The sequence below is a fragment of the Pseudomonas putida NBRC 14164 genome (genome assembly GCF_000412675.1).
GTDB classification, from domain to species: domain Bacteria; phylum Pseudomonadota; class Gammaproteobacteria; order Pseudomonadales; family Pseudomonadaceae; genus Aquipseudomonas; species Aquipseudomonas putida.
The window spans coordinates 1-112,658 of the sequence record NC_021505.1 but is presented as its reverse complement, the minus strand read 5'-3'; the positions used below and the strand labels follow the sequence as shown (position 1 = coordinate 112,658).

Below are 112,658 nucleotides of genomic sequence, written 5' to 3'. Positions count from 1 at the left end.
GACGGCAAAGCCCCGCACATCGCGCACCGTGTCGCCAGAACCGCGTGGGCCCTGCACCGTGGAAAAGCGCACGAAAACCGGGGTGATCTTTTCCGGGTCCTGCAGGAAGCCGGCCTTGGTCAGCTCCGCGTGGTTGCCATAGCTCTGGAAGAACCCGTGGGCCCCGGTACCGCGGGCGTGCACGATGCGCTCGGGGATCCGCTCATGGTCAAAGTGGGTGATCTTCTCGCGCATGATGAAGTCTTCAAGCAGCGAAGGCCCGCGATCACCTGCCTTCAAGGTGTTCTGGTTGTCAGCGATGCGTACGCCTTGATTTGTGCGCAGCGCATGCCCGGTCGCATCGCTGCGGTCGGCCTCCAGGCTCTGCAGCTTGGCATTGGTATTGGCCCGGTCAGGGGTCTGGGTGCCGGCGGCTTCACCCTGCTTGGGCGCGTCCGTTTTCTTGCTGGGCATGATCGGCTCTCCTCATCAGTCTTAAGGCTTGCCCGTTCAGGGCTTGTCCAAGTAGTGACTGGAGGGCGTTGCCGAGCGTTCAATCAGGATTACCGGTTGTCGCGATATGCCCGAAGGATTGGTGCATTACGAAATAAATGCTAAGAACAGCTATGGGAAAAGGCTAAAATGCGCGACCCCAGCTAACCGCTGACCCAAATTTCAATGCGCCCCACAAGGTTCGCTACGTGATCGAGTTCCAACAGGTACATAAGACCTACCGCGTTGCCGGTAGGGAAATCCCCGCACTGAATCCGACCAGCCTGACCATCGAAGATGGCCAGGTGTTCGGCCTGATCGGCCATTCCGGCGCCGGCAAAAGCACCATGCTGCGCCTGATCAACCGCCTGGAAGAACCCTCCGGCGGCAAGATCATCGTCGACGGCGAAGACGTCACCGCGTTCAACGCCAGCCAGCTCCGCGGCTTCCGTCAGCAGGTCGGGATGATTTTCCAGCACTTCAACCTGCTGGCCTCCAAGACCGTCGCCGACAACGTGGCCCTGCCACTGACCCTGGCCGGCGAGCTGTCGCGCAGCGAAATCGACAAGCGCGTCACCGAGCTACTGGCCCGTGTCGGCCTGCAAGACCACGCCAAAAAGTACCCGGCGCAGTTGTCCGGCGGCCAAAAGCAGCGCGTCGGCATCGCCCGCGCCCTGTCCACCAACCCGAAGATCCTGCTGTGCGACGAGGCCACCAGTGCCCTCGACCCGCAAACCACGGCCTCGGTCCTGCAACTGCTGGCCGAAATCAACCGTGAGCTGAAGCTGACCATCGTGCTGATCACCCATGAAATGGACGTGATCCGCCGTGTCTGCGACTGTGTGGCGGTGATGGACGCCGGCCAGATCGTCGAACAAGGCTCGGTGGCCGATGTGTTCCTGCACCCACAGCACCCCACCACCAAGCGCTTTGTCCAGGAAGACGAGCAGGTCGACGAAGGCGAGCAGCGCGACGACTTTGCCCACGTACCTGGCCGCATCGTGCGCCTGACCTTCCAGGGCGACGCCACGTACGCGCCGCTGCTGGGCACCGTGGCCCGCGAAACCGGTGTGGACTACAGCATCCTCGCCGGGCGTATCGACCGCATCAAGGATGTCCCCTATGGCCAGCTCACCCTCGCCCTGATCGGCGGTGACATGGAAGCGGCCTTCGCCCGCTTCAAGGCAGCTGACGTACATATGGAGGTACTGCGTTGATGGACGCCCTGAATTTCTTTGCCAACGTCGACTGGGCCGAAATCTGGCTGGCCACCATCGACACCATGATCATGCTGTTCGGCTCGCTGTTCTTCACCGTGCTGCTGGGCCTGCCACTGGGTGTGCTGCTGTTCCTCTGCGGGCCAAAGCAGATGTTCGAGCAGAAGGGCGTGTACGCGTTGCTGTCGCTGGTGGTCAACATCCTGCGTTCGCTGCCGTTCATCATCCTGCTGATCGTGATGATCCCGTTCACCGTACTGATCACCGGCACCTCGCTGGGCGTTGCCGGCGCCATCCCGCCGCTGGTGGTGGGTGCCACGCCGTTCTTCGCCCGCCTGGTGGAAACCGCCCTGCGTGAAGTGGACCGCGGCATCATCGAGGCTACCCAGTCGATGGGCGCCACCACCCGCCAGATCATCACCAGTGCGCTGCTGCCAGAGGCCCGTCCGGGTATCTTCGCGGCCATTACCGTAACCGCCATCACCCTGGTTTCGTACACCGCCATGGCCGGTGTGGTGGGCGCCGGTGGTCTGGGCGACCTGGCTATCCGCTTCGGTTACCAGCGCTTCCAGACCGATGTGATGGTAGTGACCGTGGTACTGCTGCTGGTACTGGTTCAAGTACTGCAGAGCGTGGGCGACAAACTGGTCGTGCATTTTTCCCGTAAGTAACCCCAATGGGGTCGGCCTGGCCGACCCGTTCGGGGGCCGTCGCGGCCCTCACAAGGAGTGATCAATGAAGAAGCTGCTTGCTGTCGCTGCCGCTGTTGCGGCCTTCTCGGCCCACGCCGATACCCTGACCGTTGCCGCCACCCCGGTGCCGCACGCCGAAATCCTCAACTTCGTCAAACCGCAGTTGGCCAAAGAAGGCGTGGAGCTGAAGGTCAAGGAATTCACCGACTATATCCAGCCGAACGTACAGGTTGCCGAAAAGCGCCTGGACGCCAACTTCTTCCAGCACCAGCCGTACCTGGATGAGTTCAACAAGGCCAAGGGCACCAACTTGGTCAGCGTGGCCGGCGTGCACATCGAGCCGCTGGGCGTGTATTCCACCAAGATCAAGAAGCTGGACGAGCTGTCCTCCGGCGCCACCGTGGTCATCCCCAACGACGCCACCAACGGCGGCCGCGCCCTGCTGCTGCTGGACAAGGCAGGCGTGATCAAGCTCAAGGACAACAAGAACATCCTGTCCACCGTGAAGGATGTTGCCGAGAACCCGAAAAACGTGAAGTTCCGTGAGCTGGAAGCCGCCACCATCCCGCGCGTGCTGACCCAGGTCGATGCTGCCCTGATCAACACCAACTACGCGCTGGAAGCCAAGCTGAACCCGGAAAAAGACGCGCTGGCCATCGAAGGCAGCGACTCGCCTTACGTGAACATCCTGGTTGCCCGCCCGGACAACAAGGATTCGGAAGACATGAAGAAACTGGCGGCTGCACTGCACTCGCCAGAGGTGAAGCAGTTCATCATCGAGAAGTACAAAGGCGCTGTGGTTCCGGCATTTTAAGCTGAAACCCCTGGGGCCGCTTTGCGGCCCTTTCGCGGCACAAGGCCGCTCCTACAGGGGATCGCGTACCCCTGTAGGAGCGGCCTTGTGCCGCGAAAGGCCTGCAAAGCAGGCCCGAAATCTCAATCCCGCTTCACAAGCCCGGGCAACTGCGCCACCAGCTTCTGGTTGTTGAACGGCGCACGAATGAACCCGCGCTGACGCCCATCAGGCCCGACTACCGCCAGGTTGCCGCTGTGATCCACGGTATACCCCGGTTTGCTCGTATCCGCCGGAATGAACGGAATGCTCAAGGTATTGGCCAGCTTCTGGGTATCTTCGATCGACCCCGCCACCCCGACAAAGTCCTTGTCGAAATAGCCCAGGTACTGCTTCAGCTGGTTCGGCGTATCGCGGTTCGGGTCCACACTCACCAACACCACCTGCAGCCGGTCGACGGCTTCCTTGGGCAGCTCGCTCTTCACCTGGCGCAACTGGGCCAGGGTGGTCGGGCAGATGTCCGGGCAGTAGGTGTAGCCGAAGAACAACAGCGACCATTTGCCTTTCAGGTCATCCAGCTGTACCGGCTGCCCGTCCTGGTTGGTCATGGTCACGTCAGCCACGGTGCGGCTCTGCGGCAGCAGGATAATGCCGGCGTCGATCAGCTCGGCGGGGTTGGGCTGGTCGCGGCCATTGAGCACCTTGTTGACGGTAAGGCCCAGGATCAACGCGACCAGGGCGACGAGGATGAAGACGGTTTTCTGGGTTCGGGTCATAGGTTCAGCAACAGGTAGTGGTCGAGGAGCAACGCGATGAACAGCGCGAACAGGTAGCCGATAGAGTACTTGAAGGTGCCGATCGCCGCGTGCGGCCGGCTGCCACGGTACAACACCCAGGCCCATTGCAGGAAGCGCAGCCCCAAGGCCAGGGCACAAGCCAGGTACAGTGGGCCGCTCATGTGGATGGCATAGGGCAGCAGGCTCACCGCCAGCAGAATCAGGGTGTACAGCAAAATATGCAGCTTGGTGTAGCGCTCGCCATGGGTCACCGGCAGCATCGGGATATCGGCCTTGGCGTACTCTTCCTTGCGGTGGATGGCCAGCGCCCAGAAGTGCGGCGGGGTCCAGGCGAAAATGATCAGCACCAGCAGCAAAGGTTCGGCGCTGACATGGCCGCTTACCGCCACCCAGCCGAGCAACGGCGGGGCGGCGCCGGCCAGGCCGCCGATGACGATGTTCTGTGGCGTGGCACGCTTGAGAAAGCCGGTGTAGAGCACCGCATAACCCAGCAGCGAAGCCAGGGTCAGCCAGGCGGTGAGGGCGTTGGTGAACGCCAGCAGCAGGGCCATGCCCAGCAGCGCCAACGCCAGTGCAAACAGCAAGGCCGGTAGCGGCTCGACCCGGCCTTGGGCCAGCGGCCGCTTGTGGGTGCGGGCCATCAGCGCATCGATGCGCCGGTCCACCACATGGTTCACCACCGCCGCAGCGCCAGCGCACAGGCCGATGCCCAGGTTGCCGAACAGCAGCACGCTCCAGCCGACCCCCGCCCGTGTGGCCAGGAACATGCCGGCCAGCGAAGTGATCAGCATCAGTACCACCACCTTGGGCTTGGTCAGCTCCAGGTAATCGCGCCAGTTGGCCCGTCGTGCGCTCAGAAGCGTCGCCACGAGTCGTTCCTCATGTGATGGGAAATGCCCACGCCGGCCACCGGACGCAGGCGCCAACCTTGGCCGACACCCACGCGAACCTTGTCGACCACTCGAATGCGGTAGTTCACCAGCACCATGCTCAACAGCAACAGCGCCCCGCCGGCATTGTGCGCAACCGCTACCGCCAGCGGCAGGTGGAATACCACGTTGCTGATGCCCAGGCCCACTTGCAGGGCCAGCGCCAGCAGCACCAGCCGCGCCAGACCGGGGAGGCCACAGCGGTACAGCTTCCAACTGAGCATCAGCAGCACGCAGGTGACCAGTAGCGCGCCCAGGCGGTGGCTGATGTGGATGGCCGTGCGGGCATCACTGTCCAGTTGCCCGCCCAGGTAATTGGGGCCGACGTGCTGGGTCAGGTGGAAGCCATTGCTGAAGTCCGCCGCTGGCCACCACTGGCCGTGACAGGTCGGCAGGTCAATGCAGGCGACCGCTGCATAGTTGGCACTGACCCAGCCGCCCAGGGCGATCTGGCCGACCACCACCAACAGCGCCAGCGCAGCGATCCGCCGCAGGCTCAGTGGCAGTTTCGGCAAGGGCGCAAAGGCCCGGGATAGACGCAGTGACAACAGGAATAGCAAGCTCAGGGTGGTGAAGCCGCCCAGCAAATGCGCCGTGACCACCTGCGGCCACAGCTTCAGGGTGACCGTCCACATGCCGAAAGCCGCCTGGGCCAGCACCACACCCAGCAACAGCACCGGCAGGCGGTAAGGCTGGCCATCGCGGGCATGCCGACGCAGCGCCTGGAAGGCGAGCAGGGCAATCACCATGGCCAAGGTACCGGCGAAATAGCGATGGACCATTTCCGCCCAGCCCTTGGCCTCTTCCACCGGGTGATCGGGGAAGTGCAGCTCGGCATGGGCAAGCTGGGCCTCGCTCTTGGGCACGCTGATGAAGCCATAGCAACCCGGCCAGTCGGGGCAGCCGAGGCCGGCGTGGGTCAGGCGGGTGTAGGCACCCAGCAGGACGACCAGCAGTGCCAACAGGGTGGCGAACACAGCAATGCGGAATCCAGGTCTGGCCATGGCAGGCTCCTAGCCGATGTTGGACAGCTTGAGCAGGTGGCGCAGGTCATCCAGCACATGCTTGCCGTTGGCCTTGCCGTCGTAACGCAGCACCAGGTTGCCGTGGGGGTCGACGATCCACAGTTGCGGGCCAGGCTCGCCCACCTTCTGCAAGTAGCGCGGGGCATCCAGCGGGTAGCGTTGCAGCTGCGGATACTCGCGGCCCAGCAGCGCCTGGTAGTCGGCGCTCAGCGGCTGGGCGGTGGCCAGTGCATGGCTGGCACGGCTGGTGTCGCGGCCCAGGCCCACCTGGATCTGCCGGGCGAGGTACACCAGGCGCTGGCAGTCCTCGGCACAGGCTTCGGGGGCGCTGACCAGCAATTGCCAACGCTCGTCCTCGCCTGACACGCCGATATCAGTGCGGCTCTCACCGTTGCCGATCATATCGCCGTGGTAGCTGCGGCCCTCCGGCACCCAGAACTTCAGCTTGTACATGCTGGTGGCCAAAATCATCGGTCCGAGCACTACCAGCAGGATCAGCAAAAGCTGCAAACGCCCGCGGGCTCTGGGTTTGCTACGTTCAGGCACGTCCAGTGGAGTGGCGGTGGCCATGGCGTTTCTCCTTGTTGTGGTGCCAGCCGAAATAGAGGTAAAGCAGAACCAGTGCACCCGCCAGGGCAAACCACTGCACGGCGTAGCCCAGGTGTTTTTCCGGGCCCATGGCGACAACCGGCCAGTCCAGGCGATAGGCCGCCGGGCCGGGCTCCAGGCGCAACTCATGGGCAAAGCCTTCACGGCCCAGCGCCGGCCATAGCTGCGCGGCATCAACGGCAGTGAGCAGGTGCGGCCATTGGCCGCCTTCAGGGTCGGGATGCAGCTGGAACGTGCTGCCCGGCGATACATACACCGAAGCGTCCAGTGCCAAGGCGTGTGCAGGGGTATCGAAATGCACCGGCACACGGCGGTCTGGCCATGGCAGCCAGCCGCGGTTGATCAGCAGCCACTGGCCACTGGCTTGGTCATGGAAGGGTTGCAGGAGTTCGACACCGGCCTGGCCATCGCGCATGCGGTTGTCCAGCAATACGCTGTGCTCGGCGTCGAAGCGGCCGTACAGGTGCACGCGGCGAAACGCATTGTCGTCGCGTGATGCGAGCTGGGCGGTGGTGATCGGCGCCTCGATGCGCCGCTCGGCATAGGTGGCCAACAGCGCGCGCTTCTCCTCGGCGCGGCCGAGTTGCCAGCAGCCGAGCGCAACCAGCCCCGGCAGCAGTGCAAGCACCACCAAGGTCGGTACCCAGCCTGGGCGAAACGGCCTCACGGGCGCCTCGCTATACTTATCCACATCACCGCATCCCCCGGGAGTAGCGCCATGCTCAAGGCCGCGATTGTCCTGATGCTGTTGGCCACGATTGCCAGCCTGTTCAGTGGCCTGGTGTTTCTGGTCAAGGACGACGAAAACTCGACGCGTCTGCTGAAGGCTCTGACCGTGCGGGTGACCCTGGCGGCCCTGACCATTGCCCTGGTCGCCTGGGGTTTGCTCAGCGGTCAGCTGGTTTCACACGCGCCCTTCTGAAACTGCACTCGTTTTGCTGGCCTCATCGCCGGCAAGCCAGCTCCCACAGTAATCGGCATAGGCCACAGGCCCTGTGTAACCCTGTGGGAGCTGGCTTGCCGGCGATTGGCCCTACAGCACATACACAAAGATGAACAACCCCACCCACACCACGTCGACGAAGTGCCAATACCAGCTGGCTGCCTCGAAGCCGAAGTGTTTCTCGGGGTTGAAATGCCCGCGCAAGATGCGCACGAACATCACGATCAGGATGATCGTGCCCAAGGTCACGTGGGCACCGTGGAACCCGGTGAGCATGAAGAACGTCGCGCCATAGATCCCCGACCCCAACGTCAGCCCGAGCTTGGTATAGGCTTCGTGATACTCGAAGGCTTGCAATGCAATGAAGCTGAGCCCCAGCAGGATGGTCAGGGCCATCCAGAATTTCAGCGGCCCGCGGTGATCACGGCGCAGGGCGTGGTGGGCAATGGTGATGGTCACACTGGAACTGACCAGCAAGATGGTGTTGATCAGCGGCAGGTGCCACGGGTCGATCACTTCCTTGGGCGGCGGGAACAGCTTCGGGTCGGGCGTGTGCAGCAGCGGCCAGGTGAATTCGAACGTGGGCCACAGCATGTGTGCAACACCCTTGGCCCCGTCGCCACCCAGCCACGGCCCTGCCAGGACGCGCACGTAGAACAGCGCACCGAAGAAGGCCAGGAAGAACATGACTTCAGAAAAGATGAACCAGCTCATGCCCCAGCGGAACGAGCGGTCCAGTTGCGGGCTGTACAACCCGGCCCGGCTCTCCTTGACCACTGCGCCAAACCAGCCGAACAGCATGTAGGCCAGAAACAACGCACCCACGAAGAAGATCAGCGGCCCGTGCGATTCCGGGTGGCCAGCCTTCATGTCGTTGAACCAGGTGCCCAGGCCGAACACCGTGATGAACATGCCGATGGTGGCAATGATCGGCCACTTGCTCTGCGCCGGTACGTAGTAGTGCTGATGACTTGCCATTGCTGTTCTCCTTCCCTTAACGGGCGCCCTGGACGTCCTGGGCCGCAACATGCGCGACCGGCGGGTGGCGAGCGGTGATGTCGAACAAGGTGTAGGCCAGTGTCAGGTGCTTCACGCTGGCCGGCAGGTCGCGGTCGACGATGAAGCGCACGGGCATCTCGATGCGTTCGCCGGGCTGCAGCACCTGCTGGGTAAAGCAGAAGCACTCGGTCTTGTGGAAGTACGCTGCGGCCTCGGCCGGGGTGATGCTGGGTATCGCCTGCGCGCTCATGGGTCGGTCGGTCGGGTTGTGCGCGACGAAGATCATCTGGTTCACCGCCCCCGGGTTGACCTCCAGTTGGTCAGCCGTGGAGTAGAAGTCCCAGACCATGTCGCTGGCATTGGTCGACATGAACTGCACCCGCACCGAACGCGACGGGTCACTGACCTGGCTGCCCTCGTATTGCCCTCCGGTCTTGCCGTTGATGCCGAAGGCCTTGCACATCACGTCGTAGATCGGCACCAGAGCGAAGCCGAAGGCGAACATCACCACCGTCAGCATCAGCAGGCGCGTTACCAGGCGTTTCAGCGACAGGCCGTTCATGGCGGGGTTCCTATTTCACTTCCGGGGGTGTCTGGAAGGTGTGGTAGGGCGCAGGTGAGGGGATCGACCACTCCAGGCCTTCGGCGCCATCCCAGGGCTTGGCCGGTGCCGGCGCCCCGCCGCGGATGCACTTGATGACGATGAACAGGAAGAAGATCTGCGTGGCGCCGAACATGAACGCGCCGATGGACGACACCATGTTGAAGTCGGCGAACTGCAGGTTGTAGTCCGGGATGCGCCGCGGCATGCCGGCCAGCCCTACGAAGTGCATGGGGAAGAAGGCCATGTTCATGCCGATGAACGACAGCCAGAAGTGCAGCTTGCCAAGGGTTTCGTCGTACATGTGGCCGGTCCATTTCGGCAGCCAGTAGTACGCCGAGGCGAAGATGCCGAAGATTGCCCCGGGCACCAGCACGTAGTGGAAGTGCGCCACCACGAAGTAGGTGTCGTGGTACTGGAAGTCCGCCGGGGCGATGGCCAGCATCAGCCCGGAGAAGCCGCCGATGGTAAACAGGATGACGAAGGCGATGGCGAACAACATCGGCGTTTCGAAGGTGAGCGAGCCTTCCCACATGGTGCTGACCCAATTGAACACCTTCACCCCGGTGGGCACGGCAATCAGCATGGTGGCGTACATGAAGAACAGCTCACCGACTACCGGGATGCCGACCACGAACATGTGGTGGGCCCAGACGATGAACGACAGAAAGGCAATTGCGCCGGTGGCGTACACCATCGAGGTGTAGCCGAACAGCGGCTTGCGCGAGAACGCCGGGATGATCGAGCTGACCGCACCAAAGGCCGGCAGGATCATGATGTACACCTCGGGGTGGCCGAAGAACCAGAACACGTGCTGGAACAGCACCGGGTCACCGCCCCCGGCCGCGCTGAAGAAACTGGTGCCGAAGTGAATGTCCATCAGCATCATGGTCACCACACCGGCCAGCACCGGCATCACCGCAATCAGCAGAAAGGCCGTGATCAGCCAGGTCCAGACAAACAGCGGCATCTTCATCAGGGTCATGCCAGGCGCACGCAGGTTGAGGATGGTGGCAATCACGTTGATCGCGCCCATGATCGAGCTGATACCCATCAGGTGGATGGCGAAGATGAAGAAGGTGACGCTGGCGGGGGCGTAGGTGGTGGACAGCGGGGCGTAGAAGGTCCAGCCGAAGTTCGGCCCGCCACCCGGGCTGAACAGGGTCGAGACCAACAGCAGGAAGGCTGCCGGCAGCAGCCAGAAGCTGAAGTTGTTCATGCGCGGCAGGGCCATGTCAGGCGCGCCGATCATCAACGGGATCATCCAGTTGGCCAGGCCGACGAAGGCCGGCATCACCGCGCCAAACACCATGATCAGGCCGTGCATGGTGGTCATCTGGTTGAAGAAGGCTGGCTCCACGATCTGCAGGCCAGGCTGGAACAGCTCGGCGCGGATCACCATGGCGAACGAGCCGCCAAGCAGGAACATGATGAAGCTGAACCACAGGTACATCGTGCCGATGTCTTTATGGTTGGTGGTCAGTACCCAGCGCATCAGGCCCTTGGCCGGGCCGTGGGCGTGCTCATGGCCGTGGGCGTGGTCGTCGATCACTGTGCTCATGTCCTGTCTCCTGCAACCCATTGATTGCCGCGAGTAACCCGGTTCACTTGGCTTCTGCCTGCTTCAGCGCCAGCACGTCCTTCGGCGTGACCATGTCGCCCTTGTTGTTGCCCCAGGCGTTGCGTTCGTAGGTGACAACGGCGGCAATGTCGACTTCCGAGAGCTGCTTGCCGAACGCCGCCATGGCGGTACCGGGCTTGCCGTGGAAGACAATGCTCAGGTGGCCTTCCTTCGGCCCGGTGGCGATCTTCGAGCCCTTGAGCGCCGGGAACATCGGCGGCAGGCCCTGGCCTTCGGCCTGGTGACAGGCCACGCAGGTGGTGTGGTAGACCTTGTCGCCACGTTCCACCAGCTCTTCCAGGGTCCACTCCTTGCTGGTCAGTTCCTTGAGCTTGGCGGCTTCAGCCTTGCGCTCGCCCAGCCAGGTGTCGTAGTCGGCCTTGGACTTGACCTCCACCACTACCGGCATGAAGCCGTGGTCCTTGCCGCACAGCTCGGTGCATTGGCCGCGGTAGATGCCGGGCTTTTCGATACGGGTCCAGGCTTCGTTGACAAAGCCGGGGATGGCGTCGCGCTTGACCGCGAAGGCCGGCACCCACCAGGAGTGGATGACGTCGGCAGCAGTCACCAGGAAGCGCACCTTGGCGCCCACCGGCAGCACCAGCGGCTGGTCGACTTCGAGCAGGTAATGCTCGTCCTTGGGGGCCTTGTTGTGAATCTGATCGGTGGGGGTGGCCAGGTTGCTGAAGAACTCCACATCCTGGCCCAGGTATTTGTAGTGCCACTTCCACTGGTAGCCGGTGACCTGGATGTCGATGTCCGACTCGCTGGCGTCGTAGATGTCGATCAGGGTCTTGGTGGCCGGGATGGCCATCACCACCAGAATCAGGAAGGGCACTACGGTCCACATGATTTCCACCCAGGTATGCTCGTGGAAATGCGCGGCCTGCTGGCCAGTGGAGCGGCGGTGGACGACCATGGACCAGAACATCGCGCCGAATACAACTACGCCGATGATCACGCAGATCCAGAAGATGGTCATGTGCAGGTCGAAGACGGCGTTGGAAACCTCCGTCGCCCCCGGGTGCATGTTCACGGTCCAGGCGGCGTTGGCCTGACCAAAAACCGACCACAACAGGAGGCCCATCCAGACATGTGGATGTCGCATCATTGCGGGTTCCCCTTCTAATTCTTGTTGTCCCGGAGGCGTGGCCTGCGGCAAGAGGGAACGGCGGTCAAGACTGCCTGGCTTCGACGACCGAGCCCCTGCAAAAGCAGTCGGGCCTCATCAACGAATCACGTTCAACGGGAGTATAGACAGCGACCAATGGCACGCAATGAAGCCTGTGAAATGAACTTCACGAAATGACTGAATGGTCTGAAAACCGCGCGCTTGATAGGGTGTGGCGCAATAATGGCACTCCCATATACCTGATAGCGCACACGTTTGCGCCGCTTATAACAAATGCGTCTTAGGTATTCTGTATACCGAGCTAATTTAGTGTCTTCCGTTTGAAACGTAATGTCCCTGGAGTTGTCATGAACATCGCTGCTGTACGCGAGCAGGTAAGCCAAGCCCATCAACATGAAGGCCAGACCGGCCAATTGAAACAGCGTCTCGAGCTGCAACTGCCCCATCTGCACCCCTCGATCCAACTGCCTGAGCAGGACGCCCAGGGTACTTTGGCGCGCTTCGTCAGCGCCTACATCGATCAGGTTCCGGAACTGCTGGAGGCCGCCCACGCGGTCGCCCGCGAAGCCGGGATCGAATCGCAGATCAAACCTGTACTGAAAATTGCCGAGGCCTACTTCCTGCAGCCGCCCAGCGTGATGCAAGGGCATGTAGGCCTGGACTGCCTACTGGATGAGGCCTACCTGGCGCACCGCCTGGTGGAAGAGGTGAATGACCTGTACATCCGCCACTTCCAGCAGCCGCTGATCCCGGTCGACACCACGGTCGCCAACCTGATTGCCCACCAGCTGATTGGCGAGAGCTTTGCCAACCAGCTAGATGAAGTGGTGCACCACTCGGTTGACGAAATGCTCAATGACGAAAGCTTTGCGGTGGAATCGGTGGAGGCTTATCGCGAAAAGCTGAGCAGCCCGGCAACCGGCGAGGCGTGGAAGCGCTGGCCTTGCCTGTCGCGACAGCTGGGTGTGGAGCTGGGTCAGCCAGCCTGATATTCCTGTACCGGCCTCTTCGCGGGCTAGCCCGCTCCCACAGGTACTGCACAGCATTGAGTGTCTGTGCGGTCCCTGTGGGAGCGGGTTCACCCGCGAAGAGGCCAGTTCAGGCGATGGAAGTTTTCACGCCCCAACCCCCGCCGTAGTCCGCAACCGCCCCTCGATCCGCCGCTTCAGGCGCCGCTGCTCGATCAACAACCGCGACCCATTGGCCGCATTACTGCGGTTCCAGTCCTCCAGCAGCTCAAGGCACGAGTGGTCGATGTAGCTCAGGTTGCCCAACGGCACATGCAACGTGGTGCCCGCGGGTACGGTATCCAGCACCTGGGTCAGCGCCGGCACCTTCAGGAACGTGGCCGCGCCACTGAGGCGCAGTTCCATGTGACCATCCTTGGCGAGGCTCACCAGGTTGATCTTCAGCCGCGCTGCCTTGAACGCCAGCTTCAGCAGGGTCAGGGCAAAGCCCAGCAGCACACCGGTCAGCAGGTCGGTGAAGATGATGGCCAGCGCCGTCGCCGCATAGGTGAACATCGGCATGCGACCATAACGGCCCAGGCCACGAAATGCCTTGAAGTCGACCAGCTTGACCCCGGTAAACACCAGCACACCCGCCAGGCTCGCCACCGGAATCTGCTGCAGCACGCTGCTCAACACCACCACGAAGGCCAACAGCCACAAGCCGTGGAAGATTGCCGATGCCCGTGTCTGCGCCCCCGCCTGCACATTGGCCGAGCTGCGCACGATCACACCCGTCATCGGCAGCGCGCCCAGCACGCCACAGAGCATGTTGCCGATACCTTGGGCCGACAGTTCACGGTCAAAGTCCGAACGCTGGCCGCTGTGCATGCGGTCTACCGCCGCGGCCGAGAGCAAGGTTTCGGCGCTGGCGATGAAGGCCAGGGCAAAGGCGGCGACCAGCAGGGTAGGGTCGGCCAGTTGCATCAGGTCAGCCGGGCGGAGCCAGTCGATGGCCTCGGACAGGTCTGCCGGCACCTGCACGCGGTTTACCGGCAAGGCCAGCCACATACTGATGGCAGTCATGGCGGCAACACCCAGCAGCGCGCCAGGGACGAAGCGCAGCCGCTGCGGCCGCAGGCGTTCCCAGCCCCACATGATGGCGATGGTGCCCAGGCCCAGCGCACCGGCCATCCAGCCGGAGCCTGCGTTTTCCTGTGGCAGGGCTGCGGCAACGGTGGACGGGAATTCCAGCAGGTTCTGCAACCCGGAAGGCTGCGGCGCCGTGTCGAACATCACATGCACCTGCGACAACACGATCAGCACGCCAATCCCCGCCAACATGCCGTACACCACCGCTGGCGCAGTGACACGAAACCAGCAACCCAGGCGCAGGCGCCCGGCCAGCAACTGCAGCAGCCCGGCCAGCAACAGGATCGGCCCAAGCATGGCCATGCCATGCTGGCGCACCAGCTCGAACACCAGTACCGCCAGGCCGGCGGCTGGGCCGCTGACCTGCAACGGCGAACCGGCGAGGAAACCCACCACAATGCCGCCGATAATGCCGGTAATCAGGCCCTTGGCCGGCGGCATGCCCGAGGCAATCGCGATACCCATGCACAACGGCAGGGCCACCAGAAAGACCACCACCGACGCCAGCAACTCACGCGGCAGGGCCGCTTTCAACTGTGTAATGTTCACCGTGTTTCTCCTTTCTCTGTCGCACGGCCATTCCTCTGGCCGTGGGCACGTTTGCCCCTGACGAGCGCGCAAGCGCGGGCCGCCAGCGGGCTTGCCGGCAAGGCAGTCAGGGAATTCAAGGCAGCCGAAGGCCGCGCCACACCCCATAGGGTGCAGCCGGCTATCAAGGTTCTAGCGGTGGATGGGTCGCTTAGTAGCGGCCTCTCGGAGTAGCGCAGGGGACCGGCTCGCCAGCAGCCAGGGGCAGGAAGCTGTCGCTGATGGCGTCATAAGCTTCGATCTTGCTGGTTTCGATGTCGTAAACCCAGCCATGAATGAACAGCTCACCGGCTGCAAGGCGCGAGGCAACCGAAGGGTGGGTGCGCAGGTGATGCAACTGGGCGATCACGTTTTCCTTGGTCAGCACCTGCATGGTTTCGTGTTCGGTACCGCACGAGCAGTTGTTCTCGACCACGGTACGCGCCACTTCGGCATGGCGCAGCCAGGCGGAAACAGTCGGCATCTTGGTCAGCGATTGCGGGTTGAGTACTGCACGCATGGCGCCACAGTCGGAATGCCCACAGACGATGATGTGGTGCACTTTCAGCGCAAGCACGGCGTATTCGATGGCGCTGGAAACGCCGCCGTTCATCTGACCGTAGGGCGGTACCACGTTACCCACGTTACGGGTTACGAACAGGTCGCCAGGCGAGCTCTGGGTGATCAGCTCGGGGACGATGCGCGAGTCGGCGCAGGTGATGAACATGGCACGCGGCGTTTGCGCAGTGGCGAGCTTCTTGAACAGCTCTTGCTGTTCGGGGAAGACGTCATGGTGAAAGCGCAGGAAGCCGTCGACGATGTGCTTCAGGGCGGCATCGGCGCCCTCAGCGGGTACCTCCGGAACGACCTTGGATGGGTCCTTGACGGGCATGATTCATCCTCTTGACGGTGTGTTGGTAAATCCATTTTACCGGTGAAAGATTCTGGCTATGCAGGGTTTTAGATGACACGCACGGGCCATAGATCACAGTCGGTGTGGACTGATTTCCTACGCTAGCGGGGAAAACTTAACTGAAACTTAATTCGAAGGCTCTAGAACGGGCGTTCCAGATATAAAAGGCGGGTTCTGGATAATAGCAAAAAAACATCAACTGCCAATATGTATTAGCGCAATTATTAACTCGGATTAGTTGTATTGAGGGCTGGCAATGGGCCCCATTTGGGGACCTGAGACCTGCAAGCTGCCTGTGGGAGCGGGCGTGCCCGCGATAAGGGCAACTCGGTATATGGCACCGGCTGCGCCGGTGTTCGCGGGCACGCCCGCTCCCAAAAAAGCCGTGATCTTTTCAAAATCAAAACAGGGCCATCTGCCCATTGGGCGGGCAGAAGGCAGAGCAGTCCAGCGTCTGCGCCTCCCGCCCTTCAAAATCCAGCCGCTTCATGGCTTTGGCAAACCGTTGTGCCAACAGCTCGGCAAATACCCCTTCACCGCGCATGCGCGCACCAAACCGGCTGTCATACAGCTCGCCGCCCCGGCTCTGGCGGATCAGGCTCAACACATGGGCCGCCCGTTGCGGGTAATGGTCCTGCAGCCACTGCTCGAACAGCGGCGCCACCTCCAGTGGCAGGCGCAGCATCATGTAGGCCGCGCTCTGTGCGCCCGCTTCCCTGGCAGCCTCCAGCAAACGCTCCAGCTCACTGTCGTTGATCATCGGAATCATCGGCGAACACAACACACCCACCGGCACACCCGCCTCGCGCAACACGCGGATGGCCCTCAACCGGGCACTGGGTGACGCCGCCCGCGGTTCCAGAACCCGCTTGAGGTCGTCGTCCAGCGTGGTCAGGCTGATCATTACCCGCGCCAGACGTTGCCGGGCCATTTCGGCCAGCAGGTCGAGGTCGCGCAACACCAGCGAACCTTTGGTCACGATGGTCACCGGGTGGCGAAAACGCAGCAACACTTCCAGCAGCCGCCGGGTCAGCAACTGCTCCCGCTCGATCGGCTGGTACGGGTCGGTATTGGAGCCCAGGTTGATCGGCGCGCACACGTAACCCGGCTTGCTCAGCTGTTGCGCAAGCACTTCGGCGGCATTGGTCTTGGCGATCAGCTTGGTTTCAAAATCCAGGCCGGGGGAGAGGTCCCAATAGGCATGGGAAGGGCGGGCATAGCAGTAGATGCAGCCATGCTCGCAGCCACGATAGGGGTTGATGGAGCGGTCGAAGGGCAGGTCGGGCGAGGTATTGCGGGAGATGACCGACTTCGCCGTCTCGCTGCGCACTTCTGTGCCCTGGGTCTGCGGCACTTCCTGATACCAGCCGTCGTCCTCGACCACCGAATGGTTGGGGGCAAAACGGTTGTGCGGATTGTGCGCCGTGCCACGGCCCTTTAGTGGTGCTGGAGGATTCATGGCTAACCCCTATACTGTATTTACATACAGTATCGCAGCTACCATGAATCCACCAGCGCCTCTGATCCGACAGCCAGTGCTTACTCTGTCGGTTTCTTCAGCTTCGGATTAGGGAAGAACTGCACCGTCTGGACCTTGGCCGGCGCCGCCTTGGGCGCCAGGTGGTTGACCCGGGTGCCGAGCTCCTTGGGCACCGACAAGCCCTGCTCGTTGAGGGTGTCGGTGAACCCGCAGGCGACGCACTCGCGGTGCGGTACGTCGTCTTCGCTCCACATCATCAGCTTGTCGGGCTCGCTGCACGCGGGGCATACCGCCCCGGCAATGAAGCGTTTCTTGGTCTTGTTCACAACTACCTCGCTCACGCCGCAGCGCCTTCGGTAAGACCACTATGGCGCAGCAGCGCATCGATGGAAGGCTCACGGCCACGGAAGTCGACAAACAGCACCATCGGCTCGCGCGAACCGCCACGGGCCAGGATAGCCTCGCGGAAGGCACGCCCGGTCTCGGCATTCAGCACACCTTCTTCCTCGAAGCGCGAGAACGCGTCAGCCGACAGCACTTCAGCCCACTTGTAGCTGTAGTAGCCCGCCGCGTAACCGCCCGCAAAAATATGCGCAAAGCTGTTGGGGAAGCGGTTGTACGCCGGTGGGCGCATGACCGACACCTCGTCACGCACGCCTTCGAGCACCTGCAGTACGCTGCGACCGTCGCCATGGCTGGCGTGCAGCTCGAAGTCGAACAGCGAGAACTCCAACTGGCGCACCATCATCATGCCCGACTGGAAGTTCTTCGCCGCCAGCATCTTGTCCAGCAGGTCCTGGGGCAGGGCCGCGCCGGTTTCGTAGTGGCCGGAGATCAGCGCCAGGCCTTCCGGCTCCCAGCACCAGTTTTCCATGAACTGGCTTGGCAACTCGACCGCGTCCCAGGCCACGCCGTTGATACCGGAAACACCGGCATGCTCGATGCGGGTCAGCAGGTGGTGCAGGCCGTGGCCGAATTCGTGGAACAGGGTGGTGACTTCATCGTGGGTCAGCAATGCAGGCTTGCCGGGTGCGGCCGGGGTGAAGTTGCACACCAGGTTGGCCACCGGGCTCTGCAGCTCGCCACCGGCAGTGCGACGACGGTCGCGGGCGCCGTCCATCCACGCACCGCCGCGCTTGTTGGCGCGGGCGTAAAGGTCGAAGAAGAAGCGGCCGACATGCTGGCCGTTTTCCTTGATCTCGAACAGCCGCACGTCCGGGTGCCAGCTGTCGAAGACCTTGAGCTCGGCGATTTCGATGCCGTACAGGCGCTGCACGATGCTGAACAGGCCGCCCAGCACCTTGTCGATCGGGAAGTAGGCGCGCAGGGCTTCCTGCGACACGCTGTAGCGCTGCTCGCGCAGCTTCTCGCCAAAGTAGCCGGCGTCCCAGCTGGCCAGTTCAGGGCAGCCCTGCTCGGCGGCATAGGCCTTCAGCTGCTCCAGGTCCTGGGCGGCAAACGGCTTGGAACGCTTGGCCAGGTCCCGCAGGAAGCTCAACACCTGGTCGCTGGACTCGGCCATCTTGGTGGCCAGGCTCAGCTCGGCGTAGTTCTTGTAACCCAGCAACGCAGCCAGTTCCTGGCGCAGGTCGAGAATTTCCTGCATGACCGGGCCGTTGTCGAACTGGCCGGCATTCGGGCCCTGGTCCGAGGCGCGGGTGCAGTAGGCGGCGTACACCTCTTCGCGCAGGGCGCGGTCGCTGGCGTAGGTCATCACGGCGTAGTAGCTGGGGAATTCCAGGGTGATCAGCCAGCCGTCGAGGCCCTTGGCCTGGGCAGCGGCAGCCATCTGCGCCTTGGCCGAATCGGTCAGGCCGGCCAGTGCGGCTTCGTCGGTAACGTGCTTGGTCCAGGCCTGGGTGGCGTCGAGCAGCTGGTTGGAGAAGCGGCTGCCCAGCTCGCTGAGCTTGCTTTGCACTTCGGCGTAGCGCTGCTGCTTGTCCGCCGGCAGGTCGATACCCGACAGGCGGAAGTCACGCAGGGCGTGTTCGAGAATAGTCTTTTGCGCCACGTCGAAGCCGGCGGCTTCGGGGCTATTGATCAGCGCCTGGTAGGCTTCGAAAAGCGCGCGGTTCTGACCCAGTTCGGTCGAGTAGGCGCTCAATGCAGGCAGGCACGACTCGTAGGCTTCACGCAGCTCGGCGCTGTTGCACACCGCATTAAGGTGGCTGACCGGGCTCCAGGCAGCGCCCAGGCGGTCGTTCAGTTCGTCCATGGCCAGCACCAGGCCAGCCCAGGTAGGGGCCTTGCCCTGCTTTTCGAGGATCTCGGCAATGGCTTTACGGTTGTCGGCCAGGATAGCTTCGATCGCCGGCAACACGTGTTCGGCACGGATTTGCGAGAAGGGCGGCAGATCGTGGGATTGCAGAAGCGGGTTGTTCGCAGTCACGGTTTGGATACCTTGGCAGAAGAAACACTGCCCCATCTTAATTACAATCGACGCCGACCGCAGCAGGCAGCCTGCCTATCGGCACAGATGAGAGACGCTATCATGGCCATCCGAAGCTTCCAGCAACACACTCCGAAAGTTGGGCTACGTGCCTTCGTCGACCGCTCGGCAGTAGTGCTGGGCGACGTGGAGATCGGTGAAGACAGCTCGATCTGGCCGATGACCGTGGTACGCGGCGACATGCACCGCATTCGCATCGGTGCACGTACCAGCGTGCAGGACGCCAGCGTGCTGCACATCACCCACGCCGGCCCGTTCAACCCGGACGGTTTCCCGCTGATCATCGGTGACGAGGTGACCATCGGCCACAAGGTGATGCTGCATGGCTGCACCCTGGGCAACCGGATCCTGGTCGGCATGGGCAGCACCATCATGGATGGCGCCATCGTCGAGGACGAAGTAATCATCGGTGCCGGCAGCCTGGTACCGCCGGGCAAACGCCTAGTCAGTGGTTACCTGTACATGGGCAGCCCGGTGAAACAGGCCAGGTTGCTGAACGACAAAGAGCGCGCGTTCTTCTCATATAGCGCCGGCAATTACGTGAAGCTCAAGGACCAGCACCTGGCCGAAGGCTACGACCAACCGGAATGACCGCATTCGCGGGCTTGCCCGCTCCCACAGGTTTAGTGGAGCCTTCAGGGCCAGCGCCATACCTGTGGGAGCGGGCAAGCCCGCGAAGAAGGCAACGCAGCACTCAAGTGGAACCTTATACATGCAACAGCAAAACATCCTCTTCGACCTCGACGGCACCCTGACCGACCCCCGCCTGGGCATCACCCGCTCGATCCAGTATGCCCTGGCCAAGTTGGGCATCGACGAGCCGGACCTGGCCCGCCTCGAACATTTCATCGGCCCGCCTTTGCTACAGGCCTTCATGCAGTTCTACAGCTTCGACGAAGCCAAGGCCTGGGAGGCGGTGAACTTCTACCGGGAGCGTTTCCGCGTCACCGGCCTGTACGAAAACCTGGTGTTCCAGGGCGTGCCGGAGTTGCTCGAAGCCCTGAACGGGCAGGGCCGCACGCTGTACATCGCCACTTCCAAACCGTGGGAATTCGCCCGCGAAATCGCCCGGCACTTCGCCTTCGACCAACACTTCAAGGTGATCTACGGCAGCGAACTGGACGGCACCCGCACCAACAAGGTCGAGCTGATTCGCCATCTGCTGGATGAAGAAGGGCTGGACCCGGCGCAAACCCTGATGATCGGGGACCGCAAGCATGACCTGATCGGCGCGCGCAGCAATGGCTTGCAGGCAGTGGCGGTGGGGTATGGGTTTGGTAGCCAGGAAGAACTGATGGCAGAAGAGCCGGCCTACCACTTTGCGACCTTGGCCGAGATGCATCAGGCATTCATCAAGGCTTGAGTGCCCTAGGGGCTGCTTTGCAGCCCATCGCCGGCAAGCCAGCGCCTACAGGTCCTGCATCAAATTCAAACCTTGCGCGGTCCCTGTGGGAGTTGGCTTGCCGACGATGGGTCGCGCAGCGGCCCCAAGATGTCACAGGCTAACCACCAGACGCTGCAGCGCCGCTTTCCTTTCTTCAATCGGCAACCGCCCCAGCTGCTCGACCCGCTGATAAAACCGAAGCCAATCCCCACCCACCTCACGAAACACCGCCGCAAACGCCGGCACCCACTGGTCATACAGCCCGAACGGCAACAACTTGGCATTACTCATCGGCCCATACATCCAGGCGTCATAACGCTTGTCACCGCCCCACTGGCCATCACGCACCTGCCGGTACTCACGCCTCAAACGCTCAAACTCGGCCTGCTTGGCCCGCCGCTTGTGCGCATCGTCCAGCGGCCCGCCATAAATCGCCTGCAACCGCTCACGGCTGGCCAGCACCAGCCTGATGAACTGGTCACGCTGCTGCCCCTGCTCCTCGCCAACAGCGGCAAGCCCACGCGCTGCACGCCATTGCCGGGTGCCTTCCTGCTCGACAAAGGAGGCAAACGATTCGTTGAACTCGGTATCGTCCTGCACATAGAAGCGCTGGTGAGCCAGTTCATGGAAGATGAGCGTGGCCAGGCGCTCGTCGCCCCAACCGACCATTGACGACAGGATCGGGTCGTCGAACCAGCCAAGGGTCGAATACGCCTCCACGCCCCCCAGATACACATCCAGGCCGTCCTGGCGCATCAATGCCGCCGCCCCGCGTGCCGCACCTTGCTGGTAGTAGCCGCGATAGGCCACGCACCCCGCAATCGGGAAACAGTGCGTCACCGGCTGCAACGACAGTTCGGGCGTGGCAAACACATTCCACACCACATAAGGCCGGCCAATGTCGGCATAAACCCGGTAGCTGCGGTTATCCGGCAGTTTCAACTGCTGGCTGGCGAACACCCGCGCCTGTTCAGCGTGCGCCAGGCGCGAGCGTAACTGCGGTGACGTGGTGGGGTCGGCAAGCACCTGCGCGACTGGCTGTCGCGCACGCAGCAGCTGCAATTGGCCCTCGGCCAGCTGCCCATAGTAGGCCACGCTGCTGCAACCGTTCAGCAGGAGCGCCCCCAGCAGGGGAACCAAACGGGTGAAAACGCGGTCGAGTGCCCCAGGGCCTGAGCGCTGCATAAAAAAAAGTCGAAGCATCCGGGCTGTATGACTCGCTCAAGGCCAAATTCGCTCCAAGACTATCTCGCCAAGGGGGAGTTTCGCCATGCGTGCATTGTTGGTCGCCGGTTCACTGTTGCTGATATCCGCCTGTTCCACGTTGCCGGCCCCGGACCCGAATCAGGCCTGGATCGACCTTACCCCCTACGACAACACCTCGCTGGACGCCGTGCAGGTCGATGAACGTGACTGGGCCGACAGCCGCTATTTCGAAGTACAGCCCGGCAGCCACGAGCTGACCGTGCGCTACCAGTTCCCGGTCACACCCAGCAATATCGGCCCGGTCGACGAGCCCTTGTGGCGCGACTGCCAGGTCAAACTGAGCTTCAAGGACTTTGCCGCCGGGCAGCGCTATCAGCTGCACGCTGGCAGTATCGGCTTCCGCCCCTGGATCAAGCTCTACGACGACCAGCAGAAAATGGTCGGCCAAGGCTTGCCTGCAGGCTGCCAACGCACCTGAACCGCACAAACGGCGCTATGCTTGTTACTTGTAAATCGCAAGTGGGAGTTTTGCCATGCGCCAGCCCATGATGCTGATCGCCCTCAGTGCACTGGGGGCTTGCGCCAGCCCCTTGCCCCCCGTCGACCCCAAGCAGGCCTGGGTTGATCTGTACACCATGACCCCCGGCCGCGTGATCATGGCCGACCGCCTCGATGGCAAGCGCCTGGAGGACGGCCGTTACTTTCAGGTAACGCCCGGCAAGCACGAACTGGTGGTGCGCTTCGATTATGAAATCTACTCGGGCGGCATCATGTCCGAACCCAGGGACCGAACCTGCTACCTGACCGTGCGCTTTGACGACTTCAAGGCCGGCGAGCGTTATCGCCTGGAAGCGCGCGCGCCGGTGATGGAGCCGCAGGTGCTGCTGTACGACGCCAGCCGCAAGGTGCTGGTGAACGAGCCTAGTAACGTGTTCTGCATTCCGTGAGCTGGGGCTGCTTTGCAGCCCATTCGCAGCACAAGGCTGCTCCTACAGGGATCGCGTACGTTTGCAGGAGCAGCCTAGTGCTGCGATGGGCCGCAAAGCGGCCCCGAATCTACCGATCATTCTTCTGGTAAATGATCTTCTTCGTCCCGCCATCGCAAGTGCCGACGACCATGTTCTGGTCCTTGACCTCACTGTTGGGCACGATCTCCAGGGTGTAGGACGGCACACCCTGAGCCTGGATCTTGGCCTCGATCTCGGCTTTCAGTTCCTCGCACGGCTTGACCGCCGCCAACGTGGATGTGGCGACCAGGGAAGCCAACACGGCGATTGCTACGCGAATCATGGAACGGCTCCTGAAAAGGCAGCGTGCTGCCGACGCTGTTTAGACTACAGCAAACCGCCTCCGTTGCGCCGCTTCAGCCCACCAGCGCTGCATCCAGGCTGATTTTTGCGTTCAGCACCTTGGACACCGGGCACCCTTCCTTGGCCTTGTTGGCAATCTCCAGGAACTGCGCCTCTCTCGCGCCCGGTACCTTGGCCCGGAGCACAAGATGCACGGCCGTAATGGCAAAACCATCCGGCAGCTTGTCGAGCGTCACCTCGGCAGCGGTGTCGATCCGGTCCGCAGTCAGCCCTGCTTCACCGAGCATCATCGACAACGCCATCGAGAAACAGCCGGCATGCGCGGCGCCAATCAGCTCCTCCGGGTTGGTTCCAGGCGTGCCCTCAAAACGGGTGTTGAAGCCATACGGGTTCTGCTTGAGCGCGCCGCTTTCGGTAGAAAGCAGGCCCTTGCCATCCTTCAAGCCACCTTGCCAGATCGCCGATGCTGTCTTTTTCATACTGCCTCCTGGTCATTCGGTTACGTGGTTATGGATTCAGAGGCCCGCCACTTACGGCAAGTTCAGACCAATCGCACAGCAAACATTGAATCCCCCGAATATGCCCATACAGAGTTACAAAGGCCTCTGGCCAACCACCTTTGCGGAGGCTCCCATGACGCAGCTGCGTGATCTGAAAATATCCACCCTCGACCTGGTGCCCGTGCGCGCCGATGCAGGCCCGGCGCAATCGCTGCGCAACTCGCTGGACCTGGCGCAACACGTCGAGCGTTTTGGCTACAACCGCTTCTGGGTGGCGGAGCACCACAACATGGACGGCATCGCCAGTTCGGCGACGTCGGTGCTGATCGGCTACCTGGCCGGTGGCACCTCGACCATTCGCGTAGGCTCTGGCGGGGTGATGCTGCCCAACCACGCGCCGCTGGTGATCGCCGAGCAGTTCGGCACCCTGGCCAGCCTCTACCCGGGGCGTATCGACCTGGGCCTGGGCCGTGCGCCGGGCTCGGACCAGATGACCGCCTACGCCCTGCGCCGTGACCGTGCCGGCGGCCCGGACGACTTCCCGGACGATGTCGAGGAACTGTCGCGCTACCTCGGCCCGCGTACCGATGATCAAAAAGTGATCGCCGTGCCGGGGCACGACACTGACGTGCCGATGTGGCTGCTCGGTTCCAGCCTGTTCAGCGCCCAGCTGGCGGGCATGCGCGGCATGCCCTATGCCTTTGCCTCACACTTTGCGCCGCGCTTCATGCACGAGGCAATCCGCGTTTACCGCAATCATTTCAAGCCCTCGACCACGCTGGACAAGCCGTATGTGATGCTGGGCATCCCCATGGTGGTGGCAGAAACCGACGAAAAGGCCGAATACCTGGCAACCTCGGTGTACCAGCGCATCCTGGCGCTGATTCGCGGCCAGAGCCTGATGCAGAGGCCGCCCGTAGAAAGCATGGATGGGCTGTGGTTGCCCCATGAGCGGGATACGGTAGGCAGTTTCCTCGGCCTGGCGATGATCGGCAGCCCGCAGAAGGTAAAGGCCAAGGTGGAGGTGCTGCTGGAGCAGACCGGGGCGGACGAGCTGATCTTTACCTGTGACCTGTATGAGCATGCGGACCGGATCCGGTCCTATGAGCTGTTGGCGCAGGCCCTCAAGACCGCCTGACCTTTTTCGCGGGCTCGCCCGCTCCCACAGGACTGCACGGGTGCCTGACCCAGTGTGTTACCTGTGGGAGCGGGCGAGCCCGCGAAAAAGCAAACGCATCAACCGCGGCGGTACACAATCTCTTTGGTACCCGCCTCGCAGCTACCAATCACCTTGCCGGCCGGCTCGCCCTTGTTGACGACCTCCAGCTTGTAGCCAGTAACCCCTTTGGCATCCAGCTTGGCGGCAATTTCTGCCTTCAGCTCTTCGCACGGCTTGCCCGCCGCCAGCGCACCACCGGCCAGTGTCATCAGGCCCAGCGCCAGAATCAGTTTTTTCATCGATCGCTTTCCTTGTGCAGATGAAATCAGAAAGGGCGCCCGCCAATGCGCCCCTCTCCTGAATACCCCATTAGGCCGGGATCATCCAGCCCGGCAGTGTTTCAGCTATTGGCGATACGAAAGCCCACCTTCAGCGTGACCTGAAAATGCGCGGCCTTGTTGCCTTCAATATGCCCACGGGTATCGACCACTTCAAACCATTCCAGGTGCTTGATGCTCTTGCCGGCTTCTGCCAGGGCATTGTTGATCGCGTCTTCGATGCTGGTTGGCGAGGATCCCACCAGTTCGATCTTCTTGTACGTGTGATGGTCAGTCATGTTCACGCTCCTTGGATAACGGTGAAATTCAGCCTAGCAGGGTAGGCCTGGTTTACCTGCGAGCCGTCCGCCAAGGTGAAAGTTCGATCGCACTTTCGCGCGGGCCAAGGGTCGCAACCTTACAGCCCATACTGCAAAGGAGAGTCAACATGCACCGCAACTCGCTGCGTAAAACATCCCTGGAGAGCATGGAAGCGGAGATCGAAAGCCTTCTGAAAAGCCTGGAAAACCTCAAGCATGACGCCTCGGAAGAGTCCCAGAAGTCGGTGAAGGCAATCCGCAGCAACGCCGAAAGCGCGCTGAAACACTCGCGCAGCCTGCTCAGCGATGCTTATGAGGAAGTGAAGACCCGCACCCGCCAGACCGGTATTGCTACCCGTGATTACGCACAGGAGCACCCGGTTACGACAGCGGGCGTGGCGCTTGGCGCCCTCGGCCTGCTGGCGGCCTATCTGCTGACCCGTCGCAACTAACCCGCCTGGCGTTCCAATTCGCGGCGCAGCCACTGCGCCAACTGCTCGGCGCGCCCATCTGCGGCGCGCCGCGGCACCCACAAGGCCAGCGCTGCCCGGGTAGGGGAAAAGCCCCACGGCGCGCTGAGGCGCCCGGCCCTCAAGTCATCTGCCACCAGCGGCTGTGGCGCGATGGCCACCCCAAGGCCTGCAACCGCAGCCTCCAGCAAATAGTACAAATGCTCGAACGCCTGGCCGTACTGCAACCCGGCCGGGTCCAATCCCTGTTGCCCAGCCCATGTCGGCCATGCTTGTGGCCGCGAGGTGGTATGCAACAGGGCCTCCTCCAGCAGGGCTTTGGCGGGCGCATCTCGCAAGCGATCGAAGCCGGCAAAATGCGGGCTAAGCACCGGCCCGATACGCTCCTCAGCCAGCACATGCACCTGCATGTCCGCCGGCCATGGGGGTTCAGCGTATACCAGCAATGCATCGAGCCCTGGACGACGGGGGTCGAGGTCACCTTCACCTGCGGACAAGTGCAGGCGCAACTCAGGCAAATCCGCCTTCAGGCGACCAAGCCTGGGGATAAACCAACGCGCTAGCAGGCTCCCCGAGCAGCCCAGCACAAACGGCGCCTCGCTGACATCGCGGCTGAGTTCTGTACACACGCTGCGCAACCGGTCGAAGGCCTCACCGCTGGCATCGCGCAGACGCACACCGGCATCTGTGAGTTTGATGCCACGCCCGTCCTTGACGAAAAGCGCCACCCCCAGGTGCTCCTCAAGCACCTTGATCTGCCGGCTGACAGCGCCATGGGTAACATGCAGCGCTTCAGCCGCCTGGCTAACGCTGTTGAGCCTGGCGGTAGCCTCGAAGGCGCGCAGGGCATTCAGGGGAGGGAGATCGTGGGCCATTTTACCTGTGAGTTTTTCTGACAAGTTTGCGCAATCTTATCGGTTTTCAGCCGGGCTTGCCGTGGTTAGAGTAAAGCCCATCACTCATTCATTACGCCCTGGAGCGCCCCATGACCCAGTCCCAATACCGCCCCGGCCCCGACGCCAATGGCCTGTTCGGCTCGTTCGGCGGCCGCTACGTGGCCGAAACCCTCATGCCACTGGTGCTGGACCTGGCCCGCGAATACGAAGCGGCCAAGGCAGACCCCAAGTTCCTCGAAGAGCTGGCCTACTTCCAGCGCGACTACATCGGCCGCCCCAACCCGCTGTACTTCGCCGAGCGCCTGACCGAGCACTGTGGCGGTGCGAAGATCTTCTTCAAGCGTGAAGAGCTCAACCACACCGGCGCGCACAAGGTGAACAACTGCATCGGCCAGGTGCTGCTGGCCAAGCGCATGGGCAAAAAGCGCCTGATCGCCGAAACCGGCGCCGGCATGCACGGCGTGGCCACCGCCACCGTCGCTGCCCGCTTCGGCCTGCCGTGCGTGATCTACATGGGCGCCACCGACATCGAGCGCCAGCAGGCGAACGTGTTCCGCATGAAGCTGCTGGGCGCCGAAATCGTCCCGGTTACCGCCGGTACCGGCACCCTGAAAGACGCCATGAACGAAGCCCTGCGCGACTGGGTCACCAACGTCGAAGACACCTTCTACCTGATCGGCACTGTCGCTGGCCCACACCCGTACCCGGCCATGGTCCGCGACTTCCAGTCGATCATCGGCAAGGAAACCCGCGCTCAGCTGCAAGAGAAGGAAGGCCGCCTGCCAGACAGCCTGGTTGCCTGCGTCGGTGGTGGTTCCAACGCCATGGGCCTGTTCCATGAGTTTCTCGAAGAGCCAAGCGTACAGATCATCGGCGTCGAAGCCGGTGGCCACGGCGTGCACACCGACAAGCACGCTGCCAGCCTGAACGGCGGGGTACCGGGCGTACTGCACGGCAACCGCACCTACCTGCTGCAAGATGCAGACGGCCAGATCACCGACGCCCACTCGATTTCCGCAGGCCTTGACTACCCGGGCATCGGCCCGGAGCACGCCTACCTGCACGAAGTGAAGCGCGTCGAGTACGTCAGCATTACCGATGACGAAGCGCTGGATGCGTTCCACGCCAGCTGCCGTCTGGAAGGCATCATCCCGGCGCTGGAAAGCTCCCACGCCCTGGCCGAAGCGATCAAGCGCGCACCGAAGCTGCCCAAGGACCACCTGATGGTCGTGTGCCTGTCGGGCCGCGGCGACAAAGACATGCAAACCGTCATGAACCACATGGCCGCCCAGGAGAAACAGGCATGAGCCGTCTTGAACAACGCTTCGCCGAACTGAAGGCCGAAGGCCGTTCGGCACTGGTCACCTTCGTCACCGCAGGCGACCCGGGCTACGACGCCTCGCTGCAGATCCTCAAGGGGCTGCCGGCAGCCGGTGCCGACGTGATCGAACTGGGCATGCCGTTCACCGACCCGATGGCCGATGGCGTGGCCATTCAGTTGGCCACCCTGCGCGCCCTGGAAGCTGGCCAGACCTTGGCCAGGACCCTGCAGATGGTTCGCGAATTCCGAGTGGATAACCACACTACGCCAATCGTGCTGATGGGCTACTACAACCCGATCCACCGCTTTGGCGTGGACGCGTTCGTGGCTGAAGCCAAGGAAGCAGGTGTCGATGGCCTGATCATCGTCGACCTGCCGCCAGAGCATGACGCCGAACTGGCCAGCCCGGCGCAGGCTGCAGGCATCGACTTCATCCGCCTGACCACCCCGACCACCGACGATGCGCGCCTGCCGCGCGTGCTGGAGCGCAGCTCCGGGTTTGTGTACTACGTGTCGGTGGCCGGTGTGACCGGTGCCGGCTCGGCGACCACCGAGCACGTGACCGAAGCCATTGCCCGCCTGCGCCGGCATACCGACCTGCCTATCAGCGTCGGTTTTGGCATTCGTACCCCGGAGCAGGCTGCGAACATTGCCCGCCTGGCGGATGGTGTGGTGGTGGGCTCGGCGCTGGTCGACAAGATCGCCCAGGCTAAAAGTGCCGACCAGGCGGTGAGTGATGTATTGAGCCTGTGCTCGGCACTGGCTGAAGGCGTGCGCGGCGCCCGCCGCTAAACCGCGTCGCCTGCTTCGCGGGCTTGCCCGCTCCCACAGGGATTACACAGATGCTGAAAACTGTGGAGAACCTGTGGGAGCGGGCAAGCCCGCGAAGAGGCCATCACAGGCAATAGAATTACCCACCAAAAATCGACAGTTTCAATGGCCGCACGGCCCCCATCCAGATCGCATGATCCCGGTGGTCCGCCAGTTCATCCCCGGTTTCCGGGTGCATGAATACCACCAGGCCCTTGCGGTACAGCGCCAACCAAGGCAAAACCACCCCTACCACTTCAGGCCCGAACGCCAGCTGGCAACTCCAGTCCGGGTGTGGCCCAACCGGCTTCTGATGCATGCGCCCCATCGTCACGGGAAACAGCCGCGCCGCCTCCTCGCACAGTTCACGGGCCTGCTCCATGGTCGCTGCGTCGTAATAAACGTGGGCGTGGTAACCCTTGATCCTCTGCACGATAACTCCTGATTGCGGTCCAACCATCACCACCTGCAAAGGGAGTGATGCAGTGAAAAACGCCGAAACTCCAGTGTTCAAACTGGTCTTGTTCGGGCCTGAAAGCAGCCTGGGCAATGCCCTGATGGCCGAGCTGCTGTCGCGCCAGCACGAAGTCACCGCCGTGGTCGATGACCTGAACCGCCACACCGCCCGCCCGGGCCTGCACTTCAAGATAGGCGGGCTGGACGATGCCGACCAGGCAGAGCAGGGCGCGGCAGGCGGCTCGGCGGTAATCGCCCTGTTGTCGGCGCTGGCGCCAGGTGACTTGCCGGGGCAAGCACGGCTGAGCGAGGCGCTGGTGGCGGGGCTTGAGCGTACGACTATACGCCGGCTGTTGCTGGTGGGCGATTTCGCTGTGCTGGATGAGCCGGCCAAGTACAGCGAGGTGGAGCGGGAATGTGTGGACCATGTGGTTGATGGGTTGCAGCGCAGTGCTTTGCACTGGACCTTGATCAATACGCCGCAGGCTTTGCCCGATGAGGGGTGGGCACGTGTGGCGGCGGGGATGGCGGATATGCTGGAACTGGACCTGCACCGGGGCGAGCATCTGAACTTCGTGGTCTAGATCGCCGGGGCTGCTGTGCAGCCCATCGCCGGCAAGCCAGCTCCCACTCCGACCGCGCCGATGCCGGGCCCTGTGCGGTACCTGTGGGAGCTGGCTTGCCGGCGATGGGCCGCAAAGCGGCCCCAACATCTCAAAGGCTGCGCCCATGCCTGGCCCCGTGCAGTACCTGTGGGAGCTGGCTTGCCGGCGATGGGCCGCGGCCCCAACATCTCAAAGGCTGCGCCGATGCCTGGCCCTGTGCAGTACCTGTGGGAGCTGGCTTGCCGGCGATGGGCCGCAGGCCCCAACATCTCAAAGGCTGCGCCGATGCCTGGCCTGTGCAGTACTTGTGGGAGCTGGCTTGCCGGCGATGGGCCGCAGGCCCCAACATCTCAAAGGCTGCGCCATGCCTGGCCCCGTGCAGTACCTGTGGGAGCTGGCTTGCCGGCGATGGGCCGCCGCCCCAACATCTCAAAGGCTGCGCCGATGCCTGGCCCCGTGCAGCACCTATGGGAGCTGGCTTGCCGGCGATGGGCCGCAGCCCCAAAATCTCAAAGGCTGCGCGGATGCCTGGCCCTGTGCAGTACCTGTGGGAGCTGGCTTGCCGGCGATGGGCCGCAGAGCGGCCCCAACATCTCAAAGGCTGCGCCGATGCCTGGCCCCGTGCAGTACCTATGGGAGCTGGCTTGCCGGCGATGGGCCGCAGAGCGGCCCCAAAATCTCAAAGGCTGCGCCGATGCCTGGCCCTGTGCAGTACCTGTGGGAGCTGGCTTGCCGGCGATGGGCCGCAGAGCGGCCCCAACATCTCAAAGGCTGCGCCGATGCCTGGCCCTGTGCAGTACCTGTGGGAGCTGGCTTGCCGGCGATGGGCCGCAAAGCGGCCCCAACATCTCAAAGGCTGCGCCGATGCCTGGCCCCGTGCAGTACCTGTGGGAGCTGGCTTGCCGGCGATGGGCCGCAAAGCGGCCCCAAAATCTCAAAGGCTGCGCTCATCCTCAAGCCACCCCACAAACCGCTCGATCAACGCCCCACGCCGCTTGCGCGGCGGCAGCACCGCGTAATACCCGCGCTGAGAGCGCAAACTCCCCGCCAGCGGCCGGCACAGCAACCCTTGCTCCACCAACCCATCCACCAGGTGCCGCCAACCAATCGCCACCCCTTGCCCTGCAATCGCTGCCTGAATCAGCAACGTATAGTTGTCGAACCGCAATTGCCCCGCAGGCGGTGGGCTGGCCACGCCAAACCCGCGGAAAACCCCCGCCCAGTCAAACCAGCGGCTGGCCTGCTCGCCCTTCAAATGCAGCAAAGGCAAACGTTGCAAAGCCACGGCTGACAAGGGTTTGCCATCCGTCAGGCGGGGGCTGCACACCGGGAAAACTTCTTCATCGAACAGCCAGCGGCTTTCACCCTGATGAAAGCGCCCATCGCCAAACAGCACCGCCACATCGATGTCCGGGCGCAACATCCCCTGGCTGCGTTCACCGGTCACCAGGCTCACATCCACCTGTGGATAAGCCTCGTGAAAGCGTTGCAGCCTTGGCATCAGCCAGAAGGCCGCAAAGGCAAAGTCGGTGGCCACCTGGAGCACTTCTCGCTGGCCACGCCCGCTGGCCTGGGAAATGCCGTCATCCATGGCTTGCAGGCCCTGGTGTACCTGTTCAAACAACAGCTGGCCGGCCTCGGTGAGCTCGATGCCGCGATAAATACGGTCAAACAGGCGCGTGCCCAGCTGGGCTTCCAGGCGTTTCACCTGTTGGCTCACTGCCGGCTGTGTCGTGCCCAGCTCCAGCGCCGCCGCAGTAAACCCCCGCAGGCGTGCCGCAGCTTCGAAAACGCGCAAGGTATCCAGCGACAACTCGGCAAGGTGCTCAAACATAAGCTCAGCTAATCCCAGTCATTGCCCGCCATGGGCTTTACCCATGTTATCCGCAGTCGCATCTTGAAAGGCAAGTGAATCGCATAACCCTCAACGATGGAAGCCACCATGACGCGCCCGAATATCCTGTTCATCATGGCCGACCAGATGGCCGCACCCTTGCTGCCGATCTACGCCCCTTCGCCCATCCAGATGCCGCACCTGAGCCGCCTGGCCGAGCAGGCGGTGGTGTTCGACTCGGCCTACTGCAACAGCCCGCTGTGCGCGCCGTCACGCTTCACCCTGGTCAGCGGCCAGTTGCCCAGCCGCATCGGCGCTTACGACAATGCCGCCGATTTCCCCGCTGATGTGCCGACCTATGCCCACTACCTGCGCCGCCTGGGCTACCGCACCGCGCTGTCCGGCAAGATGCACTTCTGCGGCCCGGACCAGCTGCACGGCTATGAAGAGCGCCTGACCAGCGACATCTACCCGGCCGACTACGGCTGGGCGGTGAACTGGGACGAACCGGATGTGCGCCCGAGCTGGTATCACAACATGTCTTCGGTACTGCAGGCCGGCCCATGCATACGTACCAACCAGCTGGATTTCGACGAGGAAGTGGTGTTCAAGGCGCGCCAGTACCTGTACGACCATGTGCGCGAGAACGATGGCCGGCCATTCTGCCTGACCGTTTCGATGACTCACCCGCACGACCCGTACACCATCCCCAAGCGCTATTGGGACCGCTACGAAGGTGTGGATATCCCCATGCCCCGCGCCGAGTTCAACCAGGCAGAACTCGACCCCCACTCGCAACGCCTGCTCAAGGTCTACGACCTGTGGAACAAACCGCTGCCTGTGGACAAGATCCACGACGCCCGCCGCGCTTACTTCGGCGCCTGCAGCTACATCGACGACAACATCGGCCAGCTGCTGCAAACCCTGGAAGAGTGCAACCTGGCCGACGACACCCTGATCGTGTTCTCCGGCGACCACGGCGACATGCTTGGCGAGCGTGGCCTCTGGTACAAGATGCACTGGTTCGAGATGTCGGCGCGGGTACCGCTGCTGATCCATGCGCCCAAGCACTTTGCGGCGGCTCGGGTCAGTGCCTCGGTATCGACCTGCGACCTGCTGCCAACCTTGGTAGAACTGGCTGGCGGCACTGTGGATAACAACCTGCATCTGGACGGCCGCTCGCTGCTTGGCCACCTGCAAGGGCAGGGCGGCCACGATGAAGTGATCGGCGAATACATGGCCGAAGGCACCGTCGGCCCGCTGATGATGATCCGCCGTGGGCCTTACAAGTTCGTGTACAGCGAAGACGACCCATGGCTACTCTATGACCTGAGCCGCGACCCGCACGAGCGGGAGAACCTCGCCGGCAGCCCGGACCACCAGGCGCTGCTGCAGGCATTTGCCGATGAAGCACGACAGCGTTGGGATATCCCCAGCCTGCGCCAGCAGGTACTCGCCAGCCAGCGGCGCCGCCGCCTGGTGGCGGAGGCGCTGGCCATCGGCACGCTGAAAAGCTGGGACCACCAACCGCTGGTGGACGCCAGCCAACAGTACATGCGCAACCACATCGATCTCGACGACCTCGAGCGCAAGGCACGTTATCCACAGCCCGCACCCCTGGATTGAAAAGAGAGGCCGCCATGCACAAGTTCTCCGCCGCCGTGTTCGCCCTGGCCCTGGGCACCGCCACGGCCCACGCCGCCGACAGCGACGCGCAATGCAGTACCGTAAAAATGGCCGACCCCGGCTGGAGCGATATCGCCTCGACCAATGCCGTGGCCCGTCTGTTACTGGAAAGCCTGGGCTACAAGGTGAAGATCGACAGCCTGGCCGTGCCGATCATCTACGGCGGCTTGAAGGACGGCCGCGTCGATGTCTTCCTGGGCAACTGGATGCCGGCGCAGCAAGGCTTCCATGACAAGTTCATCGCCAACGGCGATGTGCAGCAACTGTCACGTAACCTGGAAGGAACCGAGTTCACCCTGGCGGTGCCCGACTACGTGTGGAATGCCGGGGTGAAGGACTTTGCCGACCTGCAGAAGCATGCCGACCAGTTCGACAAGAAGCTGTACGGTATCGGCTCCGGTGCACCGGCCAACCTGTCGCTGAAGGCAATCATCGACAAGAATGAATTCAACCTCGGCCAGTGGAAACTGGTGGAGTCCAGCGAGCAGGCGATGCTGGCCCAGGTCGACCGGGCGGTGAAGAAACAGCAGTTCATCACCTTCCTTGGCTGGACCCCGCACCCGATGAACGTGAAGCTGAAAATGCATTACCTGACTGGCGGGGAAAAGTGGTTCGGCAGCAAGGGCGAGGTGTACACGCTGACCCGAAAGGGTTATCCACAAGCCTGCCCGAATGCGGCGAAGCTGTTGGGTAACCTGAAATTTACCCTGGACATGGAAAACGCCATCATGGCCGAGGTTGTGGATAAGAAGATCAGCTTCGATGACGCTGCCAGGGCTTGGGTGAAAACGTATCCAGAGGTGCTGGAAGGGTGGTTGGCTGGGGTGACTACCAAGGCCGATGGCAATGCCCTGGAGGCCGTCAAAGCCAAACTGTAGTTTCAGACACGACGCGCCCCCTGTGGGAGCGGGTTCACCCGCGAATGCTGCATTGCATGTACCGACGCATTCGCGGGTAAACCCGCTCCCACAGGGGACAGTGGACCTTTGGAAATGTGAATATCTCATGCATCGCATCATTCACCTGCTGCCCTTCCTCACCTGGCTCCCGCGCCAATCGGGCCGCAGCCTGCGCCAGGACCTGCTGGTGGGCCTGAGCGGTGCCATCCTCGCCCTGCCACAATCCATCGCCTACGCCCTGATCGCCGGCTTGCCTGCCGAATATGGCCTGTACGCCGCCATCGTACCGGTGCTGATCGCCTGCCTGTGGGGTTCGTCCTGGCACCTGATCTGCGGCCCCACCGCTGCCATCTCCATCGTGCTCTACGCCAGCATCAGCCCGCTGGCCGTGGCCGGCAGTGCCGATTACATCACCCTGGTGCTGCTGCTGACCTTCCTCGGCGGCATCTTCCAGCTGCTGCTCGGGCTTTTGCGCTTTGGCGCGCTGGTCAACTTCGTCTCCCACTCGGTAGTACTCGGTTTCACCCTGGGCGCCGCTATCGTCATTGCCCTGGGCCAATTGCCCAACCTGCTGGGCATGGACCTGCCCAGCCAGGCTACGGCACTGAAAACCGTACAGGACCTGGCCAGCCATGCAGGGGAGGTCGACCTGCCTTCCTTGCTGTTGGGCCTGGCCACCGTAGTGATCGGCGTGGCCTTCAAGCTCTGGCGCCCGCGCTGGCCGAGCCTGTTGATAAGCCTGATGCTGGTCAGCTTGCTGGCCTGGCTGTTGCCGGGCTTATTTGGCCATGTGCCGCGGGTGGCAGCGTTCACCGGGCAACTCCCGCCTTTCAGCCCGCTGCCTTTGCTAGACGTGGAGCTCATGTTGCGTCTGCTGCCCAGCGCCGTTGCGGTAGGCATGCTGGGGTTGGTCACCAGCCTGTCGATTGCCCGCTCGTTATCGGCACGTTCAGAACAACTGATCGACCCGGACCAGGAAATACGCGCACAGGGCCTGTCGAACATTGCCGGTGCATTTTTCTCCGGCTACCTGTCCGCCGGTTCCTTCACCCGCTCGGGCCTGAGCTACGAGGCGGGCGCCCGTTCACCGATGGCCGGGGTGTTCTCGGCTCTGTGGGTGGCGCTGTTTGCCGTTACCGGCGCCGGCCTGATCGCGCACCTGCCGATCCCGGCCATGGCCGGCAGCATTTTGCTGATCTGCTGGGGGTTGGTGGACCATCGGGGGATTCGCGCGCTGTTCAGGGTCAGCCGCTCGGAGTTTCTGGTCATGACACTGACGGCGGCGGCGACGTTGTTGCTGGAGCTGCAGACGGCCATCTATGCCGGGGTGCTGGCGTCACTGTTTTTCTACTTGAAGCGCACTTCCCGGCCACGGGTGCAGCAAAGCCGTGAAGGAGACGCGGATGTGTTACGGGTGGGCGGGTCAATATTCTTTGGGGCTGCGCATTACCTGCAGGTGCGCTTGCAGCGCTGCCAGGGGCCACATGTGGTGATCGACGCGCGGCAGGTGAATTTTATCGATTACTCGGGTGTGGATATGTTGCACCGTGAGGCGCGGCGCTTGCGGCGCTTGGGCGGGAGCTTGACACTGCACCGGGCCAGGCCCCAAGTGATCGAAGAGTTGCAGAAGCTGGAAGGGGTGGAGTTGTGCCCGATCCGGTTTGAGGAGTGAGGCTGAGATTCTGGGGCTGCTGCGCAGCCCATTCGCGGCACAAGGCCGCTCCTACAGGGGATCGCGTTAGCCCGGATAGCGCGGGCGTTGTAGGAGCGGCCTTGTGCCGCGAATGGGCCGCAAAGCGGCCCCGACAATTTCAGCCCCGAGCCAGCTGCCGGCGCAGCTCAGCCAACACTGGCGCGGTATCAGGCCGCACCCCACGCCAGATAAAGAAGGCCTCAGCCGCCTGTTCAGCCAGCATCCCCAGCCCATCCAGTACCTTGGCAGCCCCCAGCTTGGTAGCCCACTGGCAAAACGGCGTCGGCTCCTTGCCATACATCATGTCGTAGCAAACCGTGCGCCCCGCCTCGACCAGGCTGTCGGCAATCGGCGGCATCTCCCCGGCCAGGCTCGCCGAAGTGGCGTTGATGATCACATCCACCGGCTCCTGCAACCAGGCAAACCCGCTGGCCACCACCGGCCCCAGCTCATCGAACTCTCGCGCCAGCTGCTCGGCTTTTTCCACAGTGCGGTTGGCAACCACAAGCGACTGCGGTTTGTGCGCCAGAATAGGCTCCAGCACGCCACGCACGGCGCCACCGGCACCGAGGATGAGAATGCGTTTGCCAGCCAGTTCGACCCCGGCATTCACTGTCAGGTCGCGCACCAGCCCCGCGCCATCGGTGTTGTCGCCCTGCAGGGTGCCATCAGCCAGCTTGCTCAGCGTGTTCACTGCGCCAGCGCGCTGGGCACGCGGGGTCAGGCTGTCGCACAGGCGGTAGGCCTCTTCCTTGAACGGCACGGTGACGTTGCCGCCGCTGCCTTGCTTGAAGAAGCCGCGCGCGCAATCGCTGAACTCGTCCAGCGGCGCCAGCAGGGTGGCGTATTCCAGGTCCTGGCCGGTCTGCTCGGCGAACAGGCGGTGGATCAGCGGCGACTTGCTGTGGCCGATGGGGTTACCAAAAACGACGTACTGGTCCATGACGGCTCCTTGTTTATCCACAAGCTTACTGGCCAAGCCAGTCGCGGTCCTGCAGGAAGTACTCGGTCAGGCGCGCTTCCTCGCTGCCGGGTGCGGCCTTCCAGTCGTAACCCCAACGCACCTGAGGTGGCAGCGACATGAGGATGGACTCGGTGCGGCCACCGGACTGCAGGCCGAACAGGGTGCCACGGTCGTAGACCAGGTTGAACTCCACGTAGCGGCCGCGGCGGTATTCCTGGAACTCGCGCTGCTGCGGGGTGTAGGGCGTGTCCTTGCGGCGCTGGACGATCGGCAGGTAGGCGTTGACGAAGGCATCGCCGATGGCGCGGATAAAAGCGAAGCAGGTGTCGAAGTCCCACTCGTTCAGGTCGTCGAAGAACAGGCCGCCGATGCCGCGTGGCTCGCCACGGTGCTTGAGGTGGAAGTAGCGGTCGCACCAGGCCTTGTAACGCGGATACACGTCGGCGCCGAACGGTGCGCAGGCCTGTTCGGCCACGCGGTGCCAGTGGATGCAGTCTTCTTCGTTGCCATAGTACGGCGTCAGGTCGAAACCGCCGCCGAACCACCATACGGCCTCTTCACCTTCCTTTTCGGCGATGAAGAACCGCACATTGGCGTGGGAAGTGGGCACATGCGGGTTGTGCGGGTGGATCACCAGCGACACGCCCAAGGCTTCGAAGCCACGGCCTGCCAGTTCGGGACGGTGGGCACTGGCCGACGGCGGCAGGCCGCTACCAAACACATGGGAGAAGTTGACCCCGCCTTTTTCGATCACTTTGCCCTCACCGATAACCCGCGTGCGCCCCCCGCCACCGGCTTCGCGCACCCAGGCATCCTCGACGAAACGGGCACCGCCGTCTTCGGTTTCGAGGGCAGAGCAGATGCGGTCTTGCAGGTCGAGCAGGTAGGCTTTCACGGCCTCGGTGCGGCTAGTCATCGGGTCACCAGGAAGGAGCGAGGAAAATTCGCCACGTAGCATAACACCGGCCGACGCCGCGTCGTAGTTGACGATGGTCAAGCAAAGAGGGCATTGAGTTATCTTGAGGCACACTAAACTCAAAATGCTGTCATTTTGCTTATGGGTACATGCTTACCGATCCGATCATTACGACCCAAGCTCTGTATGAAACGTCTTGAGACGCCGCTCAGGCATGACGAAAACAGCCGAGGAAGCGGAGTTTTACTGGAGTAAATGAGTATTCCTGAGCTATTTTCAACACAGCATGACTAGTGTAAAGGCGTTTAGTACAGAGCCTAAAGTTTCTTACGCCGTGAATATATCGAAAACATTGCATCTAACAAAAAAATCTGGAAATTAAGAAGATGTAGCCTTTCCAAACTTCCAGATCAATGCAAAAACAGCCGTTGATTTAGAAATATGATTTTTTTGAATCTTGGTCGGGAACTGAAATCAGCAGATGAGCTGTCTCCCCACGGAAATCCTTGTAAATAAGTTTTCCAGTTTTATCATAATTATTCGTTGTCCAAACATGGGTGCCTATTTCCATATGCTCAAAAATGTATTTCAATTGTTCTTGCGGTAGGTACACCCTCTCAGGTTCACCGTTTTCTAGGATCATACTCATAGTATACTCAATATCCATTTTCAACTCCCTTTTAATTAGTTGTCTTGCGAATAAGATCTTGAACCTTCATTTTTCTTATAACAACTGACAGAAAACTCAGTTGACTACAACCAAGCAACTGTGTTAATGGGCTGCTATTTAGTATCTACAGATTTCGATCCAACTAAAGGAGCTTGTGATGGCAAAGCGTATCCAGTTCACTCAGCATGGCGGCCCGGAAGTAATGCAGCTGGTGGAATTCGCCCCGACCCCGCTCGGCCCACAGCAGGTGCGTGTGCGTAACCATGCAATCGGCTTGAACTTCATCGATACCTACTTCCGCAGCGGGCTGTATGCGCCGCCGTCCCTGCCTTCTGGCCTGGGTACTGAAGCTGCGGGCGTGGTCGAGGCGGTGGGCGAGGGTGTGACCCGGCTCAAGGTCGGCGACCGCGTGGCCCATGCCGGCGGCCCGCTGGGGGCGTACAGCGAAGTGCATACGCTGCCGGAGGCCAACCTGGTCAAGCTGCCCGACAACATCAGTTTCGAGCAAGCGGCGGCGGTGATGCTCAAGGGTTTGACCGTGCAGTATCTGCTGAAGCAGACCTATGAGGTGAAACCGGGTGATGTGATTCTGTTCCACGCGGCGGCTGGCGGCGTGGGTTCGCTGGCGTGCCAGTGGGCCAAGGCCTTGGGCGCCAAGCTGATCGGTACCGTGAGTTCTGCCGAAAAGGCCGAGCGGGCTAAGGCGCTGGGGGCTTGGGCGACCATCGACTACAGCCATGAGGATGTAGCCAAGCGCGTGCTGGAACTGACCGACGGCAAGAAATGCCCGGTGGTGTATGACGGCGTCGGTGCCGACACCTGGCTGACCTCGCTGGACTGCCTGCAGCCACGTGGGTTGATGGTGAGCTTTGGCAATGCCTCGGGTGCGGTGAGCGGCGTGAACCTGGGGATTCTGGCGCAGAAGGGCTCGCTGTATGTCACCCGGCCGACGCTGGCGACCTACGCCAACAATGCCGAGAACACCCAGGCCATGGCCGATGACCTGTTTGCGATGATTGACAGTGGCAAGCTGGTTGTGGATATCCAGCAGCGGTATCCGCTGAGTGAGGCGGCCAAGGCGCAGGCGGAGCTGTCGGCGCGGCGGACTGTGGGGTCGACTGTACTAATCCCCTGAGCCACACACGTTCCCTGTGGGAGCGGGCATGCCCGCGAAGCAGCCACCGCGGTGGATGGCACCGGCTCTGCCGGTGTTCGCGGGCACGCCCGCTCCCACAGGTACTGCGTCGGCTTCAATAGCTGCGCTATGCCTGTGAGGGCCGGTTTGTCGGTGGAGGGGTCGACTCGATGCCATCGAGTATTGCCTCAATCACACCCTCCGCCATTTCAATCGCATGCAGGTTCGACCAGAACATGCCACGGCCCTCTTCGCGCATGTAGTCCAGGGCTTTGTAGCCGGTTTCGTAGGCGCTGCGCAGGTACAGGGCTACGTGGACGAGAGCGTCCTCGGCGGAAATGTTCGGGTTGACGGTGAAGAGCGGGTCATGGCCGGCGTCGCAGCGGCCGAAGGGGCGGGCGGAGGTGCGGGGTAGGGGTGGATCGGGCACTAGTTTCTTCATCACTGGAAAATGCTCCTCAGGGCCGCCAACCATCACTACCACGTGAATGGGTGGCGACTGTACGCGAGGTGGTAGACCCGGGCATTTTCCAATCCAGGCAGGCTCGAAAGCCTCCCACGCACAGCCGCCATAGACTGTCATGGAAAAAAAACGCATCCGGGCTACCACACCCGATCGCCAAGTTATTCGGCGACGGATAGAGCCTAAGGACACTGGTTCCTACTGAACAGGTGATGGCAGGGGACGCGGGGCGTAGGATATTTCCCAATCCTCAAACCGGACAACCATTCGAGACAAAATCAGAAAAATCTGCAGGGGTTGGCGGCCCAATCGCCGGCAAGCCATGTGCAGTACTTGTGGGAGCTGGCTTGCCGGCGATCGAGGGCGAAGCCCTCGCCAGCGGTATCAGCCCGGGCGCACAACCTCGCCGGTTGCCAGGTTGCGAATCACACTCGGGTTCTTCCGCCCGCCCAGCGCCCCGCCAAGCACCAGGTCCAGCTGGCCGTGGAAGTACTGCTCCACCCGCAACCGGGTCTTCGCCGCCGGGCGACCGCCGGGGTTGCACGAGGTGGAAATCAGCGGCCCCACCAGCGCGCACAGTTCACGCACCACCGGGTGGTCACTGACCCGCAGCGCCACGGTGTCATGCTTCCCCGTTACCCACTCGGGCAGCAGGTCCTGGTGTGGCACCAGCCAGGTATTCGGCCCCGGCCAGGTGCTGCCCATGCGGTCGATCCAGTCTTCGGGGAAGTCCTCGAACAGGAAGTCGAACTGGCGGATGTTGTCAGCGATCAGAATCAGCCCTTTATCCACAGGCCGCGATTTCAGCGCCAGCAGACGATACACCGCGTCCTCGTTCCATGGGTCGCAGCCCAGGCCCCAGACCGCTTCCGTCGGGTAGGCGATTACTGCGCCCGCCCGGATCTCACGTGCGGCTTGTTGCACACGAAAACTGCTCACCATTGCTGTTTCTCCGCCTGAATACCTTGCTTGTGCGCAGTGTACTTAGCCCGCGCGGGCAAACCAACGCCCGGCTTCATTGCTTACCCGGCCTTCCAGCTCCAGCTCGGTCAGCTGCGCCAACACTTCGGCCAGCGGCAGCTCGCTGCAGTGTGCGAGGCTTTCGCTGGTTTGAGGCGCTGCATGCAGCAGGGCAAGCAGGGGATGGTCGAACCTGTCCACAACTGCAGGCGGCAGGTTCTGCCAACCCTTCAGGCTTTCCAGGATCTGCTCCACACTTTCCACCAGCAGCGCCCCATCACGGATCAGCTGGTGGCAGCCCTTGGCCCCCGGGTGGTGAATGGAACCCGGAATGGCATACACCTCGCGGCCTTGCTCGGCCGCCAGGCGCGCAGTGATAAGCGAGCCACTGGCCAAGCTGGCCTCGACCACCAGCACGCCCAGCGACAAGCCGCTGATGATGCGGTTGCGCCGTGGGAAGTTGCCGGGCAGTGGCCCGGCGTCCAGCGGATACTCGGAAACCAGCGCACTGCCGTTGTCGATCATCGCCTGCGCAAGCTCTTGATGGCGCTGTGGATAAAGTTTTTGCAGCCCCGTACCGAGCACGGCAATCGTGCACCCACCGGCCTGCAACGCGGCCCGATGAGCGGCACCGTCGACACCCACCGCAAGCCCGCTGGTAATGGTGAAACCAGCCTGCGCAAGGTAGCGGGAAAATGCCCGGGCGGTGTCGAGCGCCGGGGGTGTGGCACGTCTGCTGCCCACAATCGCCAACTGAGGGCGGTCGAGCAAGGCCCGGTCGCCGGCAACGAAAAGCAGCGGCGGGGCATCGTCGATTTCTGCCAGCAACGCTGGGTAGCCAGGGCCGTCCCACATCAGCAAATGCTGGCCGGGGCGCTCTAACCAGGCCATTGCGGCGAGCGCGCCCTCGCGTACCTCGGCACTGCGCCGGGCATCGATGGTGGCTTGGGGGATGCCCAACGCTCGCCAGGCCGAACCGGGAGCGCTAAGCGCACTAGAGGCGCTGCCGAACGCATCCAGCAAGGTGCGAAAACGTCGCAGTCCTGTCTCGGGCAAGCGATGCAGGCGTAATCGCGCCTCCAGTTCGGCAGGCGGGCAGAGCGACGAATGGTAACTGGGCATGGGGATCGTCCTTGATCGAAACTGGGCCATCTACGTGGCACAACCTGTGGATAACTCTGTGAGTAACACTTTGAAAACCTGTCCATTGGCTGGGGGCTATCAAGCCCATAGACACCCTAGACGAGCTTGCCAGGTGCCGAAATCCCCGTTTCCCTTTATTATGTGTGCTCAGTTTTCAACCGAACGCACAGTGACTGCCTGACCTTATGGCCATCTTGAACATTCTCGAATTCCCGGACCCGCGCCTGCGCACTATCGCCAAACCGGTGACGGAGTTCGACGACGCCCTGCGTCAGCTGATCGACGACATGTTTGAAACCATGTACGAAGCCCCTGGTATCGGCCTGGCCGCCACCCAGGTCAACGTGCACCTGCAGGTCGTGGTCATGGACCTCAGCGAAGACCGCAGCGAGCCGCGCGTCTTCATCAACCCCACGGTCGAAGAACTGACCCACGACATGGGCCAGTACCAGGAAGGCTGCCTGTCGGTGCCCGGCTTCTACGAGAACGTAGACCGCCCGCTGCGTGTGCGGGTCAAGGCCCAGGACCGCGACGGCAAGCCTTACGAGCTGGAATGCGAAGGCCTGCTGGCGGTGTGCGTGCAGCACGAATTCGATCACCTCAACGGCAAGCTGTTCGTTGACTACCTGTCGCAGCTCAAGCGCGACCGGATCAAGAAGAAGCTGGAAAAGCAGCACCGCCAGCAAGCCTGATCCCTACCTTCCAGAAGGCTTGCTCCGGCAAGCCTTTTTCTATTTTGAAGCGAGAACTCCATGCGCATCGTCTTTGCAGGCACTCCAGAGTTTGCCGCCGAACACCTCAAGGCCCTGCTCGACAGCCCTTACGAGATCGTGGCCGTCTACACCCAGCCCGACCGCCCGGCCGGCCGTGGCCAGAAGCTGATGCCAAGTGCGGTCAAGGCACTGGCCGTCGCCCACGACATCCCGGTGTTCCAGCCGCAGACCCTGCGCAACGCCGATGCACAGGCCGAACTGGCCGCGCTGAAGCCGGACCTGATGGTGGTGGTCGCCTACGGCCTGATCCTGCCGCAGGCAGTGCTGGATATCCCGCGCCTGGGCTGCATCAACAGCCACGCCTCCCTGCTGCCACGCTGGCGCGGTGCGGCGCCGATCCAGCGCGCCGTGGAAGCCGGCGACGCCGAGAGCGGCGTAACCGTGATGCGCATGGAAGCTGGCCTGGATACCGGCCCGATGCTGCTCAAGGTAGTCACCCCCATCAACGCCGATGACACCGGCGGCACCTTGCACGACCGCCTGGCCGAAATGGGCCCGCCCGCCGTGGTACAGGCCATCGCCGGCCTGGCCGACGGGTCGCTGCACGGTGAAGTGCAGGACGATGCCCTGGCCACCTACGCACACAAGCTGAACAAGGACGAGGCGCGCATCGACTGGAGCCGCCCGGCGGTTGAGCTGGAGCGCCTGATCCGCGCCTTCAACCCGTGGCCGGTGTGCCACAGCACCCTCGATGGTGAAAGCGTGAAGGTGCTGGCCGCCAACTTGTCCACAGGCCAGGGCGCCCCGGGCGAAATCCTGTCCGCCAGCAAGGACGGGCTGGTCGTTGCCTGCGGTGATCAGGCGCTGAGCCTGACCCGCCTGCAATTGCCCGGCGGCAAGGCGCTTAACTTCAGCGACCTGTTCAACAGCCGCCGCGAGAAGTTCGCCGTCGGCAAGGTGCTGGGCCAATGAACCCACGTCTCGCCGCCGCCCGTGCACTTGCCGCTGTGCTCAGTGGCAAGGCCTCGCTGAACAGCTCGCTGCCGGCACAACTGGACAAGGTTGATGAGCGCGACCGTGGCCTGACCCAGGACCTGGCGTTCGGCACCGCACGCTGGCAGCCGCGCCTCGACCTGCTGGCCGCGCAACTGCTGCAAAAGCCTTTCAAGGCGGCCGACGCCGATGTGCAGGCGCTGCTGCTGGTCGGCCTGTACCAGTTGTTCTACACCCGCATTCCGGCCCACGCCGCCATCGGCGAAACCGTGGGCTGTGCCGACAAGCTGAAAAAGCCGTGGGCCAAGGGCCTGCTCAATGCCGTGCTGCGCCGCGCCCAGCGCGAAGGCGAAGAACTGCTCGCCGGCATGGAGCGCGACCCAGTGGTACGCACTGCCCACCCGCGCTGGCTGCAGAAGGCGCTGAAAGCCTTCTGGCCGGAGCAGTGGGAAGCCATTTGCGCCGCCAACAACGCCCACCCGCCGATGATTCTGCGGGTCAACCGCCGTCACCACAGCCGCGATGCCTACCTGGCACTGCTGGCCGAAGCGGGCATTGGCGCCAGCGCCTGCCAGTACAGCCGTGACGGCATCGTGCTGGCCGAGGCCTGCGACGTGCGCGGCCTGCCAGGCTTTGCCGAGGGCTGGGTGAGCGTGCAGGACGAAGCCGCGCAGCTGTCCGCCGACCTGCTCGAACTGGCCCCTGGCCAGCGCGTGCTGGACGCCTGTTGCGCCCCGGGTGGCAAAACCTGCCACCTGCTGGAGGCCGAAGCCGGCCTGGCGCAGATGGTGGCCATCGACCTCGAAGCCAAGCGCCTGACCCGCGTGCGCGAGAACCTCGACCGCCTGCAACTGGACGCCGAGCTGATCGCCTGCGATGCCCGCGACACCGCCAGCTGGTGGGACGGCAAGCCGTTCCAGCGCATCCTGCTCGACGCGCCGTGTTCGGCCACCGGCGTGATCCGCCGCCACCCGGACATCAAGCTGACCCGCCAGGCCGACGACATCCCGGCACTGGCAGCGCTGCAAGGCGAGCTGCTTGACGCCCTGTGGCCGACCCTGGAAGTAGGCGGCATGCTGCTGTACGCCACCTGCTCCAGCCTGCCGACCGAGAACACCGAAGTGGTAGGCGCCTTCCTTGCCCGCACCCCAGGCGCCCGTGAGCTGGACCTGGCCACCGAGGCCGGCTTGCGCCAGCCCCACGGCCGCCAGTTGCTGGCCCAGGAAGGCGGCCACGACGGCTTCTACTATGCCAAGCTGATCAAGATCGCCGCCTCTCGCGGATAAATACAAACGGTAGGGAGTAGCGGATGAAGATCATCATCCTCGGCGCAGGCCAGGTAGGCGGTACGCTGGCAGAGCATCTGGCCAGCGAAGCGAACGACATCACCGTGGTCGACACCGATGGCGAGCGCTTGCGCGACCTCGGTGACCGCCTGGACATCCGCACCGTGCAGGGCCGTGGCTCGCTGCCGACGGTGCTGCGTCAGGCCGGTGCCGATGACGCCGACATGCTGGTGGCAGTGACCAACAGCGACGAAACCAACATGGTCGCCTGCCAGGTGGCCTATTCGCTGTTCCACACCCCGACCAAAATCGCCCGGGTGCGCGAGTCGGCTTACCTCACCCGCGAAGAGTTGTTCGACAACGACCATATCCCGGTCGATGTACTGATCAGCCCCGAGCAGGTGGTGACCAACTACATCAAGCGCCTGATCGAGCACCCAGGCTCGCTGCAGGTGATCGACTTCGCCGAAGGCAAGGCCCAGCTGGTAGCGGTGAAGGCCTACTACGGCGGCCCGCTGGTCGGCCAGCAACTGCGCCAGATCCGTGCGCACATGCCCAACGTCGACACCCGCGTGGCGGCCATCTTCCGCCGCGACCGGCCGATCACCCCGCGTGGCGACACCGTGATCGAAGCTGACGACGAAGTGTTCTTCATCGCCGCCAAGAAGGACATCCGCGCCGTGATGGGCGAGCTGCGCCGCATCGACGAGACCAACAAGCGCATCGTCATCGCCGGCGGTGGGCAGATCGGCGAGCGCCTGGCCGAAGCCATCGAGAGCCGCTACCAGGTGAAGATCATCGAGATGAACCCGGCCCGCTGCCGGCACCTCTCCGATACCCTGGAAAGCACTGTGGTGCTGCAGGGCAGCGCCTCGGACAAGGACCTGATGCTCGAAGAGAACATCGCCGACGCCGACATCTTCCTGGCCCTGACCAACGATGACGAAGCCAACATCATGTCGTCGCTGCTGGCCAAGCGCCTGGGCGCAGGCAAGGTAATGACCATCATCAACAACCCGGCCTATGTCGACCTGGTGCAGGGCGGTGATATCGACATCGCCATCAGCCCGCAGCTGGCCACCATCGGCACCCTGCTTGCGCACGTGCGCCGGGGCGACATTGTCAGCGTGCACTCGCTGCGCCGTGGTGCGGCCGAGGCCATCGAGGCAGTGGCGCACGGGGATTCGAAGTCGAGCAAGGTTGTGGGCAAGGCCATCGAAGACATCGCCCTGCCACCGGGTACCACCATCGGCGCCATCATCCGCGACGAAGAGGTGATGATCGCCCACGACGCCACCGTGATCGAATCGGGGGACCATGTGATCCTGTTCGTTGTGGATAAAAAACAAATCCGGGATGTGGAGAAGCTGTTCCACGTCGGCTTGAGTTTCTTCTAGGAGAAGAAGGCATGCGCGAATCGCTGGAGAAGATGCTGGCCAAGGGTGTGGATAACCCGCTGCTGAGGTTTGGCTTGGGCAAGGCCTGGCTGGATGAAGGCAACGGCGCTGAAGCGGCGGTGCACCTGGCACGGTGTGTGGAGCAGGATCCCAAGTATTCCGCGGCGTGGAAGCTGCTGGGCAAGGCGCATCAATTGCAGGGTGACCTGGCAGCGGCGCGCAAGGCCTGGGAAGACGGGATCGTGGCGGCACAGGCCCATGGGGACAAACAGGCCGAGAAAGAGATGACTGTGTTCCTGAAGAAACTCAACAAGGCCTGAGATTGCCGGGGCTGCTTTGCAGCCCATCGCCGGCAAGCCAGCTCCCACGGGGCCGAGCAAGCCCATGGGCCTTGTACAAGCCAGAGCTTGTCTAAGCCGAAAGCATGAGCTCGGGCCGGCACGGTCAAGGTGGGAGCTGGCTTGCCGGCGAAAGGGGCGCAAAGCGCCCCCCCTGAAATCTCAGTACCAGCGCGGCTCGCCAGCCGGGCGCTTCTTGAAGCGCTTCATGCTCCACATGTACTGGCTCGGGTACTCGCGCACATAGCGCTCGACCACCTTGCTCATCGCCGCCGCCGACTCGGTCACATCGGTGCTGTACATCGCTTCTGGCGCTGCTTCCAGAATCACCCGAAAGCCCGAACCATCCGGCAGCCGCAGCGCATGCAGGAATACCCCCACCGCCTTGCCACCCGCCAACATGTTCGGCACGAACTTGCTGGTCAGCGCCTGGGTGCCCAGGAACGGCACAAACACCCCTGCCGATTCGGCCGGCTCCGGGTCGGCTGGAATACCCACCTGGCCACCGCGACGCACTTCCTTTATCACGCTGAGAATGCCTTCCTTGGTCGAAGGCGCCACGCGGTTGCCCATCTGCACGCGCTGCTCGCGCAACAGGTCATCCACCGCTTTGAGCTTAGGCGGGCGGTAGAAGATGATCGGTTTGCACTGGTTGCAGTAGAAGTGGTTCAGCACTTCCCAGTTACCCAGGTGGCTGGTGATACCCACCACGCCCTTGCCCGAGGCCAGGGCCTGCTCCAGCACTTCCAGGCCGTGCACTTCCTTGACCAGCTCCAGCGAACGCTGCGGCGGCCAGATCCAGGCACAGGCACTTTCGACAAAGGATTTGCCGATATCCCGCAGCGCTTGGCCAACCAGCTGCTCACGGGCAACCGGGTCCATCTCCGGGAAACACTTGGCCAGGTTGATTCGCACCACATTGCGCGAACCGTTGGGGACCTTCCACATCAGCCAGCCAATACCCGCGCCGACGCGCTGCACAGCGCCCCAGGGCAGCTTGGCAAACAGGCGCAGCACCCCGACCATCAGGGCGCCCTTGAACTTTTCCACAGGCGAATTCCTTATTTCAGCAAGGCGCGCATTGTAACCCCTCAGCGCAACAAGGCGGCGTAGCGATCGCAATCGGTGGTGTGGTCCATGACCATGCCGGTGGCCTGCATGAAGGCGTAGCAGATGGTCGGGCCGACAAAGGTGAACCCGGCTTTCTGCAGGGCCTTGCTCATGGCCTTGGCTTCATCGGTAACCGCCGGCACATCGCTGCGGCCTGTGAAATGGTTGACCTTCGGCGCACCGTCGACGAACGACCACAACCATTCGGCCGGGTTATCCACAGCCAGCCACGCCTGGGCATTGCGCCGGGCAGCCTTGAGCTTGAGGCGGTTGCGGATGATGCCGGCATCCTGCATCAGTTCTTCGATGCGTTCGTCGCTCATGGCCGCCAGTTTCACCGGGTCGAAGCCGTACATCACCTGGCGATAACGCTCGCGTTTGCGCAAAACGGTTATCCACGACAGCCCGGCCTGGAACCCTTCGAGCAAAAGCATCTCGAAGAGCAACGCCGGGTCACGCTGTGGCGTTCCCCATTCCTGGTCGTGGTAGGCCTGGTACAACGGATCGTCGGTACACCAAAAGCAGCGTGGCATAAGGCTCCAATGAGTAGAGGGCGAGGCGAATCAGGTTATACTCCCGCTCTTTACATCCGCATCCCCAGATACAGGTGAATTTCGTGAGCCAGCCTACGCCAGCCGTGCGTACCTTCCAAGACCTGATCCTCGCCCTGCAGAACTACTGGGCAGCTCAAGGTTGTGTGGTGCTTCAGCCCTACGATATGGAAGTAGGCGCCGGCACTTTCCATACCGCCACGTTCCTGCGCGCCGTCGGCCCAGAAACCTGGAACGCCGCCTACGTGCAGCCTAGCCGTCGCCCTGCCGACGGGCGGTATGGCGAAAACCCAAACCGCCTGCAGCACTACTACCAGTTCCAGGTAGTGCTCAAGCCCAACCCGGCCAACTTCCAGGAGCTGTACCTCGGCTCGCTGAAAGCCATCGGCCTGGACCCGCTGGTGCACGACATCCGCTTCGTCGAAGACAACTGGGAATCGCCGACCCTCGGCGCCTGGGGCCTGGGCTGGGAAATCTGGCTGAACGGCATGGAAGTTACCCAGTTCACCTACTTCCAGCAGGTAGGCGGTATCGAGTGCTACCCGGTCACCGGTGAAATCACCTACGGCCTGGAGCGCCTGGCCATGTACATCCAGGGCGTTGATTCGGTGTACGACCTGGTGTGGGCCGACGGCCCGTTCGGCAAGGTCACCTACGGTGACGTGTTCCACCAGAACGAAGTGGAGCAGTCGACCTACAACTTCGAACACGCCAACGTCGACAAGCTGTTCGAACTGTTCGACTTCTACGAAAGCGAAGCCAACCGCCTGATCAAGCTGGATCTGCCGTTGCCGACCTACGAAATGGTCCTGAAGGCCTCGCACACCTTCAACCTGCTGGACGCGCGCCGCGCCATCTCGGTAACCGAGCGCCAGCGTTACATCCTGCGTGTACGTACCCTGGCCCGGGACGTGGCGCAAAGCTATCTGCAAGCCCGCGCACGCCTGGGCTTCCCGATGGCCACCCCTGAACTGCGTGACGAAGTGTTGGCTAAGCTGGAGGCTGCACAATGAGTGCTCAAGATTTCCTGGTAGAACTGGGCACCGAAGAGCTGCCACCCAAAGCCCTGGCCACCCTCGGCGACGCCTTCCTGGCCGGCATCGAGAAAGGCCTGCAGGCCGCTGGCCTGAACTACACCGGCAAGCAGGTGTACGCTGCGCCGCGCCGCCTGGCCGTGCTGATCCGCCAGCTGGACGTGCAGCAGCCTGACCGCAGCATCAATATCGACGGCCCGCCCCTGCAGGCTGCTTTCAAAGACGGCGAGCCGACCCAGGCTGCTCTTGGCTTTGCCAAGAAATGCGGTGTAGATCTGTCGGAAATCGATCAGAGCGGCGCCAAGCTGCGCTTCTCCCAGCATATCCCGGGCAAGTCCACCGTCGGCCTGCTGCCAACCATCGTCGAAGATTCGCTCAACGACCTGCCGATTCCCAAGCGCATGCGCTGGGCGGCCAGCCGTGAAGAGTTCGTGCGCCCGACGCAATGGCTGGTGATGCTGCTGGGCGACCAGGTGGTCGACTGCACCATCCTGTCGCAGAAGGCCGGCCGTGAATCCCGTGGCCACCGCTTCCACCACCCGGAAAACGTCGTCATCACCACCCCGGCCAACTACGTCGAAGACCTGCGCAAAGCCTACGTGCTGGCCGACTTCGCCGAGCGCCGCGAGCTGATCAGCAAGCGTACTGCCGAGCTGGCCATGCAGCAGGAAGGCACCGCCATCGTGCCGCCTGCGCTGCTGGACGAAGTGACTGCCCTGGTCGAGTGGCCAGTGCCGCTGGTGTGCTCGTTCGAGGAGCGTTTCCTTGAAGTGCCACAGGAAGCCCTGATCACCACCATGCAGGACAACCAGAAGTACTTCTGCCTGCTGGACAGCGAAGGCAAGCTGCTGCCGCGCTTCATCACCGTGGCCAACGTCGAGAGCCGCGACCCGAAGCAGATCGTGCAAGGCAACGAGAAGGTCGTGCGCCCGCGCCTGACCGACGCAGAGTTCTTCTTCAAGCAGGACAAGAAGCAACCGCTGGAAACCTTCAACGAGCGCCTGAAAAACGTGGTGTTCCAGGCTCAGCTGGGCACTGTGTACGACAAGGCCGAGCGTGTTTCCAGACTGGCTGCGTTCATTGCCCCGCTGATCGGCGGCGACGCCCAGCGCGCCGGCCGTGCCGGCCTGCTGTCCAAGTGCGACCTGGCCACCGAGATGGTCGGCGAGTTCCCTGAAATGCAGGGTGTTGCCGGTTACTACTACGCGCTCAACGACGGTGAGCCGCAGGACGTCGCCCTGGCCCTGAACGAGCAGTACATGCCGCGCGGTGCTGGCGCCGAGCTGCCGCAGACCCTCACCGGTGCTGCTGTGGCCATCGCCGACAAACTCGACACCCTGGTTGGCATCTTCGGCATCGGCATGCTGCCCACAGGTAGCAAGGACCCGTACGCCCTGCGCCGTGCTGCCTTGGGCGTGCTGCGCATTCTGATCGAGAAGCAGCTGGACCTGAACCTGACCGGTGCGGTCGAGTTCGCAGTCAAGCAGTTCGGCGCCAAGGTCAAGGCCGCCGGCCTGGCCGAGCAAGTGCTGGAGTTCATCTTCGACCGCCTGCGTGCGCGTTACGAAGACGAAGGCATCGACGTGGCCACCTACCTGTCGGTGCGCGCCCTGCAGCCGGGCTCGGCCCTGGACTTCGACCAGCGTGTGCAAGCTGTGCAGGCGTTCCGCAAGCTGCCGGAAGCCGAAGCTTTGGCCGCGGTGAACAAGCGTGTATCGAACCTGCTGAGCAAGGCCGAAGGCGCCATCGCCGAACAGGTCGAGCCAAAGTACTTCGACAACGCCAACGAGTTCTCGCTGTACTCGGCCATCCAGCAGGCCGACCAGGCCGTGCAACCGATGGCTGCTGCACGCCAGTACAGTGAATCGCTGGCCCGCCTGGCGGCCCTGCGTGACCCGGTCGACGCCTTCTTCGAGGCGGTGATGGTCAACGCTGAAGACGCCAAGGTACGCGCCAACCGTTATGCCCTGCTCAGCCGCCTGCGCGGCCTGTTCCTGGGCGTGGCCGACATTTCGCTGCTGGGGTAAGCCTTGAAACTGCTGATTCTCGACCGTGACGGGGTCATCAACCATGACTCCGACGCCTACATCAAGACGCTGGAAGAATGGGTGCCGATCCCTGGCTCGGTCGAGGCCATCGCGCAGTTGAGCAAAGCGGGCTGGACGGTGGCCGTGGCCACCAACCAGTCCGGCATTGCCCGTGGCTATTACACACTGGCAACCCTGGAAGCCATGCACGCACGCCTGCGCGAGCTGGTGGCGGAGCAGGGGGGCGAGGTGGGCCATATCGTGTATTGCCCGCACGGGCCGGACGAAGGCTGCGATTGCCGCAAGCCAAAGCCTGGCATGCTGGTGGCGATTGCCGAGCATTACCGGGTCGCCCTGCAAGGCGTCTGGTTCGTCGGCGACAGCAAAGGTGACCTGGAGGCCGCCCTGGCCGTCGGTGCACAACCCGTGTTGGTAAAAACCGGCAAGGGCGAGCGGACCCTGGAAAAAGGTGTCCCTGAAACTACACTGATTTTCGACGATCTGGCAGCTATCGCCAGAGAACTAATTTAAACGGTGCGCCCTCGGGCGCATTTTTCTCAGGCGGGCATGCCCCGCAATGGTACAAGCCACTATGTCGATCCTGCAGGCGATCAGAATCTTTCTTTTTTACCTGCTGCTGGGCACCAGTTCGCTGCTGTGGTGCTCGCTGAGCTTCTTCATCGCGCCGTTCCTGTCGTTCCCCAAGCGCTACAGGTTCATCAACGTGTACTGGTGTCGCTGCGCGCTGTTCCTGGTGCGCACCATTCTCGGCATCGACTACAAGGTCACCGGCGCCGAGAACGTGCCGAATGAGCCCTGCGTGATCCTGTCCAACCACCAGAGCACCTGGGAAACGTTCTTCCTTTCCCAGTACTTTTCGCCGCTGAGCCAGGTGCTCAAGCGTGAACTGCTGTACGTGCCGTTCTTCGGTTGGGCCATGGCCATGCTGCGGCCGATCGCGATCAACCGCGACAACCCAAAGGAAGCGTTGCGCCAGGTGGCAAGCAAAGGCGACGAGCTGCTCAAGCAGAAGACTTGGGTGCTGATCTTTCCGGAAGGCACCCGCGTGCCGTACGGCACCGTGGGCAAGTTCTCCCGCGGCGGTACTGCGCTGGCCGTGAATGCCGGGCTGCCGGTGCTGCCGATTGCCCACAATGCCGGCAAGTTCTGGCCGAAGACCGGTTGGGGCAAGCGTGCCGGTACCATCGAAGTGGTGATTGGCGAGCCGATGTACGCCAATGGCACCGGGCCACGTGCCATCGCCGAGCTCAACGACCGCGCAGCGGCGTGGAACGAAGCCACCCAACGGGCCTTGGGTTCGCTGCCCCCAGCCGATGAAAAAACCCAACAGCAGACCGCTTGATGATCTGTGGATAACTTGTGAGCAGTTTTTCGATCAAATGCTTGAAGTGAACGCTAAGTCGTTGAATTAGCTGTTTATTTCTACGTGTGACATTTTTCTTAAAATCGTGCATAAGTTTTTTTGGGGCATAAAAAAACCGGCTTTTACAGCCGGTTTTTTTGTGCCCTGTGAACAGCCTCAGACCTTGTCGAGATCCACGTCTTTGGTCTCTTTAAGGCAGAAAATCCCCACGACCAAACTGATCCCGGTCACCAGCACCGGGTACCACAGCCCGTAGAAGATATCCCCGGTATACACCACCAGCGCGAACGACACGGTTGGCAGGAAGCCGCCGAACCAGCCATTGCCAATATGGTAGGGCAGGGACATCGAGGTGTAGCGGATGCGTGTCGGGAAAAGTTCGACCATCACGGCTGCCAGCGGGCCATAGGTCATGGTAGCGATCAGGATCATCGCCACGATCAGCACCACCACCATGACCTGGTTGACCTGCCCTGGGTCAGCCTTGGCCGGGTAGCCAGCCTGCTCCACTGCGCTGCGCATGGCCGCTTCGTCGTAGCCATTGATGGTCTTTTCACCAATATTGACCACTACATCGCTGCCGGCCACGCTTACCGAGCTGTACGGCAGGCCCTGCTTGACCAGGAACGTCTTGACCTTGTCGCACGGGCTGTCGAAACGCGCTTTGCCCACCGGGTCGAACTGGAAGGTACAGCTTTGCGGGTCGGCGGTGACCACGATCGGCGCCTGCCGGCTGGCGGCGTCGATCTGAGGGTTTGCGTAGTGGCTCAGCGCCTTGAATAGCGGGAAGTACAGCACCGTGGCAAGCAGCAGGCCGAGCATCAGGATCGGCTTGCGGCCAATGCGGTCCGATAACCAGCCGAAGAACACGAAGAACGGCGCACCAATCACCACACTGATGATCAGCAGGGTGTTGGCCTGGGCCGGGTCCATTTTCAGCATCTGGGTCATGAAGAACAGCACGTAGAACTGCGCCGTGTAGAACGTCACCGCTTGCCCGGCGTTGATGCTGAACAGCGCGGTAAGCACCACTTTCAGGTTTGGCCAGGAGGTGAACGACTCACGGATCGGCGACTTGCTGACCTTTCCCTGGGCCTTCATTTTCACGAAGGCCGGCGACTCGTGCATGCTCATCCGGATCCAGGTGGAGATGGCCAGCAGCACTATCGACAGCAGGAACGGCAAGCGCCAGCCCCAGGTTTCGAACTGGTCGCCACTGATGTAGCGGCTGCCCAGCACCACCAGCAGCGACAGCAACAGGCCAAGGGTGGCGGTGGACTGGATGAAACCGGTGTAGAAGCCCCGTTTGCCCTGGGGCGCATGCTCGGCCACATAGGTGGCAGCACCGCCGTACTCACCACCCAGCGCCAGACCCTGCAGCATGCGCAGGATCACCAGGATGATCGGTGCGGCTATGCCGATGCTGGCATAGGTGGGCAACAGCCCCACAGCGAATGTGGACAGGCCCATCAGCACGATGGTGACCAGGAAGGTGTACTTGCGCCCGATCATGTCGCCCAGGCGGCCGAACACCAATGCACCGAACGGCCGCACCAGGAAGCCGGCGGCAAAGGCCATGAGGGCAAAGATGAAGGCGGTGGTGTCGTTCACGCCAGCAAAGAACTGCTTGCTGATGACAGCAGCCAGCGCTCCATAGAGAAAAAAGTCATACCACTCGAAAACCGTCCCGAGGGATGACGCGAAAATGATCTTGCGTTCTTCACGGCGGCTGGGGCTGCTGGCCACCGCATCCTGTTCCTGGATGTAATCCGACATCGTTGCTGTCCTCGGCCCGCAGGCCACAGTGATTATTCTTTTTGTTCCACTGTCGGCGGCTTCTGACCGCGAGCCGCCGGTGTTGCACGCACCCGGGTCAGGGGGTCGGTATCGCGTCTTCGTTCAAGTAGGTCTGGGTAGCAGCTCCTTTGAGGATCAATTGCGCCGCCTTCTCGGCGATCATCAGGGTCGGTGAACAGGTATTACCGGAGGTGATCTGCGGCATGATCGAGGCATCGGCCACGCGCAAACCGGGGATGCCGTGTACGCGCAGCTGGTTATCCACAACGTCCAGGGCACCGCTGCCCATGCGGCAGGTACCCACCGGGTGGAAGATGGTGGTGCCAATCTTGCCGGCTGCCTCAAACAGCTCTTGCTCGGTTTGCAGGGCTGGGCCTGGCAGGTATTCCTTGGGGTCGAACGCTGCAAGGGCAGGGGCCTGCACGATGCGCCGGGTGAGGCGGATGGCATCGGCGGCCACGCGCAGGTCCTGTGGGTCGCTGAGGTAGTTGGGGTCGATCAGCGGCGTGCTGTTCATGTCGGTGCTGCTGATATCGATACGCCCGCGGCTTACCGGGCGCAGGTTGCACACCGATGCGGTAAAGGCCGGGAACGGGTGCAGCGGCTCACCGAAGCGCTCCAGTGACAGCGGCTGTACGTGATACTGCAGGTTGGCTGTGGCCTGTTCCGGGCCCGAGCGCACGAACGCGCCCAGCTGGCTCGGCGCCATGGCCAGCGGGCCGCTGCGGTCATAGATGTAGCGCAGGCCCATGCCCATCTTGCCCCAGAGGCTATTGGCCATCTGGTTCAAGGTGCGGGTATTGCGGATCTGGTAGATCAGGCGCAGTTGCAGGTGGTCCTGAAGGTTGCCACCAACGCCCGGCATATCGTGGCGTACACCAATGCCCAGGCTTTCCAGCAGCTGGCGCGGACCGATGCCGGAGCGTTGCAGAATACCGGGTGAACCAACAGCGCCGGCGCAGAGGATGATTTCGCGACGCGACGCAAACTCGTGCCAGGCGCCTTGCCAAAATGCTTTCACGGCCCGCGCCCGGGTGTTGTTGAGCAGTACCTGGTCAACCTGAACGCCGGTCAGCACAGTGAGGTTGGCGCGGCCCTTTATCGGCCTCAGGAAAGCTTTGGAGGCGTTCCAGCGTACGCCGCTGCGCTGGTTGACCTGAAAGTATCCACAGCCCTGGTTGTCGCCGGTGTTGAAGTCGTCGACCTTGCCGATGCCGCTTTGCTCGGCGGCATCACGGAAAGCATCGAGGATCGGCCAGCTGTAGCGCTGGCGCTCGACCCGCCATTCGCCATCGCCGCCGTGGTGCTCACTGGCGCCGGCGAAGTGGTTTTCGCTGGCCTTGAACAGCGGCAGCACGTCCTTCCAGGCCCAGCCGTCATTGCCTTGCTCGGCCCAGCGTTCATAGTCCGCCGCCTGGCCACGCATGTAGATCATGCCGTTGATTGAAGAACAGCCACCGAGCACCTTGCCGCGTGGGTAGCCCAGTGCGCGCCCCCCCAGGCCTGGCTGCGCCTCGGTCTTGAAGCACCAGTCAGTGCGCGGGTTGCCGATGCAATAGAGATAGCCGACGGGGATGTGAATCCAGGGATAGTTGTCGCGGCCACCTGCTTCCAGCAGCAAAACGCGGCAGGATGGGTCGGCGGACAAACGGTTGGCCAGCAGGCAACCGGCGGGACCGGCCCCTACGACCACGTAGTCGAAGACAGAATCGGCTGATGGCATGTGCAACCTCGCGCCTGTTTTTTATTCTTGTCCCGATCCATCTTAGTGAGTAATTTCGTGAGTGAAACACGAGATTTCGCGCAGCCGTTGTGCGTTTTAGCACAGGGGTAAGCCTGGACCGACCTCTTCGCGGGCTCGCCCGCTCCCACAGGGATCTCGTTGCCTTCAGGATGTTCTCTGTACCTGTGGGAGCGGGCATGCCCGCGAAGAGGCCGGAACGAACTGCCAAAAAGGATCAGCATGTTCGACTGGAACGATCTGCGGTTTTTCCTCGAGTTGCAGCGCAGCGGCCGCCTGCTTACCGCCGCAAAGCGCCTCAACACAACCCACAGCACCGTGGCCCGGCACATCGAGAGCATCGAGCAAAGCCTGGGCACTGCGCTGTTCGTGCAGCATGCCCAGGGCTACGAGCTGACGCCCTCAGGCCAGGCCCTGCTCAAGCATGCAGAAGCCATGGAAAACGTCGCGCTGTTGGCGCAGGAAGAAATCACCCAGGCCATCACCCCGTTGGGCAAAATTCGCCTGGGGGTGACCGAAGGCATCGGCATCATGTTCTTCACCCCACGCATGAACGCGTTGTTCGAGCGATACCCGGGCCTGGAGGTGGAACTGGTGGCGGTGCCGCGCTTTGTCAGCATCCTCAACCGCGAAGCGGAGATCAGCATTCACCTGGAACGCCCCAACGCCGACCTGTTGATAACCCGCAAGCTCACCGACTACCGCCTGGCGCTCTACGCCAGCCAGGGCTACCTGGACCAAGCACCGCCGTTGCGCAACCGCGAAGACCTGGCCCGGCACAACTGGATCGGCTACGTCGACGACCTGCTGTTCAGCCAGGAGCTGCTGTTTCTCAACAGTTTCTGCCGGGCACCGACCGTGGTGTTTCGCAGTACCAGCGTCATTGCCCAACAGGCTGCCGCCCGCGCCGGGCTGGGCATCGCCGTACTGCCCAACTACATGGCTCACGACGACCCGACGCTGGTGCGCGTACTGCCTGGCGAGACCATCCAGCGCAGCTACTGGATCTGCACCCGCCGCGAGCTGCACAAGTCAGTGCGCCTGCGGGTGGTGTGGGACTACCTGCTGGCGCTGTGCGCGGCAGAACAGGACGCGCTGCTAGCCCAATAGCGCCTTGCCAGCCAGCAGCAATGCCGCGGTCCAACCGGCCACCGCAAACATCTGCTGCAAACGCGGCCCGGCCAGCTTGGCCGCCAATGGCCGCGCTAGCAGCAGGCCGAGCACCGCGCCTGATGCGAACGGGGCTCCGACCTGCCAATGCATGACACCCGCCAAGCTGGCGCTGACCACACTGCCGGTGGACACCAGTGCGATCACCGCCAGCGAGGTGGACACGATGCTGGCCATGCGCAGGTTGGTATATCGGTTCAGGGCCGGGATGATGACAAAACCACCGCCAACCCCGAGCAAACCCGACAGCAGCCCGGACAAGGCACCGGTGAATGCCAAGGCGCGTGCGCAGGGCAGGGTCCAGCGCAAGCGGCCTTGCAACGGGTTCAGCACACAGGGTTCGATATAGCGATGGGCGTCATTGGCCTCACCGCGCAGTTCCCTGGCCGCCTTACGCCAGATACGCAGGCAGGCGTACACCAGCACCCCGGCAAACACCAACTGCAAAGGTGTATTCGGCAAGCGGTGCGCCAGCATCAGCCCGAACGGCGCCGCTGCTACGCCGATCAGCGCGATAAAAAGCGCCGCCCGATAACGCACCAACCCCTGACGCAGTCCCAGCACTGCGCCAACCGCCGCCGCCATGCCTACGGCCAACAGGCCGACCGGTGCAGCCTCGACCATCGACAGCCCCAGGCCGAACACCAGCAAGGGCACAGCAAGAATGCCACCGCCGGCGCCGGTCAACGCCAGCACCGCACCGATGATCGCGCCCAGGCCCGCCCCCAACAATTGATGTTCGATCACTGCCCACCCTCAGCTACCAGCTGCGGGCGCGCCAGCCACTCGCGGCCCTTGAGCATGCCTTGCCAGTACAGCGGCGGCAGCGCCTGCGCCTTGAGCAACCAGGCCAGTCGCGTCGGCTTGCGGCCATCCAGCAACCAACTGGGAAAGCTCGGTGCCAGTTTGCCGCCATAGGTGAACTCGGCCAGGACGATCTTGCCGCGCTCTACCGTCAGCGGGCACGAACCATAGCCATCGTACTGGGCGAGGGTGGGCAGCCGGCCCAGTGCCACCAGCACATTGTTGGCCACTACCGGCGCCTGCTTGCGGGCCGCTGCGGCGGTCTTGGCATTGCTGGTATTGGCCACGTCACCCAGGGCATGGATATTGGTGTACTTGCGATGGCGCAGGGTATGCGGGTCGACATCGACCCAGCCGCCATTATCGGCCAGCGGGCTTTCGCGAATAAACGCCGGCGCCACTTGTGGCGGTACCACGTGCAGCATGTCAAAAGCCTCGATGCGCGTTTCGCTGCTGCCATCGGGCGGGGTGCGCACGAAGGTGACGCGCTTGTTCGGGCCATCCACGGCGACCAGTCGGTGGGAGAAATTGAGGTCTACCGCGTATTTTTCGATGTACTTCATCAGCGCGGGCACATAGTCCGCCACACCGAACAAGACTGCACCGGCATTGAAGAAGCTGGCTTTCACCGCACCAAGATGGCCGTTGCGCAACCAGTGGTCGCAAGACAGGTACAGCGCCTTTTGCGGCGCGCCAGCACATTTGATCGGCATGGGCGGCTGGCTGAACACGGCGCGGCCTTGCTTGAGTTTCTGTACCAGCTCCCAGGTGTAGGGCGCGAGGTCGTAGCGGTAGTTGGAGGTGACACCGTTGCGGCCCAGGGTTTCGCTGAGCCCATCGATGGCCGCCCAGTCCAGCGTGAGCCCGGGGCAGACCACCAGCTGTTCGTAGCTGATGGCGCGGCCGTCCTCAAGGATGACCAGCTGGCCCAGAGGGTCGAAACCCTGCACCCGCGCCTTGACCCAGCGCACACCGCGCGGGATGGTCGAGGCCATGGTGCGGGCGGTACTCGGTGCCGTGAACACACCGGCACCGACCATGGTCCAGCCGGGTTGGTAGTAATGCACGTCGGCAGGGTCGATCAAGGCAACGTCCAGCGACGGGTCACGGCTGACCAGGCTGGAAGCGGTGGCGATACCAGCGGCACCGGCACCGACGATGACGACTTTGTGATGGTCGGTATTGGCAGGGGACAACATGGCAGGCATGGCGGTAAATCCTGGAAATCTGATTATGGGGCAGGGCGGTTACAGCTTGTTCAGCGGGATTTTCAGATAGCTCACGCCGTTCTCTTCCGGCGTGGGGAGCTGGCCGCTGCGCATGTTCACCTGCACCGAAGGCAGGATCAGCACGGGCATGTCGAGGGTCTTGTCACGGGCTTCGCGCATGGCGACGAAACTGTCCTCATCGATGCCTTGGTGAATATGAATGTTGCTGGCGCGCTGCTCGGCCACGGTGGTGACGTACTGCATGTCGCGGCCACCTGGCAGGTAGTCGTGGCACATGAACAGCCGGGTCTGGTCGGGGAAAGCCAGCAGACGACGGATAGAGCGATACAGGGTACGGGCATCGGCCCCGGGGAAGTCGCACCGGGCAGTGCCATAGTCGGGCATGAACAGGGTGTCACCCACAAACACCGCGATCTCGCCGGCGTCTTCGATCATGAAGCTCATGCACGCGGGCGTATGCCCGGGCGTGTGCAGTGCCCGGGCGTGCAGGTTGCCGATACGGAACCCTTCCTCGTCTTCGAGCAGCACATCGAACTGGCTGCCATCACGGGCGAAGCCAGGCTCTGCATTGAACAAAGCCCCGAATACTTTCTGCACCTGGGTGATGTGCGCGCCGATAGCAGTATGGCCACCCAGTTTTTCCTTCAGGTAGGCCGCTGCGGAAAGATGGTCGGCGTGCACATGGGTTTCCAGCACCCAGCGCACGCTGGCGTTCAGTTCGGTCACGCGTTCGATCAGGCGGTCGGCCGAAGCGCTGCAGGTGCGCCCGGACTTGGGGTCGTAATCCAGCACGCTGTCGATCAACGCGCATTGCCGGGTTTCACGGTCCATGACCAGGTAGCTGATGGTCGAGGTCGCCTCGTCGTAAAAGGCGTCCACGTGCAGGTTGTTGCCGATGATCATCACGTTCTCCAATTTATCCGCCCCACCTTGCAAGGCGTAGGCAGTGACAGGAGGTTTATCAAGATGCATGCCAGGCTTTGCAGCGCGCTTGCGCCAGTGAAACCGGTCCGTCACAGGCAACTGGCAGCAATGGTGGCAGAACATGTGGCAGTCGACTGTCAGCCAATGGCAGTGTTTGGCAGTCCTTGTTACGCTGCCCCGGTCATCCAAACGGTGCCGTCATGTCTGAAGCCCATCCCCTCATCCTAGCTCTGGTTTCCTACCTTGAGCACGATGCCCTGCCAGCAATCGTGCTGGACACCGACTACAACATCCTGGCCGCCAACGCCGCCTATCGCCGTCAGTTCGGCCGTGATGACCAGGCACCCCTGGGTGAGAAGTGTCACAAGGTCTCGCACCACTATGCCGTACCGTGCGACCAGGCCGGTGAGCATTGCCCCCTGCGCAAGGCGTGGGACAGCAAGGTGCCCGAGCGAGTGCTGCATGTTCATCACACACCACGCGGCCCCGAGCATGTCGATGTCGAGCTGCGCCCGATTCTGGATGAACAGGGCAGGGTGGTGGCCTTTGTCGAACGCCTGACCACCATCACCCTCGCGTCAGCGCAACCTCAGGAGCAAGGCCTGGTCGGCCGGGCTCCAGCTTTCAAGGCTGCCTTGGCCAGCCTGCAACGTGCGGCGCCAGCGCAGATCCCGGTGCTGCTGCAAGGCGAGTCGGGTAGCGGTAAAGAACTGTTCGCCCGCGCGGTGCACATCGGTAGCCCCAGAGCAAACGGCCCGCTGGTGGTGGTCGACTGCACTGGCCTGACGGAGTCGTTGTTCGAAAGCGAATTGTTCGGCTATGAGAAAGGCGCGTTCACCGGTGCCAACCAACGCAAGATCGGCTTGGCTGAGGCGGCCCATGGCGGCACGCTGTTCCTCGACGAAATTGGCGAAGTACCGCTGGCGATGCAGGTGAAGCTGCTGCGTCTGATCGAGTCTGGCAGCTTCCGCCCGGTGGGCAGCCTGCGCACGGTGCATTCGGATTTTCGCCTGGTATCGGCCACCCACAAGCCGCTCAAACAGATGGTGGCGGACGGCACCTTCCGTGAAGACCTGTATTACCGTATCAGCGGGTTCCCGATCCGCTTGCCGGCATTGCGAGAGCGGGTGGAAGATTTGCCGCTGCTTGCGCAGAGCCTGCTGCAGCGAATGTCTGGCAAGCCGACGCCCAGGCTGAGTGACGATGCCTTGCAGCAACTTGGGTTGCATGCGTTTCCGGGCAATATCCGCGAGCTGCGCAACATCCTGGAAAGGGCGCGTCTGTTTGCCGATGACGGGCTGATTCGACCCGAGCACTTACCGGAAGATATCGGGCCGGTGGGGGCGCTGAAAGGAAGCGGCCGTCGTAATGACTTGGGTGAGCTGGCGCAGGCGCTGGACCAGTTCAAGGGCTCGCGTAGCGAACTTGCCAGCCATCTTGGGATGAGTGAACGCACGCTCTATCGCCGCTTGAAGGCCCTGGGCCTGAATTAACGAGTATCGGCAACGCTCCCACGGTGTTCGCCCCACCTGCACCTTTACCCGACCTTTACCTCTGCCCTTACATTAAACGGCTAGAACCGTGGTCTGATTGGTTAACCACACCCGGTACCCAGACAGTGACAACCGGGCGTTAACAGGCAGAGGACCGCAACAAATGAAGAAAACCCTAACCGTGATCTGCGCCGCGCTCATGTTCAGCGCACCGCTGGCCAGCTTCGCGCAGCCGGGCCCACCAGACCGACATGATGGCGGCCCATCGCACCAAGGCAACTCGCCTCATGGTCAGCCCCAGCAACAGGGCCGACATGACAACGGCCGCGGTCCTGCTTACCGTGATCCGAACTTCCGTCCACAACAAGGCATGCCGGTACCTCATCAGCAATGGCAGCGTGGTCATGCCGTTGACCCGCATTACCGTGGTGACCGTTACTGGGTAACCGACTGGAAAGCGCGCCACCTGTATGCACCACCACGCGACCACCGTTGGTTGTATGTGAACGGTGACTACGTGCTGGTGGCTATTGCCAGTGGTGTGATCGTGAACATTCTTACCGGCTACTGATTTTTTGCAGACACTAAAAAGCCCGCATCAGCGGGCTTTTAGTGTCTGTCGATTTAGACCTGATGTAGGTTCACAAAATAGGTGATAGGCCAGACCCCGTGAAATTGGAATCTTCGCCATTTTTTTTGTGAAATGAAGGGGTGCTTTTCACAGAAAAGCCGAGAAATCCCTACTCACCAATCACAAAAGTTGATTGGCCTGGAAAGGGCCGTTTACGACCGACGCGTGACTTTTCGGTAAGGGATGAGGAGTAGTCGCAGCGATCCTTTAGCTCCTAGTCTGGCGACCTTGGGTTCAGAATCCGACTGGCAATGCCCGCCGTCACTACTTCAGAGGAACCAGCTTCCTCTGCTGCCAAAATTGCGGGGGCTCATGCTGGTACCCAGGCCCGACAAATGCGCAGTTGCAGCCCTCAATTGCAAGGCTATCCAAAGCGGCACGCGTGTCAATCAAGATCTGATGCATGACGATGGCCGGCCTCACGGAGGTGAAACCGGAGATTCAGAATGACTAAACCGACCCCGTAGACACCAACCTCCACGAAGGCCGCTATCGACCCAAAGCTGTCCTTCAAGAAAGGCAGCTAACGGCGAGAAGCGGTCATTTTGTATCTACAGGTTTCGGGGCGATTCACTCGTCTGATGCTCAGGAGCACCAGGATGGGCGTCAAGGAGGTGGTCATCTTGAGGTGGACTATGCTGACCAGTTGCTCTCAAATCTAATCGTGAGGTCCTCCATGGCAAACCCCAATCTGCTGGCTCTATTCAGAGATGAAGTCCTTCTGACCGGGCCTGAAAGCTCCCTACCTAGCAACCTATCTCAGTTCTGGCTTGAGGAGCTCCAGAATCATCTGGAGAGGTATTTCGACGGTTTGAACTCGGAGTCAGATGCAGAAGAGAAGGATCTCGACATCTCCCTCCCACTCGCAGCGATCATCCACATCTTGTTCGCAAAAAATGGTGGGGAGGAGATATCCGAGAGCTCTGAAAAGCTGTACGAGTATTTCCAAGACTACCGGCTCGAACTGGCCCTTGAAGAGATCACGCGAAAGACTCATGTGGCTGCCGAGGCTGCAACCATTGAGACCATCTTCACCAACCGAGACGTCCTGGTGGAGCAAAGCCCCCTTCTTCAATAGGTACCTCCACCGATGCCATCGCCGGCGGGCACGCTCCGAGGCATTGATGGAATGCATTTTGACGACTGCCGAGATCAGCGAATGAAAGAAATTGCTGCGCCGATGTTCGATCTAATCGCTTTGTCGCTTCCACGAGGGTTGGGGTTTGGGGACAGCCCGCCAGTAGGGGCATGGCTTAGTGAGGACGGAATTTCTTGTGCCGCTCTAACCCGAAATATCAATTCCGGCAGCTTCGGAATTGTCACCTTGCGGCGTCGTGTCGATAGCGTGTGGGTGCTCCTCAGCCATGGTGAGTGCACCACTGGCGAGTCCGAAGCCCGCGCCTCAATCAGCCATTTTCTCTATACCCAAGCCCATCCGCTTCCACTCCCTTCAGGTGAACGACGACGTGCTCCTCTAAGCAGAATGGGTAAGCGCACACCAAGCGTGGTGTTCAAATCACTATTTGATCCAAGCCGCCGTATTGGGGCGTGGGCGCTGAATCAACTGTATCTCGCACTGCCATCCCCAGACAGAAATTGGGTTCCCGATTGCCAGACTGAGAATTTTCACACCCGCCTCTGGGAAGCCCACCTATTAGCGATTTTTCGTGAACAGGGACTCTTGGTCACCCAGCCTAAAGAATCACCCGATTTTCACATCGAGAATAGGCTGGGAGATGAGGCCTGGGTTGAAGCAGTGACAGCCAACCCGGAAGAGCGGTATGAGCATTTTGGCGCCTCGCCGGTCCCCCCACCCGCTGACCGACATGAGCGTTTCTTAGGAGCGGCTGCAGAAAGGTTTGCGAGGACCATCCAAAACAAATTGGACAAGCGTTACGAATCCCTACCGCACGTGGAGGGTAAGCCGCTCATTCTGGCCTTAGCCGATTTCCATGCGCCCAGTTCAATGCTGTGGAGCAGGGAGTCGCTCATCAGCTATCTCTATGGCTTTGCAGTTCACTCATCTGCGCATCGTGGTACGCACCTGATAACTGTGGAGGAAGAGACATCTCTGCTATCAGGGCGCCCCAACGGCCTATTTACGCTAATGGAAAATGCCCATCTTTCAGCGGTCATTTTCACCAATGCCTGCACAGTGCCAAAGCTCAGCCGAGTGCCGATCTCAGGTGGAGCTCATCTAGACGGGTACCGATACTTGCGGTTTGGTGAGTTTTTCGACCGTTCTCCGGGAGCATCACGAGGTATCCCATTTCTGTTGGATGTAGCGTCCAGCGACTACGGTCAGCTCTGGCCGCAATATGGCTACGAGCCGTGGTCTGCTGAAGTGGAGGTATTCCATAACCCTATGGCACTATACCCGGTGCCTAATGAGTTGATACCAGAAGTCACCCACTGGAGAGAAGTAAACGGAAGAGTCGAGTGCGAATCTTTCTTTGATGTATCCATACTCCGATCCAGAACACTCGTCCTCAGTGCAAACGCTAAGGTTCCGTCACTCGATGAGTTGCTGACAGCAGCCAGTCCTCCAGAGCTCTGACGGCGGCGGGGTGGCCGCATCGTTGCCACGCAGGTAGATGAGAATTTCTCAGCAAGCTACCCAGCCAGGGGAAGGACATGAGATCCCCTGCGCAATTCAGGACCGTTGAAGCGTCACCTCTCTTCGGGTAAAAGCATGACCGTCATACAACGCTACAACAGCGTCATACCCGAGAGCATAGGAAGAAAAATGTCGATCCAAGGACTAAAACGATACTTTGGAAACAAGATTCACGCAGTGATAATGATGGCCCCGCTTAAGCGGGAAATGATACGCCTCGGCATATGCACCCTTATGGCGATTATTCTGAATATCATCTTGTATACCGGCGTTGAAGTAGACGGCACCATCAAGCCGTGGGCAGAAACCCCGATAAAACTGTTTGCATCGTCGATGTTATTCGCCTTCATGATCAAGGCTTTTCTGCCAGTTCTCGGCTGGACGATACTGAAAGCAATGCTGTTGAGTGCGAACAATGCCTTCAGCGGCATACTGAGTTTTTTGGGCAATCAGTTCACAGGCGTCATGTACTGTACCGGAATTATTATGGGTTCTATCACGATTAAATTGTATATGGTTTCCGGGGTTTTAGACTCTGAGTTTGCTTATCTGTCCGCAATCGTATTTGCTTCCGGGGTTTTATATTTCTATGTGCTGCAATGCGCCATTCAAAAAACAATGAGTCCGGCCCTGCGTACACCAGCAGTACCGCGTTAAACCACTAGGCTGTGACTATTCATCTCTGGTGCTCAGTAGGCGCTCGCTCTGCTGAACCCTCACCCATACACAACCATTAATGGACTGGCCCGCCTTCGACTTTATGAAGAAGGCGAGCGAGCACGTGACTGATTGCGCATGTATTCCGAGATGAGACTTTCGAAATTGATGTCCGCCTCCTCAACGAGAATATTGACGTGACAGTACAGCTCTTCAGGACCTCTGAGATAATTGAAAATCCTTGATCTAACGATGCCGCAAACCCCTTCTTTGACCGCCGTAGAGGGGAGGTTGATAACATCGCCAACGCACGGGATAAGAGCTAGGCCATGGTCGCTGTTGAAGACAATGTCAGCTGGACAGGCATCAATGCTGGCATCGGATTGTCCTTGCGAAACCTGCTGATAATCAATGCTATACCTCATGTACAGCCTACCTCATTTGTTGAGTGAGGAATCAGCGCCGCGGATCGTAAACAGAAACCTCAAGTTCGCAAGCGACGGGAGCATGTAGCGGATTTTCGGTACTAGAGAGCTTGGCAACTATCGTTTTTCAAGCACATACCCTACGCCCCGAAGCGTATGTATCAGTTTGGTCTCGAAAGGGTCATCTATCTTGGCTCTGAGTCTTCGAATCGACACCTCTACAACGTTTGTGTCGCAGTCAAAATTCATATCCCAAACCTGCGAAATAATTTGGGTGCGGCTCAGCACCACACCGGTATTACGCATCAGGTAATGCAGTAACGCGAATTCTTTCGTGGTCAGGTCAATGCGCTGACCGTCCCTGAATGCCCTGTGCCGGCTCTGATCAAGCTCCAGGTCAGCGACGCGAATGACCTCTACGGATGCAGGGTGATCTGACCTGCGCATCAAGGCGCGAACCCGGGCCAGCAGCTCAGGGAACTCAAATGGCTTGATCAGGTAGTCATCTGCTCCGTTCTCCAGCCCCCGGACCTTATCCGCCAGCCGGCTTCTCGCCGTCAGCATCATGATACGGGAAGGGCAGTTTTTACGACGCAACAACTCAAGGACCTGCCAACCGTCCATCTCTGGCAGATTTATATCCAGGATAATCAGCTCATATTCGTGCTGCTTAGCCAAGAATAATCCATCTGACCCGGTGTGGACGCAATCTACGACATAGCCACATTCCGTCAGACCTTGACGCACATACTCCGCAGTTTTTACTTCATCCTCAATTACCAGAATTCGCATGGGATTTTGTCTCGATATCACTGAGCAATTAACCGCGCACGCGCGCCGGCATTATTGAAAGGGATGGTAAATCAAAATGAGCGTGCCGGGGCTCAAATGACGGATTTGTAATTTCTAGGTAATACAGTTGATAGTCTGGCGGTATATCTTGTCGCGGTTTGGGTTTGACAGTTGCGGGCCCTCTCTCCAGCAGGTGATTTGACCTTATGAAGTATTGGGTTATTTTCTTCTTTGTGCTGGCTTCGTTCCGCTCAGATGACGGCGAGGTCGCTCACATTGAAGAGACTGGTCATTGGTGTAGTCATGAACTTCACCGGCATGCGATGCGTACAATCGAACGCCTACTTGAATTTTAGGCAAAAAAAAGGCGCCCAATGGGCGCCAAATATCCACCTTTTACCAAAGGAGCACTTAAGCCACTCAAGGTGAATGCGTAATGCTCGTTTTACTAACAGGACCCGCCAATGGATAACTGGCCCAGTTAGCGAATTACAGAATCGAAAGCGGGTACTCGATGATTACACGAGTTTCATCCAGATCCGATTCGAAAGCAGTGGCACGCGTGGTTGCCTGGCGCAACCGGAAGGACAGATCTTTTGCCGGACCGGTTTGGACAACGTATTTGACTTCGACGTCACGCTCCCAACGCTTCTGATTGTCGAGCGGGTTGCCGTTGTCGTCGGTGCGCATGTAGAACTGGTTAGCGTTCGAGTAATCCGCACCCGAGCCTCTGGCGTAGCGCGTCATGAACGTCAGGCCTGGAATGCCGTAGCTGGTGAAGTTCAGGTCATAGCGCAGCATCCAGGAACGCTCTTTCGGCGAGTTGAAGTCGCTGTACTGGATGGAGTTGTCGACGAAAATCGAGTCCGACTGACGCAGGTAGTCGAAATCGTCGTCGCCGTTGTTGCGCTGATGCGACAGGGCCAGGGTGTGGGCACCGTAACGCACACCGACCTTGGCACTCCAGATGTTGTTGTCGAATTCACCCAGGCGCTTCTTACCTTCATCTACGGCTTTGTAGTAGTTGAAGCCACCGATCAGCGCCAGATCGTCGCTCAGCGGGTAAACCACGCTTGTGCCGGCGTAGTACTGATTCCAGACGTCTTTCAGCTGGCTGGCGTAGACGCTCACAGTCCAGTTGTCGTTGATCGAGTAGTCACCGCCACCGTAACCGATCCATGGCGAGTTGACCGGGCCGCCGTAGAACGTCACGAAGTTGTCGTTCAGGTTGCTTGAGACCGGCTGGCTCATCGCATGCAGACGACCACCCTGGAGGGTAAGGCCCTGGATGCTGGTGTTCTCAACGGTCACACCGCGGAAACTCTCTGGCAGCAGGCGAGAGTCACCCGATGCGACGACCGGGGTCGATGGGAAGACATCACCCACTTTCACGATGGTATCGAACAAGCGGACTTTGGCTGCGCCGCCGACCTTGGTGTATTCGTCGCGAGCTTCACCCTTGTTATCAACGGGCAGCACGTCGAAGGAGCTACGGCCGCCGTTGCGCCCATCACCGGTGTCGAGCTTGAGGCCGATCATGGCAAAGGCATCAACGCCAAAGCCAACGGTACCTTGGGTAAACCCGGAGTTGAATTTGCTGATGATCGCGTGCGCCCAGGCTTCGGAGTAGCCGTTCGTATTGCCCTTGCCACTGTTGTAAGTGGGGGCGGTGCTGTCGCGGTTATCACGGTTGAAGTAGAAGTTACGGTTCAACACTGTAAGGCTGCTGCCTTCAATGAAGCCTTCTGGCTTGTCTTCAGCTTGTGCCGAAATAGCATAGCTTCCAGACAGCGCAGAAACTGCCGCCAAATACAGTGGTACTTTGATTTTCATCCGATGCTCCTTTGATTCACGGCAGTTTTTATTATGTTTACCGGCGCGGGTGTCGTTAGTTGTTCTGACCCGGCGGCGCGCCTAGCGTAGCGCGAGCTCATATTTGCAGGCCGAAGATAACGGGAGGGTGATAGGACAATTACAATTTCGTCATCTACCTGTTATTCGGCACCTTCGCACCGCGTGTTTGCCATCTCTGTTGCTTGTATCGAAATCATCGTGTCGGGTTGGGTTTCCCAGTATTTACGGGCATTACAAAGCTTTCTTACGAAATTGTAATTTTCTAGCCACCCCTCTGATAGCTACCGCTCATTAGAGTGCCATCACCTAATCAAGTGGGGCTTGGCAGCTGTTTCGGCGTTCTCGCCAAGCTTTATCGAAGTTTGTGCACGAGGACCATCAAAGTGCCCCGGTATAACCGCAATGTCTTACCCAAGACCCCCGTCTCGCCCTGGAAGATCGCTGCACTCTGTGCAGTCATCTCTGGGTTGATGGCGCCTGCAGCCCTTGCCCAAAGCATCAGCTTGCCCCAGGCGCTTTCGACGGCCATGGATGCCAACCCAGACCTGGCCGCGGCCAGGCAAGAAATTGGGATCGCTGATGGTGCTCGCAAGCAGGCCGGGCTTATCCCCAACCCCACAATCTCGTATGACGTGGAAGACACCCGTCGTAACACCAGCCAGACGACTGTCTCTCTCAGCCAGACCCTTGAGCTGGGCGGTAAGCGGGGGGCTCGTGTTGACGTCGCCACATACGGGCAGACCGCCGCACAGCTTGAGTTAGACCGTCGCGTTAACGGCCTGCGTGCAGATGTCGTCCAAGCCTTTTACGCCGCGTTGCGGGCCCAGACAGGTCTCGACCTGGCCAAGCAATCTCTCGAACTGACTGAGCGCGGTCTTCGCATCGTCGATGGCCGTGTTCGCGCAGGTAAGTCGTCCCCAGTGGAGGCGACCCGCGCTCAAGTGCAACTGGCCGAAGCCCAGCTGCAAGTTCGACGTGCAGAAACGGAAAAAGCGACCGCTTACCAACAGCTCGCTCAAATTACCGGGAGCTCAGTCACCGTGTTTGATCGACTCGAATCGCCAACCCTCTCCCCGGGCTTGCCACCTCGCACTGAAGATCTGCTGGCTAAGCTCGACCAAACAGCAGAAATGCGTCAGGCCGTGGTGCAGATAGACAAGAGCGATGCCTCGCTCGGCTCAGAGAAAGCTCAGCGTATCCCGAACCTTACTGTCAGTGTAGGTAGCCAGTACGACCGCTCTGTGCGCGAGCGGGTCAACACTGTGGGCCTGTCTATGCCTTTGCCGCTGTTCGATCGTAACCAGGGCAACATTCTTTCCGCTTCTCGTCGTGCAGATCAGGCCCGGGACCAGCGCAATGCTGTTGAGCTGCGCCTGCGCACCGAAACCCAAACCGCGTTGAACCAATGGTCCACCGCCATGCAGGAGGTCGAGTCCTACGACAAGACCATTCTGCCTTCAGCCCAACAAGCCGTAGAGACCGCAACCCGCGGCTTCGAGATGGGCAAATTCGGTTTCATCGAAGTGCTGGATGCCCAGCGCACCTTGATCGTCGCTCGTGGCCAATACCTCGAATCGTTGGCAGCGGCGACCAATGCGCGTGCGCAGGTGGAAAGGGTTTATGGCGAAGTCGGCTCAACCGCCGGCACTCGCTGAACGGGCCAAACATTTTCTTCGGCACACAGCCTTGAACAAGCCGGTGCCTACGATCAGCAGGAGTAGCAATGGATAACAAACGCAAGATCGCCCTCGCGGTAGCCGCTGTGGCAGCCCTCGGATTTGGCAGCCTTGCCTGGAACAACAGTTCCGGACAGCAGGCCGCCAGTACTGCCGAGCATGGCGCTAACGATGGCCATGGCGACGAAAAGAAAGCCGCATCTGCCGCCAAAGAGGAAGGTGATGAGGGCCATGGTGAAGAAGGCCACAGCGAAGAGGGCGGTGAAGAAGAGGGCAAGCTGACGCTCAGCGCTGAACAGATCAAGGCCGCTGGTGTTGCCCTGGAAGCTGCAGCGCCTCGTGACCTCGGTACCGTCGTGAGCTTCCCTGGCGAAATTCGCTTCGACGAAGATCGTACTGCCCACGTGGTTCCTCGTGTTCCTGGCGTTGTTGAGGCTGTCCAGGCCAACCTGGGCGAGACGGTCAAGAAAGGGCAAGTCCTCGCGGTAATCGCCAGCCAGCAGATCTCTGACCTGCGCAGCGAACAACAGGCCGCACAGCGTCGCGTCGAACTGGCGCGTGTGACCTTCGAACGTGAGAAGCAACTGTGGCAGGACAAGATCTCTGCAGAGCAAGACTACCTCCAAGCACGCCAAGCGCTGCAAGAAGCGGAGATCTCCTTGGCCAACGCCAAGCAGAAGGTCGGCGCAATCGGTGCCTCGGTTAACTCCGTTGGCGGTAATCGTTACGAGCTCCGCGCTCCCTTCGACGCCGTGGTAGTGGAGAAACACCTGACCGTCGGCGAAGTCGTCAGCGAGGCGACCAACGCCTTCATCCTTTCCGACCTGAATCAGGTCTGGGCGACCTTCGCAGTTCCGCCGACAGATCTGGGCAAGGTCACGACTGGCCGTGCAGTGAAAGTCTCTTCGCCTGACATGAACGTCGAGGTCGAAGGGAAGGTGGGTTATGTCGGCAGCCTGCTGGGCGAGCAAAACCGTGCAGCTACTGTCCGCGTCACCTTGACCAACCCCAACGGCGCCTGGCGTCCAGGCCTGTTCGTAAACATTGCGGTCACCTCCCAGACCGATCGAGTTGCCGTAGCGGTCCCTGAGCACGCTGTGCAGACCGTTGAAGACAAACCTTCGGTATTCGTACGCACCCCAGATGGCTTTGACACCCGCCCGGTAAAACTGGGTCGCCGCGACAATGGGTACGTGGAAATCATCGACGGTATTGAAGCCGGCGCCCAGGTAGCAACCAGTGGCAGCTTCACACTCAAGTCCGAGCTCGGCAAAGCTTCTGCCGAACACGGTCACTGATGCGAACTGACAGGATGATTTCTCATGTTTGAACGTATCATCAGATTCGCCATCGAGCAGCGCATCGTAGTAATGATCGCCGTTCTGATCATGGCGGGTATCGGTATCTACAGCTATCAAAAGCTGCCCATCGATGCGGTACCCGATATCACCAACGTCCAGGTGCAGATCAACACTGCAGCGCCTGGTTACTCGCCCTTGGAAACCGAACAACGGATCACGTTTCCAGTTGAAACGGCCATGGCCGGTCTCCCGGGCCTTCAGCAGACCCGTTCCCTGTCTCGCTCTGGCCTGTCTCAGGTCACCGTGATCTTCAAGGATGGCACTGACATCTTCTTTGCCCGCCAGTTGATCAACGAGCGGCTGCAGGTTGCGAAGGAACAGCTGCCAGAAGGTGTAGAGGCCGTCATGGGTCCGGTATCTACCGGCCTCGGCGAGATCTTCCTGTGGACTGTTGAAGCCGAAGATGGCGCGGTCAAAGAGGACGGTACGCCGTACACCCCGACCGACCTGCGCGTGATCCAGGACTGGATCATCAAGCCTCAGCTGCGTAACGTCCCGGGTGTGGCCGAGATCAATACCATCGGCGGTTATGCCAAGCAGTTCCTGGTTGCGCCGGATCCAAAGCGCCTGGCTACCTACAAGCTGACACTCAATGACCTGGTCGCAGCGTTGGAAAGTAACAACGCCAACGTCGGTGCCGGCTACATCGAGCGTAATGGTGAACAGTTGCTCATCCGTGCACCGGGTCAGGTAGGCAATATCGAAGACATCGCCAACATCGTGATCACCAGTGTGGATGGTGCACCGATTCGCATCAGCAGCGTTGCTGACGTCAGCATCGGTAAAGAGCTCCGTACAGGTGCTGCTACTGAGAACGGCCGCGAAGTCGTGCTCGGTACCGTGTTCATGCTGATTGGTGAAAACAGCCGCACCGTATCTCAAGCTGTCGCCGCCAAATTGGCGGACATCAACCGCACCCTGCCAAAGGGCGTGGTGGCTGTGACTGTTTACGACCGTACCAACCTGGTTGAAAAAGCCATCGCGACGGTGAAGAAGAACCTGGTGGAAGGCGCGATCCTGGTTATCGCCATTCTGTTCCTGTTCCTCGGCAACATCCGTGCGGCTCTGATCACCGCGATGGTGATTCCGCTGTCCATGCTGTTCACCTTCACAGGCATGTTCAACAACAAGGTCAGTGCCAACTTAATGAGTTTGGGGGCACTCGACTTCGGCATCATCGTCGACGGTGCCGTGGTTATTGTAGAAAACGCGATCCGTCGACTGGCTCATGCGCAACATAAGCATGGCCGCATGCTCACCAAAACCGAACGCTTCCACGAGGTCTTTGCCGCGGCGCGAGAAGCTCGCCGGCCGCTGATCTTCGGTCAGCTGATCATCATGGTGGTGTACCTGCCGATCTTCGCCCTCACCGGCGTCGAAGGCAAAATGTTCCACCCGATGGCCTTCACCGTTGTGATGGCGCTGCTGGGTGCAATGGTCCTGTCCGTTACCTTTGTTCCTGCAGCTATTGCCATGTTCGTCACTGGCAAGGTGAAGGAAGAGGAAGGCGTGGTCATGCGCACAGCTCGACTGCGCTATGAACCGGTTCTGCAATGGGTGCTGGGACATCGGAACATCGCTTTCTCGGCCGCAGTAGCCTTGGTCGTGCTCAGTGGTTTGCTGGCAAGTCGTATGGGTAGCGAGTTCATCCCAAGCCTCAGTGAGGGTGACTTTGCGATGCAGGCCATGCGTGTGCCTGGAACGAGCCTCACTCAATCTGTCGAGATGCAGCAGCGTCTGGAGAAAGCGGTGATTGCGCAGGTGCCTGAAGTTGAGCGGATGTTCGCACGCTCGGGTACCGCAGAAATTGCATCTGACCCGATGCCGCCGAACGCCTCTGACGCCTACATCATGCTCAAGCCTCAGGATCAGTGGCCTAACCCGAAGAAGCCTCGTGATGAGCTGATTGCTGAAGTGCAGAAGGCCGCAGCGGGTGTTCCAGGAAGCAACTACGAGTTGTCGCAGCCAATCCAACTGCGTTTCAACGAGCTGATTTCGGGCGTGCGTAGTGACGTCGCTGTGAAAGTCTTCGGCGATGACATGGACGTGCTCAACAACACCGCCAACAAGATCGCGGCAGCGCTCAAAGCGGTCCCGGGCTCATCGGAAGTGAAAGTTGAGCAGACATCCGGCCTGCCGGTGCTGACCATCAACATTGACCGCGAAAAAGCAGCACGCTACGGCCTGAACATCGCGGATGTTCAGAACTCGATCGCTATCGCCGTGGGTGGCCGTCAGGCCGGCACGCTGTATGAGGGCGACCGTCGGTTCGACATGGTAGTACGCCTACCAGAGACCGTTCGCACCGACGTAGCGGGTATGTCCAGCTTGCTGATCCCGGTACCTGCCAATGCGGCACAGGGTGCCAATCAGATCGGCTTCATCCCGCTGTCCCAGGTCGCCAATCTGGACCTGCAACTGGGCCCGAACCAAATCAGCCGCGAGAACGGCAAACGTCTGGTTATCGTCAGCGCCAACGTTCGAGGCCGCGATCTGGGGTCCTTCGTTGAGGAGGCGACCGCATCGCTGGACAAGAAGGTGCAAATCCCTGCGGGCTACTGGACGACTTGGGGGGGCCAGTTCGAGCAGCTGCAGTCGGCTGCCAAACGCCTGCAGATCGTTGTTCCAGTCGCCTTGCTGCTGGTCATGACCTTGTTGTTCCTGATGTTCAACAACCTGAAGGACGGCATGCTGGTCTTCACCGGTATTCCATTCGCACTCACCGGTGGTGTTGTGGCGTTGTGGCTGCGGGACATCCCACTGTCGATCTCGGCAGGTGTCGGCTTCATTGCACTGTCCGGCGTTGCAGTACTGAACGGCCTGGTGATGATTGCCTTCATCCGCGGGCTAAGGGAGGAGGGACGAACGCTCAGACAGGCAGTCGATGAAGGTGCATTGACCCGTCTGCGACCTGTTCTGATGACAGCCTTGGTAGCGTCCCTGGGCTTCATCCCGATGGCTTTGGCCACCGGCACCGGTGCCGAAGTTCAGCGGCCATTGGCGACGGTGGTGATTGGCGGGATCCTGTCCTCCACCGCACTGACCTTGCTGGTACTGCCTGCCCTGTATCACTGGGCACACCGCAAGGATGAAGACGGCGACGAGGCCGAAGTGGTTAGCTAACAGCCTCCGCTAAAGAGAAGCCCACAACACGTGTTGTGGGCTTTTTTGTTTAAAGTGAAGTAGATGCACTTACCTTTCAAAATTGTAAGTTTCTCGTCATGCCGGTGATGCCTATGCATTGCTAAGGTTACGCCCGAGAAGTTTTGAAATTGAGAGGGTTTTATGAAAAAGCTAATTATCGCTGCTGCACTTGTTGTTTTCTCGGTGGCTTCGCAGGCCAACACTTTCTCCGAGAGCAAGCAGCTTCAATACACCAAGGAACACCAGACCGCAGTGGCCAAGTACGCGGAGAAAAATGGCAAGCCAATGCCAGAGATTCAGGATTACAAATATGGCATGAAGATAGACGTTGCGAAATTCGTACGTCAGTCGCAGGACCCCCGTACCTGCCAGGTCTATCCACGGTTGATGACCTTCGAGGACTCCCAGGGCACGCTCAAGACTGTTCGTTACTCGATGTATTCGCAATGCATCAACAACAAGTAGTAAACGATTTGAACAGAACAATTAGAGAATTCATAAATGCCAGGCAGTGCCTGGCATTTTTTATTACGCCCGATACCCCATAGCTTCGAAATGTTAACGCCTGGGCTCGGGCAAACCGTGCAATAGATCTTAGCCAACCAACAGAGACGGCTCCCCAACTGCAGAGGGCAATTGGAAGCCTTGACCCCAGAAGGGACGAGTTATGAAGAGTTTGCTTGAACGCCCTGATGACCAAGCCGGGCATGAAGGTCATAGCCATGAGCATGGCGGCATTTTTGGAATGAACACAGAGCTGATTTTCGCGCTGATCTGTGGTGCTCTCCTGGGTGCCGGAGCTCTCGCAGGAAAACTTGGCCTGATTGATCGTCTGCCTCTGATTCTGTACGTGTCGGCCTACGTGTTCGGTGGATGGTTCACCACTAAGGAAGCGGTTACCAACATCCGTCAGAAACGCTTCGAGATCGACTCGCTGATGCTTCTCGCCGCAGTCGGTGCCGCGAGCATCAGCGCCTGGGCGGAGGGGGCTCTGCTGCTGTTCCTGTTCAGTCTGGGGCATTCCCTTGAAAGCTACGCGATGGGGCGGGCCAAGAAAGCGATTGAGGCACTGTCCAAGCTCGCACCAGCCACCGCGATCGTACGCAGAGCAAATGGCACGGTGGAGATGCCCGTGGAGCTGCTGGTTCCCGGTGACGTTGTCATCGTGCGCCCCAATGACCGCCTGCCGGCCGATGGTTTTGTAGTCGTAGGCTCCTCAAGTATCAACCAGGCGCCAGTAACCGGTGAGAGCGTCCCCGTGGACAAGCAACCTGTTCCTGATGCCGAACTCGCACGCAGCAAGCCAGATGCAGTGGATGCAGCCTCGAAAGTCTTCGCCGGTACCATCAATGGCGAAACGCTCATCGAGGTTGAGGTAACCCGGCGCTCTACGGAGAGTACCTTGGCGCGGGTCATCAAGATGGTCAGTGAAGCCGAAGTCAGGAAGTCACCGACCCAGCGATTCACGGACCGCTTCCAACGCATATTCGTCCCGTTGGTTTTACTGCTGGTAGTCGGGCTGCTATTTGCCGGCATTTTCCTTGACGAGCCGTTCCGTGACTCGTTCTACCGGGCGATGGCCGTACTGGTTGCAGCCAGCCCCTGCGCGCTCGCGATCGCTACACCAAGCGCCATTCTCTCTGGCATCGCCAGGGCAGCCCGAGGTGGCGTGCTGATCAAGGGCGGTGCGCCACTTGAAGAGCTTGGATCATTGAATGCCATGGCATTCGACAAGACCGGTACCCTGACCGAAGGGCGCCCACGTATCACCGATGTAATACCCATAGGCGGCACGCAGATCGAGGATCTGCTAAACGTCGCCATCGCTGTGGAGTCGATGAGCGACCATCCGCTGGCTGCGGCAATTGTGCGTGACGGTGAAGAGATGATTGGCACACGGCGCCGATTCCAAGCCAAGAACATGAGCAACATGATTGGCCGCGGCGTGCGTGCTGAGCTTGATGGGCAGTTCGTCTGGATTGGCAAGGTCGAGATGTTCGGTACCAATGGTATTCCCGCACTCAGCAAGGCAGCCCTGGAGGCTGCGGAGCGTCTACGTCAGTCAGGCCGTACCACCATGGTGGTACGGCGTGCTGACAAGGATCTGGGCGCTATCGGGCTATTGGACACACCCCGGGAGGGGGCCAAAGAGGCACTCCAGAAGCTTAGAGAGATGGGCATCGAACGCATGGTCATGATTTCTGGAGACCACAACCGCGTTGCAGAGGCTGTAGCCAAACAAGTTGGCTTAGATGAAGCGTGGGGAGACCTGATGCCGGAAGACAAGGTCAAGGCCATCAAAAACCTGCGCCTTAGCGCCAAGGTGGCCATGGTGGGTGACGGCGTCAATGATGCCCCTGCCATGGCCAGTTCGAGCGTTGGTATCGCAATGGGGGCTGCTGGATCTGATGTTGCCCTGGAAACGGCTGATATCGCGCTTATGGCTGACGACATCAGGCAACTCCCATTTGCGGTGGGGCTGAGCCGTCACACGCGATCGATCATCCACCAGAATCTGTTCGTCAGCTTGGGGATTGTGGCCATCCTGGTTCCGTCCACCATCATGGGCTTGAGCATTGGTGCCGCTGTTGCGATCCATGAGGGCTCCACACTGTTGGTCGTCTTCAACGCCTTGCGCCTGTTGGCCTACCGCAGAAGCACCTGATCCCTGAGCTTCAATCATGAAGCTAAGCAGGGAAATGACCTGAAGTAGAAGTACGGGTCGTGCGCGATCAGCGCACGACCCGTACTTTTCTCTCACTCGTCGATCCCGATGCGCTTGAGGCTTTCAAGGGCCTTTCCGCACTCAGGTGAGCCATGCCGTAAGCCGCAGGCCAATGCAGCTTTGAGGCTCATGACACCGGCTACGAAACCGACTTGATTGCCGACTCCGTGTCCGTCCGCAAATCCCTGATCATACGCAATCTCGACAAGCGCATTGATCGCCGCCAGGGTGTCCTGTTTGTTTTTACTCTTTTGCATATCTACTCCGCGAGCATTCAGCTCATATCGCTCGGTTAGGTGGCGGCGCCTTCAGGTTTGGGGTGAGCGAATCCCGCTCCCATAGCCAATCCCTAACGGGGGGCTCAGCCCGCCACCGTAAGGAAAATCAGCTATTGAGAGCAGATGACTCGTTTTGGTCACCCGTGCTGCTCGCCTCACCGCATTGGCACTGAGTGGGTACATCCGGGTAGTCGCTGTGATTCTCAATGAACAGCGTTCGGCAGGTTTCGCACCCATAGATCCGGGGCAGGGATTTAAGGCCGCTCGGAAGCACGTCACTCAGAGGCTCGTTATGCCAAGGAGCCCCGTCAAGGATTCTTGAACGCAGGATGTTTCCCAGGCGCCAGGTGTCACTTTGTGCGCGCCAGGACCACATCGGCGCAGAAAGCGAATACTGGATGAAGGTCTCTTGTGACTGCCTGGATAGCGGGTACTTGGGGCGGGTCCAGCCGGAATCGATGATGCTGAACCCCATGCCCATTTCTGCGCTCGGGTGGGTCTTTTCACCAAAGAAACGGTCATGCGTCGCTGGAGCCGTCGCATGATGGTCAGTCGGTGGGAATACCCACAGATAACACTCATCCCGGTTGACCATGCTGATGAGCTCGCTTGGCCCCCGCATGGGGGAATTTGCAGCCAGGGCGAAGCGATCCTTCCACGACATTTTGGGAGGCGGCGCAATACCAGCAGCGATGGCCAACGTTGCAGTCTTGGGGACGAAGCGATCGCCTAGCTCGTTCAGATCCAGGTTCTTGCAGAGAGCCTTGAAGGCCTTTTTGCGAGTCTTCGAGCTGAAGGAGGGGTCAAGGAGCAGGCGAACCTGGTTCACGCCGATTCCCGCAGTTCGTAGCACCTCAATGACTTCTTCAGCCACACCGACTGCTTGAAGATCGGTCAATCCTAAGCACGTTTTCGCCCGCTCGACCGCCGCGTAGAGGTTGTACTGCCGTGTCTCGTTGTCACGACAGACCTGAATTGGCAGCTTGTCTTGGATGGCAACTTGCGGTGCAACGGAGCCGATGGCCGCGTGGAACAGCTGGTGGAGGTGCAGATGAGAGTACGGGCGGCCAGAAGCCGAGAACGAGGCGTGCAGCTGAGCAGCGAGAGGTTGAAGCAGCTTTTTTGCAGACATGACTATCCCCTAATGAGCGACGTTGGGGTAGCTGCGCTTGTAGGGCCGTTAGACGCGAAGCTGGACGTCGAATCAGGTTCAATCATGAATAGGAGTCAGGTTTGATTTGCTTGCACGGCCACCATGCAAAGCCCGACGCGGCAATCACATCAGATTCGCCGAGCTTTGGCAAGAGCGGTCATCGGTAAGCGAAAGCAGGTAGGAGGAGGGCGCTCCATGCTTGATCACCTCCAGAAACAGGAAAGCCGGAAGCACGTTGAGCGCTTCCGGCTTTCTCACGTCAGACTGATGAGAGGGATCAGAAGACGTATTGCAGGCGGGTCACGATGGCATTGCCGCTGTCGTCGCCCACGGTGTTCTCGTTGTTGTCGGTGCGCACGTTGATGTAGTTGGCACTGACTTTCACCGCCTCGTTGACGTACCAGTTCACACCCACCGTGTGGCTCTTGGCCTTGCGCTCGTTCGATTGGTCCGCCGCGGTGACCAGGTTGCCGTCTTCGACCTTGATATCGTCAAAGCGGTAGAAGACTTCCCAGGCCCCCAGTTCCTTGTTCTCTGGTTTGATAGTGTCGAACTTGGCACCATCGAGCTTGTAGATACGCGGCTCGCCGGTCAGGGTGTAAGCCATCTGGGCGTAGTAACCGGAGGCCTTCATGTCGTTGTTGGCCTGGTCAGCTTTCAGCTTGCGGCGAAGGTATTCCGCTTGAACCGAGAACGGGCCGGTGGCCCAGGCACCTTCGAGACCCCAGACCGAGTCGTCCTTCCACAGGCCATCTTGTGCAGCAGCACCGCCAAACAGCATGCGGTTGCCGTTGGTGCCGGCATCGCCGCCGCCATTGGTATCTACACCGCGGACGCCCAGACGCGAACGAATCCGGGTATCGACCGCACTGTTTTTGAGGTCGCGGTAAGCGTACTGAGCACCGACGTGCAGGACGTTGCCATCACTGTGCAGCGGTGCGAACACGCCACGTACGTTGTAGCGCTTGGTGCTGTCGCCATCCGAGTTGTTATTGGTTTCGCTGAAAACGCTACCGGAAACATAAGCCATGTCAGCGATGGTGCTGGTGGCTTGAACACCCATGCCGGCGTTGTCGTTGATCCAGTCCGCCAGGTCGTACGAGAGGTTCCGCTCCATGGCGGTGGTCCACTTCGAACTGGTGGCTTTCTCAAGACCGAAGTCGGTGTAGAAACGGCCAAAGCGCAGTTGCACCGGCTTGAAACCCGTGTAGGTCAGGCTGGCTTCGTCGAAGTAGCCGTCGGAGTCGTTGCCCGTGTTGCGGGAAAGGTCGTAGTTGAGCTGATACTTCCAGTCGCGGTACAGCACGCCACCGAGCTCAAGGTAGGCGCGACGGAAGTAGCCTGCGTCAGCGGTATCGCCATTCTTGGTGAAGACACCATCGAAACGGCCGTAGTCGGCCTGAACTCGGCCGCCCAGTTTGAAACTGAATTCCTTGTCAGAAGTCGATACTTCAAGACCGCCCTTGGTCTTCAGAACGATGTCAGCTCCGTCAGTGGTTACTGTTCCGGAGAATGCTTGCGAGGAAAATGTGCCTATTATTGCGGCAGCCAACAGCTTTTCCCGCATGTTCGAAGAACGGATCATTGCTTGCCTCTCGTATGTTAAGTGCTTAGCTACCGACGTTATATTTCGCCCTGCGCCGGCCTAAATTTATCTTGCAGATGGGAGCAGGCCACGGTTGTCACCTGCTGTAACAAGATGCCTTTGTTCTAAGCACTCTGACTAGGTTGCAAGCGAATATGACAGTTGTGTTTCTGTAGTGTTAACGGAGGAGTTTCAAACCTAACAAAACTGTTACCGAACAAGCCAGTCCTTCTTATCAAAGAAGCTCTTCTTGATCAATCTTCGAATTTCCAAAACCTGCGGATTGCGGACAAGCTTCGTTTTGATAACAAGATAGACATCTTTCTCCTCCAGGTCGTCCAGGAAACCCGGCACGGGTAGGATATTTCTCTCCAGTTTTCGGCTGTAGTCGGGCAGCACTCCAATACACGCACCGCCAACGACAAGGCCTCGTGATAGGTTGTAGCTCTTGACCCGAGTGGTACCGCCCTGATGCTCAGCCATTATCGATGCCCACTTTCGTGAGCCCGCCAAGATCTCTTCATCCCAAGGGACAACGAGCATGAAGTTGTGCAAATCCAAGCTCTCCACTGGAAGGGTGACGCTTCTTGAATAGCGGCTGGAAATGAACAGGGCGTGCCCAATCCGGCCAAGCCGTTCAAACCTATACGTAGGATGGCGATCAAGCGCGCCTTTATCATCTGGGCTCACCAAAGCGATACCCACATCGACTTCACACTCAGAAAGCATCTGCGTTGTGCATTCTGAATGGATTTCCAGCTGCATTTCGGCATGATCACGCACGTAGGCGACTAGATCGCGGTTTACGATGTCGTTCAGCACTGGCTCTGTGATCGCGATGGTAAGCCTGGGGACTTCCTTTTCACCGGACTTGCCAAGGCCGTCTGGGCCGAAGAGCTGGCACAGGTAATGGCTGACCCTCTCGCCTGTGCGGGTCAGGGCAAGCTTGTTGTGTTTGTAGACAAACACGGGAGCACCAATGTGCTCTTCCAGTTTCTCCAAGCGTTTCCGCAGGCCTACCACTGGCACATTGAGCCCTCGGGCAGCCTGTTTGAAACTGGCACAACGTGCTGTTGCGAAAAACTCTACGGCCAGCTGATCATCAATTGGCAAATCATCCAATATGTCAGGGCTGTAAGGAACAACGGTGCTTGTATATGTTTCATTTTGTGTAACCATTAGGTCCCCCTTAATTCGGGGAATCTATCTCAATGCCACCCGGTGTTTCCTTATCTTGTCAACATTGTAATCCACGGGTCATGCATGCGTTATCGGAAGGCTTTTATTTCGAAAGCGTAATTTTCAGGCAATCCCTCTGATATTGTAGCGTGCTAGCCTAGTGCGCCGACTTGTTACTTACCATATATAGATTCGGCTAATTACGCATTTACATTTAGTTCACTATTTTTTCACCTTTGCCTCCATAGGCTTTGGGCATGGAAAATCAAACCCCACCTCTTACTACCTTACTGATTCGTTATCTGGGGATCGGCTTCATAGCAACGGGAGTCCATTATGCGGTGTTCCTATTGCTGGTTACGACAGAATTCGTTACTCCGTTACTGGCCAGTATCTGTGGCGGCATGGTTGGCGCAATCGCGAGCTTCATTGGAAATAGGGCGCTCTGTTTTGTGGCAGATGGCTCTCGTAAGTTTCAGCCTGTCAGGTTTGCACTGGTCGCGTTAACCACAAACTTCGGCAATGGCGTGGGTATGTGGTTCCTCATCAAGTCGAATCTGTCACCGCTCATCTCCCAAGTCGTAGTGACCTTAAGCCTCACTGCACTTGGATTCATTGCACATCGTTTTTGGACATTCAATCATGCAGACATTACATCGCTTTCCCGAGCGCCCTGATCCCTTGTTAACCATCGTGGTCCCTTGCTTCCAGGAAGAGGAAACCATCCCCGAGTTCCACCAGCGAATCACCCGCGTGGTGAAGCGCTTACCCGTCTCCTGCGAAATCCTCTATGTCGACGACGGCAGTAATGACCGGACGGCCGACATTCTTCGCCACTATCAGGATGGGTCATCTGTACGTTGCCTGTCCCTGAGTCGCAACTTCGGCAAAGAGGCTGCACTGAGCGCCGGGATAGACCATGCCCGTGGCAGTGCGCTGATCTTCATTGATGTCGACCTGCAGGATCCACCAGAGCTCATCGCGGCCATGGTGGACTACTGGCAACGCGGCTACGACGTGGTGAACATGCAGCGCAACCTGAGAATCGGTGATTCGTGGTTCAAGCGCATGAGTGCCCGGGCTTACTACTGGGTCATGCAGCGCCTGGTGGAGAAGGTGGACATGCCGGCCGATGTCAGCGATTTCCGATTGATTGGGCCTGCGCCGCTGGCAGCCCTGCGGGCCCTGGATGAACGCTCCAGGATTCTCAAAGGCATGATCGGCTGGGTAGGCTTTCGTACCATCGAACTGCCCTACAATCGCACTGTTCGCCATGCCGGGAGCACCAAATGGAATGCAGCTGGCCTGTTCAATCTGGCCATCGAGAGCATCGTCAGCTTCTCTCGCAAACCACTGCGCATTTTCAGCCTCATCAGTTTCGGTCTTTTCGTCTCCAGCATCTGCTACATGCTTGCGTCGCTTGTGGCAGGCAGTTTCGACATCCATCACCTGATCGTCGGAATGGCTTCATTCATGTGCGTCGGTGTCGCCATGGTGGGGGAGTACCTGGGCGTGACACTCGCGGAAGTGAAGCGCCGGCCTCTCTATTTCCTGAAGCACAGCAACAAGGCAGATCCCGTGTCACTCCACCCTTCGATGGCTTCGATCGAGGGTAAGAAATGCTGAACCTGAAGAACGAGAGGACGCTGTGGTGGGTCCTGGGTTCGATTTTGCTATTGCGTTTGGTGGGGCTGGGCATCTACCCGCTGATGGACACATCTGAGGCCCGTTACGCTGAAATGGCTCGCAAGATGGTCGAGTTGAATGACTGGATCACGCCCATGTTCGACTACGGGGTACCGTTCTGGGGCAAGCCTCCGTTGTCCTTCTGGACCCAGGCCGCGAGCATGACGGTCTTCGGCGTTAACGAGTTCGCTGCGCGCTTCCCAGCGTGGCTACTCCACCTGGCAAGCTGTTTCATCATCATCAAACTCGGCACGCAGCAGATTTCTCGTAACGCCGGCATCTGGGCTGCCATTATTTTTTCCAGCACCACACTTGGCCTGGTCTCCAGCGGTGTTGTGCTGACTGACCCTGTTTTGTCGTTCTCGATTCTGCTGGCCAGCTACGGTTTCTGGCGTTGGATGAAGTGCGCCAGCAAGGCGGATGCCTACCTGATGTTCGCAGGTCTCGGGCTGGGCTTGCTTGCCAAAGGGCCGCTGACCCTGGTGCTTATGGGGGCGCCGGCATTCGCCTGGTTCGTTATCTACAAGGAATGGGGACGGGTACTGAGGCTTCCCTGGATTAGCGGCCTTGTACTCATGTTCGGTATATCCGTGCCATGGTATGTCGCGGCCGAGATGAAAACGCCCGGCTTCATGGAGTACTTCTTCGTTGGTGAGCACTGGAGCCGCTACGTCGTCAGTAACTGGGCAGGGGACCTCTATGGTAGTGCTCATGCCAAGCCGTACGGCAGCATCTGGATCCAGCTCGGATTGTCGCTACTGCCATGGGCCTTGTTTCTACCACTGTTGATCCGCAAGCGTGGATCGATGCAGCGCTTCAAAGCCTACCTCTGGCTGTGGGCCTTGGCGACACCGGTCTTCTTCACATTTGCAGGCAACATTCTGTGGACCTACCTGCTACCCGCGCTGCCAGCGTGGGCATTGCTGCTGTCTGCACGGGTCAGCGAAGTTGGCCCGAAGACCACCTGGGCTGCCGCTGCGAGCGCATTGGTGTTGCCAATCATCGGTGCGGGCATCATCTACGCCGGGGTACTAGAGGAGCGCCCTCAGAATCAGCGGGATGTGGTTCAAGCCTGGCTCAATGTGCAGTCTGCTCATTCCGCTCCCCTGATCTATCCTGGCCGCCGCTCATACTCGTCGGAGTTTTACAGCAGCGGGAAGTCCGAGAACATCAAGGATCCTGCCAAGTGGCCGCGGGATGGCTCGTTCTATCTGTCCAGGCGCTTGCGAGACAGCAAGGATGGTCTGCCCGCTGATCTAGCTTGCACATCGATCACCGAAGCGAACGCCAGCCAGCTCCTGCTGTGCCATTGGAAACGCCCCGCACAAGGTGCCGAGGGTCTGGCCGGAGAAAGCAATGCGGAAACGCCTCGCAAGAACGAAGGCTAAATTCCAAGCACAAAAAAGCCAGGTTTTACCCTGGCTTTTTTGTCGATTTCTTTCGTCATTTGAAGTCCTATTTAACCGCCGATTAATTGTCGGCTTGTTCCTTACCATCCTTGCTTTCTTTCTTTTGCTCTTGAGCGACTTGTTGTTTGTTCTGGTCCGAAGAGTCATCGCTCCATAGGCGAGCCTGTTCGGTTCGGAAGTTCTCGTTGAACTGTTTCGTTCGCTCGAAGCCGCCTTCAGCGTAAGCGGTACCCATGAGACCCAGCAGCAGGCTGCCAATAGCGATAGATTTGACAAATTTCATTGTGAACCTCGGTTCATACTAGGCCAACCTGATTAGCGGCCTTTGTTGGTTTGTAGTTTAGGAACGCGAAGCTAACGACAAGGTGAGTCAATAATTACAATTCCGTAATTTTGGCTGCAGATAGGATGCGTTAAATCTTCAAATCTGGAAGGATCATGTCTATCTCGGCACTGTCGAGGGCGACTTCGAATTTTCTCTTAAATTACAATTTTGATATCTAGCGCGTTAATTCAGCGCGGCGTTGTTGGCCGCCCTAGGAGATAGCCATGAATGACATAGAGCCCTGGGCAGTTGCTATCGGTGACTTTCGCCGCTGCACTGAAAAACTCACTGTCCAGCTCGATGAGCTGACCTCGCAGACGCGCACCTCCAGCGCTGTTCTGGAGAGGTCGAACGAACTGGTGGAGCAGGTGGACGCTGTCGGCCGGCAGATTCAGGAGGAGGTGCGAAAGGCGGAGAAGGCTTGGTCGAACGCGGAGGAGGTTGCCTTGCGCGCCGCTGCATCAGCGTATTCAGCTGCATGCCGCGGAGTCGACACCGCCATCCAGCCACTGATCTCGGAGCTTACAGCAGCGACAAAGGCGGCGGACGCCTCTATCCAGGAGCTCAAGCGGGCACCGGTGCTGGCCAAGCGTTATGTGATGGTGGTCGCCACGGCGTTCTTCATTCTGGCGCTGATCTGTGTCTACTCGACCATGCGCCTGATCGATGCCGCCGGCAGCGTAAGTGCTCAAGAGAAAGTGAATGCTCAGTACTTCTCACACCTGTGGAAAAACGCCAATCCTGACGAACAGAAGATTATTAAGTCGGTGATTCTGCGGTCGCCCATGGACCCTGTGGTCCTTCGGCACTGATGCATTGAGGCAAACAAAAGGCCCGTCGATTGACGGGCCTAATCGTGTCTGCGCAATTTAAGCGGCGGTCATTGCCGGCTGCATTTGCTGGGCTTCCGGAAAGTGAAGGTGGAACCAGGTGAAGTTTTCTTCGGTCACCTCCACGCTCGCCGATCCCTGGTGCAGACTCATGATCGACTGCACAATGGCCAAGCCAAGACCGGTACCGCCTTCGCTCCGTGCTCGGCTCTTGTCCACACGGTAGAACCGCTCAAACAAGTGCGCGTGGTGTTCCTTGGCAATACCACGGCCGGGGTTGCCGACACTCAACGTCGTACCGCTCGCACTATGCTGCACCTTAACGTAGACCGTGCGGCCGCGAGGGCAGTAACGGATCGCGTTCGAGACCAGATTCGAGACGGCACGTTGAACCATCAGGCGATTCCCGCGCACCACGTCATCACTGCCGGAGATCTGCAGCTGAATCTCGCCTTCTTCTGCTGAAATGCTGAAGAGATCGCACACTCGCTGAACCTCGTCGACCAAGGAGACGGATTCGAACTCCACCATTGATGCTGGATGACTGACCTGGGCCAAGAACAGCATGTCGGAAACCATGCGGCTCATGCGGTCCAGCTCTTCTGTGCACGACTCCAGAACCTCCCGGTACTCGGAAAGCGATCGTTCTCTGGTCAAGGCAACCTGGGCCTTGCCCATCAGGTTGGAAAGCGGTGCTCGAAGTTCGTGAGCAAGGTCGTCAGAAAACTGCGAGAGCTGCTGAACCCCATCATCCAGGCGAGCCAGCATGATGTTGATGCCGTCGGCGAGCATTTTGAGTTCTGCCGGCATCCCATCAGTTGGAAGGCGATGGTCGAGGCTCTCGGTTGAGATTTTCGAGGCGATCTTGAGGAACTTGGTCAGTGGTAGCAGGCCTCTGCGCACAGTCCACCAGCCAATGGCCAAGATCAGTGCGAGGATGACGGGGGACATCATCAAGGCCCAGGTCAGCAACGCATCGAGCAGCGCCTCACTGGATGACTGGTCCATGGTCATATAGACGCTGACCTCTGTTCCATCGCCCAAACGCATGATTCGAGAAGCACTCAGCAGAGGACGGTCCTGCGTATCACGCCATTCGTGCTCTTTGGGCTGGGCCGCCGGCTGAAACTTGTGCACCTCCAGATTGACCTGTTTCGAGCCAATCGAGAGCAGGGGAGTCTGATTCTGTGAGGTATCGAATATGCTCACATACAGGTTGTTGTGGCCCATGACCAAATCGACAAGCTGATGCGCATCCGCGTTGACGCCGGAGATGTCCGGGATGGTGGACAGGTTGTGAGCCATCCCCGCCATCTTTACTTCCAGGTCTGCTCTGGCATTTCTTTCCAGAGCCTTGCCTACCATCAGATAGCCAAAGGTGGCGAACAGAAGCAGCAACGCTGCGCTCATCAACCCAACTTTTAACCCCAGCTTTGCAGCCAGGCTGAATGGCCTCATGCGCGTTCCTCAAAAACGTACCCAACGCCACGAAGCGTGTGAATGAGCTTGGTTTCAAACGGGTCATCGATCTTCGAGCGCAAGCGCCGGATGGCTACATCGATGACATTGGTGTCGCAATCGAAATTCATATCCCAGACCAACGAGATGATCTGAGAGCGAGTCAGCGCTTCGCCCGTTCGGCTCATGAGCAGGTGCAGAAGCGCAAATTCCTTGGTGGTGAGATCGATGCGTGTGCCACCGCGGAAGACGCGATGGCGGACGGAGTCGAGTTCCAGATCGGCAATTTTCAGCGAGCTCTTCTCGACTAACTCATCACCACGGCGTTGCAGCGAACGGATGCGAGCAAGCAGCTCAGGGAATTCGAATGGCTTCACAAGGTAGTCATCCGCGCCGCCGTCCAAGCCCTTGAGCTTGTCATTGATGCGTCCGCGGGCGGTCAGCATGATGATGCGGACCCGGCTGGTCTTACGGATGGTTTCCAGCAGGTCCCAGCCGTCGATACCCGGGAGGTTCACGTCCAGGAGGACCAACGAATAGACATTAGTGTTGAACAAGTGCAGAGCATCTACACCGTTGTGCACGATATCTACGACATACCCGCTTTCGGATAGGCCCTGCTGAAGATATTCGGCAGTTTTAATTTCGTCTTCCACAACTAGAACGCGCATAACTTATCTCAAGGTGTGAGGAAGGAGTTGGCCTAATCCGCCAAGATTATGGTTGCAGGCTGTTCGAAAGTTTGGCTGAGGGTATGGCATGTGGTAGTCGCTACCTCTGTCCATACGCCGGGTCACCTGAGGACGCTTGAATCTTAACGCGAAGAAGCTGGCCGCGGCGAAATCCTACAAATTTGTAATGTAGCCGCAAGATTTCTGACAGTCATGCAGGCTCCACCCCTAAGCATAGCGGATTCTGGGGCCTGCGGCGGTGTATGACAGATTCGCCTGGCAGGTGGAATCGGCCAGGACAGGCAGCATTTCGGTCGTTAGCTTGCAAGGACTGGTACTGGCCTTGGATCGAGGGCGCCACGCAGGCAGACCCCATGCACGGCCGCAAACCGCAGCGCCTTTCTGCAAATTAGTTCACGTGGCGGCTCGATATTCTCTCGAATAATTATCTTACAATCTATTACATGTCCAAATTGTAATTGCACGATCATCTTGGTGTTAGCCTCCTTTGCTAGTTTAAGGGCAGCGGAAGAGGCATCGCTGCTTTGGAAATTGTCTCATTTCAAAGCAGCTTGGCAAGAGCACCGAGCAGTTGTTCGCGCCAGTGCATTCACCTGTAAACCATACGCTCCTTTGGTAGGTGAATTTTAGCGCCCCCCTACGGGCGCTTTTTTATTAAGGGACTTCTTATGAACACTACTGTATCAGCGATCGCCGTGTTTATGCTCTTTACATCACTAACAGCCAATGCCCAAAGCGGTATGGAGATCAATAAACACATCGAGCGTACTGCTAGAGAGGCTACAGCGGATTATGCTCAACGCGTAAAAAAGCCCATGCCTCAACTAGAAGACTACGCCTATGGCATGGACCTGGACGTTGGTAAGTTGGTGTATGTATCACCCAATGTGCGGTACTGCGGTAATGTAAGAAGCATGATGACCTACGAAGACTCGAAAGGCGAACTGCACATGGTTCGCTACCTGGTGAAGGGCGAGTGTGTTAATAGCCGTTAAGACTCATCAAGATGATCCCTGCGGCCACCGGATCATAGAAGCTCAATGCCGAACCGGCGCAGCAGTATGGCGAAGCCTCCGAAGCTGGCCATTGTGATGAGGATGCTGCTGATCAGTGTCGGCCAAAAGCCGAGCTTAGGTAGCAGCAATGGAAAAGCAATAAACATCGGCAGGGTCGGAAGCACGTACCAGAACGTGTACCAAGCATGGTTGGAGATCTTCTCCATGCTCTGGTTCTCTAAATAGAGCCAGACCAACGTCACGACCGTGACCAAGGGTAGGGCGGCGACCAAGCCGCCCAGCTTGTCGCTGCGTTTCGCCAGCTCTGACACGAGAATCACTATACCGGCAGTGAGTAGGTACTTCGTGATGATCCAGGCCATCGCTGAGCCTTCTGGAGGTTGTTGACGAGGGCAGGCGAAGCCATTCACCAACCCCCTTGAAGCGCTCCTGCCGTTTACGGCATCCCTCACCGCATTTTTTTTGCAACATCACCCTCAGCCAGGAGGGTGATGTGTTTGCATGGTGTTTACCGATCGGTCAGTGCGAGGGTGAGGGAACGCTCTCGTGGAAAGCTGCCCGCTCGATCTGGATGGTGCAGTGATGGATTTCGAATGCATCGCTGACAGCATCCACGACGGCCGCCAACACAGCATCCCCATCTGCAGAATCCCGAACCACTACGTGCGACGTCATCACGTTACTGCCACTGCTGACAGCCCACACGTGCAAGTCATGAACGTCCGTCACGCCATCTACTCCGAGGATGGTGGCCTCGATTGCCGTAACGTCGAGCCCCCTCGGGACACCCTCCATGAGGATCCCCAGGCTTTCGCGAAGCAACTGCCACGTCCGCGGCAGAACCCAAAGGCCGATCGCCACAGCGACAATCGTGTCGACCCAGGTCCAGCCGGTGAAGCGGATGATAAGTGCCGCGATGATTACGCCAAGCGAGCCGAGCATGTCGCTCCAAACTTCGAGGTAGGCTCCTTTGACGTTGAGGCTTTCGTTGCTCGCAGATGCCAGAAGGCGCATCGAAATTAGGTTGATGATCAGGCCGGCGATTGCGATCCACATCATCGCTCCGGTAGCGATCTCCGCCGGCATGAAGAAGCGCTGGTAGGCCTCATACAAGATGTACATCGCCACCAGGAAGAGCAGCACGGCGTTGAACGTCGAAGCCAGAATTTCCAGGCGCGCATAGCCGAAGGTTCTTTTCTGATCCGCCGGCCGCTTGGCTATCTGAAGTGCAATCAGTGAGATCGCCAAGGCGGCAGTATCTGTGAACATGTGAGATGCGTCCGACAGCAGCGCCAGGCTGCCGGTAATCCACGCACCGATCACTTCTGCAATCATGAAGCTGCCAGTCAAGCCGAGCGCCATGATTAGCTTCTTCTGATGCCCCTCGCGTACTGCAGCGCTGCCATGGTCATGATTTGAACCCACGTATTTCTCCTTGCGCAGGGTTGTGGTCTCGTTGGCCTTCCTGTCTACCTAGCCTTAGAGCGTCGCTTGGCCACACTGACTGCAAAATCTTGCTCCTGCACTCAGCAGCGAGCCGCAGGCGGTGCAACCACTCGATAGCGGTGTTCCGCAGTTTAGACAAAAGCGTGCTGACGGATCGTTGGCCGTCCGGCACTGCCTGCAGCCCTGCAGATCTTTGATGGGGGCAGGAGTGGGAGGGCGCCCGCCGTCATACACCTGATTACCGCCGTCGCAGCCCTGCTGCCGGCCATGGCGATCATATTGCTCGGCCCCATGTCCCCCGCTGTGGTGCTTGCCTCCACCGTGGTTTCCACGGCCATGGTGCCCGCCCAGGATGTTTTTGAAAAAGCTCATGGTATTCGCCCCTCATTGATGGGTGACATATTAACGAGCAAAAGTTGAAAATTATGTTCTGCTCGCGAGAAAGACTTGTAAGTTGAATTGAAAGTTCAAAATTAGCCTACGACAAAACGAAACCGTTTTGTTTGTGAAATTAAATTTATCTAGCTGAGCGGAGCATTGCTTTTGGTGGGTAGTATTCCCCTAATTTTGATCATAGCGTGATCAATGACAATCAAAACAGCAGTAATTGGATTTCTGTCAGCATTGTAATCCCGAGGTCATCGTGTCGTTATCAGGTCCCGGAAATAATGCGCTCAGCGAGATTCATTTCTCTTTTTATCCCTATGCCTCACACATACTAAGCGTCCCCAACGCCTAGGGGCCTAAGGCCTCTGACGCTCCGCACATTGCGCAATCGCTCAGCATCTGTCGACGGTTTGCCTTGTAGCTCCCGCTAACTCCATAGCTACCGCCATGGATAAGCAGCTTCCAGAGTTTGATAATGACACCTTCCAAATCCATTGTTCACACCCTGTTAAGCAAATGGATCTTTGCTATTCGCAATGCGCGGCAGAAAGGCATCAGTACTAATTTGCTAATCGGCCTGGTGACTTTTTGGTTACTGCTATTCGCGAACGCTGAGCTCTGGAACGTGCTCTGGAAGCTGGTATTCAAAACCGATGAAGTGAACTGGCAGCTAGCGGCTAGCCTCCCAGTCATAGTATTCGCATGGGTGTTTACCGTTCTGAGCTTGCTGTCATGGGGGCGGCTGGCCAAACCCATACTGTGCCTGGTACTGATCAGCGCGTCTTTTGCGAGTTACTTCATGAATGCCTACGGCATCGTGATCGATTACACAATGTTCACCAACGTTGTGGAGACCGACGTCGCTGAGGCAACCGAGCTGCTGAATTGGAAGCTCGGTCTTTGGGTCGCAATGGTTGGGGTGTTGCCCGTCTACCTGATTGCCCGGGTTCCCCTCCGGCGCAAGCCTTGGGCCAAAGCTTTGGTCAGCAGGTTCATTGCTCTGTCGCTCGCTCTGTTGACCTTATCTGGCATCGCGTTGAGTCAGTACCAGTCGTATGCCTCCTTGCTGCGCAACAATCGGGAGATCCGGCTGATTCTGGTACCTACCAACTTGTTTGCGGCTGGCCATGGGTACCTGAAGCGTCAGCTGGCCTCACCTAAAACGCTGACGGCCATTGGTACTGATGCGGTAGTTAATCGACAGGGTGCGGCTCGTAAACCCAGGCTGCTGGTACTGGCAGTAGGAGAGACCGCTCGCTCCGCCAACTTCTCCCTCAACGGCTACTCCCGTGAAACGAATCCGGAACTAGAAAAGCGAAATGTCATTAGCTTCACGAACGTGAGCTCCTGCGGTACCGCTACCGCGGTCTCGCTGCCATGCATGTTCCTGGACGTGGGTAAGGCCCAGTACAAAGATGGCTTGGCCAAGAGCCGAGAAGGGCTGCTCGACGTGCTTCAACGCGCTGGCATCAGTGTCATGTGGACTGACAACAACTCGGGGTGCAAAGGGGTCTGCGACAGGGTTCCCAACCACAAGGCTGCCTCTCACGCGGATTCCCAACTGTGCACCAGCGAGGAGTGTAAGGACGGGGTGCTGCTCACGGAGATGCAAGACTTCATCAAGCGCCAGGAAGGCGATGCTGTCCTGGTGCTCCACTACAAAGGCAGTCACGGCCCGGCCTACTACAAGCGCTACCCCTCGCAATTCAAGAAATTCGCACCGGTGTGCGAGACCAACGAGCTCGACAAATGTAAGCAGGAGGAGGTGGTCAATGCCTACGACAACTCAATCCTCTACACCGATTATGTGACTGCAAATCTCATCGATATCCTGGCGGCCAACACCAAGTTCGACACTGCGCTGATGTACGTTTCGGACCACGGCGAATCGCTGGGGGAGGGTGGGCTCTATCTACACGGGCTGCCTTACGCGATGGCTCCTGACGAGCAAACAAAGGTGCCGTTGGTACTTTGGATGTCTGACTCGCTCGCGAAGAGCGAAAAGGTCAACGTGGGTTGTTTGAAAGCTCAAACCACGTCACCGCTGAGCCACGACAACCTGTTCCACACCGTGCTCGGCATGATGAACGTCCAGACGTCTTCGTATCGCTCAGCGCTGGATTTCACTGCCCCTTGTAAGCCCTTTGTCGGAGGCTCTTATTCTGGCCTCTGAATGTTCGATGTGGACCGGATCATCGGCCAGGCGGTTCTGCACCAGCCTGCTTTGACAGCTGAGAGAAGCTGGACTAATTACATAGCTGCATTCAACAACCCAAGCGGAAAAGGAAGTTTTGCATGAGCATCAAGCCAGGCCCAAAGCGCACCAATGAAGATGGCACTCCGGACAAAAGGCAGCGAGTCACCCCTGAAAAGCAGAAGGACCATCCGGACCTGAAACCCCACAAGCACAAAAAGGGGGAGTAAGAAAAAAGCAGCTCTCGGGAGCTGCTTTTTTTTTGGGGCTGTGTGCAAACCCTCCCGACCGTCTCGCTGATCAATCGGACCGCGTCGTGAGTCTTCCGCTTGGCTTGATGGATTCTGAAGCTACCTCCGGATCGGTTATCCCTTCAGTGCGGACGACGAGACTGATATCCCAGAGCGTTGAGCTGATACTCGCTGACAGCCCGAAATTGTGATTCTGCGATTTGACGCAGGCGCTCAACCTCTTCGGCAGATGAGCCAGAAGCCTGCGCCTCGTGGTATTGCTTCATCGCATCCACTGCGTCGGTATACATGGGGTGGTCGGGGAGAAGAGCTGGCATCTTTTTCGTCATGTAGCGGCAGGTCCTCACTGGATAGTCGACGGTGGTTTACCTGCTTTGAGGAGCTGAAAATCAATGACCGCCTGATAGAGCGAATCTGCCAATGGGTGAAGACGCTGTACCTCAAGGTCTGGCAATCCAGCAGCCTCCGCTTCGTGGGCCTGTCGGATAGCTTCAAGCGCTTGCCTCATCAGTGGCTCACCAGCCTCGACCATTCCAATGAATGTGCGCTTCACAACATTTTGCTCCATTCAGCTGAAGATGAATTATAGGACACCGCGGCGTGGCAAGGCCCCGAGCAGCATAGGTGTTCGACGCCCGACTGAACGAATCAATGAGGAGCGCGCTGGCCTGGGGAGTGGCCAGGGCGCGTGTCGTAGCTACGTTGTAAACCACTTTTTTTCACTGTAAACCACTGTGGTTACAGTGAAAAAAAGTGGTTTACAACAGGCCTCCTCAGGCCTGAGTCAGCTCCAGCAGATCGCCCAGTTCCTCCCGGGCCATCTTCACTCTATCCATTCTGCGATAAGGATGATCAACCGGCATCCGGATAAGGGATTCGAACCAAGCCGAATCGAATTTGATGACTTCCTTGTGAATGTGCTCAAGCTCACCTCCGCGAGGCTGTGACACTACAAACTCCATGCTTTCAACCAAGCCGGACGCTTCACTGTCTTTGACGATTCGATGGCGGATGAAACTCATTTTGAGATCAAAATATGCCGCCTTCGAACCAGGCACCTTCTTCGATTCCAGCCGACCAGTGCTGCTGATTTCCGCCCCTGGCACCTCAGCGGCAATAGCTTTCACCAGCTCAGCATTTCCAATGACCTTCTGGCCAAACAGGCGGGTGGCGTCCGACATGTAAGCAAAGATCCATGGCACATTGCGAAGCGTCGCGCCGGTATAGAGGTAGCCACGCTCTCCCTTGTAACGCTGCAGCATGCCTCTCAACGCGTTCTCGGAAAGGACCAGTTGGGTCTCTTTCTCCAGGATGTAAACCACGCGATCGAACTGTTCGATCAATAGCTTGAGAATCTTCCGTGGGACGCCGTCAAACCTGGTTTTTCGTTCTGTTTTCTTGTGCTGGCGAGGCTGGAAGTACGGGCAATCGTTACGGGCCTCACTATCAAATGGAGCGATGCCGCGAATGCTCTTAGTAGCATGTTTCCCGAATGGGTTCTTCACGTTAGGCGGTAGCTCATACAGCCCAACCAGCTGGACAGGGTTGTCGCATGCCGGGCATACAGCAAACTGAGCTAGCTTGCCGGCACTTCCAGGCTGGTACCATGGATCTCTGCGGAAGGTCTCGGCCTCGAAACCTTCCTTGTCGATGATCTTGCTTTCTGTGTCTTCGATGCGGACCTTATAGACATCCATCTTTGCTGAAACCGTATCAATAGAGGGTCTCTGGATGGTAACGAGCGAGGATAGGCAGCAGTAGGCCTAACTGACCCTTTTGGTGGTCACCCACTGGTTTGAGGCCCGCCCAAAGCATGCCTGATCGACCTGGGCGGGCCCTAGAAACAACTAACCCCCTGGTGCGCAGTACAGGTCTGGGACCTGCCCGAGGCGTGGGGGCTATTCTTGGAGCGACAGTGACACCGGCTCCGGAGAAAATCAATTGGTTTGTAGAGCAGCCGGTCAGCTAAGGTCAAACCCAGATCCTAAAGGGGAGGCCGATAGCAGCTCAGTCAGCATCATCGGCACCTTCTTCATCTTCATCGGTATCCCCAACACTGAGCCAGTCGTGAAGGTTGTACCGCACGAAGTCTTCCGCATCGAGCATGGTAAAGTCTTGGAGCACCGTGACGTCTGCTCCACCGAAGTACAGCCCATCGTTGAGATTTCTGGCCACCCCGAGCAATTCATTCAGCTGGTCGTGCAGCTCATTTGCGCGCCTGGCGTGCTCTCGTTTGGTCAAAAACCGGAACACCACCTCGTAGGGCTCAGCCGGGTCGCGAATCTCGCCCTTGGGGTTGAAGGAAACCCAAGCACTAGCGAAAAATTGGTTGTTCTGATGGAGGAAATCGTCGACAAGCACGGCGATGCCCTTCATGCCGTCGTCACCTTGGTCTGCCTTCAGGCGGTTGACCAACTCGTCCGGCATCGCAATACGGTTGTAATGGTGGGACATCCAGTATGAGAAATACTGACCGTTTTCTTCGCTCAGCGTGATTACCGGATTTCGGTGGAGCGTCGGAAGCACGGCTCTCTTGGTCCACACACGCTTGTGAATCTTGAGCTCCAAAACCTGCTTTTCCGCGTGCTGCAGGTGCAGCGTACGTGGATTGAGGGCGTGCAGCTGCTTATCAAAGGCCTTTTTCTTTACCTTAACGGCAATCCACTCTATCCACGGCGCATCACAAAGGTTGCGTGCATGCACCGTGCAGGAATGGGAGGCCAACATCCAATAAGCTGGAGCCACCCCCTCGAATTGGCCTTTCAGGACCTCCTCGGATATGTGTTCAATCAAGGCGTCACCTGAGACGGTATCTCCTTGCAGCCAACCAGCAGCGCTAATGGCACTTACGATCTCTTGCTCAGGTGTATCAGCCATAATCAAACCAAATTCGAACCGCCCGATTTTTCTAACCTGGCGATGGTTTTGAGGTCCCTATCACGTAGCTGCTGCGCCTTGCCAGCCAACTCCGCAACCATTCCGTACACACCTTTAGCGCCATTTCGATTCCACGCTTCATCCGAAAGCGCATCCTGAATCAGGCGGCCATCGGCGGTTGGATAGAAAAGCACCCGATGCAGATACTGCGCTTCTTCGGCGTTAACTTGGCGCAACGCCTCAGTTAAAGCCGCAAGCCTCTCGGGAAAACCAGTGGCGGTTTTTCCAGTCCGCCAATTGTACACGGTCTGACGAGACACGTTGAAGATCTGCGCGATGGAGCTATCTGACAACTTGAAGTCGCTCCTAAGCTCCTCGATTAAGGCCGGCGCTACGTCTTCGGTAACATTGGCATCCTGGCTGGTGTCCACCTCGGTCCAGGCACCAGCATGCACGCCATGAAAGCTCATGCCTGCTGAGCCGATAAGTTGTGGATAGGGCAGGGAGGCAGTCCCAGGAGCGACTACTACCGAAACGGCCAGCATCGCTGTGAAAGCAATCGCCAATACAGGGTTTGCTGTCGTGCTACCTACACGCGGAGCAATTTCAGGGTTTTCCCAAGTAGAAGATCTGCTTACAGCAGCCCCGGTAGGATCAATCCATTGCCCATTCATTGCTGTAGTCATTTCGCCTTCCCCCAAACCTCAAAGGCATGATCTTTCGCGACTGTCCTAAAAGCAAAGTTAGCAGTCTTATGCAAACCGTCGAGTCTCGTGCAGATCTCCTCGGTTCCCAGTCGTTCGGCTAACTGCAGCGGCCAATGCGCATCCGTATCGAGAAGAGCACCATTTTCGCTAACAGGCACAAATGCACCTTGCAGAGGAGCACCATGCTTGGATGAATTCCTCGATTGCTTAGCAATTTCGAAAACCATGGCCGGCTCGACCAAATCTTCCGGTATCCACATACCAGTCTGCCGCCAGCATCTGATGTGCAGATACTCCGGATCTAGATGGTAGGTGGTAGTAGAGATTCCAAGCTGCTCCTTGGGGACTTTCCCATGCGCCGCTAGCTCATCGCATTTAAGTGGGAGCATGGCTTCCGGAAGGTAGTCGGCTAGGGTCTCACCTTCAGCTGGTTCAATTTTATCGACGTACCGCATCCCGATAGCGGTGATATCCAATGCACCTGCTTGCCCTACCAGCGCCTCAATGCACTCACGGAAAAGCGCTAAGTGGTTATCAAAATGAAGATAATTTGTGCTTTGCAGGATCATGTGATCCATGGCCAGCACGCACGCGTAGTCAGCATCCCGATTAAGGAACGCCCAAGAATTCGGTTCTCCGCTGTGCATCACTCCAGGCGGCACGCCCTTGACCATCTGGAAGAAGCCCGGGAGGCTCTGACGGATCGTGTGCTGAATGTCTGGGATCAGCTTTGGCAGCTTAAGAATCGGGGCAAATCTGATTACGCTCAACGCATAGATAAGCGGCGCCCTTGCTAAGACCCCTTCGCGTTCTGACATGTTAACTCCTCCACCGCGCCCAACGAGGGACCGGATTCTACATCATTTGACAAATCCTTTGACAAGAACTGTATAGCAGGGCCTTTCGATTTGACAAGCGGTCCCCGTGAGGGATGGAGTGCAGAAAACGCCTCCATCAGGAGCTTACTCGTCATTCCAGAAAAGCCTCTACAGACACCATCGCTAAGCCTCTGAGGAAGCACGAATTTTTAATCAGAGCTCTTCCTAGCAGTGAGAAGAAACTCAACGAATCGTCACCAGATAGCTCAATCCAGGGGAACGCTTGCTCTGATGGGGTGGTTCAGAAACGTGCTGTCTGGTCCAGATTTCTCATCTACGAAGAGCACGAAGAGCTCTTGGATCCAGAGTTTGAGGCCGTGATTGGCTGAATGGAGAGGTCGGAAAGAGGACGGGTGATCCAGTGAAGCACAAGCGCAGTCAGGAGGCTTGCGATGGTGTTCACTGAGATTGAGACGAGAGCATTCCGCATTTTGGAGAGTCCATTTTTTGAAGTGGACCTCTATTTAATGCGCATAAACTGTGTGTCACCACCACCCGCAGAAAATTTCGTCACGCCCCAGAATGGGAATTTGCATTCGGGGCGCACCACGATTCATCTCGTGCCAGAAGCCGCCTGCAGTGCAATCAATTGGCGAGCCAAGACTCGACTACCTCAGCGCCATACTCGTTTTTCCAGGCCTTAAGCGTACGCTGATTACCACCCTTGGTCTCAACAACCTCTCCGCTGTGTGGATTCTTGTAGACCTTTACTTCGCGTGGTTTCCGAGAGGTTTTTGGGGCCATATCAGTGGAAGCCACCGCTTGCGGATCGAGGATCAGCACCACTTGGCGCAGGCCGTAGCCATACTCGTTGAGCAAACTGCGCAGCTTCGTTTCAAATTCCATTTCCTGCTTCAGGGCAGAGTCATTTTTCAGCGCTTCCAGCTCCGCCAGTTGGGCTGCGAGCTGTTGTTCGAGCAGGCGGAATTCAGCGAGACGGGACATAAGATTCTCCAAAATGGGTTCGATGATTTTAGCAATCAAGAAAGAAAGCGTGCTAACTATCTTGATCCCACATGCCTGAATCGGCAATCACGAGGCTGAGCGATCGGTGTGGATAAAAACGTGATGGCTTCAGGATCGTCGATCTGGGCGGCTTCACTTGCGAGGTAATCGATCAGCTTTTTGCTTCTTACCCAAACGTACTGCCGGCAAGCCGCGTTTGGAATGGATGGCCCCGCAACGGGGCGAAACCTGGCCTCCCAAAGGTGCTTGAACGCCTCCCTGGTCGACTTCCCCAAATACACCGCAATCTCCGGTCCCAAGATATAGCCACGCCTGAATCTGTCGATGGCTTGAGGCTTAACCATCAATTGCGTACGCCGGCCTCGTTCGACAGCAGTGCTCCATAGCAGACCCAGTCGAACGAACGCGTATGCGCATTGTTCTTTGACGCCTAACAGCGCAGCAGCCTTGACTACCGACAGGCCGGGAAAGACCGGACTCTTGTTCTCAGCTCGGGCTTGTTGCCACGCTGCAAAATCTTGCGGCTTGAGTAACCACGCCCCTACCGCAACCGAGCCATTCTCAGCTGGGCCGTAAGCGCGAAGTTCACCTGCACGTATTGCCTGAACCAACTCGACCAACCCACCCCCCTTGGGCAGAGAATGCTTGGCCAAGTAGTTGATCGACACCAGGCTCTGGTCAGAGCTGGTAGGCAGCTTCTCATCAATCAATTCGTTGATCGAGCGGCAGTCAATCAGCCACCTTTCGCCTGGGCGCGGTTCTCCACCAAAGAACTGGAGGGTACCACCAGCTAGCAGCTGCCTAACCCGATTGCGACAGAGGCTTAGCAAAGTCGAGGTTTCTTTCATATCAGCCACGCCCTGGAGATGCTGCGAGATTGCCTTCAAATGATCCAGGTCCACGACCGTAAAGACTCGATCTTCATGGACCTTCTCCCGATAGGCGATTTGTCCCTCCTGATGAAGGCGTTTTATGACTGATACCCCGAGACCACAAGCTTCAGCAGCAGAATCGAACGACACCCAACGATGTCTCTCAATCGTCTCCTCACTCAAATTGCGATTTCGCTTCGCTAACGGTGCTTCCCACGCATGCTGCAGAAATGATTCGAACTCTCGACGAAGAAAGTCAAAACAAGAGTCATCCAGATCACGGTGGATGTCGTGGTATATCGGGCCGAACGATCTGCTGAGCGTCCAATGTTCGTTATCGGAATGGACTGCCTTGAGGCCACTCAGCAGTTCTCTGAATGCGAGAGGCCAGTTCATGAGAACCACGCCCGCCGCGTTTGCCATAAGCCGCGATATCTCTAGCGAACCCGAATCAGCAACCTTCAGCGGCTGGGTTCTTTCCGTAGGCAAACTTCTGACAGCGAGACGCGATGACAACTCGTGAAACTGTTCGTAGGTGAGGGCCGCCAATCCCGCGTCAGCTGGCAACGAGTCGGCGTAAAACCTATCTTCAAAGCCAGAGGTGAGCCAGGCGGCCGTATCACTCGCCGGCGCGATCTCAAAATTGGTCCCACTCAATGAGGTGCCACACGCTTGGCAACTATTCGCACTCATTGCGCTTGGATCGGTTTCCTTCAGACAGTTGGGGCACCGCCCGTGGAGTTCAGTGCCGTGGACAGAACACGTCGTAACCAGGGTCAAGCCCCAGCTTTCTCTCCAATAACCGGCTTCGCCCAAACAGATCGGACAGTAACGAGCGTGATGAGTCGTCCATAACTTGACCCCCTTGGGCCTTGGATCACGAAACTCAGCAGATACCGCAGGCCAGCTCAGTGGTCCTTCCATCATCTGCAGCCAGTCCGCAACATCGGTCTCGTCGGCTCGTGCAAAGGCGGTGAGCAGTTCCTTTCTGGGTAATCCGTTGGCTTTCGCCAGGCGCTGCAGGTACCCCAAAAGACTTTCGTCTTGGTGTGGTCGTGGGTTGATTAAAAGACCAAACATTCCTACACATCCATGAAATCGAAGACATAAAAATCAGGGGAGTAGAGCCGGGCCGATAAGCCCGGCCCTTGGCCGTCAGGTACTGCTCTCTTCGAACGTCTCAAACGGCTCCCGCTTCCCGAACAGAGGCTGGAAATTGAAGCTCGCACTGAAGGGGTTTCGATCCTCGGTGGCGTAGCTCCAAACCTCGTCTTCAAAAGCCTGGGCCAGCACAGGAAGTTCAATCCCGACAAGGTCCTGGACTTGAACCAGCCAAACAGCCCTGTCCACAATCTTGATGAGGTAGTCGATCAATCCATAGGAAGCCAGGTAGAAGCGTTTAATCATCGCTGGCTCTACAAAACTGATGGTTTGAACAGGCAGTTCGCCCTCGATTGCCTGCAACAACATCACGAAATGAAGAGACGTATTAGCGGAGAAGGTGAAGCGATCGTATGCCACCGTGGCCGAAAACCTGCGTCGCAGTTGCTCGTTTGCTAGCAGGAGATTTTCGGTGCGCTTCAGCCCAATCAGAACAAACGCGATACTGGTTTCATTCATCAGACTCTTGATCCAGTCTGCTGCCTCATACGCACCATTACGACGATAATCGACCAGGTGCTGCGCCTCATCGAGGACCAACATCTCCACGCCAAGGTTCTTCAGCAGCAGGACTACTCGCGCAAATTTAACCTCTGCCGAATGTCCTCGTGCCTCTGCGAAGGGATCCTTCAGCTCTGCCAAAATGGCTGCTGCCAGGTTCTTTTTGGTTGGAGACGAAGGCATCTCGACGAACAGAACTGTCCGCTTCTGTGGGTCATGGCTCTCCAATTCCTCCAATGACCGAATGTACTCCTTGACCAATGTGCTCTTGCCCACTCCGCTTGGACCTTGGATCAGCAACCCTTTACTTGCTCTGGTACGCCGACTATCGCCGTGGATATCGCCTAGTCGCGTCAACGCTCGCTCGACTTGAGGGCTGTGAATAAAACGATCGCGGAGCGTAAAGCTGTATTCACCATGCTCGTAGCATTCGTACAGATTGATGGCGTTCATGGCTTAGAACTCCCAGCAGGGCGACGAACCGAGACCTTGAAGGCTGCTGGCGGAATGTTAGGAATAGAGTCACCGGTCCATTCCACTTCAGCGAGTACCTTGGGTGGAGGCGTGCTTTCGGTCACTCGACCCTCCTTGTCGATTTTCGCTATGGCAGCTGCGCGTCGTTTTCTGAGCGTCTGCGAACGGCGGGCCTCGTCTGCATCTTCCATAATTTCCTGGTAGCACCTGTGCGTAGCCTCGAAGCTAGGCTGCTCATTATATTTTTCTCGCAGCGCTTTCTCGGCAGCCTTCCACACCTCCCTGCTCTTACCGGCCATTCGCTCATCTTTGGCGGGCACTTTGAAGAACAAGTTTCTGAAGCGGTCGTGAACCCAAACGTGCCCGGCTTCGTCTCGATAGCGGACGTTTACCTTTTCTCCGTCTGCCAAACGCATACGGAGCTCAGCAAGTTCCGTAGAGTGGTAGCCCACTTTGGCAACCTCGATGCCGTAATGGTGAACCTTCACCGAGGCCCGCTTGGCCAGAATGCACTCCAACGAGTCCAGGTCGACGGGAAGGCTGATGACATGGTTCGCCTCGCTAGTCCCCCAGACTTGAGCCGGTGTTCTGTTGTCCAGCCCCCGATGAGGAGTCTGGTGGTAACCATCGACGATCCATTTCACTACCACCGCCTCCAATTGAGGGAGCGTGAAACATGCATTCTTCTCCGAGTCGTAATCGCCACGCTGCTGGATATTCGAGAAGGTGGTACCCGGGAGGTTGTGGATAAGCCCCAGGTTCTGTGTGCTGAAAAAGCGTTCGACGGCACCTTTCCTTTGAGGGGCCCTTGAAGCGGGATACATGATCTCGATACCCAACTCGTTGAATCCCATGATGAGATCGCCCGCGTGAAATTCCGCTGCGTTGTCTGGGACTATTCGAGCCGGCAGCCCACGTGCCCACCATTCATTTCTCACTTTCGGAAAGCGCTTCAGCAATTCGGCTTTTGGACGGATTGAGCGTTCGATCACACGAAGCACGGTTTCCGTATTTGGCGCCGACAGGTGGAGCAAATATCCCATCACCATTCGAGAGAAGCGGTCGAGGACGATCGTCAGATAGGGGCGCCCAATGCACAGCCCCGAGGTTTCATCCACAAGCTGGACGTCCAACAAGGTGTGATCAATTTCCCAACGTTCCAAAATCTCATGGACACGTAGGACACCCGCCGCAACACGGTGCTTCTTGTCTGCTGCGTGTTTTCCGAGCCTCTCCTTATCCACAAGGTACGGATCCAGCTTGGCGATGTACCTTCGGACAGTCATTCCGCTTGGGATCTTGAGCTGATCCGAAGGCAAACGACTTTTGTTCCTCTCTTTTATCTGATCTTCGAATTCTGAAACGACCACGCTGACCGCTGGAATCGTATCCTGCAGGTAGGTTTTATTAATCACCCCTTCAAGAATAACTTCGAGCTCTCCCTGTATCGCGGCAGCCCGACCCTTTTTGGCATGCTGAGGGATAAGCTTTACTACGTTCTGGCCAATGTATTTGGCTGCCCAACGTCGAATAGTGGAAACCGAGGGTGCGCACGCATCCCCAATCTTTTTGGCGATATCTCTAAGTTTCTTGATCATGTCTTCGTCACCCGGTAGCTTGTATTTACCGCGCTTAGTTAGGTCGTCCAGATACTTGCGTCGACGCAATGCCTCATCTCCATGTTTTTTGGGGAAGCATGAAATATCTGGAGGGACGTTCCGCACATACGGAACCTTCCCAAGGTATGGCTGATCAGCGGAGATCTCGATCTCGCGCTTCTCGTAGGCCTCATAGAACTCCTTCTCGGATAGCTTCGTGGGCTCACCAAGCTCATCGAAAAAGAGCAGCTTCCGGTCAATAAGCCTCTTCTCAAGCACCATCAGTACGCCACGAACGATGACGACCAATTTCACCCTAAGGGAAAAGGTTTGCATGACGGTGCCCCCCTTGCAGGAAGACCGGGGAGTCAGTGTCAATTGACCTATCAAGGTCAATGCCCACCACCCCAAGGCCTAACAAGCGCCAGGCTTTCCCCTCACCAACCACGTAGAGCAGATCTGCAACGGTCATAGGCGGCCATTCGTTGAAGGTCGCCATTACCTCCTCCAACGCCTGATGCGAAAGCTCTGGACCGCGCCGGTGATACATCAGCCTTCTAAGATTGGTAGCCAGGGGCTCAGCTTCAATTAACTTTTCAGTGATCACCGAAAAGTTACGGGCAGTGGCGTTGAAGTAGCGCTCAGCGGCATCCAGTCGCTGCCTGACGCTGGCAATCTTCAGTCGGTCGTGAGGCTTCACTTCAAACCACCACTCGCGCCCATCCGCGAGGAAAACCTGTACGTCTGGGTAATATTTGAAGTAGCCCTGGAGCGATGGAACACGTTCCTCACTGGGCTGCGGGACGTAGCCGATGACCGCAGGAGACAGCTCAAGAAGCCGAAAAAGAGCGCCTTCGAGCTGGGACTCCCAGGGCACAGGCTTTTTATTTTTGAGCGATGGGAAGTAGCCGCGGTAATGGTTGGACCGCCGCGTGACCACCTTTCGTACTGTCATGAAACACCTCCGAAAATCTCGAAACGAGCGCCGACGCTGCGCCAAAAAATCAAGGCGCAGGGCGGGCGAAGTGAGGCCTTTCGACAGGCAACACTGTGCCGTCGAGTAACCTCGCTAAGGTCGAAAAAATGGGAGAGGATTGACAGTCGCTTCGAAAAAGCAGACATTGCGGGTTCTGAGGACGCAAGTCTGCTTCGCTAAGCGCGGTCAGTCCTCTCGGGATTGATCGCGTTTTTCTACATTTTCAGGTCTCCTTTTCTCTCATTGGTCATGACTCTCATGACTGATCAGAATCTAAAGCAATCGGCTTGCTCTCTTTATTTCTAAACGGCCACTTCGTGATCGCTGGAGCAATTTGGATCAGGTCTGAAGCTCTCGCTTCAAACAGCTGATTTGGCTGAAAATCTTCAGTGCAAAGCGGAAAAGTTGGTCATAGATCTTATTCCAACATCCCTTCGAAATCTACAAAAAATCCAAAATGGCAACTTCCACCAAATTCCATTTCCATACTAAATTGTTCAAATTAATACTTAACACGTACGCTTAATTAACTATTAAGGTGTTCAAATATTAGTTTTAAAGTCCTCTCAATCTCTCTGCTGCTCAGATCCGCCCGCCGACCCTCTCAGCACTTCCAGCGCCCCATCAAATCACTTCCTCAAATCCCCCCATCTGCATCATTTTCCAATGAGCGGAGTAGGGCGCCCCGGCAGGAATTCCAGGCAAAAAAAAGCCCGCGAAGGCGGGCTTGATGGTGACCGACAGGGGCCATGGTTGAAGCCCGGCCGGTCATCTATTTGTGAAAGCGTGCAGCTTTTCTGTGAACCTACACCTGATCAGAAGTCCAGGTTCGACACCGACAACGCGTTGCTTTCGATGAACTCACGACGCGGCTCGACTGCATCACCCATCAGGGTGTTGAAGATCTGGTCAGCAGCGATCGCATCCTCGATGGTGACCTTGAGCATACGGCGAACGGTCGGGTCCATGGTGGTTTCCCACAGCTGGTCCGGGTTCATCTCACCCAGCCCTTTGTATCGCTGGATGGTGTGACGCTTGGTGGTCTCATTCATCAGCCAGTCCAGGCCTTCCTTGAACTCGACAATTGCCTTACGGCGTTCACCACGTTGTACGTAAGCACCTTCACCCAACAGGCTGGAGAGCTTGGCACCGATGTTGACGACGGTCCGGTAGTCATTGCTGCCAAAGAAGTCACGGTTGAACGTGATGTAGCTGGCCAGGCCGTGGGAGGTGATTTCCACTTCCGGCAGCCATACGTTGCGTTCTTTGTCTTCACGCAGGCTCGCGTTGTAAGCCAGGCCAGACTTCTGGCTGGAGTTCAGACGCTCCTGCAGCTTGGCCAGCCAGGCTTGCATCACCGCGTGGTCACCCAACTGCTCCAGGGTCACCTCAGGCAGGTACACGAAGTGCTCGGTCAGCTCTTCCGGGTACAACCGCGACAGGCGCTTAAGGGTCTTCATGACACTACGGAATTCGTTCACCAGGCTTTCCAGCTGCACGCCAGAAACCGCTGGGGCCGACTCGTCCAGGTGCAGGCTTGCGTCTTCCAGGGCCGACTGGGTCATGTATTCTTCCATGGCCTCGTCGTCCTTGATGTACTGCTCCTGCTTACCTTTTTTCACCTTGTACAGTGGCGGCTGGGCAATGTAGATGTAGCCACGCTCGACCAGTTCCGGCAACTGACGGAAGAAGAAGGTCAGCAGCAGGGTACGGATGTGCGAACCGTCAACGTCAGCATCGGTCATGATGATGATGTTGTGATAACGCAACTTGTCGATGTTGTACTCTTCGCGGCCGATACCACAGCCAAGCGCAGTGATCAGCGTGCCCACTTCCTGGGACGAGATCATCTTGTCGAAGCGTGCTTTCTCGACGTTGAGGATCTTACCCTTCAGCGGCAAGATCGCCTGGGTACGACGGTTACGACCTTGCTTGGCCGAGCCACCTGCGGAGTCACCCTCCACCAGGTACAGTTCGGAAAGGGCAGGGTCCTTCTCCTGGCAGTCCGCCAACTTGCCTGGCAGTCCGGCGATATCCAGCGCACCTTTGCGGCGAGTCATCTCGCGGGCTTTACGAGCTGCTTCACGCGCACGAGCGGCATCGATCATCTTGCCAACGACGGCCTTGGCCTCGTTCGGGTTTTCCAGCAGAAAGTCAGAGAAGTACTTGTTCATCTCCTGTTCCACGGCGGTTTTCACCTCCGAGGAAACCAGCTTGTCTTTGGTCTGCGAGCTGAACTTGGGGTCCGGTACCTTCACCGAGATGATCGCGGTCAGGCCTTCACGGGCGTCGTCACCCGTGGTCGCCACCTTGTTCTTCTTCGCCAGGCCTTCCTGTTCGATGTAGCTGTTCAGGCTACGGGTCAGCGAAGAACGGAAGCCCACCAAGTGGGTGCCACCGTCGCGCTGTGGAATGTTGTTGGTGAAGCACAGCAGGTTTTCGTTGAAGCTGTCGTTCCACTGCAAAGCAACTTCCACGCCCACGCCGTCTTCACGCTGAACGCTGAAGTGGAACACCTGGGAGTTGACTGGCGTCTTGTTGGTGTTCAGGTACTCGACGAACGCACGCAGGCCGCCTTCGTATTTGAAGAACTCTTCCTTACCGCTGCGCTCATCCTTCAGCAGAATGCCAACGCCCGAGTTGAGGAACGACAACTCGCGAATACGCTTGGCCAGGATGTCCCAGCTGAAGTGGATATTCTTGAAGGTCTCAGCCGACGGCTTGAAGTGGATGTGGGTACCGGTGGTTTCGCTTTCACCGACAACAGCCATCGGCGCTTGTGGTACGCCGTGAACGTAGGTCTGCTCCCAGATCTTGCCGCTACGGCGAACGGTCAGCACGAGCTTCTCGGACAGGGCGTTCACAACAGAAACACCTACGCCGTGCAAGCCGCCAGATACTTTGTAGGAGTTATCATCGAACTTACCGCCGGCGTGCAGTACGGTCATGATGACCTCGGCTGCGGAAACGCCTTCTTCTTTATGCACGTCGACCGGAATGCCGCGACCATTGTCGCGCACACTGATGGATTCGTCCGTGTGGATGATGACGGTGATGTCATCGCAGTGACCGGCGAGGGCTTCGTCGATCGAGTTGTCGACCACCTCGAAGACCATGTGGTGCAGGCCGCTACCATCATCGGTGTCGCCAATGTACATGCCGGGACGCTTGCGTACGGCATCCAAACCTTTCAGCACCTTGATGCTGGAGGAGTCGTACGTTTGATTTTCGCTCATGCCTTCACTCCCGATGGTCGTGGGTCTGGGTGATACGGCCTTGTTCCACGTGGAACAAAGCAACTGGCGTTTCCGTCTGCCAGCCTTCCCTCAGTAATTCGTGATCTACACAGGTGATGAACACCTGGCAGCGTAATTCTTCAAGCAAGCGGCACAGCGCGCGGCGATGCTTGTCGTCCAGTTCGGACGGCAAGTCATCCACGAGATAAATACAGTTACCGCGACGAGCCTGGCTGACGAGGTGGCCTTGGGCAATGCGCAATGCGCACACCACCAGCTTTTGCTGACCACGCGACAGGATGTCGGCCGCGTTATTGGCAGCCAGACGAAGACGCAGATCAGCACGCTGCGGACCGGCCTGGGTATGGCCCATCTGCTGATCGCGAAGGAGAGAGGATGCGAGTACTTCTTGCAGTTCGCGGTCCTTGTCCCAGCCTCGGTAGTAGCTCAGGGTCAACCCGTCCAGCTCGACCAGTTCGCTCAGGGTTCGCTCGAAGACAGGCTTCAAGGCCTTGATGTAGTTGCGACGGTATTCATCTATTTCCGCGCTGGCCAGGCACAATTCCCGGTCCCAGGCGGCTTGCGAAGCTGCGTCAAGTGTACCATGACGCAACCACGAGTTCCGCTGCCGCAGCGCCTTCTGCAGCCGTTGCCAGGCTGGCAAAAAGCGAGGTTCCACGTGGAACACACCCCAGTCCAGGAACTGGCGGCGTATTTTCGGGGCACCTTCCAACAGCCGGAAACTGTCTGGGTTGATGAGCTGCAGCGGTAACAGTTCCGCCAGCTGGGCGGCGCTACGTGCATTCTGCCCATCGATGCGTATGGTGAATTCTCCCTGCCGCTCTCGAGAGACACCCAGGTTACTGGTGCCACCTTCAGCCAACTGCACTTCACCAAACACGGTACAGGCAGACTGCTCATACTGGATAACCGGGTTCAGGCGGGTGCTGCGAAATGACCGCGCCAGCCCGAGCAAGTGCACAGCTTCAAGCACACTGGTCTTGCCACTGCCATTGGCGCCGTAAAGGATATTGATGCGGGGGGAGGGCGAGAGGGTCACCGGGTGCAAGTTGCGCACCGCGGTGACCATGATCCGTCGAAGGGACATTGCGCCTGCTACAGGTTACAGGCGCATCGGCATGACAACGTAGGAAGAATCGTCATTGCCAGCTTCCTGCAGCAGCGCACTGCTGTTGGAGTCGGACAGGATCAGACGAACTTGCTCGGTAGTCATAACGCCCAGCACGTCCAGCAGGTAGCTGACGTTAAAGCCGATTTCCAGCGAGCTACCTTCGTAGTCCACGCTGATCTCTTCTTCAGCTTCTTCCTGCTCAGGGTTGTTGGCCTGGATCTTCAGTTGGCCAGCAGCCAGTTGCAAGCGAATACCGCGGTACTTTTCGTTGGAAAGAATCGCAGTACGGCTGAAGGCTTCACGCAGCGCCTGGCGGTCACCGACCACCAGTTTGTCGCCGCCCTTGGGCAGTACACGCTCGTAGTCCGGGAACTTGCCATCCACAAGCTTGGAGGTGAAGGTGAATTCACCGGTTGTGGCGCGAATGTGGTGCTGGCCCAGGACGATGCTGACCATGCCTTCCGGGTCGGTCAGCAGGCGGGCCAGTTCCAGGATACCTTTGCGTGGCACGATGACCTGGTGTCGATCTTCCTGCTCGATGGGCGCGGTCATGGAGCACAGCGCCAGGCGGTGGCCGTCAGTGGAAACTGCGCGCAGGGTGTTCCGGGAAACCTCCAGCAGCATGCCGTTGAGGTAGTAGCGCACATCCTGCTGGGCCATGGCGAAGCTGGTGCGCTCGATCAGACGGCGCAGCTTGCTTTGTTCCAGGTTGCAGGTCAGCGAACCCGGGCCTTCTTCCACAGTCGGGAAGTCATTGGCTGGCAGGGTCGACAGGGTGAAGCGGCTGCGGCCGGCCTTCACCAACAGTTTCTGCTCGTCGACCTTGATATCGATCAGGGCGTCGTTCGGCAGGCTCTTACAAATGTCCATCAGCTTGCGCGCCGGCACGGTGATTTCGCCAGGCTCGGCCGGCTCTTCCAGCTGTACGCGGCCTACCAGTTCGACTTCCAGGTCGGTACCGGTCAACGACAGTTGCTGGCCTTGTACGACCAGCAATACGTTGGACAGGACCGGCAAGGTCTGACGGCGCTCTACGACACCGGCGACCAGTTGCAGGGGTTTCAACAGGGCTTCGCGTTGAATGGTGAAATGCATGGTCTAGTCCCTTGCCTTCAATTAGCTGCGCAGACGGCCATCAGGTCGTCAGCGTCCGCAGCAGGTTCTTGTAGTCCTCGCGGATGTCCGCGTCGGATTCCTTCAATTCGTTGATCTTGCGGCAGGCGTGTAGCACGGTCGTGTGGTCGCGACCACCGAACATGTCACCGATTTCCGGCAGACTGTGGTTGGTCAGCTCCTTGGACAGGGCCATGGCCACCTGACGTGGACGCGCGACAGAACGCGAACGACGCTTGGACAACAGATCAGAGATCTTGATCTTGTAGTACTCGGCGACGGTTCGCTGAATGTTATCCACACTCACCAGTTTATCTTGCAGCGCCAGCAAGTCTTTCAGCGACTCACGGATCAGCTCGATGGTGATGTCGCGGCCCATGAAGTGCGAGTGGGCAATCACCCGCTTCAGCGCACCTTCCAGCTCACGTACGTTGGAGCGAATGCGCTGGGCAATGAAGAAGGCCGCATCATGTGGCAGCTCGACCTTGGCCTGGTCGGCCTTCTTCATCAGGATCGCTACGCGGGTTTCCAGCTCTGGTGGCTCTACAGCCACCGTCAGGCCCCAACCAAAGCGCGACTTCAGGCGCTCTTCCAGGCCTTCGATCTCCTTGGGGTAACGGTCAGAGGTGAGAATTACCTGCTGGCCGCCCTCAAGCAGGGCGTTGAAGGTGTGGAAAAACTCTTCCTGCGAGCGCTCTTTGCGGGCAAAGAACTGGATATCGTCGATCAGCAACGCATCCACCGAACGGTAGAAGCGCTTGAATTCGTTGATGGCGTTGAGCTGCAGCGCCTTGACCATGTCTGCGACGAAGCGCTCCGAGTGCAGGTACACGACCTTGGCGTTCGGGTTCTTCTTCAGCAGATGGTTACCCACAGCATGCATAAGGTGGGTTTTACCCAGGCCCACGCCGCCATACAGGAACAGCGGGTTGTAGCCATGCTTGGGGTTATCGGCCACCTGCCAGGCAGCCGCGCGCGCCAACTGGTTCGACTTACCTTCCACGAAAGTGTCGAAAGTGAAGGTGCGGTTCAGGTAGCTGGTGTGCTTGAGCGCACCTTCCACCTGCACAGTGCGCTGTTCGGTCCGGTTGTTGCTGGCTGGCGGCGAGACGGGCTCGGCCATGGCATCGAAGCTGTCACGCGACGACGGCTCGGCCAATTCATTGACCAGCACAGGTTCTACCGCTGCTACAGCCGCAGGCTCGGCTGCGGCCGCTACCGGCAAAGGCCTTTGAGCTTGGGTCTGCGCCCGGGTCTGCGCCAGCGAGGCCGCCACGGCAGCGCTGACTGGCGCGTTGGGCGCAGCCCGTGGAGCCGAGCTGCGACGGCTGCCTATTAATAAGGAAAGGGCAGGCGCAATTCCGCTGCCGTTTTCACCCAACAGCTCGAGCAAGCGACCCAGGTACTTTTCATTGACCCAATCGAGAACGAAACGGTTAGGCGCATAGACGCGCAACTCGTCGCCTTCGGCTTCGACCTGTAGCGGACGGATCCAGGTGTTGAATTGCTGGGCAGGCAGTTCATCGCGCAGAAGCTCCACGCACTGCTGCCAAAGTTCCACTGACACGGATATCCCCTGAGTTTGAAAGCCGGATGAGGCAAAAACAATCCGCCATTGTACCGGTCGAGCGTTCAGTTATCCACATGTGGACACGTTAGGAACCATGACAAAACAGCCATTTATCGACCAAAACGTCTTCGTCGCACTGCGCATAAGCCCTGTGGATAAGCGACCATGAGTGCTATGCACAACCCTGGGTCGTAGTCTGTTGATAACTCTGCTGTGGGTAAGTGCCATTTTAATCCACAGCTTTCGACCACGATGAAAACAAGCGCAGCACCGGTTTAGAACAAAGTTTCAAAACTCTGTACATGGCGAATTTTGAGGCCTACAGAAGGTTATCCACAGAAGGTTATCCACCTAATATCTATAAGTTCTTCAGAAAAGCTT

The 112,658-nt window shown here is 59.3% G+C and carries 109 protein-coding genes (1 of these 109 running past the window's edge); 45 read left to right on the top strand and 64 right to left on the bottom strand.

Going from position 1 to position 112,658, the window contains the following annotated elements; translation table 11 throughout:
- On the bottom strand, window positions 1-453 hold the beginning of the coding sequence (gene katE / locus PP4_RS00530) for a catalase HPII (protein ID WP_016497412.1). The gene continues 1,692 nt to the left of window position 1, outside the view; only the first 453 of its 2,145 coding nucleotides appear in the window; its start codon is at window positions 451-453; its stop codon lies beyond the left edge, outside the window.
- A 227-nt stretch (window positions 454-680) separates the two neighbouring features.
- On the opposite strand from katE, the gene PP4_RS00525 reads away from it, so the two are divergent.
- The 3 genes from PP4_RS00525 to PP4_RS00515 all read left to right on the top strand — a co-directional run bounded on the left by PP4_RS00525 (window position 681) and on the right by PP4_RS00515 (window position 3,194).
- Complete coding sequence (locus PP4_RS00525; protein ID WP_016497411.1) at window positions 681-1,688, top strand: methionine ABC transporter ATP-binding protein; 1,008 nt, start codon at window positions 681-683, stop codon at window positions 1,686-1,688.
- Window positions 1,688-2,359 carry a methionine ABC transporter permease gene (locus tag PP4_RS00520; protein WP_012269918.1) on the top strand — a complete coding sequence of 224 codons (672 nt, stop codon included), beginning with the start codon at window positions 1,688-1,690 and terminating at the stop codon, window positions 2,357-2,359. Before PP4_RS00525 ends, PP4_RS00520 begins: the two co-directional genes overlap by 1 nt.
- A 64-nt stretch (window positions 2,360-2,423) precedes the next feature.
- Window positions 2,424-3,194: a MetQ/NlpA family ABC transporter substrate-binding protein gene (locus tag PP4_RS00515; RefSeq protein ID WP_016497410.1), complete on the top strand. Its 771-nt coding sequence runs from the start codon at window positions 2,424-2,426 to the stop codon at window positions 3,192-3,194.
- 122 nt (window positions 3,195-3,316) lie between these two features.
- On the opposite strand, the gene PP4_RS00510 is transcribed toward PP4_RS00515, so the two are convergent.
- The 5 genes from PP4_RS00510 to PP4_RS00490 are packed head-to-tail and all read right to left on the bottom strand — an operon-like array spanning window position 3,317 to window position 7,200.
- Window positions 3,317-3,949, bottom strand: coding sequence for an SCO family protein (locus tag PP4_RS00510; RefSeq protein ID WP_016497409.1), 633 nt, complete (start codon window positions 3,947-3,949; stop codon window positions 3,317-3,319).
- The gene (gene cyoE, locus PP4_RS00505; RefSeq protein WP_016497408.1) at window positions 3,946-4,839 is read right to left on the bottom strand and encodes a heme o synthase; all 894 of its coding nucleotides are present in this window, start codon (window positions 4,837-4,839) and stop codon (window positions 3,946-3,948) included. Before cyoE ends, PP4_RS00510 begins: the two co-directional genes overlap by 4 nt.
- Window positions 4,824-5,903 (bottom strand): COX15/CtaA family protein, encoded by a 1,080-nt coding sequence (locus tag PP4_RS00500; protein WP_016497407.1) that lies wholly within the window; start codon window positions 5,901-5,903, stop codon window positions 4,824-4,826. Before PP4_RS00500 ends, cyoE begins: the two co-directional genes overlap by 16 nt.
- Window positions 5,904-5,912: 9 nt before the next feature.
- Complete coding sequence (locus PP4_RS00495; protein WP_016497406.1) at window positions 5,913-6,494, bottom strand: hypothetical protein; 582 nt, start codon at window positions 6,492-6,494, stop codon at window positions 5,913-5,915.
- On the bottom strand, window positions 6,463-7,200 hold the full coding sequence (locus tag PP4_RS00490) for an SURF1 family protein (RefSeq protein ID WP_041167474.1): 738 nt from the start codon (window positions 7,198-7,200) through the stop codon (window positions 6,463-6,465). The genes PP4_RS00495 and PP4_RS00490 overlap by 32 nt, the downstream gene beginning before the upstream one ends.
- A 51-nt stretch (window positions 7,201-7,251) precedes the next feature.
- Here PP4_RS00490 and PP4_RS00485 point away from each other — a divergent pair, with 51 nt between their 5' ends.
- On the top strand, window positions 7,252-7,455 hold the full coding sequence (locus tag PP4_RS00485) for a twin transmembrane helix small protein (protein ID WP_016484259.1): 204 nt from the start codon (window positions 7,252-7,254) through the stop codon (window positions 7,453-7,455).
- A 111-nt stretch (window positions 7,456-7,566) separates the two neighbouring features.
- On the opposite strand, the gene PP4_RS00480 is transcribed toward PP4_RS00485, so the two are convergent.
- From PP4_RS00480 to coxB, 4 genes are read right to left on the bottom strand one after another with little or no spacing between them, the layout of a single operon-like run.
- Window positions 7,567-8,454, bottom strand: a complete 888-nt coding sequence (locus PP4_RS00480; RefSeq protein ID WP_016497404.1) for a cytochrome c oxidase subunit 3 — start codon at window positions 8,452-8,454, stop codon at window positions 7,567-7,569.
- 16 nt (window positions 8,455-8,470) lie between these two features.
- Window positions 8,471-9,037, bottom strand: a complete 567-nt coding sequence (locus tag PP4_RS00475) for a cytochrome c oxidase assembly protein (RefSeq protein WP_016484257.1) — start codon at window positions 9,035-9,037, stop codon at window positions 8,471-8,473.
- Window positions 9,038-9,047: 10 nt separating this feature from the next.
- On the bottom strand, window positions 9,048-10,637 hold the full coding sequence (ctaD, locus tag PP4_RS00470) for a cytochrome c oxidase subunit I (RefSeq protein WP_016497403.1): 1,590 nt from the start codon (window positions 10,635-10,637) through the stop codon (window positions 9,048-9,050).
- A gap of 43 nt (window positions 10,638-10,680) precedes the next feature.
- Window positions 10,681-11,808, bottom strand: a complete 1,128-nt coding sequence (gene coxB / locus PP4_RS00465; protein WP_016497402.1) for a cytochrome c oxidase subunit II — start codon at window positions 11,806-11,808, stop codon at window positions 10,681-10,683.
- 368 nt (window positions 11,809-12,176) lie between these two features.
- On the opposite strand from coxB, the gene PP4_RS00460 reads away from it, so the two are divergent.
- On the top strand, window positions 12,177-12,818 hold the full coding sequence (locus tag PP4_RS00460) for a hypothetical protein (RefSeq protein ID WP_016497401.1): 642 nt from the start codon (window positions 12,177-12,179) through the stop codon (window positions 12,816-12,818).
- A gap of 126 nt (window positions 12,819-12,944) precedes the next feature.
- Here PP4_RS00460 and PP4_RS00455 read toward each other — a convergent pair whose 3' ends face one another.
- From PP4_RS00455 to prlC, 5 genes are all read right to left on the bottom strand, one after another.
- Complete coding sequence (locus PP4_RS00455) at window positions 12,945-14,477, bottom strand: SulP family inorganic anion transporter (RefSeq protein ID WP_016497400.1); 1,533 nt, start codon at window positions 14,475-14,477, stop codon at window positions 12,945-12,947.
- A 190-nt stretch (window positions 14,478-14,667) separates the two neighbouring features.
- Complete coding sequence (locus PP4_RS00450; RefSeq protein ID WP_016497399.1) at window positions 14,668-15,387, bottom strand: carbonic anhydrase; 720 nt, start codon at window positions 15,385-15,387, stop codon at window positions 14,668-14,670.
- Window positions 15,388-15,808: 421 nt separating this feature from the next.
- A complete protein-coding gene (locus PP4_RS00445; protein ID WP_016497398.1) occupies window positions 15,809-16,867 on the bottom strand; it encodes a PA0069 family radical SAM protein in 1,059 nt (352 codons plus the stop codon).
- Between the two features lie 80 nt (window positions 16,868-16,947).
- Window positions 16,948-17,229, bottom strand: coding sequence for a YheV family putative zinc ribbon protein (locus tag PP4_RS00440; protein ID WP_016497397.1), 282 nt, complete (start codon window positions 17,227-17,229; stop codon window positions 16,948-16,950).
- Window positions 17,226-19,313 carry an oligopeptidase A gene (prlC, locus tag PP4_RS00435; RefSeq protein ID WP_016497396.1) on the bottom strand — a complete coding sequence of 696 codons (2,088 nt, stop codon included), beginning with the start codon at window positions 19,311-19,313 and terminating at the stop codon, window positions 17,226-17,228. Before prlC ends, PP4_RS00440 begins: the two co-directional genes overlap by 4 nt.
- Before the next feature lie 66 nt (window positions 19,314-19,379).
- Here prlC and PP4_RS00430 point away from each other — a divergent pair, with 66 nt between their 5' ends.
- Window positions 19,380-19,928 (top strand): gamma carbonic anhydrase family protein, encoded by a 549-nt coding sequence (locus PP4_RS00430; RefSeq protein WP_016497395.1) that lies wholly within the window; start codon window positions 19,380-19,382, stop codon window positions 19,926-19,928.
- 121 nt (window positions 19,929-20,049) lie between these two features.
- Window positions 20,050-20,700 (top strand): HAD family hydrolase, encoded by a 651-nt coding sequence (locus tag PP4_RS00425; protein ID WP_016497394.1) that lies wholly within the window; start codon window positions 20,050-20,052, stop codon window positions 20,698-20,700.
- A 132-nt stretch (window positions 20,701-20,832) separates the two neighbouring features.
- Here PP4_RS00425 and PP4_RS00420 read toward each other — a convergent pair whose 3' ends face one another.
- Window positions 20,833-21,906: an aminopeptidase gene (locus tag PP4_RS00420; RefSeq protein WP_016497393.1), complete on the bottom strand. Its 1,074-nt coding sequence runs from the start codon at window positions 21,904-21,906 to the stop codon at window positions 20,833-20,835.
- An 85-nt stretch (window positions 21,907-21,991) separates the two neighbouring features.
- Between PP4_RS00420 and PP4_RS00415 the strand changes: the two genes are divergently transcribed.
- Entirely contained in the window at window positions 21,992-22,405 is a 414-nt protein-coding gene (locus PP4_RS00415) for a PA0061/PA0062 family lipoprotein (protein ID WP_016497392.1), read from the top strand.
- 55 nt (window positions 22,406-22,460) lie between these two features.
- Window positions 22,461-22,874, top strand: coding sequence for a PA0061/PA0062 family lipoprotein (locus tag PP4_RS00410; RefSeq protein WP_016484244.1), 414 nt, complete (start codon window positions 22,461-22,463; stop codon window positions 22,872-22,874).
- Between the two features lie 109 nt (window positions 22,875-22,983).
- Here PP4_RS00410 and PP4_RS00405 read toward each other — a convergent pair whose 3' ends face one another.
- Entirely contained in the window at window positions 22,984-23,217 is a 234-nt protein-coding gene (locus PP4_RS00405) for a DUF1161 domain-containing protein (RefSeq protein ID WP_016497391.1), read from the bottom strand.
- Window positions 23,218-23,290: 73 nt separating this feature from the next.
- Complete coding sequence (locus tag PP4_RS00400; protein ID WP_016497390.1) at window positions 23,291-23,716, bottom strand: OsmC family protein; 426 nt, start codon at window positions 23,714-23,716, stop codon at window positions 23,291-23,293.
- Between the two features lie 154 nt (window positions 23,717-23,870).
- On the opposite strand from PP4_RS00400, the gene PP4_RS00395 reads away from it, so the two are divergent.
- Window positions 23,871-24,875, top strand: coding sequence for an LLM class flavin-dependent oxidoreductase (locus PP4_RS00395; RefSeq protein ID WP_016497389.1), 1,005 nt, complete (start codon window positions 23,871-23,873; stop codon window positions 24,873-24,875).
- Window positions 24,876-24,973: 98 nt separating this feature from the next.
- Here PP4_RS00395 and PP4_RS00390 read toward each other — a convergent pair whose 3' ends face one another.
- Both PP4_RS00390 and PP4_RS00385 read right to left on the bottom strand, forming a co-directional pair.
- Window positions 24,974-25,195, bottom strand: coding sequence for a DUF1161 domain-containing protein (locus PP4_RS00390; RefSeq protein WP_016497388.1), 222 nt, complete (start codon window positions 25,193-25,195; stop codon window positions 24,974-24,976).
- A gap of 101 nt (window positions 25,196-25,296) precedes the next feature.
- Window positions 25,297-25,512, bottom strand: a complete 216-nt coding sequence (locus PP4_RS00385) for a dodecin (RefSeq protein WP_016497387.1) — start codon at window positions 25,510-25,512, stop codon at window positions 25,297-25,299.
- A gap of 149 nt (window positions 25,513-25,661) precedes the next feature.
- Between PP4_RS00385 and PP4_RS00380 the strand changes: the two genes are divergently transcribed.
- Window positions 25,662-25,985: a DUF883 family protein gene (locus PP4_RS00380; RefSeq protein WP_016497386.1), complete on the top strand. Its 324-nt coding sequence runs from the start codon at window positions 25,662-25,664 to the stop codon at window positions 25,983-25,985.
- Here the strand turns inward: PP4_RS00380 and PP4_RS00375 are convergent.
- Entirely contained in the window at window positions 25,982-26,878 is an 897-nt protein-coding gene (locus tag PP4_RS00375) for a LysR family transcriptional regulator (protein ID WP_016497385.1), read from the bottom strand. The genes PP4_RS00380 and PP4_RS00375 overlap by 4 nt on opposite strands.
- 110 nt (window positions 26,879-26,988) lie before the next feature.
- Between PP4_RS00375 and trpB the strand changes: the two genes are divergently transcribed.
- The gene (gene trpB, locus PP4_RS00370; RefSeq protein WP_016497384.1) at window positions 26,989-28,206 is read left to right on the top strand and encodes a tryptophan synthase subunit beta; all 1,218 of its coding nucleotides are present in this window, start codon (window positions 26,989-26,991) and stop codon (window positions 28,204-28,206) included.
- Complete coding sequence (gene trpA, locus PP4_RS00365) at window positions 28,203-29,012, top strand: tryptophan synthase subunit alpha (protein WP_016497383.1); 810 nt, start codon at window positions 28,203-28,205, stop codon at window positions 29,010-29,012. Before trpB ends, trpA begins: the two co-directional genes overlap by 4 nt.
- Before the next feature lie 118 nt (window positions 29,013-29,130).
- Here trpA and PP4_RS00360 read toward each other — a convergent pair whose 3' ends face one another.
- Entirely contained in the window at window positions 29,131-29,463 is a 333-nt protein-coding gene (locus PP4_RS00360) for a DOPA 4,5-dioxygenase family protein (protein WP_016497382.1), read from the bottom strand.
- 52 nt (window positions 29,464-29,515) lie between these two features.
- Here PP4_RS00360 and PP4_RS00355 point away from each other — a divergent pair, with 52 nt between their 5' ends.
- Entirely contained in the window at window positions 29,516-30,070 is a 555-nt protein-coding gene (locus PP4_RS00355) for an NAD(P)-dependent oxidoreductase (RefSeq protein ID WP_016497381.1), read from the top strand.
- Window positions 30,071-31,025: 955 nt separating this feature from the next.
- Here PP4_RS00355 and PP4_RS00350 read toward each other — a convergent pair.
- A complete protein-coding gene (locus tag PP4_RS00350; protein WP_016497380.1) occupies window positions 31,026-31,925 on the bottom strand; it encodes a choline sulfate utilization transcriptional regulator in 900 nt (299 codons plus the stop codon).
- Between the two features lie 108 nt (window positions 31,926-32,033).
- Between PP4_RS00350 and betC the strand changes: the two genes are divergently transcribed.
- From betC to PP4_RS00335, 3 genes are all read left to right on the top strand, one after another.
- The gene (betC, locus tag PP4_RS00345) at window positions 32,034-33,551 is read left to right on the top strand and encodes a choline-sulfatase (RefSeq protein ID WP_016497379.1); all 1,518 of its coding nucleotides are present in this window, start codon (window positions 32,034-32,036) and stop codon (window positions 33,549-33,551) included.
- Window positions 33,552-33,565: 14 nt separating this feature from the next.
- Window positions 33,566-34,489, top strand: a complete 924-nt coding sequence (gene choX / locus PP4_RS00340; protein ID WP_016497378.1) for a choline ABC transporter substrate-binding protein — start codon at window positions 33,566-33,568, stop codon at window positions 34,487-34,489.
- A 127-nt stretch (window positions 34,490-34,616) separates the two neighbouring features.
- Window positions 34,617-36,182: a SulP family inorganic anion transporter gene (locus tag PP4_RS00335; RefSeq protein WP_016497377.1), complete on the top strand. Its 1,566-nt coding sequence runs from the start codon at window positions 34,617-34,619 to the stop codon at window positions 36,180-36,182.
- 139 nt (window positions 36,183-36,321) lie between these two features.
- Here PP4_RS00335 and aroE read toward each other — a convergent pair whose 3' ends face one another.
- From aroE to PP4_RS00320, 3 genes are all read right to left on the bottom strand, one after another.
- On the bottom strand, window positions 36,322-37,146 hold the full coding sequence (gene aroE / locus PP4_RS00330; protein ID WP_016497376.1) for a shikimate dehydrogenase: 825 nt from the start codon (window positions 37,144-37,146) through the stop codon (window positions 36,322-36,324).
- A 25-nt stretch (window positions 37,147-37,171) separates the two neighbouring features.
- Window positions 37,172-38,083 (bottom strand): oxygen-dependent coproporphyrinogen oxidase, encoded by a 912-nt coding sequence (gene hemF, locus PP4_RS00325; protein WP_016497375.1) that lies wholly within the window; start codon window positions 38,081-38,083, stop codon window positions 37,172-37,174.
- Window positions 38,084-38,516: 433 nt separating this feature from the next.
- A complete protein-coding gene (locus tag PP4_RS00320; RefSeq protein WP_016497374.1) occupies window positions 38,517-38,750 on the bottom strand; it encodes a hypothetical protein in 234 nt (77 codons plus the stop codon).
- A gap of 160 nt (window positions 38,751-38,910) precedes the next feature.
- Here PP4_RS00320 and PP4_RS00315 point away from each other — a divergent pair, with 160 nt between their 5' ends.
- Window positions 38,911-39,888: an NADPH:quinone reductase gene (locus tag PP4_RS00315; protein ID WP_016497373.1), complete on the top strand. Its 978-nt coding sequence runs from the start codon at window positions 38,911-38,913 to the stop codon at window positions 39,886-39,888.
- 127 nt (window positions 39,889-40,015) lie between these two features.
- Here PP4_RS00315 and PP4_RS00310 read toward each other — a convergent pair whose 3' ends face one another.
- The 3 genes from PP4_RS00310 to dprA form a co-directional block, all read right to left on the bottom strand.
- Complete coding sequence (locus tag PP4_RS00310) at window positions 40,016-40,330, bottom strand: hypothetical protein (protein WP_016497372.1); 315 nt, start codon at window positions 40,328-40,330, stop codon at window positions 40,016-40,018.
- A gap of 405 nt (window positions 40,331-40,735) precedes the next feature.
- On the bottom strand, window positions 40,736-41,293 hold the full coding sequence (locus tag PP4_RS00305) for an L-threonylcarbamoyladenylate synthase (protein WP_016497371.1): 558 nt from the start codon (window positions 41,291-41,293) through the stop codon (window positions 40,736-40,738).
- A 42-nt stretch (window positions 41,294-41,335) separates the two neighbouring features.
- Entirely contained in the window at window positions 41,336-42,433 is a 1,098-nt protein-coding gene (dprA, locus tag PP4_RS00300) for a DNA-processing protein DprA (RefSeq protein ID WP_016497370.1), read from the bottom strand.
- Between the two features lie 206 nt (window positions 42,434-42,639).
- Here dprA and def point away from each other — a divergent pair, with 206 nt between their 5' ends.
- From def to PP4_RS00275, 5 genes are read left to right on the top strand one after another with little or no spacing between them, the layout of a single operon-like run.
- Window positions 42,640-43,146, top strand: a complete 507-nt coding sequence (gene def, locus PP4_RS00295) for a peptide deformylase (RefSeq protein ID WP_016497369.1) — start codon at window positions 42,640-42,642, stop codon at window positions 43,144-43,146.
- Window positions 43,147-43,206: 60 nt separating this feature from the next.
- Entirely contained in the window at window positions 43,207-44,139 is a 933-nt protein-coding gene (fmt, locus tag PP4_RS00290; protein WP_016497368.1) for a methionyl-tRNA formyltransferase, read from the top strand.
- Window positions 44,136-45,446, top strand: coding sequence for a 16S rRNA (cytosine(967)-C(5))-methyltransferase RsmB (rsmB, locus tag PP4_RS00285; RefSeq protein WP_016497367.1), 1,311 nt, complete (start codon window positions 44,136-44,138; stop codon window positions 45,444-45,446). The genes fmt and rsmB overlap by 4 nt, the downstream gene beginning before the upstream one ends.
- 23 nt (window positions 45,447-45,469) lie before the next feature.
- Window positions 45,470-46,843 carry a Trk system potassium transporter TrkA gene (trkA, locus tag PP4_RS00280; RefSeq protein ID WP_016497366.1) on the top strand — a complete coding sequence of 458 codons (1,374 nt, stop codon included), beginning with the start codon at window positions 45,470-45,472 and terminating at the stop codon, window positions 46,841-46,843.
- Window positions 46,844-46,854: 11 nt separating this feature from the next.
- Window positions 46,855-47,163, top strand: coding sequence for a tetratricopeptide repeat protein (locus PP4_RS00275; protein WP_016497365.1), 309 nt, complete (start codon window positions 46,855-46,857; stop codon window positions 47,161-47,163).
- Between the two features lie 180 nt (window positions 47,164-47,343).
- On the opposite strand, the gene PP4_RS00270 is transcribed toward PP4_RS00275, so the two are convergent.
- Both PP4_RS00270 and PP4_RS00265 read right to left on the bottom strand, forming a co-directional pair.
- Window positions 47,344-48,231: a lysophospholipid acyltransferase gene (locus PP4_RS00270; RefSeq protein ID WP_016489937.1), complete on the bottom strand. Its 888-nt coding sequence runs from the start codon at window positions 48,229-48,231 to the stop codon at window positions 47,344-47,346.
- 41 nt (window positions 48,232-48,272) lie between these two features.
- Window positions 48,273-48,824, bottom strand: coding sequence for a DNA-3-methyladenine glycosylase I (locus PP4_RS00265; protein WP_016497364.1), 552 nt, complete (start codon window positions 48,822-48,824; stop codon window positions 48,273-48,275).
- Window positions 48,825-48,907: 83 nt separating this feature from the next.
- Here PP4_RS00265 and glyQ point away from each other — a divergent pair, with 83 nt between their 5' ends.
- Genes glyQ through PP4_RS00245 form a run of 4 tightly spaced genes read left to right on the top strand, consistent with a single transcriptional unit; the run spans window position 48,908 to window position 53,266 of the window.
- Window positions 48,908-49,855 (top strand): glycine--tRNA ligase subunit alpha, encoded by a 948-nt coding sequence (gene glyQ, locus PP4_RS00260; protein ID WP_012269869.1) that lies wholly within the window; start codon window positions 48,908-48,910, stop codon window positions 49,853-49,855.
- Complete coding sequence (glyS, locus tag PP4_RS00255; RefSeq protein ID WP_016497363.1) at window positions 49,852-51,903, top strand: glycine--tRNA ligase subunit beta; 2,052 nt, start codon at window positions 49,852-49,854, stop codon at window positions 51,901-51,903. Before glyQ ends, glyS begins: the two co-directional genes overlap by 4 nt.
- A 3-nt stretch (window positions 51,904-51,906) precedes the next feature.
- Window positions 51,907-52,434: a D-glycero-beta-D-manno-heptose 1,7-bisphosphate 7-phosphatase gene (gmhB, locus tag PP4_RS00250; protein ID WP_016497362.1), complete on the top strand. Its 528-nt coding sequence runs from the start codon at window positions 51,907-51,909 to the stop codon at window positions 52,432-52,434.
- 46 nt (window positions 52,435-52,480) lie between these two features.
- Window positions 52,481-53,266 (top strand): lysophospholipid acyltransferase family protein, encoded by a 786-nt coding sequence (locus tag PP4_RS00245; protein WP_019471029.1) that lies wholly within the window; start codon window positions 52,481-52,483, stop codon window positions 53,264-53,266.
- 177 nt (window positions 53,267-53,443) lie between these two features.
- Here the strand turns inward: PP4_RS00245 and PP4_RS00240 are convergent, their stop codons facing one another.
- Entirely contained in the window at window positions 53,444-55,063 is a 1,620-nt protein-coding gene (locus PP4_RS00240) for an MFS transporter (RefSeq protein WP_016497360.1), read from the bottom strand.
- A 97-nt stretch (window positions 55,064-55,160) separates the two neighbouring features.
- On the bottom strand, window positions 55,161-56,807 hold the full coding sequence (locus PP4_RS00235; RefSeq protein ID WP_016497359.1) for a GMC family oxidoreductase: 1,647 nt from the start codon (window positions 56,805-56,807) through the stop codon (window positions 55,161-55,163).
- Between the two features lie 240 nt (window positions 56,808-57,047).
- Between PP4_RS00235 and PP4_RS00230 the strand changes: the two genes are divergently transcribed.
- A complete protein-coding gene (locus PP4_RS00230; protein WP_016497358.1) occupies window positions 57,048-57,935 on the top strand; it encodes a LysR family transcriptional regulator in 888 nt (295 codons plus the stop codon).
- Here PP4_RS00230 and PP4_RS00225 read toward each other — a convergent pair.
- Genes PP4_RS00225 through PP4_RS00215 form a run of 3 tightly spaced genes read right to left on the bottom strand, consistent with a single transcriptional unit; the run spans window position 57,924 to window position 60,931 of the window.
- Window positions 57,924-58,742: a sulfite exporter TauE/SafE family protein gene (locus PP4_RS00225; protein ID WP_016497357.1), complete on the bottom strand. Its 819-nt coding sequence runs from the start codon at window positions 58,740-58,742 to the stop codon at window positions 57,924-57,926. The genes PP4_RS00230 and PP4_RS00225 overlap by 12 nt on opposite strands.
- Window positions 58,739-60,007, bottom strand: a complete 1,269-nt coding sequence (locus PP4_RS00220) for an NAD(P)/FAD-dependent oxidoreductase (RefSeq protein ID WP_016497356.1) — start codon at window positions 60,005-60,007, stop codon at window positions 58,739-58,741. Before PP4_RS00220 ends, PP4_RS00225 begins: the two co-directional genes overlap by 4 nt.
- Before the next feature lie 39 nt (window positions 60,008-60,046).
- Window positions 60,047-60,931 carry an MBL fold metallo-hydrolase gene (locus PP4_RS00215; RefSeq protein ID WP_016497355.1) on the bottom strand — a complete coding sequence of 295 codons (885 nt, stop codon included), beginning with the start codon at window positions 60,929-60,931 and terminating at the stop codon, window positions 60,047-60,049.
- 221 nt (window positions 60,932-61,152) lie between these two features.
- On the opposite strand from PP4_RS00215, the gene PP4_RS00210 reads away from it, so the two are divergent.
- The 5 genes from PP4_RS00210 (at window position 61,153) to PP4_RS00195 (ending at window position 66,350) form a co-directional block, all read left to right on the top strand.
- Window positions 61,153-62,445 carry a sigma-54 interaction domain-containing protein gene (locus PP4_RS00210; protein ID WP_016497354.1) on the top strand — a complete coding sequence of 431 codons (1,293 nt, stop codon included), beginning with the start codon at window positions 61,153-61,155 and terminating at the stop codon, window positions 62,443-62,445.
- 163 nt (window positions 62,446-62,608) lie between these two features.
- Window positions 62,609-63,016, top strand: coding sequence for an RcnB family protein (locus PP4_RS00205; protein WP_016497353.1), 408 nt, complete (start codon window positions 62,609-62,611; stop codon window positions 63,014-63,016).
- A gap of 736 nt (window positions 63,017-63,752) precedes the next feature.
- The gene (locus PP4_RS00200) at window positions 63,753-64,154 is read left to right on the top strand and encodes a hypothetical protein (RefSeq protein WP_153428583.1); all 402 of its coding nucleotides are present in this window, start codon (window positions 63,753-63,755) and stop codon (window positions 64,152-64,154) included.
- A 51-nt stretch (window positions 64,155-64,205) separates the two neighbouring features.
- The gene (locus tag PP4_RS27635) at window positions 64,206-65,633 is read left to right on the top strand and encodes a hypothetical protein (protein WP_196997244.1); all 1,428 of its coding nucleotides are present in this window, start codon (window positions 64,206-64,208) and stop codon (window positions 65,631-65,633) included.
- Window positions 65,634-65,822: 189 nt separating this feature from the next.
- Window positions 65,823-66,350, top strand: a complete 528-nt coding sequence (locus PP4_RS00195; RefSeq protein ID WP_012269855.1) for a hypothetical protein — start codon at window positions 65,823-65,825, stop codon at window positions 66,348-66,350.
- Window positions 66,351-66,451: 101 nt separating this feature from the next.
- Here PP4_RS00195 and PP4_RS00190 read toward each other — a convergent pair whose 3' ends face one another.
- The 3 genes from PP4_RS00190 to PP4_RS00180 all read right to left on the bottom strand — a co-directional run bounded on the left by PP4_RS00190 (window position 66,452) and on the right by PP4_RS00180 (window position 69,400).
- Complete coding sequence (locus tag PP4_RS00190) at window positions 66,452-66,775, bottom strand: hypothetical protein (RefSeq protein ID WP_010951457.1); 324 nt, start codon at window positions 66,773-66,775, stop codon at window positions 66,452-66,454.
- Window positions 66,776-66,892: 117 nt separating this feature from the next.
- Window positions 66,893-67,567 (bottom strand): heavy metal response regulator transcription factor, encoded by a 675-nt coding sequence (locus PP4_RS00185; protein WP_003253420.1) that lies wholly within the window; start codon window positions 67,565-67,567, stop codon window positions 66,893-66,895.
- 489 nt (window positions 67,568-68,056) lie between these two features.
- Window positions 68,057-69,400 (bottom strand): OprD family porin, encoded by a 1,344-nt coding sequence (locus PP4_RS00180; protein ID WP_003253422.1) that lies wholly within the window; start codon window positions 69,398-69,400, stop codon window positions 68,057-68,059.
- Between the two features lie 404 nt (window positions 69,401-69,804).
- On the opposite strand from PP4_RS00180, the gene PP4_RS00175 reads away from it, so the two are divergent.
- The 5 genes from PP4_RS00175 to PP4_RS00155 all read left to right on the top strand — a co-directional run bounded on the left by PP4_RS00175 (window position 69,805) and on the right by PP4_RS00155 (window position 78,267).
- The gene (locus PP4_RS00175; protein WP_010951456.1) at window positions 69,805-71,076 is read left to right on the top strand and encodes a TolC family protein; all 1,272 of its coding nucleotides are present in this window, start codon (window positions 69,805-69,807) and stop codon (window positions 71,074-71,076) included.
- Window positions 71,077-71,144: 68 nt separating this feature from the next.
- Entirely contained in the window at window positions 71,145-72,395 is a 1,251-nt protein-coding gene (locus PP4_RS00170; protein WP_010951455.1) for an efflux RND transporter periplasmic adaptor subunit, read from the top strand.
- Between the two features lie 24 nt (window positions 72,396-72,419).
- A complete protein-coding gene (locus PP4_RS00165; protein WP_010951454.1) occupies window positions 72,420-75,581 on the top strand; it encodes a CusA/CzcA family heavy metal efflux RND transporter in 3,162 nt (1,053 codons plus the stop codon).
- A gap of 162 nt (window positions 75,582-75,743) precedes the next feature.
- The gene (locus PP4_RS00160; protein ID WP_003253432.1) at window positions 75,744-76,067 is read left to right on the top strand and encodes a DUF2790 domain-containing protein; all 324 of its coding nucleotides are present in this window, start codon (window positions 75,744-75,746) and stop codon (window positions 76,065-76,067) included.
- A 202-nt stretch (window positions 76,068-76,269) separates the two neighbouring features.
- The gene (locus tag PP4_RS00155; RefSeq protein ID WP_016497351.1) at window positions 76,270-78,267 is read left to right on the top strand and encodes a heavy metal translocating P-type ATPase; all 1,998 of its coding nucleotides are present in this window, start codon (window positions 76,270-76,272) and stop codon (window positions 78,265-78,267) included.
- A gap of 92 nt (window positions 78,268-78,359) precedes the next feature.
- Here the strand turns inward: PP4_RS00155 and PP4_RS00150 are convergent, their stop codons facing one another.
- The 4 genes from PP4_RS00150 to PP4_RS00135 all read right to left on the bottom strand — a co-directional run bounded on the left by PP4_RS00150 (window position 78,360) and on the right by PP4_RS00135 (window position 82,522).
- Complete coding sequence (locus PP4_RS00150) at window positions 78,360-78,584, bottom strand: hypothetical protein (protein WP_010951451.1); 225 nt, start codon at window positions 78,582-78,584, stop codon at window positions 78,360-78,362.
- Window positions 78,585-78,711: 127 nt separating this feature from the next.
- Window positions 78,712-79,737 (bottom strand): hypothetical protein, encoded by a 1,026-nt coding sequence (locus tag PP4_RS00145; protein WP_011953109.1) that lies wholly within the window; start codon window positions 79,735-79,737, stop codon window positions 78,712-78,714.
- A gap of 298 nt (window positions 79,738-80,035) precedes the next feature.
- Window positions 80,036-81,343, bottom strand: coding sequence for an OprO/OprP family phosphate-selective porin (locus PP4_RS00140; protein ID WP_009395904.1), 1,308 nt, complete (start codon window positions 81,341-81,343; stop codon window positions 80,036-80,038).
- A 210-nt stretch (window positions 81,344-81,553) separates the two neighbouring features.
- Complete coding sequence (locus PP4_RS00135; protein WP_010951447.1) at window positions 81,554-82,522, bottom strand: LysR family transcriptional regulator; 969 nt, start codon at window positions 82,520-82,522, stop codon at window positions 81,554-81,556.
- A 257-nt stretch (window positions 82,523-82,779) separates the two neighbouring features.
- Here PP4_RS00135 and PP4_RS27630 point away from each other — a divergent pair, with 257 nt between their 5' ends.
- From PP4_RS27630 to PP4_RS00125, 3 genes are read left to right on the top strand one after another with little or no spacing between them, the layout of a single operon-like run.
- On the top strand, window positions 82,780-83,199 hold the full coding sequence (locus tag PP4_RS27630) for a GtrA family protein (RefSeq protein ID WP_010951446.1): 420 nt from the start codon (window positions 82,780-82,782) through the stop codon (window positions 83,197-83,199).
- Complete coding sequence (locus PP4_RS00130) at window positions 83,165-84,148, top strand: glycosyltransferase family 2 protein (protein WP_010951445.1); 984 nt, start codon at window positions 83,165-83,167, stop codon at window positions 84,146-84,148. The genes PP4_RS27630 and PP4_RS00130 overlap by 35 nt, the downstream gene beginning before the upstream one ends.
- Window positions 84,142-85,596: a phospholipid carrier-dependent glycosyltransferase gene (locus PP4_RS00125; protein WP_010951444.1), complete on the top strand. Its 1,455-nt coding sequence runs from the start codon at window positions 84,142-84,144 to the stop codon at window positions 85,594-85,596. Before PP4_RS00130 ends, PP4_RS00125 begins: the two co-directional genes overlap by 7 nt.
- An 82-nt stretch (window positions 85,597-85,678) precedes the next feature.
- On the opposite strand, the gene PP4_RS00120 is transcribed toward PP4_RS00125, so the two are convergent.
- On the bottom strand, window positions 85,679-85,900 hold the full coding sequence (locus PP4_RS00120) for a hypothetical protein (protein ID WP_010951443.1): 222 nt from the start codon (window positions 85,898-85,900) through the stop codon (window positions 85,679-85,681).
- A 266-nt stretch (window positions 85,901-86,166) separates the two neighbouring features.
- On the opposite strand from PP4_RS00120, the gene PP4_RS00115 reads away from it, so the two are divergent.
- Window positions 86,167-86,754, top strand: a complete 588-nt coding sequence (locus tag PP4_RS00115; RefSeq protein WP_010951442.1) for a hypothetical protein — start codon at window positions 86,167-86,169, stop codon at window positions 86,752-86,754.
- Window positions 86,755-86,811: 57 nt separating this feature from the next.
- On the opposite strand, the gene PP4_RS00110 is transcribed toward PP4_RS00115, so the two are convergent.
- Both PP4_RS00110 and PP4_RS00105 read right to left on the bottom strand, forming a co-directional pair.
- Window positions 86,812-88,230: a heavy metal sensor histidine kinase gene (locus PP4_RS00110; protein ID WP_010951441.1), complete on the bottom strand. Its 1,419-nt coding sequence runs from the start codon at window positions 88,228-88,230 to the stop codon at window positions 86,812-86,814.
- A complete protein-coding gene (locus PP4_RS00105) occupies window positions 88,227-88,901 on the bottom strand; it encodes a heavy metal response regulator transcription factor (RefSeq protein ID WP_003253457.1) in 675 nt (224 codons plus the stop codon). Before PP4_RS00105 ends, PP4_RS00110 begins: the two co-directional genes overlap by 4 nt.
- A 689-nt stretch (window positions 88,902-89,590) precedes the next feature.
- On the opposite strand from PP4_RS00105, the gene PP4_RS00100 reads away from it, so the two are divergent.
- Window positions 89,591-89,917, top strand: coding sequence for a DUF2790 domain-containing protein (locus tag PP4_RS00100; RefSeq protein WP_010951440.1), 327 nt, complete (start codon window positions 89,591-89,593; stop codon window positions 89,915-89,917).
- A 32-nt stretch (window positions 89,918-89,949) separates the two neighbouring features.
- On the opposite strand, the gene PP4_RS00095 is transcribed toward PP4_RS00100, so the two are convergent.
- From PP4_RS00095 to PP4_RS27625, 3 genes are all read right to left on the bottom strand, one after another.
- On the bottom strand, window positions 89,950-90,300 hold the full coding sequence (locus PP4_RS00095) for a DUF3147 family protein (protein WP_011953105.1): 351 nt from the start codon (window positions 90,298-90,300) through the stop codon (window positions 89,950-89,952).
- 157 nt (window positions 90,301-90,457) lie between these two features.
- The gene (locus PP4_RS00090; protein WP_010951438.1) at window positions 90,458-91,363 is read right to left on the bottom strand and encodes a cation diffusion facilitator family transporter; all 906 of its coding nucleotides are present in this window, start codon (window positions 91,361-91,363) and stop codon (window positions 90,458-90,460) included.
- Between the two features lie 54 nt (window positions 91,364-91,417).
- The gene (locus tag PP4_RS27625; protein WP_079732563.1) at window positions 91,418-91,756 is read right to left on the bottom strand and encodes a zinc ribbon domain-containing protein; all 339 of its coding nucleotides are present in this window, start codon (window positions 91,754-91,756) and stop codon (window positions 91,418-91,420) included.
- Between the two features lie 490 nt (window positions 91,757-92,246).
- Between PP4_RS27625 and PP4_RS00080 the strand changes: the two genes are divergently transcribed.
- Window positions 92,247-93,944, top strand: coding sequence for a phosphoethanolamine transferase (locus PP4_RS00080; protein WP_003298414.1), 1,698 nt, complete (start codon window positions 92,247-92,249; stop codon window positions 93,942-93,944).
- A gap of 122 nt (window positions 93,945-94,066) precedes the next feature.
- Window positions 94,067-94,195, top strand: a complete 129-nt coding sequence (locus tag PP4_RS29650; RefSeq protein ID WP_003253468.1) for a hypothetical protein — start codon at window positions 94,067-94,069, stop codon at window positions 94,193-94,195.
- A 143-nt stretch (window positions 94,196-94,338) separates the two neighbouring features.
- Here the strand turns inward: PP4_RS29650 and PP4_RS00075 are convergent, their stop codons facing one another.
- From PP4_RS00075 to dnaA, 15 genes are all read right to left on the bottom strand, one after another.
- A complete protein-coding gene (locus PP4_RS00075; protein WP_003298411.1) occupies window positions 94,339-94,545 on the bottom strand; it encodes a hypothetical protein in 207 nt (68 codons plus the stop codon).
- 14 nt (window positions 94,546-94,559) lie between these two features.
- Complete coding sequence (locus PP4_RS00070) at window positions 94,560-94,769, bottom strand: hypothetical protein (RefSeq protein ID WP_003298409.1); 210 nt, start codon at window positions 94,767-94,769, stop codon at window positions 94,560-94,562.
- Between the two features lie 220 nt (window positions 94,770-94,989).
- Window positions 94,990-95,913 carry a hypothetical protein gene (locus tag PP4_RS00065; RefSeq protein WP_010951435.1) on the bottom strand — a complete coding sequence of 308 codons (924 nt, stop codon included), beginning with the start codon at window positions 95,911-95,913 and terminating at the stop codon, window positions 94,990-94,992.
- Window positions 95,914-96,223: 310 nt separating this feature from the next.
- Window positions 96,224-97,093 (bottom strand): hypothetical protein, encoded by an 870-nt coding sequence (locus tag PP4_RS29420; protein ID WP_016497350.1) that lies wholly within the window; start codon window positions 97,091-97,093, stop codon window positions 96,224-96,226.
- A gap of 2 nt (window positions 97,094-97,095) precedes the next feature.
- Entirely contained in the window at window positions 97,096-97,779 is a 684-nt protein-coding gene (locus PP4_RS00055; protein ID WP_126404318.1) for a transcriptional regulator, read from the bottom strand.
- Complete coding sequence (locus PP4_RS00050; protein WP_010951432.1) at window positions 97,776-98,618, bottom strand: TIGR04255 family protein; 843 nt, start codon at window positions 98,616-98,618, stop codon at window positions 97,776-97,778. The genes PP4_RS00055 and PP4_RS00050 overlap by 4 nt, the downstream gene beginning before the upstream one ends.
- Window positions 98,619-99,263: 645 nt before the next feature.
- Window positions 99,264-99,623, bottom strand: coding sequence for a histone-like nucleoid-structuring protein, MvaT/MvaU family (locus tag PP4_RS00045; RefSeq protein WP_010951431.1), 360 nt, complete (start codon window positions 99,621-99,623; stop codon window positions 99,264-99,266).
- Between the two features lie 56 nt (window positions 99,624-99,679).
- Entirely contained in the window at window positions 99,680-101,596 is a 1,917-nt protein-coding gene (locus tag PP4_RS00040; protein WP_010951430.1) for a TniQ family protein, read from the bottom strand.
- 75 nt (window positions 101,597-101,671) lie between these two features.
- Window positions 101,672-102,631: a TniB family NTP-binding protein gene (locus PP4_RS00035; RefSeq protein ID WP_010951429.1), complete on the bottom strand. Its 960-nt coding sequence runs from the start codon at window positions 102,629-102,631 to the stop codon at window positions 101,672-101,674.
- Window positions 102,628-104,586: a DDE-type integrase/transposase/recombinase gene (locus PP4_RS00030; protein WP_016497347.1), complete on the bottom strand. Its 1,959-nt coding sequence runs from the start codon at window positions 104,584-104,586 to the stop codon at window positions 102,628-102,630. Before PP4_RS00030 ends, PP4_RS00035 begins: the two co-directional genes overlap by 4 nt.
- The gene (locus PP4_RS00025) at window positions 104,567-105,205 is read right to left on the bottom strand and encodes a TnsA endonuclease N-terminal domain-containing protein (protein ID WP_011953077.1); all 639 of its coding nucleotides are present in this window, start codon (window positions 105,203-105,205) and stop codon (window positions 104,567-104,569) included. Before PP4_RS00025 ends, PP4_RS00030 begins: the two co-directional genes overlap by 20 nt.
- An 836-nt stretch (window positions 105,206-106,041) precedes the next feature.
- Window positions 106,042-108,462 carry a DNA topoisomerase (ATP-hydrolyzing) subunit B gene (gene gyrB / locus PP4_RS00020; protein WP_016497346.1) on the bottom strand — a complete coding sequence of 807 codons (2,421 nt, stop codon included), beginning with the start codon at window positions 108,460-108,462 and terminating at the stop codon, window positions 106,042-106,044.
- Window positions 108,463-108,466: 4 nt separating this feature from the next.
- A complete protein-coding gene (recF, locus tag PP4_RS00015) occupies window positions 108,467-109,570 on the bottom strand; it encodes a DNA replication/repair protein RecF (protein ID WP_016497345.1) in 1,104 nt (367 codons plus the stop codon).
- A 15-nt stretch (window positions 109,571-109,585) separates the two neighbouring features.
- Window positions 109,586-110,689, bottom strand: coding sequence for a DNA polymerase III subunit beta (gene dnaN, locus PP4_RS00010; RefSeq protein WP_016497344.1), 1,104 nt, complete (start codon window positions 110,687-110,689; stop codon window positions 109,586-109,588).
- Between the two features lie 40 nt (window positions 110,690-110,729).
- Window positions 110,730-112,274 (bottom strand): chromosomal replication initiator protein DnaA, encoded by a 1,545-nt coding sequence (gene dnaA / locus PP4_RS00005; RefSeq protein WP_016497343.1) that lies wholly within the window; start codon window positions 112,272-112,274, stop codon window positions 110,730-110,732.
- Between the last annotated feature and the right edge of the window lie 384 nt (window positions 112,275-112,658).

What these genes read in the sequence shown, in the direction of transcription:
- PP4_RS00520 (WP_012269918.1), top strand. Translation starts at nt 1,688, where the DNA reads ATGGACGCCCTGAATTTCTTTGCCAACGTCGACTGGGCCGAAATCTGG.
- PP4_RS00515 (WP_016497410.1), top strand. Translation starts at nt 2,424, where the DNA reads ATGAAGAAGCTGCTTGCTGTCGCTGCCGCTGTTGCGGCCTTCTCGGCC.
- PP4_RS00510 (WP_016497409.1), bottom strand. Translation starts at nt 3,949, where the DNA reads ATGACCCGAACCCAGAAAACCGTCTTCATCCTCGTCGCCCTGGTCGCG.
- PP4_RS00500 (WP_016497407.1), bottom strand. Translation starts at nt 5,903, where the DNA reads ATGGCCAGACCTGGATTCCGCATTGCTGTGTTCGCCACCCTGTTGGCA.
- PP4_RS00495 (WP_016497406.1), bottom strand. Translation starts at nt 6,494, where the DNA reads ATGGCCACCGCCACTCCACTGGACGTGCCTGAACGTAGCAAACCCAGA.
- PP4_RS00485 (WP_016484259.1), top strand. Translation starts at nt 7,252, where the DNA reads ATGCTCAAGGCCGCGATTGTCCTGATGCTGTTGGCCACGATTGCCAGC.
- PP4_RS00480 (WP_016497404.1), bottom strand. Translation starts at nt 8,454, where the DNA reads ATGGCAAGTCATCAGCACTACTACGTACCGGCGCAGAGCAAGTGGCCG.
- PP4_RS00475 (WP_016484257.1), bottom strand. Translation starts at nt 9,037, where the DNA reads ATGAACGGCCTGTCGCTGAAACGCCTGGTAACGCGCCTGCTGATGCTG.
- ctaD (WP_016497403.1), bottom strand. Translation starts at nt 10,637, where the DNA reads ATGAGCACAGTGATCGACGACCACGCCCACGGCCATGAGCACGCCCAC.
- coxB (WP_016497402.1), bottom strand. Translation starts at nt 11,808, where the DNA reads ATGATGCGACATCCACATGTCTGGATGGGCCTCCTGTTGTGGTCGGTT.
- PP4_RS00460 (WP_016497401.1), top strand. Translation starts at nt 12,177, where the DNA reads ATGAACATCGCTGCTGTACGCGAGCAGGTAAGCCAAGCCCATCAACAT.
- PP4_RS00450 (WP_016497399.1), bottom strand. Translation starts at nt 15,387, where the DNA reads ATGCCCGTCAAGGACCCATCCAAGGTCGTTCCGGAGGTACCCGCTGAG.
- PP4_RS00445 (WP_016497398.1), bottom strand. Translation starts at nt 16,867, where the DNA reads ATGAATCCTCCAGCACCACTAAAGGGCCGTGGCACGGCGCACAATCCG.
- prlC (WP_016497396.1), bottom strand. Translation starts at nt 19,313, where the DNA reads ATGGGGCAGTGTTTCTTCTGCCAAGGTATCCAAACCGTGACTGCGAAC.
- PP4_RS00430 (WP_016497395.1), top strand. Translation starts at nt 19,380, where the DNA reads ATGGCCATCCGAAGCTTCCAGCAACACACTCCGAAAGTTGGGCTACGT.
- PP4_RS00425 (WP_016497394.1), top strand. Translation starts at nt 20,050, where the DNA reads ATGCAACAGCAAAACATCCTCTTCGACCTCGACGGCACCCTGACCGAC.
- PP4_RS00420 (WP_016497393.1), bottom strand. Translation starts at nt 21,906, where the DNA reads ATGCAGCGCTCAGGCCCTGGGGCACTCGACCGCGTTTTCACCCGTTTG.
- PP4_RS00415 (WP_016497392.1), top strand. Translation starts at nt 21,992, where the DNA reads ATGCGTGCATTGTTGGTCGCCGGTTCACTGTTGCTGATATCCGCCTGT.
- PP4_RS00410 (WP_016484244.1), top strand. Translation starts at nt 22,461, where the DNA reads ATGCGCCAGCCCATGATGCTGATCGCCCTCAGTGCACTGGGGGCTTGC.
- PP4_RS00405 (WP_016497391.1), bottom strand. Translation starts at nt 23,217, where the DNA reads ATGATTCGCGTAGCAATCGCCGTGTTGGCTTCCCTGGTCGCCACATCC.
- PP4_RS00400 (WP_016497390.1), bottom strand. Translation starts at nt 23,716, where the DNA reads ATGAAAAAGACAGCATCGGCGATCTGGCAAGGTGGCTTGAAGGATGGC.
- PP4_RS00395 (WP_016497389.1), top strand. Translation starts at nt 23,871, where the DNA reads ATGACGCAGCTGCGTGATCTGAAAATATCCACCCTCGACCTGGTGCCC.
- PP4_RS00390 (WP_016497388.1), bottom strand. Translation starts at nt 25,195, where the DNA reads ATGAAAAAACTGATTCTGGCGCTGGGCCTGATGACACTGGCCGGTGGT.
- PP4_RS00385 (WP_016497387.1), bottom strand. Translation starts at nt 25,512, where the DNA reads ATGACTGACCATCACACGTACAAGAAGATCGAACTGGTGGGATCCTCG.
- PP4_RS00380 (WP_016497386.1), top strand. Translation starts at nt 25,662, where the DNA reads ATGCACCGCAACTCGCTGCGTAAAACATCCCTGGAGAGCATGGAAGCG.
- PP4_RS00375 (WP_016497385.1), bottom strand. Translation starts at nt 26,878, where the DNA reads ATGGCCCACGATCTCCCTCCCCTGAATGCCCTGCGCGCCTTCGAGGCT.
- trpB (WP_016497384.1), top strand. Translation starts at nt 26,989, where the DNA reads ATGACCCAGTCCCAATACCGCCCCGGCCCCGACGCCAATGGCCTGTTC.
- trpA (WP_016497383.1), top strand. Translation starts at nt 28,203, where the DNA reads ATGAGCCGTCTTGAACAACGCTTCGCCGAACTGAAGGCCGAAGGCCGT.
- PP4_RS00350 (WP_016497380.1), bottom strand. Translation starts at nt 31,925, where the DNA reads ATGTTTGAGCACCTTGCCGAGTTGTCGCTGGATACCTTGCGCGTTTTC.
- betC (WP_016497379.1), top strand. Translation starts at nt 32,034, where the DNA reads ATGACGCGCCCGAATATCCTGTTCATCATGGCCGACCAGATGGCCGCA.
- choX (WP_016497378.1), top strand. Translation starts at nt 33,566, where the DNA reads ATGCACAAGTTCTCCGCCGCCGTGTTCGCCCTGGCCCTGGGCACCGCC.
- PP4_RS00335 (WP_016497377.1), top strand. Translation starts at nt 34,617, where the DNA reads ATGCATCGCATCATTCACCTGCTGCCCTTCCTCACCTGGCTCCCGCGC.
- aroE (WP_016497376.1), bottom strand. Translation starts at nt 37,146, where the DNA reads ATGGACCAGTACGTCGTTTTTGGTAACCCCATCGGCCACAGCAAGTCG.
- hemF (WP_016497375.1), bottom strand. Translation starts at nt 38,083, where the DNA reads ATGACTAGCCGCACCGAGGCCGTGAAAGCCTACCTGCTCGACCTGCAA.
- PP4_RS00320 (WP_016497374.1), bottom strand. Translation starts at nt 38,750, where the DNA reads ATGGATATTGAGTATACTATGAGTATGATCCTAGAAAACGGTGAACCT.
- PP4_RS00315 (WP_016497373.1), top strand. Translation starts at nt 38,911, where the DNA reads ATGGCAAAGCGTATCCAGTTCACTCAGCATGGCGGCCCGGAAGTAATG.
- PP4_RS00310 (WP_016497372.1), bottom strand. Translation starts at nt 40,330, where the DNA reads ATGAAGAAACTAGTGCCCGATCCACCCCTACCCCGCACCTCCGCCCGC.
- PP4_RS00305 (WP_016497371.1), bottom strand. Translation starts at nt 41,293, where the DNA reads ATGGTGAGCAGTTTTCGTGTGCAACAAGCCGCACGTGAGATCCGGGCG.
- dprA (WP_016497370.1), bottom strand. Translation starts at nt 42,433, where the DNA reads ATGCCCAGTTACCATTCGTCGCTCTGCCCGCCTGCCGAACTGGAGGCG.
- def (WP_016497369.1), top strand. Translation starts at nt 42,640, where the DNA reads ATGGCCATCTTGAACATTCTCGAATTCCCGGACCCGCGCCTGCGCACT.
- fmt (WP_016497368.1), top strand. Translation starts at nt 43,207, where the DNA reads ATGCGCATCGTCTTTGCAGGCACTCCAGAGTTTGCCGCCGAACACCTC.
- rsmB (WP_016497367.1), top strand. Translation starts at nt 44,136, where the DNA reads ATGAACCCACGTCTCGCCGCCGCCCGTGCACTTGCCGCTGTGCTCAGT.
- trkA (WP_016497366.1), top strand. Translation starts at nt 45,470, where the DNA reads ATGAAGATCATCATCCTCGGCGCAGGCCAGGTAGGCGGTACGCTGGCA.
- PP4_RS00275 (WP_016497365.1), top strand. Translation starts at nt 46,855, where the DNA reads ATGCGCGAATCGCTGGAGAAGATGCTGGCCAAGGGTGTGGATAACCCG.
- PP4_RS00265 (WP_016497364.1), bottom strand. Translation starts at nt 48,824, where the DNA reads ATGCCACGCTGCTTTTGGTGTACCGACGATCCGTTGTACCAGGCCTAC.
- glyS (WP_016497363.1), top strand. Translation starts at nt 49,852, where the DNA reads ATGAGTGCTCAAGATTTCCTGGTAGAACTGGGCACCGAAGAGCTGCCA.
- PP4_RS00245 (WP_019471029.1), top strand. Translation starts at nt 52,481, where the DNA reads ATGGTACAAGCCACTATGTCGATCCTGCAGGCGATCAGAATCTTTCTT.
- PP4_RS00240 (WP_016497360.1), bottom strand. Translation starts at nt 55,063, where the DNA reads ATGTCGGATTACATCCAGGAACAGGATGCGGTGGCCAGCAGCCCCAGC.
- PP4_RS00235 (WP_016497359.1), bottom strand. Translation starts at nt 56,807, where the DNA reads ATGCCATCAGCCGATTCTGTCTTCGACTACGTGGTCGTAGGGGCCGGT.
- PP4_RS00230 (WP_016497358.1), top strand. Translation starts at nt 57,048, where the DNA reads ATGTTCGACTGGAACGATCTGCGGTTTTTCCTCGAGTTGCAGCGCAGC.
- PP4_RS00220 (WP_016497356.1), bottom strand. Translation starts at nt 60,007, where the DNA reads ATGCCTGCCATGTTGTCCCCTGCCAATACCGACCATCACAAAGTCGTC.
- PP4_RS00215 (WP_016497355.1), bottom strand. Translation starts at nt 60,931, where the DNA reads ATGATCATCGGCAACAACCTGCACGTGGACGCCTTTTACGACGAGGCG.
- PP4_RS00210 (WP_016497354.1), top strand. Translation starts at nt 61,153, where the DNA reads ATGTCTGAAGCCCATCCCCTCATCCTAGCTCTGGTTTCCTACCTTGAG.
- PP4_RS00205 (WP_016497353.1), top strand. Translation starts at nt 62,609, where the DNA reads ATGAAGAAAACCCTAACCGTGATCTGCGCCGCGCTCATGTTCAGCGCA.
- PP4_RS00200 (WP_153428583.1), top strand. Translation starts at nt 63,753, where the DNA reads ATGGCAAACCCCAATCTGCTGGCTCTATTCAGAGATGAAGTCCTTCTG.
- PP4_RS27635 (WP_196997244.1), top strand. Translation starts at nt 64,206, where the DNA reads ATGCATTTTGACGACTGCCGAGATCAGCGAATGAAAGAAATTGCTGCG.
- PP4_RS00195 (WP_012269855.1), top strand. Translation starts at nt 65,823, where the DNA reads ATGTCGATCCAAGGACTAAAACGATACTTTGGAAACAAGATTCACGCA.
- PP4_RS00190 (WP_010951457.1), bottom strand. Translation starts at nt 66,775, where the DNA reads ATGAGGTATAGCATTGATTATCAGCAGGTTTCGCAAGGACAATCCGAT.
- PP4_RS00185 (WP_003253420.1), bottom strand. Translation starts at nt 67,567, where the DNA reads ATGCGAATTCTGGTAATTGAGGATGAAGTAAAAACTGCGGAGTATGTG.
- PP4_RS00180 (WP_003253422.1), bottom strand. Translation starts at nt 69,400, where the DNA reads ATGAAAATCAAAGTACCACTGTATTTGGCGGCAGTTTCTGCGCTGTCT.
- PP4_RS00170 (WP_010951455.1), top strand. Translation starts at nt 71,145, where the DNA reads ATGGATAACAAACGCAAGATCGCCCTCGCGGTAGCCGCTGTGGCAGCC.
- PP4_RS00165 (WP_010951454.1), top strand. Translation starts at nt 72,420, where the DNA reads ATGTTTGAACGTATCATCAGATTCGCCATCGAGCAGCGCATCGTAGTA.
- PP4_RS00160 (WP_003253432.1), top strand. Translation starts at nt 75,744, where the DNA reads ATGAAAAAGCTAATTATCGCTGCTGCACTTGTTGTTTTCTCGGTGGCT.
- PP4_RS00155 (WP_016497351.1), top strand. Translation starts at nt 76,270, where the DNA reads ATGAAGAGTTTGCTTGAACGCCCTGATGACCAAGCCGGGCATGAAGGT.
- PP4_RS00150 (WP_010951451.1), bottom strand. Translation starts at nt 78,584, where the DNA reads ATGCAAAAGAGTAAAAACAAACAGGACACCCTGGCGGCGATCAATGCG.
- PP4_RS00145 (WP_011953109.1), bottom strand. Translation starts at nt 79,737, where the DNA reads ATGTCTGCAAAAAAGCTGCTTCAACCTCTCGCTGCTCAGCTGCACGCC.
- PP4_RS00140 (WP_009395904.1), bottom strand. Translation starts at nt 81,343, where the DNA reads ATGATCCGTTCTTCGAACATGCGGGAAAAGCTGTTGGCTGCCGCAATA.
- PP4_RS00135 (WP_010951447.1), bottom strand. Translation starts at nt 82,522, where the DNA reads ATGGTTACACAAAATGAAACATATACAAGCACCGTTGTTCCTTACAGC.
- PP4_RS27630 (WP_010951446.1), top strand. Translation starts at nt 82,780, where the DNA reads ATGGAAAATCAAACCCCACCTCTTACTACCTTACTGATTCGTTATCTG.
- PP4_RS00130 (WP_010951445.1), top strand. Translation starts at nt 83,165, where the DNA reads ATGCAGACATTACATCGCTTTCCCGAGCGCCCTGATCCCTTGTTAACC.
- PP4_RS00125 (WP_010951444.1), top strand. Translation starts at nt 84,142, where the DNA reads ATGCTGAACCTGAAGAACGAGAGGACGCTGTGGTGGGTCCTGGGTTCG.
- PP4_RS00120 (WP_010951443.1), bottom strand. Translation starts at nt 85,900, where the DNA reads ATGAAATTTGTCAAATCTATCGCTATTGGCAGCCTGCTGCTGGGTCTC.
- PP4_RS00115 (WP_010951442.1), top strand. Translation starts at nt 86,167, where the DNA reads ATGAATGACATAGAGCCCTGGGCAGTTGCTATCGGTGACTTTCGCCGC.
- PP4_RS00110 (WP_010951441.1), bottom strand. Translation starts at nt 88,230, where the DNA reads ATGAGGCCATTCAGCCTGGCTGCAAAGCTGGGGTTAAAAGTTGGGTTG.
- PP4_RS00105 (WP_003253457.1), bottom strand. Translation starts at nt 88,901, where the DNA reads ATGCGCGTTCTAGTTGTGGAAGACGAAATTAAAACTGCCGAATATCTT.
- PP4_RS00100 (WP_010951440.1), top strand. Translation starts at nt 89,591, where the DNA reads ATGAACACTACTGTATCAGCGATCGCCGTGTTTATGCTCTTTACATCA.
- PP4_RS00095 (WP_011953105.1), bottom strand. Translation starts at nt 90,300, where the DNA reads ATGGCCTGGATCATCACGAAGTACCTACTCACTGCCGGTATAGTGATT.
- PP4_RS27625 (WP_079732563.1), bottom strand. Translation starts at nt 91,756, where the DNA reads ATGAGCTTTTTCAAAAACATCCTGGGCGGGCACCATGGCCGTGGAAAC.
- PP4_RS00080 (WP_003298414.1), top strand. Translation starts at nt 92,247, where the DNA reads ATGACACCTTCCAAATCCATTGTTCACACCCTGTTAAGCAAATGGATC.
- PP4_RS29650 (WP_003253468.1), top strand. Translation starts at nt 94,067, where the DNA reads ATGAGCATCAAGCCAGGCCCAAAGCGCACCAATGAAGATGGCACTCCG.
- PP4_RS00075 (WP_003298411.1), bottom strand. Translation starts at nt 94,545, where the DNA reads ATGACGAAAAAGATGCCAGCTCTTCTCCCCGACCACCCCATGTATACC.
- PP4_RS00065 (WP_010951435.1), bottom strand. Translation starts at nt 95,913, where the DNA reads ATGGATGTCTATAAGGTCCGCATCGAAGACACAGAAAGCAAGATCATC.
- PP4_RS29420 (WP_016497350.1), bottom strand. Translation starts at nt 97,093, where the DNA reads ATGGCTGATACACCTGAGCAAGAGATCGTAAGTGCCATTAGCGCTGCT.
- PP4_RS00055 (WP_126404318.1), bottom strand. Translation starts at nt 97,779, where the DNA reads ATGACTACAGCAATGAATGGGCAATGGATTGATCCTACCGGGGCTGCT.
- PP4_RS00050 (WP_010951432.1), bottom strand. Translation starts at nt 98,618, where the DNA reads ATGTCAGAACGCGAAGGGGTCTTAGCAAGGGCGCCGCTTATCTATGCG.
- PP4_RS00045 (WP_010951431.1), bottom strand. Translation starts at nt 99,623, where the DNA reads ATGTCCCGTCTCGCTGAATTCCGCCTGCTCGAACAACAGCTCGCAGCC.
- PP4_RS00040 (WP_010951430.1), bottom strand. Translation starts at nt 101,596, where the DNA reads ATGTTTGGTCTTTTAATCAACCCACGACCACACCAAGACGAAAGTCTT.
- PP4_RS00035 (WP_010951429.1), bottom strand. Translation starts at nt 102,631, where the DNA reads ATGAACGCCATCAATCTGTACGAATGCTACGAGCATGGTGAATACAGC.
- PP4_RS00030 (WP_016497347.1), bottom strand. Translation starts at nt 104,586, where the DNA reads ATGCAAACCTTTTCCCTTAGGGTGAAATTGGTCGTCATCGTTCGTGGC.
- PP4_RS00025 (WP_011953077.1), bottom strand. Translation starts at nt 105,205, where the DNA reads ATGACAGTACGAAAGGTGGTCACGCGGCGGTCCAACCATTACCGCGGC.
- gyrB (WP_016497346.1), bottom strand. Translation starts at nt 108,462, where the DNA reads ATGAGCGAAAATCAAACGTACGACTCCTCCAGCATCAAGGTGCTGAAA.
- recF (WP_016497345.1), bottom strand. Translation starts at nt 109,570, where the DNA reads ATGTCCCTTCGACGGATCATGGTCACCGCGGTGCGCAACTTGCACCCG.
- dnaN (WP_016497344.1), bottom strand. Translation starts at nt 110,689, where the DNA reads ATGCATTTCACCATTCAACGCGAAGCCCTGTTGAAACCCCTGCAACTG.